This is a genomic window from Pseudomonas trutticola BRTCR10 (assembly GCF_056155105.1).
Map to the genome: position 1 here is coordinate 2,932,584 of NZ_CM149552.1, position 115,343 is coordinate 3,047,926.

Here is a 115,343-nt window from a genome sequence, read left to right on the forward strand (position 1 = left end):
CCATACACCGAAGCTACGGGTATCATCTTCGGATGATGCGGTAGAGGAGCGTTCTGTAAGCCTGTGAAGGTGAGTTGAGAAGCTTGCTGGAGGTATCAGAAGTGCGAATGCTGACATGAGTAACGACAATGGGTGTGAAAAACACCCACGCCGAAAGACCAAGGTTTCCTGCGCAACGTTAATCGACGCAGGGTTAGTCGGTCCCTAAGGCGAGGCTGAAAAGCGTAGTCGATGGAAAACAGGTTAATATTCCTGTACTTCTGGTTATTGCGATGGAGGGACGGAGAAGGCTAGGCCAGCTTGGCGTTGGTTGTCCAAGTTTAAGGTGGTAGGCTGAGATCTTAGGTAAATCCGGGATCTTAAGGCCGAGAGCTGATGACGAGTTATCTTTTAGATGACGAAGTGGTTGATGCCATGCTTCCAAGAAAAGCTTCTAAGCTTCAGGTAACCAGGAACCGTACCCCAAACCGACACAGGTGGTTGGGTAGAGAATACCAAGGCGCTTGAGAGAACTCGGGTGAAGGAACTAGGCAAAATGGCACCGTAACTTCGGGAGAAGGTGCGCCGGTGAGGGTGAAGGACTTGCTCCGTAAGCTCATGCCGGTCGAAGATACCAGGCCGCTGCGACTGTTTATTAAAAACACAGCACTCTGCAAACACGAAAGTGGACGTATAGGGTGTGACGCCTGCCCGGTGCCGGAAGGTTAATTGATGGGGTTAGCTAACGCGAAGCTCTTGATCGAAGCCCCGGTAAACGGCGGCCGTAACTATAACGGTCCTAAGGTAGCGAAATTCCTTGTCGGGTAAGTTCCGACCTGCACGAATGGCGTAACGATGGCGGCGCTGTCTCCACCCGAGACTCAGTGAAATTGAAATCGCTGTGAAGATGCAGTGTATCCGCGGCTAGACGGAAAGACCCCGTGAACCTTTACTATAGCTTTGCACTGGACTTTGAATTTGCTTGTGTAGGATAGGTGGGAGGCTTTGAAGCGTGGACGCCAGTTCGCGTGGAGCCATCCTTGAAATACCACCCTGGCAACTTTGAGGTTCTAACTCAGGTCCGTTATCCGGATCGAGGACAGTGTATGGTGGGTAGTTTGACTGGGGCGGTCTCCTCCTAAAGAGTAACGGAGGAGTACGAAGGTGCGCTCAGACCGGTCGGAAATCGGTCGTAGAGTATAAAGGCAAAAGCGCGCTTGACTGCGAGACAGACACGTCGAGCAGGTACGAAAGTAGGTCTTAGTGATCCGGTGGTTCTGTATGGAAGGGCCATCGCTCAACGGATAAAAGGTACTCCGGGGATAACAGGCTGATACCGCCCAAGAGTTCATATCGACGGCGGTGTTTGGCACCTCGATGTCGGCTCATCACATCCTGGGGCTGAAGCCGGTCCCAAGGGTATGGCTGTTCGCCATTTAAAGTGGTACGCGAGCTGGGTTTAGAACGTCGTGAGACAGTTCGGTCCCTATCTGCCGTGGACGTTTGAGATTTGAGAGGGGCTGCTCCTAGTACGAGAGGACCGGAGTGGACGAACCTCTGGTGTTCCGGTTGTCACGCCAGTGGCATTGCCGGGTAGCTATGTTCGGGAAAGATAACCGCTGAAAGCATCTAAGCGGGAAACTTGCCTCAAGATGAGATCTCACTGGAACCTTGAGTTCCCTGAAGGGCCGTCGAAGACTACGACGTTGATAGGTTGGGTGTGTAAGCGCTGTGAGGCGTTGAGCTAACCAATACTAATTGCCCGTGAGGCTTGACCATATAACACCCAAGCAATCTGTAGACTCGAAAGAGACCAGATTGCGGTGTGTGAAGACGAAACGAACCGAAAGTTCGATGTTCACAAAACACCTAGCTGTCACATACCCAATTTGCTGAAGCGAGGCCATCTGGCCACGACTCAGTACCCGAATTTCTTGACGACCATAGAGCGTTGGAACCACCTGATCCCATCCCGAACTCAGCAGTGAAACGATGCATCGCCGATGGTAGTGTGGGGTTTCCCCATGTGAGAGTAGGTCATCGTCAAGATTAAATTCCGAAACCCCAATTGCGAAAGCAGTTGGGGTTTTGTTTTGCCCGCAGGAAAGTTTCTTCAAGCAGATTCAAACAAACGCCTGCCCGGAAAAGCCTCGAGGCAAGCGCTGGAGTCCTGCCATTGCACTCAATCGCTCGATCCATTCATTCCGCCAGTTTGCTGGGCCGTGAGAGGCTTTTGCTTGCCGTGCGATGCGTCGAGCCGCATTGCGTTGATCTTTTCTTGCCTGTTTGAAGGCGTCGGTATTACGGCAACTGCGGCACTTCACGCGAGTGAGTTCTTTGCTCGACGTGAGTTGTTTGCCTTTATGGCCGCAGGCCAGATGCCCATCGACGCTGAAGTGGGTAACCATGAAATGTCTCCTTCGCGACATGTAAACGTTTGACAGTTCGTTTACAGCACCGTTCTGCGACTGGTCAGGCACACAAAAAAACACCCGCATGCGGGCGGGTGAGAGAGGTAATGCGCAAAGGAGTCATTCCAATGTATGCGCACAGATGTGATGGTTATGTGAAAGGAAATCCGTCATTGCAGCCAGAACAAGAAAATGCCGCACAGGCAACATCGCGGTGACGCTTGTGCCACCGCTCATAAGTTCCGAGACCGGCGTTATCTGAATCGAGGCAACGGCCGATCAACAGGTTTAAGCGCCGACAGTGTGTTGCGAATCAGCGGGGCATCCTTCTCGATGTCATTCAGGCGATCACGGATGCGCAGGGCGGTCGGGTGCCCGCCTTGGTGGTCAACCCAGTCGGCGATCTCTTTGCAGGCAGCTGCGAGTCGCGCCTGCCGGGCGTCGAGCAGGGTGAGGAGGGTGGTGATGGACTCTTTTTCGGACATGGAACACCTCCGTTCAATGAAACCGCTGAGCGGCAGCAAAAAGCCCGCGAGTTGCGAGCCTTCTGCCGTTGGGGCGCTGCTCCTTCAGCTGGTTTCAGTATAGACCCGCTTCTGTTTGGCATCAGCCGGAAGACTCGCGGGCCGATATGGGTGAACTGACTGCGTTGAGCCGATTACATTCGCGTCGCGCATCCTCTTCGGCGTCGTAGCCATCACCGATGAAACCATTTGTGCGTGTATCGCAAATGCGGAACCAGCCAATGGCTTCGGCGGGATCATGCTGGCTGTCACTGGCGCGTCGACCGTGAATGATGATCTTGTTGCAACGCTTCACGACGAAAATGTCTTCCATGGCGTCACCGCAGCTGATTCGTGTCACATCAACTATAGAAGCCCTCTGCAATCGTGCAAAAAATAGACAGGTCAACTCGTCGGTTGCAAGTTCCAGCCTCCGGCATGCCAATGCAAATCATGGGTTGGGTTTAACGCGCGTAGAAACGCCTGGTCGTGGGAAACCGCGACAATTGCGCCGGGAAATGTCTGCAAGGCCTGCTCGAAAGCTTCTACCGATGCCAGGTCAAGATGATTGGTCGGCTCATCAAGCAGTAACAATTGCGCCGGCACCTGACGCCACAACGCCAGGGCAAGAGCGGCTTTCAAGCGTTCACCGCCACTGAGAGAGGCGCAAGGCAAGGTGACGCGCTGCGCGTTAAGTTGCAGGTGTGCGAGATAACTGCGCAAGGTGCCTTCGTCCAACGGCGTTTGCTGCGCTTGTAGTTGTTCAACGATGGATGTCCGATCATCCAGTAGCGTTAGTTGCTGATCGAGAAAAGCAAACGGCACGTGAGTCATGCACTCACCTGACACCGGCGTCAGCTCACCGGCGAGCATGTTCAGCAGGGTTGATTTGCCGCATCCATTGGGGCCGCTGACGGCAATGCGCATCGGCCCGTGGATGGCGAGGTTCAGCCGGGTCGAGGGTGCGTCGTGCGGTAGCCACGGCAGGCAGGCATCGAGCAGCGAGCAGACTTGCCGGGCACTCGACACAACGCTGCCCGGCAGGTTGATCAGTACCTCGCTGTCTGGCACGACGTGCGCGTATGCGTCACGCACGCGGGCGTCCAGATCGGTTTTGCGTGCCTGATGGCCGAGGCGAACGTGCCCCATGATCTCCCTCGCGGCGGCTTTCATCGCCGCCCGCTCAAAGCCGGCAACATTAGCAGTTTGCGCATTACGTCGGCTGCCGGCGGCATGGCGCTGGATCGTATCGTGCTCGCGCTGCAGCCGCGAACGTTCGCGTTGGCGTTCGGCGCGGGCTTGATCAAGTTGTGCTTGCGCCGCTGCCCGATGGGTTCGGCGCTGCTGCGTGAATTCTGAATAGCTCCCGGTGAAAACTGTCGCGCCTAAAGGTGTGAGCTCGACGATTCGCTGCATTCGTTCCAGCAACTGCCGATCATGGCTGACGACGATCAGTCCACCGCGCCATGCTTCAAGCGTGCTCATCAGCCATTGGCGACCGGCGCTGTCGAGATGATTGGTCGGCTCATCCAGCACCAGTAACTGCGCTTGACTCAACAATGCACCGATCAGGGCGATCCTGGCCTGCTGGCCGCCGCTGAGCGCCAAGGTCAGATCGGTAGCCGCGATGTGGGGTAGCCCGGCGTCATCCAGTAACTGCCGCAAGCGATCCGGCAAATCCCAGCGCTCACCAATAAGGTCAAAATCATCGGCACTGGCGCAGCCCAGGTTAAGTCGCTCCAACGCCGCGAGTATCGGCGCCGCGCCTATTGCCTCTGCCACCGTTTGCCCGGGTGTGGTCACGAAGGCTTGCGATACGTAACTCACCGAAGCCGAATTCACCACTGTGCCGGCGGTAGGCTGCAACTTTCCGGCTATCAGTCGTGCGAGCACGCTTTTGCCGATGCCGTTGCGACCGACGATGGCGGTTGGCAAATAATCGAAGTTCAGATTCAGTGCATTGAAAATCGTCTCGCCGTTGGCGAATTGAAAACCCGTTTGATTCAGGGAGACGAGTGCAGGCGTACGCGAGACGTGAGTCATCGGCACCTCCGGAAAAATGTCGTGAAAACTGACAAGTGCCATTGAGCGGCTTGTCGCGATTACATTTTCAGAGAGCCGGGTTGTTCACTTCTGCGATCATCCTGAGGAGGGAAAGGTGGCTAGCCTAGAGGACGAAGCGCTGTCGATCAAGTCGCGTCGGTCACTTCACTCATTCGTTCAAGAAACATCGCCAGTGCCACTTCCTCGGCGCGCAGGCCTTTGCGCATGCGGGGGCGTGGTAATTCGGCGAGGGCACCGAGCATGAATTTTTCCACCACGGCCGGGTGGATGTAGCACTTGCGACATACCGCCGGCGTGTTGCCCAGCTGTTTGGCCACGCCTTTGACCATTTCCACGACATGCCGTTTGGCTTCGGTCTCGGACTCATGTTTGAGTTCGCGCAAAACCGCCAATGCCAGGGCACTTCCGGCCCAGGTGCGATAGTCCTTGGCGGTAAAGTCGGCGCCGGTCAGGGTTTGCAGGTACGTGTTGACGTCGGAAGAGCTGACGGTGTGCCGTTCGCCATGTTCATCCAGATACTGAAACAGGTTCTGACCGGGAAGCTCCAGGCAGCGCTTGATGATGCGTGCCAGACGGCGATCCTTGACGGTGATCTGGTGTTCGATGCCACTCTTGCCGCGGAACTGGAACAGAATCGCGCTGCCGTTGACCTCGACATGCCGACTGCGCAGGGTGGTCAGGCCGTAAGAACGGTTGTCCCGCGCATACTGCGTATTGCCGACCCGGATCAGAGTGGCGTCGAGCAGGGTAATCACCGTGGCCATGACTTTGTCGCGACTGAAACCGGGCGCCGCCAGCAGCGCTTCCAATTGCTTGCGCAGCTTCGGTAACGCGAGACCGAACTCGCGCAGCCGCGAGTATTTATCGGCATCGCGCACTTCGCGCCAGCGCGCGTGATAGCGGTATTGCTTGCGACCGCGGGCATCGCGCCCGGTGGCTTGCAGATGACCGCGCGGGTCCGGGCAAATCCACACATCGGTATAGGCCGGTGGCACCGCGAGGGTGTTGATGCGTTTGATTTCGTCCGCATCGGTAATGCGCTGACCCGACGGTTCAAAATAGTTGAATTTGCCGCGCAGCTTTTTGCGGGTGATACCGGGCTGCGTGTCATCGACGTAATGCAGATCGGATGGCAGGGCGTCGGTCAGCTCGGTGTCGGGCATGGCAGCTTCCTTGGATGGCGGCAGTCTGTAAAACGATTGACCGCACACCCACGCCGTCGTGCCGAATAATTTAAGCGAGTACCGCGACAGCCTTGATTTGCGCCCAGAGTTGCTGGCCCGGATGCACGCCCAGTTGATCGCGGGAGAACCGCGTGATGCGCGCCAGCAGCGGCGTGCCGCCAGCGTCGAGGCGGATCAGCACATGGGCGGCATTGTCTGCCGCCTGCTCGCTGACCACCGTGACCGGCAGACGATTGAGGATGCTGCTGAACTCGCTGTTTTGCAGGCTCAGGCTGATATCTCGCGCGTGTACCTTGCAACGCAAGGCCTGGCCGACCGACATGGGTTCGTGGGTCACGCGGATGTTCATTTCGGTGGCCGGCAGTTGCAGGCTCAACAACTGGTAATCCGCATCGTAGGCACTGACCTGGCCCTCGATGATCACACCGGCGTCATCCCCCATCGCCATTGGCAGATCGAGACGGGCGAGGGTTTCGCCGATCGGGCCACTGGCCAAAGCCTTGCCATCGCTCAGTAACACCAGATGATCGGCCAGGCGCGCGACTTCATCCTGCGCATGGCTGACATACAACACCGGAATATCCAGTTCGTCATGCAAACGTTGCAGATACGGCAGGATTTCGTTTTTGCGCTGACTGTCGAGCGCCGCCAGTGGCTCGTCCATCAACAGCAGTTTCGGGCTGGTCAGCAGTGCCCGAGCGATGCCGACGCGCTGACGCTCGCCGCCGGACAGATGTTGCGGATGACGCTCAAGCAAATGGCCGATGCCCAACAGTTCGGTGGCTTGCGCCAGGTCGACCCGCCGCTCGGATCTGGCGATGCGCTTGAGGCCGAACTGCAGATTGGCGAGGACCGACAAATGTGCAAACAAACTGGCTTCTTGAAACACGTAGCCCAGTGCGCGTTTGTGCGGCGGGACAAAAATGCCCTTGTCGCTGTCTTGCCAGACTTCATCGTTGATCCGGATAAAGCCATGTTCGGCACGTTCAAGACCGGCAATGCAGCGCAGGCAAGTGGTTTTGCCGGATCCGGAGGGGCCGAACAGCGCGGTGACGCCACGCCCCGGCAAATGCAGGTCAACATCCAGGCTGAAGCCAGAATAAGCAAGTTGCAGACGTGTATCGATCATCAATCAGCTCCAGCCCGCGCGGGTCTTGCGGCTGGAGTACAGCGCCAGCAACACCAGAAACGAAAACACCAGCATCGCGCCAGCCAGCCAGTGAGCCTGGGCATATTCCATCGCTTCGACGTGGTCGTAGATTTGTACAGAGACGACACGGGTCTTGTCGGGAATATTGCCGCCGATCATCAGCACCACGCCGAACTCACCGACGGTGTGCGCGAAGCCGAGAATGGCCGCTGTGACAAAACCGGGGCGAGCCAGCGGCAGAATCACGCTGAAAAAGGTGTCCCACGGATTGGCGCGCAAGGTCGCGGCTACCTCTAGTGGGCGAGTACCGATCGCCGAGAACGCGTTTTGCAACGGTTGCACCACGAACGGCATGGAATAGATCACCGAACCGATCACCAGTCCGGTGAAACTGAACGTCAGGGTGCCAAGGCCCAGCCACTGAGTGAACTGGCCGAGGAAACCGTGCGGCCCCATCATCAGCAATAGATAAAAGCCGATGACGGTGGGTGGCAGCACAAGGGGCAGGGCGACGATGGCCCCGATCGGGCCGCGCAACCATGAGCGGGTGCGCGACAGCCACAGGGCAATCGGAGTGCCGACAACCAACAGGATCGCAGTGGTCAGAGACGCCAGTTTCAGGGTCAGCCAGATCGCCGCGAAATCGGCACTCGTCAGCGACATTTAGAGTTGGTAACCGTAAGACTTGATCACCGCAGCGGCTTTCGGGCCTTTGAGGTATTCAACCAGGGCCTTGGCGGCAGCGTTGTCCTTGCCTTTGTTGAGGATGACCGCGTCCTGTTTGATCGGGTCGTGCATGCTGGCTGGCACGATCCACGCCGAGCCGCTGGTGACTTTGCCGTCCTTGTAGATCTGCGACAGCGCCACGAAACCCAGCTCGGCGTTGCCGGTGGAGACGAACTGGTAGGCCTGAGTGATGTTCTGGCCTTCAACGATCTTCGCTTTGGTGGCTTCGGTCAGCTTCAGTTTTTCCAGCACTTGCGTGGCGGCCAGGCCATAAGGCGCGGCTTTCGGGTTGGCAATGGACAGGTGCTGGTACTCGTTCTTCTTCAAAACTTCACCTTTGGCATCGACGTAACCGTCCTTGGCCGACCACAGCGCGAGGGTGCCGATGGCGTAAGTGAAGCGCGAGCCCTTGACGGTATCGCCTTCTTTTTCGAGCTTTTCCGGGGTGGTGTCGTCAGCCGAGAGGAACACTTCGAACGGTGCGCCGTTCTTGATCTGGGTGTAGAACTGGCCGGTGGCGCCGAAGGCTGCGACCAGTTTGTGACCGGTGTCTTTCTCGAAGTCGGCGGCGATGGCCTGGATCGGTGCGGTGAAGTTGGCAGCAACAGCCACCTGCACTTCATCGGCCTGGGCAGCGCCGATGGTGAATACGGCGAGCAAAGAGGCCAGGCAGGTAGGGGCAAAACGTGAGGCACGAATGGTCATGTAACGGCTCCGTTGTTGGCAGGTGCAGGCGGCAGTTATTGTTGGAGGTGGACTGCCTATGCGAGGGGTGAAATCGCTATATAGAGAAATATATAGCGAAATCCCGCCAAACAGGAAGTGCTGGCAAAAAATAGGGTGAGGCATTTTGTCCTCACCCTGTTCGATTTCAACGGCGTGTCAGCTTCGCCAACGCCCCGTCGGCCAACTGCCGAGTCAGTTCGGCGCTGCTCAGATCCCGGCCCAGCGTGAAAGCCTGGCCGGCCCAGAGGTTGGCGAACTGTGCCTCATTTTTCGCTCGCAGCGGCATCAGCGCACCACCGGCCAAAGGAAATGCCGGCGCTTTCGGCGACATCGGGCCGAGTTCGCGCATCACGCGGTTGAGAATACCCCGCGCCGGGCGTCCGGTGAAAATATTGGTGACGGCTGTTTCACTGTCCTTGGCCGTGCGCAGCGCCTTGTGATGCGACGCGCTGATTTTCGCTTCCGGGGTGAACAGGTACGCGGTACCGACCTGTACCGCCGAGGCGCCCAGCATGAATGCCGCGGCTACGCCTCGAGCATCGGCAATCGCGCCAGCGGCAATTACCGGTACTTTGACCGCGTCGACGATCTGCGGCACCAGCGCAAACGTGCCGACCTGGCTGCTCAAATCATCACTGAGAAACATTCCTCGATGGCCGCCAGCCTCATAGCCCATGGCGATAATCGCGTCGCAGCCGTTCTGTTCCAGCCAGATAGCCTCATCGACGGTGGTAGCAGATGAAAGGATTTTCGCGCCGGTCGCCTTGACTCGATCAAGCAGGGATTTTTCCGGCAGACCGAAATGGAAGCTCACCACCTCTGGCCGAAACTCTTCCAGTAACTCGCACGCTGCCGCATCAAATGGCGCCCGATTGGACACCGGAGTCGGTGCATCGAAGTCGACGCCCAATTCGCGATAGTACGGCTCCAGCAGGTTCTTCCACTCAATCGCGCGTTGCTCATCGGCGGCGGGTGGCTGATGGCAGAAGAAGTTCACGTTGAAGGGCTTGTCGGTGTGGGCGCGAATCGTCTTCAGCTCTTCACGCAGTTGTTCAATGCTCAGCATCGCCGCCGGCATCGAACCCAGGCCACCGGCGTTGCACACGGCGATTACCATGGAAGAATTCGTGGCACCGGCCATCGGGCCCTGGATGATCGGCAGTTCAATACCGAGCAGATCGAGAATGCGGGTGTCTGGCCATTGGCTCATTGAAGCGGTACTCCAAACGATGAAGCGGGGGCAGGGAGGCAGAGCCGGTTTTTTAACAGTAAAACCGGACGCAGGGCCACTCTGAAATTCAGAACACCGCGCGGTGCTGGCTGTCAGCGCCGATGGAGGCCATCTCCGCCGCCGCCAAAGGAATGGCCGAGACCACGGGAAACACTCGGTGAATTCCGGGATTGGCGGAAAGTCGAGTGTGGCAACGTGTTGCGATGTGATATTTGAATGGCATGCCCCCTGCAATCCATCCACGAGAGCCCATCATGTTCAACGGTATTTTGATCAATAAAGACGACAGCGGTTATCGCGCCACCCTGCAACAGATCAACGAAGAACAGTTGCCCGAAGGCGATGTGACGGTGCGCGTCGCCTACAGCACGCTGAATTTCAAGGATGGGCTGGCGATTACCGGCAGCAGCCCGGTGGTGCGCAAGTTTCCATTGGTGCCGGGGATCGATCTGGCAGGCACTGTCGAGGTCAGTTCGCACCCTGACTATAAGGTCGGCGATCAGGTGCTGCTCAACGGCTGGGGCGTGGGCGAGAGTCATTGGGGCGGTCTGGCGCAAAAAGCCCGGCTCAACGGCGACTGGCTGATTCCGCTGCCCAAGGCATTCTCTCCCGCACAGGCCATGGCTATCGGCACGGCCGGTTACACCGCCATGTTGTGCATTCTGGCGCTGGAACGTAACGGCGTGACGCCGGAGCAGGGCGAGGTGCTGGTGACCGGCGCGAATGGCGGTGTCGGCAGCTTCGCCATCGCCCTGTTGAGCAAGCTCGGCTATCGCGTGGTGGCGTCCACGGGCCGGGTGTCCGAGCACGAGTATCTGAAGCAATTGGGCGCCAATGAAATCATTGATCGCGCAACCCTGTCCGAGCCGGGCAAACCGCTGGCCAAGGAGCGCTGGGCGGCGGTGATCGACTCGGTCGGCAGCCACACGCTGGCCAACGCCTGTGCCAGTACACGCGCGGAAGGCACGGTGGCTGCGTGCGGTCTGGCTCAGGGTATGGATTTCCCAGCGTCGGTGGCACCGTTCATTTTGCGCGGTGTCACCTTGGCCGGCATCAATAGCGTGACCCAGCCCAAGGCGCGCCGCCTGCAAGCATGGGATCGGTTGGCCAGCGATCTGAACTTCGCCTTGTTGCCATTGATCAGCCATGAGATCGCTCTGAGCGATGTCATCGATGCCGCACCGAAATTGCTCGCCGGGGAACTTCGCGGACGGGTTGTGGTTGACGTCAATCGCTGACAAAGTGAGCGCCATTGCGGCTCTGTGCGGCCGCACTTCTATTAGAGGGAGTGGCACTTTCAATGGATTTGAAACGGCAACAGATCGAATCGTTCACGGTTTCAGGCGTGCGCGTACGCACGACCAACGCAGCCGAACACACACCCGATACAGCGAAAATCGGCCCGATGTGGGGTAAGTTTTTCAGTCAAGGTCTGGCCGAAGAAATTCCCGGCAAACAAACCGGTTCGCCGGTTTATGGCGTGTACTCGGCTTACGAGTCGGATGCTTCGGGACAGTTCGATGTCACGGCCGGCGTCGCGGTCAATAATCCGGCCGAGGGATTTGAGTCGATAGTCATCGAAGACGGCGACTATCTGGTCTTCGAAGCGCAGGGGCCATTGCCTGACGCAGTGATCTCGACGTGGGGCAAAGTCTGGAGCTTCTTCGAATCCAATCCGCAGATCCAGCGCCGATTCGTCACTGACTTCGAGGCCTACACCGGCCCCGAATCAGTGTCGGTCTACATCGGCGTGCACTAAGGCTGCGTCTCGCGCTCAAGCAGTTGCCGTTTACGCTCGACGCCCCAGCGATACCCGGAAAGATTGCCATCGCTGCGAACCACGCGGTGGCAAGGGATCGCCACGGCCAAGCGGTTCGCGCCGCAGGCCTGAGCCACGGCGCGCATCGACGTCGGTGCGCCGATGCGTTGGGCAATCTCGGCATAACTGGCGGTGCTACCAACCGGGATTTCCCGCAGCGCCTGCCACACCCGTTCTTGGAACGCCGTGCCGCGTACGTCCAGCGGCAGGTCCAGGCCAATGGCCGGGGCCTCGATAAACCCTACGACTTTGGCGATCAACTGCTCAAACCCGGAATCGGCACCAATCAGATTGGCTTTGCGGAATTGGTCCTGCAGGTCGCACACCAATTGGTGAGGGTCGTCACCCAGCAGGATCGCACAAACCCCGCGTTCGCTTCGTGCTACCAGAATGGCCCCGAGCGAGCATTGCCCGACGGCGAAACGAATGTCGTTGTTCTGCCCAGCAGCGCGGTAGTCGCCGGGCTTCATGCCCAGCAACTGATCGGCGGCCTCATAGAAGCGGCTGTTGGAATTGAAGCCGGCGTCGTAAAGCGCGTCGGTCACTGAGCCGCCGTCCGCCAGACGTTCACGCACTCGGCGTGAGCGATGAGCCGCTGCGTAACCTTTGGGCGTCAGCCCCGTCGCGGCTTTGAACACCCGATGAAAATGAAACGGGCTCAGACCTGCTGTTTCGGCCAACACATTGAGTGCGGGCAACGTTTCGGCAGACTCGATCTGGCGGCAGGCTGTCGCCACCGTGGCGGCGTGCTGCGCCGCGACATCCGTTTGATCCTTGCTGGCCCGTTTGCTCGGGCGATACCCGGCGGCTTCTGCCTCAAGGGCGGTGTCGAAAAACTCCACATTCTGTGGTTTTGGCAAGCGCGCAAGGCTGCTCGGACGGCAGTAGATACCAGTGGTTTTCACCGCGTAGACAAACTGCCCGTCCGCCCGCGGGTCGCGCGCCAGCACGGCGGCCCAGCGTGGATCGTCTTCGGTGTTGAGAGTGATCGACAGCGTTTTCATGAGCGTTAATCCGTTGACCTGTTTGATTCAGGTTAATCCGCGCTGCTGGGCGCAACACTCCGGGCCTTGCGGTCAAACTTTCCAGGTTCATCCAGCGACACGAAACGTCAGATTGATCCGTTGTTCGCCGAGGCGCGGGTGCCGGCCCTGGCGGATCGGCAACACACCATGAAAGCGCAAGCGATCAACGCCGCCCCAGATCACCATATCGCCATGCAACAACGGGATCCGCCGGGTCTTGTCGCTGCGAGCGAAACCGCCGAACAGGAACATGGCCGGCAAGCCCAGCGACAGCGAAACGATCGGCGCTGCGTAGGCATTTTCGTCTTTGTCCTGATGCAATGACATCTTGGCGCCGGGGACATAGCGGTTGATCAGGCAGGAATCAGCCTTGAAACCTGCAAACCCGGCTTCCTGCGCCGCCGAGTGCGCCAAATCGGCAAACACCAGAGGCATCTGCGGCCAGGGCTGTCCGCTGAGCGGATCAACGCGCGAATAACGATAGCCGCTGCGATCAGTGATCCAGCCCAGTTCCCCGCAACTGCTGGTGCCCACGGACATACTGAATCCGCCCGGTGTGACCATGTGGCGGAGCGGGGCCGCGATGAGAATGCTGTCCAGCGCTGGCAGCAATTGATCGATCAGCGGTAGCGCAAACCCGCGCAGCACCCACGATTGTTCGCCAATTTGCTCGGCGCGGGGCTGCTGTACAGGTTCGTTGCCGGCGAACAGATCGAAAGTGTGCGGGTACATGGCGGTCATTGGGCGTCGTGGAAGATGATGCCTAGGGTATGCCTTTTTCCACTGTGCAGGCGACTGACGCCATGACGCAGCGTCACCCGGTAGTCGCCACGCCCGCCCTGAATCGGGCGCTGACTCACGGCAAAAATCACTGCGTCGCCTTTCCTCAGGTCCAGCACTTGCGGCCGGGATTGCATGCGCGGACGTTGCTCGGTCAGCACGAACTCGCCACCGGTAAAGTCTTCCCCCGGTTCTGACAGAAGAATCGCTACTTGCAGCGGAAACAGCAGTTCGCCGTACAGATCCTGATGCAGGCAGTTGTAGTCCTGTGGACCGTATTGCAATAGCAGTGGAGTAGGGCGTACCTGGCCGGCGGCATGACAGCACCGAAGAAATTCGTCATGGCTCGGCGGGAAACGAGTGGCCAGGTGCATCCGTTCATACCAGCGGTTGGCTACTGCCACCAAGCGCGGATACAGCGCGGTACGCAGGCGTTCCACGGCGGTCGGGAGGGGATAGCTAAAATACTTGTACTCGCCGCGACCGAACCCGTGGCGGGCCATGATGACCTGCGATCGAAACGGTTCGGCCTGCGGATACAGCGCGCTCAGGCGATCACAGCTCTCGGCCAGCAGCAGATTGCGAATGATGGCGCAGCCGTCCTGATCCAGCTGCTGTTCCAGGCTCGCCCAATCGAGCGAATCCAGCCGGGAGGGTGACATCGACATGCTGACTCCGTTGACTCAAGGTCGAGGCAGTCAGTCTATGCGGGCCCTTGCGGCAGAACACTCCGCCGCTTGCGGTCGAATTCGTTTCGGTGCGTTACAGCGCTTTGCTGACGGTGATTTCGCTGATCACATCAGTCGCGTCGTGGATCTTGGCCAGAGCATCCTTGGCCTCTTCTACGCTGTTGCTTTCCAGTTGTGCGAACTCGAAGCGGCGCTCACCGTTGAGTTTGTACTTGATGACGTATTTGGTCGTTTGGGCCACGGTCATTTTTCCTGTCTGTAAAAGGCGGGGCGGCTCAGCTGAGTTTGGTGCTGGAGCGGCGGATGATCTTGATCGAATGCGTCAGCGTCGGTTTGCGCGTCACGCTGATCGCTCGACGGTTGACGGTGTCGATGGTGATGTTCCAGAAACCGGTACTCGGCGCAGTGATACGGGCCGGGAACGTGTCGAAAGCGCCGCCGTGGTAGGTGTGACGACCACCATTTTTGAAGCTGCGGAAGTTGGCGTCGTTCATCAGACGGATGTTGCACATTTGCGAGCATTGGATGACGACGATGTCGTCTTCGTTGAGGTGCTCGCGCTGGTGAATGAATTTCATGGGCGCCTCCAGAAGGGCTTTTTCTACAAAATCAAAACGATAGCTTGTAATTGCGCGCAGTTTATCAGCCCGCACGGGTTATTATCTGGCCGTCGGGCGTCGGTTTGACAATTTTGAACAGATATTCGCAATTGGATGCGGGTTAAATGCAGAAGGCCCCGGAGAAAAACGGCATTTGTGCTGTCGGACGGTCTTTAACGGAGGTTTTGTATGAAGTGGGGTGTGGTGTGTCTGCCGTTGGTTTTAGCAGTGGGTGGTTGTGCGAGTGTTTCCGAGATCAATGAAACGCTACCCACCATGAGCGTGATCTCCGGCAAAAAACCCCAAGAGTATGCGCAGTGCCTGACTGAAAAGCTCGCCAACAGCCGCGGCGCGCTGCAAATGCAGCCGCACAAGGACGGCGTTCGCGTGATTGTCCCGGGCAAACTGTCGTCAGGCCCGGCCGCCGTGTTTGATATCGAAGATCGCTCCGGTGGCAGCGCGATCAAGCTGCATGAGCGCATGTCCAATGTGCCGGTGCGCCCGCGTGATGTGCGTAACGCCGCCAACGCCTGCATTTCCGGCTGATAGACTACAGGTCATCAGCATCAGTGCCGTCACAGTCATGCTGCGACGGCATTTTTATTTCTGGAGTCGCGATGAAGCGAGAGCAAGTACGAGAGCGCCATGTAGAGGGCCTGATCTCTGCCACCCATGTCATCCAGAACCCGGCGAATTCGGGGGAGTGGATCGTGTTTTTCAAGAAAAGCGCCGGGCGCAGTTATTTCCTGGTGGACGATAACGACGAAGTCGAGTCATTCAATCGGCTCGACGATCTGATCGAAGTCGTGCGCGGGCTCGGGATCAAGTTCGCTGAAATCCACATGTAGCGTCTATTTGCAGACCACCACCACGCTGCGGTTCTTGTAGTTGCCGACATCAACGCCCAGGGTCTTGTCGCTTTCCTTTGAGGCCGGCGTGCCGTCAGTGCCGACGATGCGATAGCCGGTGCCGGCGCATGAGGCATCCGCCTTTTCGTAACAGGTGGCCCAGGAATTGGCTTCGCCGGAGCAATCGATGCTCAGGCCCTGTTCGCCGTTGTTCAGGGTGGTCGGCTGGGAGGTGGCACAGCCGCTCAGTGCCAGTACCGCGATCAGTGGCAAAAATTTGTTCATGTTCATGGTTTGTCGTCTTCAGCGTGGGGGACTAGACGCTCTGACAGCGCCAGTGTGAAAAGGTTATAGCGATTGGCCACTTGTTTGCACATGAGCACAAAAAAGCCCTGCGCAAGGGCAGGGCTTGAGCATGTGCAGCCGATCAGTCTTGATCTTTGCCACGGCGTTTTGCCGATGCCGGGGTGTCGGTGAACACCGCTGCTACATCAGTCGCCATCTGCTCGCTGTCGAAAGGCCCTGCGATGTGTTCGCCATTGGTAGTGGTCAGCGTCCACTTGCCGTCCTTCTTGTCGATCACATACCCGTTGACGATTTTAACTGCGGCCATCTATCTGTCTCGTTCACTGGTTCAAAGGCGCCATGATACCGGCAAATGCTCGCATTGGGGGGCGATGAGCGTATGGTGATCCTGTCTGGTGGCATCTTTGAGCTACGCTGATTTCGCGGTTCACATTCGCCGATGGAACTATCGGCGAGAATATTTCTCTATGTTGGCATCGGTTAGCCAGTGCGGGGCATTGTAAGGTGCACGCCGCCTGATTAGACTGCGCCGAAACTCGTACACACAGCCCTTTCAAGGACTTATATGATCAAGAAATGCTTGTTCCCAGCAGCCGGTTACGGTACTCGCTTCCTGCCAGCGACTAAAGCCATGCCTAAAGAAATGCTGCCGGTGGTAAACAAGCCACTGATCCAGTACGGCGTTGAAGAAGCTCTGGACGCTGGCCTGACTGAAATCTCCATCGTTACCGGTCGTGGCAAGCGTGCCCTGGAAGACCACTTCGACATCAGCTACGAGCTGGAAAACCAGATCAAAGGTACCGACAAAGAGAAATACCTGGTCGGCATCCGCAAGCTGCTGGACGAGTGCTCGTTCTCCTACACCCGTCAGACCGAAATGAAAGGTCTGGGCCACGCGATCCTGACCGGTCGTCCGCTGATCGGTGACGAACCGTTCGCCGTGGTGCTGGCGGACGACTTGTGCGTCAACCTCGAAGGCGACGGCGTGCTGACCCAGATGGTCAAGCTGTACAAGCAGTTCCGCTGCTCGATCATCGCCATCCAGGAAGTCGATCCACAGGAAACCAGCAAGTACGGCGTCATCGCCGGCGAGATGATCCGTGACGACATCTACCGCGTACACAGCATGGTTGAAAAGCCAAAGCCGGAAGACGCACCGTCGAACCTGGCGATCATCGGTCGTTACATCCTGACCCCGGACATCTTTGACCTGATCGAACAGACCGAGCCGGGCAAGGGTGGCGAAATTCAGATCACCGACGCCCTGATGAAACAAGCCCAGAACGGCTGCGTCATGGCCTACAAGTTCAAAGGCAAGCGTTTCGACTGCGGTGGTGCTGAAGGCTACATCGAAGCGACCAACTTCTGCTTCGAGAACTTCTACAAAACTGGCAAGGCTTACTAAGAGCGCTTGATCCGGTTGTAATGAAAAGCCACCTTCGGGTGGCTTTTTCATTTTCCGCCCCTATATGGATAGCAGTGCTTGCCCAATGGATGACGGCGGGTATGCTGATCGCCTGCCGAGGAGATAGAAATGGCCTACGATTTTGACCTTTATGTGATTGGTGCCGGTTCCGGCGGTGTGCGGGCTGCACGGTTTGCGGCCGGTTTTGGCGCGAAAGTGGCGGTGGCTGAGAGCCGTTATCTGGGTGGTACTTGTGTCAATGTCGGCTGCGTGCCGAAAAAACTGCTGGTGTACGGCGCGCACTTTGCCGAAGATTTTGAGCAGGCATCCGGTTTCGGCTGGAGCCTGGGCGAAGCCAATTTCGATTGGGCGACGCTGATTGCCAACAAGGATCGCGAGATCAATCGCCTTAATGGCATCTATCGCAACCTGCTGGTCAACAGCGGCGTGACCCTGCATGAAGCGCACGCGAAGATCACCGGCCCGCACGAGGTTGAGGTGAATGGCGAGCGCTTCACCGCGAAAAACATTCTGATCGCCACCGGTGGTTGGCCGCAGATTCCGGAAATTCCGGGGCGCGAGCATGCGATCGGTTCGAACGAAGCGTTTTTCCTGAAAGAACTGCCTAAGCGGGTATTGGTCGTGGGTGGTGGTTACATCGCGGTCGAATTTGCCGGGATCTTCCATGGTCTTGGCGCAAACACCACACTGCTGTATCGCGGTGATTTGTTCTTGCGGGGCTTCGATGGTTCGGTACGCAAGCATTTGCAGGAAGAGCTGACCAAGCGCGGCCTGGATCTGCAGTTCAATGCTGACATCGCGCGAATCGACAAGCAGGCCGATGGCAGTCTGAAAGCCACGCTCAAGGATGGTCGCGAGCTGGAAGCAGATTGCATCTTCTACGCCACCGGTCGCCGTCCGATGCTGGACAATCTAGGGTTGGAAAACACCGATGTGCAGCTCACCGACAAGGGCTTCATCAAAGTCGACGAGCAATACCAGACCAGCGAGCCATCGATTCTGGCGCTGGGTGATGTGATCGGTCGCGTGCAATTGACGCCAGTGGCTCTCGCCGAAGGCATGGCGGTGGCACGCCGCTTGTTCAAATCGGAGCAATATCGTCCGGTGGATTACAGGATGATCCCGACCGCAGTGTTCAGTCTGCCGAACATCGGCACGGTCGGCTTGACCGAAGAGGAAGCGCGCGAAGCTGGCCACGACGTGGTGATCTTCGAAAGCCGCTTCCGGCCGATGAAGCTGACCCTGACCGATTGTCAGGAAAAAACCCTGATGAAACTGGTAGTCGACGGCAAGACCGATAAAGTCCTCGGTTGCCACATGGTCGGTCCGGATGCCGGCGAAATCGTCCAGGGACTGGCGATTGCGCTGAAGGCTGGCGCGACCAAGCGTGACTTCGACGACACAATCGGGGTGCATCCGACGGCCGCCGAAGAGTTTGTCACCATGCGTACACCGGTCGGCGCTTAAGCGTCTTTCGGTTTGGCCGAGTCTGGCGCTGCCGCGATGGTAGCTGCCAGGCGCTGGCTTTCTTCCAGGCTCGCCTGAGTGTTGCTCAATTCCTTTTTCAGTGACTGATTCAGCAGCGTTTGTTCGTCGACGCTCTGTTTGAGTGTCTGGCTTTCCAGCGTCGCCACGCGCAGCCGTTCCTGGAGGAGGGTGCGTTCGCTATCGACGCGGGCCGCTTGTTCGAGCAGTTGATCCTGACGCTGATTGCTGTGTTTGAGCTGGTCCTGCATCAGGTTCAGTTCGCGCTGGGTGCCACGGTTTTCCGTGAGCAGGCGTTCGTTGTCGCGGTGCAGTTGAGTGATTTCGTCCTGGCGTACCAGTGCACTTTGTTGTGCCTGACGCAGTTCGGCCTGAATCTGCTGCACTTGTGCTTCGTGGCGGCTCTGTTCCTGCTCGCGCTGTTCTTTGGTGGCGTTGCGGTAATGCTCCAGCGCATCGCGGGCATGCAGGTGCTTTTCTTCCAGCGACCGGATCTGCTCGTCCTTGTCCTGCAAGCGCAATTCAAAGTCTGCCAATGCCTGATTCAGACCAGCATTGCGGGTCTGTTCGGTCTGCAGCATCGAACGGGTGTTGCTCAGCGCTTCGGACTCGCGCTCCAGTGCGGCACCTTGAATGTCGTGCTCGTGTTCGAGCTTTTCCAGCGCCTGACGAGTCTGTTTCAGCTCCGCCTCCAGTGCCTCGCGCTGTTCCTCAAACTGTTCGCGAGCCTGTTCGATGGGTTCTTGCGCCTGCTCTTTCAAGCGCTGAGCGAGGCGAGAGACGAGGGCGGTCAATTCATCATCGATGGGCTCTGCCGAAGCTTCTATGGGCTGAGCGCCGTCATCCAGCTCCTTCAGATAACGATGGATCGTGGTTTTCGAGCCGGTATTGCCCATTTCAATGCGTACTGCATCGATGCTCGGGTGTTCGCCGCGGGCGAGGATCGCGGTGCGCGCGATCTGCACCAGGGCTTTGGTAATGCCGCCACGGGCCATGTGAACTCCTACGTTTACGTACTGTGGTACATGCCACTAAAGTACGCAGTGTACCACGCTGAAAATAAAGTTAAATCTTTGATATCAAAGACACGGGATATACTGGTATTACCCAGTGTCAGACGGCAAAATGCGCTTCTGCATCCTTGAATTAGTACGCCTGCGAGAAAACTGCCCATGAGCGATCTGGATCGCTATCTGCAAGCCGCCACCCGTGACAACACCCGCCGTAGCTATCGCGCCGCCATCGAGCATTTCGAAGTGAAGTGGGGAGGTTTCCTGCCGGCGACGGCCGATAGCGTCGCGAGGTATCTGGTGGCGCACGCCGGAGAGCTTTCAATCAATACGCTGAAGTTGCGTCTGTCGGCGTTGGCGCAATGGCACAACAGTCAGGGTTTCGCCGATCCGACCAAAGCGCCGGTGGTGCGCAAGGTGTTCAAAGGCATTCGCGCATTGCATCCGGCGCAGGAGAAGCAGGCCGAACCTTTGCAGTTACAGGATCTGCAACGAGTGATTGACTGGCTTGAACATGAAGCACAAACCGCGAGAGAGCAGCAGGACCGCCCGTTACTGCTCAAGGCTTTCCGTGATCGTGCATTGATTCTTCTGGGATTCTGGCGTGGCTTTCGCAGCGATGAGTTGTGTCGTCTGCAAATCGAACACGTGCAAGCGCACGCCGGCAAAGGCATTACTTTGTATTTGCCACGCAGCAAGGGTGATCGGGAAAACCTCGGGCAGACTTATCAAGCCCCGGCGCTGCTCAAACTCTGCCCGGTGCAGGCCTACATCGACTGGATTACCGAAGCGGCACTGGTGCGCGGTCCGGTTTTTCGCAGCATTGACCGCTGGGGCAATCTGAACGAGGAGGGGTTGCACGCCAACAGCATCATCCCGCTGCTGCGCCAGGCGTTGCAGCGCGCCGGCATTGCCGCCGAAAATTACACCAGCCACTCCTTGCGCCGCGGCTTTGCGACGTGGGCCCATCAAAGCGGCTGGGATCTGAAATCGTTGATGAGTTACGTCGGCTGGAAGGACATGAAGTCAGCCATGCGCTATGTTGAAGCCAGCCCCTTTCAAGGGATGGCTCGGATTACGGATAAACCGGCTTCGCCCTAGATATCGTTTTCTTCTATTAATACAGTCAGCTAATAGCGAAAACAAATCAGCAGCATCAGGTTTGCCAATGAGCCATCCGTCGAGTGAGTGGGTAGGATTCACCCCATCAACTTCACAACCCTGACGGAGAGTCATCAATGCCTATCATCAACAGCCAAGTAAAACCGTTCAAAGCTACCGCATTCAAAAACGGCGACTTCGTTCAAGTCTCGGACGCTGACCTGAAAGGCAAGTGGTCGGTCGTGTTCTTCTACCCAGCCGACTTCACCTTCGTTTGCCCAACCGAACTGGAAGACCTGGCTGACAACTACGCTGCCTTCCAGAAACTGGGCGTAGAAATCTACAGCGTTTCCACCGACACCCACTTTGCCCACGCTGCCTGGCACAACACTTCGCCAGCCATCGGCAAAATCGAATACACCATGATCGGCGACCCGACCCACGCCATCTCCCGCAACTTCGACGTGCTGATCGAAGAAGCTGGCCTGGCTGACCGTGGCACCTTCGTGATCAACCCTGAAGGCCAGATCAAAATCGTTGAATTGAACGATGGCGGCGTTGGCCGTGACGCTTCCGAGCTGCTGCGCAAGATCAAGGCCGCTCAGTACGTTGCTGCTCACCCAGGCGAAGTTTGCCCGGCCAAGTGGAAAGAAGGCGAGGCCACTCTGGCTCCTTCGCTGGACCTGGTCGGCAAGATCTAAGTCCGTGACACGCAACTCAGGGCGGGACTCCGCACCTACTTAAGTACGCTGCACCGCCCAATAAAAACGCCCGGGCGAGATTCGCTCGGGCGTTTTTTTTCGCCTCAAATTTATTCAGGAGATCGCCCGTATGTTGGACGCCAATCTTAAAGCCCAGTTGAAATCGTACCTGGAACGGGTCACCCAGCCGATCGAGATCGTTGCCTCCCTCGACGACGGTGCGAAATCCCGTGAAATGCTGGAACTGCTGAAACACGTTGCCAGTCTTTCGAGCCAAATTACCTTGATCGACAGCGGTGATGATGCGCGCAAGCCATCGTTTTCGATCAATCGCCCCGGTGCTGACATCAACCTGCGTTTCGCCGGCATCCCGATGGGGCACGAATTCACCTCCTTGGTGCTGGCCCTGCTGCAAGTCGGTGGCCACCCATCGAAGGCAAGTGTTGAAGTGATCGAGCAGATCCGCTCGCTCAAAGGCGAGTTCAGCTTCGAGACTTACTTCTCGCTGTCGTGCCAGAACTGCCCGGACGTGGTTCAGGCACTGAACCTGATGGCCGTGCTCAACCCGAACATCCGCCACGTTGCCATCGACGGTGCGCTCTTCCAGGATGAAGTCAACGATCGCAAGATCATGGCCGTGCCGAGTATCTACCTCAACGGTGAAAACTTCGGTCAGGGCCGCATGGGCCTTGAAGAAATCCTCGCCAAACTCGACACCGGCGCCATCGAGCGTCAGGCCGAGAAAATCAGCGCTAAAGAAGCGTTTGATGTGCTGGTGGTCGGCGGTGGCCCGGCCGGCGCGTCGGCAGCCATCTACGCGGCGCGTAAAGGGATTCGCACTGGCGTCGCCGCCGAGCGTTTCGGCGGTCAGGTGCTCGACACCATGGCCATCGAGAACTTCATTTCCGTGCAGGAAACCGAAGGCCCGAAACTGGCCACCGCGCTGGAAGAACACGTCAAACAGTACGACGTCGACATCATGAACCTGCAACGCGCCGATAAGCTGATTCCCGGCAAAAATGGCGAGCTGCACGAAGTCCGTTTCGCCAGTGGCGCGACCCTCAAAGCCAAGAGTGTGATTCTGGCGACCGGTGCGCGCTGGCGTGAAATGAACGTGCCGGGCGAACAGGAATACCGCAACAAAGGTGTGGCGTACTGCCCGCACTGCGACGGCCCGTTGTTCAAAGGCAAGCGTGTGGCGGTGATCGGCGGCGGTAACTCAGGCGTTGAAGCGGCCATCGATCTGGCCGGTATTGTGTCGCACGTGACACTGCTGGAGTTCGATGTGCAGTTGCGTGCCGATGCCGTGTTGCAGCGCAAGTTGCACAGCCTGCCGAACGTTACGGTGATCACCAGTGCGCAAACCACTGAAGTCACCGGTAACGGTGAGAAGGTCAACGGCCTGCGTTACAAGGATCGCAACACTGACGAACTGCGTACGGTCGAGCTGGAAGGGATCTTTGTGCAGATCGGTCTGCTGCCTAACACTGACTGGCTCAAAGGCACCATCGAGCTGTCGCCGCGTGGCGAGATCATTGTCGATAACCGTGGCGAGACGTCGATCCCGGGGATCTTCGCGGCCGGCGATGTGACCACCGTACCGTACAAGCAAATCGTGATCGCAGTGGGCGAGGGCGCCAAGGCGTCGCTGAGTGCGTTCGATCACCTGATCCGCACTTCGGCTCCGGCGTAAGCGTCAGCCGTTGAAATGAAAAACCCGTGAGCGATCACGGGTTTTTTGTGCCTGACACAAATCCAAATGTAGGAGCGAGCCTGCTCGCGAAAGTGGTGTGTCATTCAGCGATCATGTTGGCTGAACGGACGCCTTCGCGAGCAGGCTCGCTCCTACAGGGGGATTGTGCTGTCAGTTACAACGGCGTTGGCTGGATGATTTCGACCCAGTAACCATCCGGATCCTTGATAAACGCCAGGCTCTTCATGCGGCCATCGGTCAGGCGCTTCTGGAAGTCGCAGCCCAACTCTTCAAAGCGTGCGCAGGCCGCGACAATATCCGGTACCGAGATGCAGATGTGGCCGAAACCACGCGGATCCGTATTGCCATTGTGATAGGCAAAATCAGCATCGTTTTCCGTGCCGTGGTTATGCGTCAGCTCCAGAATGCCCGGGATCGACTTCATCCACTCGGTGCGGGCAGCGGCATCGGCCGGGATCTGCGCTTTGTCGACCAGGGCGAGGAAGTACAGGCTGAACTCGGCTTCCGGGAAGTCGCGCTTCTCGACCAGCGAGAAGCCCAGTACGCGGGTGTAGAAATCCAGGGACTTGGTGATGTCTTTCACACGCAGCATGGTGTGGTTGAAAACGAAGTTGCGGGTTGCGCTGTCTGGCGTGGCGGTGACGCCGGGGAAAGTGTTCAGTTCGTGCAGGCTCATGGGCCCTCCAATAACTATGGGCGAGTGAATGGGCGCAATGATACGCATGCCTGCCGGCATCGCCAAATGAAAGGGCGGGCTTGCCCTGCGCCCGGGCGGGGGTTCAGACTTTATGACTCAATCCGCGAGTGTGTCCGGCAATGATCCGACTGTGCAAAACCCCGTTAGTTTTCTTTGCTTTGTGGCTTGTCTCGGCTGCGGTGCTGGCCGATGCGCCGGGCATCACTTGGCCCGCTGGCTGGGAGGTCGAGGCGTTGCCCGATACGACCGCGCAAGTTTCCAGGCAACGCGCGGTCAAGAACGATGCCGATGGCAATCAGGTCATGGTGATGGAATTGACCATGACCCGGGTCGAAAGTGATCATCAGGTCAACTTGCAAGGCGTGCTGCTGGAGATGCGTAAGTCAATCCAGAAGGACTTTTTTCAGGGCGGCTATCAAAGTGTCTGCAACAAGGTGCACGCAGCGACGCTTGGTTCTTTGCCCGCGCTGGAAACGACTTGTACGGTGACCGAGAATGGCCGGCACGTGTTATCGCAAACGCTCGTAGCGGCAGTCGAGGCGGATAAGGCTTATGTTCTTTCCTATGCCGGTCAGGCCGAGGTGTATAAGGCAAGCGCCGAGGAAATAACGGCGGCTAGAAACAGCTTGAAACTTTAAGCGTCTGTACTCTTCGCGCCCCGGTTAGATACCCGAAGGGATTAAGCACAAAGTTTAAGGTTGGGCTGCAGTCGCAACAGGATGCAGCAAAATGTTTAGGTGTCTGGCTCAGAGACGTTACAGAAAAATCGCAACTTGCTCGATGAAATTCATTTCATTTGTTAGATATTGTCAATAAAAAAGCCCTGCATCATGCAGGGCTTCATGTTGGCGAGGGATTAACCGCGCAACCAGGAATCAACGGTAGCGGCACCGTATTGTTCCTTCCAGGCTTTCAGGCCACGGTGGTTGCCGCCCTTGGTCTCGATCAGTTCGCCGGTGTGCGGGTTCTGATAGACCTTGACCACGCGAGCGCGGCGGGTTTTAGGCGCTGCAGACGTCTGCAGAGCGGATTTAGCCGGATTCGGATCGAGAATGGCGATGATGTCTTTCAGGCCTTTGCCGTAGTTTTTCATCAGCCCCTGGAGCTTTTCTTCGAATTCGATTTCTTTCTTGAGCCCGGCATCGTTCTTCAGCGATTCCAGCTGCTTGAGCTGTTCCTGAAGGGCCTTTTCAGCTGCACGAAATTCAGCGAGTCTGGACAATATCTTTACTCCAATAGTGTATTTGGCTGATACCAACCGCAAACAAAGCTATAAGCCAAGAGCCTTGTAGCGACTCGGTGATAATTGGCTCACCTGCCAATCTTTGCGCAGGCAAGAAAAATTGTAGTTGTTAATGCGTCTGGAGTAAATCCTGAAGTTGTCTTCATGTAACAACAGTGGTCTTTTGTATCAATTTGGTGCGGCTTGCCAGCCGGTCTGCGCTTAATTCCATTTAGTTAATGGTGACTTAATGCACTAATGAAGTCTGCCGCTGGCATGGGTTTGCCGTAGAGATAGCCCTGCAGAAAGTTGACGTTATGCGCGGTCAGATAATCGGCCTGTGCCTGAGTTTCGACACCTTCGGCAACAATGCCCAGATCAAGCTTGGCCGAGAGTTCGATGATGGTGTCCAGAATATGCCGTGAAAGCGCATCGATGCCGATCATGGCGACGAAACTCTGGTCGATCTTGAGGAAATCCACATTGAATTTGCGCAAGTAACCCAGGCTTGAATGGCCGGTACCGAAGTCGTCGATGGCGATCATCACCCCTAGGGCGTGCAATTGTTCAAACAGTTGCCGCGTCGTGTCGGTCGGCTCGATCAGCTCGCGCTCGGTCAACTCCAGCACGAGATTGATGCTGCCGGGTGCAAAGGCTGCGAGAAACTCACGGCAGTCCTTCACCAGTTCCAGATCCTGGCAATGGTTGGCGGTGATATTGATGCCGATGTGAAAGGGCGTGGTGAAGCTCGATGATTGAGGTCCGAGCAACGCTGCGGTCTGCTGCATCAAGGCGCGGGTCATCGGCACGATCAATCCCGAATGTTCGGCAAACGGAATAAACAGATCCGGGCGCACCAGACCCTCCTTGGGATGATTCCAGCGCATCAAGACCTCGGCGCCCGACCATTTTTTGGTGTCGCCATGAACCACGGGCTGGAAGTATGGAATGAACTCGCCGGCCTCCAGCGCACGGAGCATTTCATGGCTCGGCGAGGTGGAACGCTTTTGCAAGACATGGCCGATCGCGCCCGAAATCACACCAAAAAAGATCAACAAGCTGAACAGCGGCGGGTAGGCGTCGGCCATGTAGCGCCAAGTCTCGCCCTTGGGAAAACCGGCCGATACGCTGAACGCATAGCGCGACGAGTTGAGCATGCTTTGTGCGACTGGCAGGGCGGGCAGGGCACCTTGATGGACTTTGCCATCAGCGGACAGCCAGTTATCGCCCACTTGCAGCAACAGCAGCGTCTGCCGGCCGATCAAGCGCAGCACGTTGCTCAGGTGATAGCCGTCCAGCGTTGTCAGTGCACCGCCGCGACCTTCGCTGAGCCGGTAGACCAGCAGCGCGGTATTTGGGGTTACCGGATTGCCGTTCATCAGCCACAACTTGCCCTGGGTATAGTCGCCCGCGTTAACGGCTTCCTTATAGTCGCCGAACAACGAGCTGCAATAGAGATTGTCGTCCCACACCAGATTGGTCGAGCGCACGAAAGGGCGGCGAGTCACTTGCTCGCGCAGCGCCAGTTTGACGTCTTCGCACGTTTGCCCGGCCAGCGGCAACAGCTCCCGGGCGGCTTGCGCGGTGTTATCGAGCATCAACTCGAATTGGCGCAACGCTTCTTCGGCGGTGAGCTGTGAACTCTGCTGGAGCGTGCGTTCGGCCTGCATGTAGAGAATCATGCTGCCCAGTAACACCGGCAGCAGGCCGCTGAGCAGAGTTACGGTAATGCGGGCGCTGTATTTGCGGCGGGGTCTGATGGTTAACGGCATGGGCGCATCCTGTCGCGAAAAAGTGTGGCTCTCGAATGCAGCCGGGCACCGGCATGCCGCTGAATAGCAGGCGAGCCAGACGAGATGATAGATGGCGCAAGTGGCTTGCGCTGCTGATCGGCTCATTGAAGCTCTGGACATTGTCAGCGATGCGTGATGAACGGTGTGCAACAAACCCCTTGCACCCTCGCCAGAAAAGCGGATTTTATAGAGAGGGCAGACAACCCTATTTACGCTGTGTAGAATCGGGTTACGCATACAATAATAATCGTCTTCTGGCAGCAGAAGCCTCGCCCGCAAGAGCCTTGGGTCGACAATGAAGATATTCGGGTTTCAACTGATCTACGGTGACTTCCTCGCCCGCAGTGTGCGCGGCATCTCCTGTGCGCCACCCTCCGGTCTCAGCATTTACTGACAAATAACCCTGGTTAATTGATAAGAAATGATGAGGCGCCACCATGGCAGATTTATACGAAAACCCAATGGGCCTGATGGGCTTTGAATTCATCGAGCTCGCTTCGCCGGTCCCTGGCACCCTGGAGCCGATCTTCGAGATCATGGGCTTCACCAAAGTCGCGACCCACCGCTCCAAGAACGTGCACCTGTATCGTCAGGGCGCGATCAACCTGATCCTCAACAATGAACCGAACAGCGTCGCTTCGTACTTCGCGGCCGAGCACGGCCCGTCGGTGTGCGGCATGGCGTTCCGGGTCAAGGATTCGCAAAAGGCCTATAACCGCGCACTGGAACTCGGCGCCCAGCCGATTCACATCGAAACCGGTCCAATGGAACTGAATCTGCCGGCGATCAAAGGCATTGGCGGCGCGCCGCTGTACCTGATCGACCGTTTCGGCGAAGGCAGCTCGATCTATGACATCGACTTCGTGTTTATCGAAGGCGTTGACCGCAATCCGGTCGGTGCCGGCCTGAAGATCATCGACCACCTGACACACAACGTGTATCGCGGTCGCATGGCCTACTGGGCGAACTTCTACGAGAAGCTGTTCAACTTCCGCGAGATCCGTTACTTCGACATCAAGGGCGAGTACACCGGCCTGACCTCGAAAGCCATGACCGCACCGGACGGCATGATCCGCATCCCGTTGAACGAAGAGTCGTCCAAAGGCGCGGGCCAGATCGAAGAGTTCCTGATGCAGTTCAACGGTGAGGGCATCCAGCACGTTGCGTTCCTCACTGATGACCTGATCAAGACCTGGGATCAACTGAAGAAAATCGGCATGCGCTTCATGACCGCGCCGCCGGACACCTACTACGAAATGCTCGAAGGCCGCCTGCCAAACCATGGCGAGCCGGTTGATCAACTGCAATCGCGTGGCATCCTGCTCGATGGCGCTTCGGAGCAGGGCGACAAGCGTCTGCTGTTGCAGATCTTCTCGGAAACCCTGATGGGCCCGGTATTCTTCGAATTCATCCAGCGCAAAGGCGACGATGGTTTCGGCGAGGGCAACTTCAAGGCACTGTTCGAGTCGATTGAGCGTGACCAGGTGCGCCGTGGTGTGCTTGCCACCGAGTAATCCGCAACTGAAATGAAAAATCCCGGCCTGCAGTGATGCAGCGCCGGGATTTTTTTTGCTTCACATAAACTCCCGTATTTTGAGCTGTGCAAGGCTTAAGGCCGGCGTTGGCGCATCAAATGTTTAAACCCTTCAAACACCAACACCACTACAGCCAGCCAGATCGGAATGTAGGTCAGCCATTCCCCGGACTTGATGCTCTCACCGAGCAACAACGCCACACCGAGCAGCAACACCGGTTCAACATAACTCAACAAACCAAACAGACTGAACGGCAGCAAGCGGCTGGCAATGATGTAAACCACCAACGCCGAGGCACTGATCAGACCGAGGAGCGGGATCAGCCACATCAGCCCGGGGTATTGATCGAACACGCCGAAGCCTTGCTCGCCACCGTGCACAAACCAGTAGGCGATCGGCAGCATCAAGGTCATGTCGACCCACAGGCCGCCGAGGTGGTCGGTCTTCAGGTATTTGCGCAGCACGAAATACAACGGATAGCCGATCACGACCACCAGGGTCGCCCAGGAAAACCCGCCCACCTGATACAGCTCGTTCAACACGCCCAGACTTGCGAAGAACACCGCGACCTTTTGCAGGTACGACAGGCTTTCGCCGTAGGCAATGCGACCGGTCAGCACCATGGCCAGCGGCAGCAGGAAGTAGCCCAGCGATACATCGAGACTGTAACCGTTGAGCGGCGCCCACATGAACAGCCACAACTGCACGCCGAGCAAGGCTGCCGAGACGATCAATCCGCCGATCAATTTCGGCTTCGCCACCATCAGGCGCACCAGCTCCAGCACCCGCCGCCATTCACCGGATACCAGCATGAACACGGTCATGCACGGCACAGTCAGCAGCATCCGCCAGCCAAAGATTTCCACGCCGCTCAACGGGGTGAGCAGCGAGGTGTAGTAATACATGACGGCAAACAGCACCGAGGCTGAGACCGATAAAGCGATACCTTTAGACAAACTGTCCTCGCGGGTGGGTGATCAAACGGGGCGCGAAGGATACGTGGTTTTTGTGCTGAATATTGTTCGGATGCTCATTATTTACAACATCACTGAGTGCCTTTCAACGGATTGCCGAAACGCTTGAGGTACATTTCGCCAAGCTTATAAGAGGCATAGTCGGTTACGTGACCAATGTCACGATAGACCGGCAATCCGTCGATGGTTGTTACACAAGTGCCGTCCTCGCATTGCACTCCTTTCGGGTCAATCAGGATCAACGTGGGATATTCCGCCTGCAGATTGCTGAACAACTTCGCCAATACCGGGTCTTCACTGCCCGACCATGTGGACGAGGCGCAAAGACTGCTTTGTTCGGCACTGCCCATCCAGCCCCGAAACTTCACCTGTCTCAACAGGCATTCATTGATACCCGCCGGCATTGGCAGCGTGTTCATCAGGAAGATGGGGGTGGCGCCCGACGCTACAATGATATCCAGGGCATCGCGGATTGCTGCGCCAAGGCGTTGTTGGGATAGTTCCAGGCTGCGCGGATCATCCACTTCAGTGACGATATCCGCGCTGAGATAGGCCTCCCAGAATTGACCAATGATTACATACTGAAAATGGCTCTTCGTGATGAGGTCGTAGTAGCGCTGTGTGGCGTCGTGGCATTTTTGATAAAGCCCGTTTTTATATTTTTTCGAGTCGTAGAGATAGACCTTGGGCAACGCCAGACATGCCGGATAACCCTGTGAGAGCACCGAAAGGTTGGCGTCTTTGGCCAGCGTTTCAACAAACCCCCAGTAGTGGTTCGAAAATGAATCGCCCAAAAGAAAGGCTTTTGCGGTTGGCTGCATAGCGCCCATTACACAGCCTGGATCAGCTTCATCACTCACACCCAGGCATTTCTCTCGGTGGGCGGGTATAGAAGCTTTCAAACCACTGAAGACGTAACTCGAATCCTCGCCAAAACGCTCAGGCCACCCATCGTGCTTCTTGGCGTTAGAGTGAAGTAGTGACAGTCCGAGCGCGGGCAGGATCATCAGCAGCACCAGGGTTTTGGTGAAGCCGGTCCTTGCTTTGCGAAATCTGTTTTCGATCAAGACGAAACTGACCCAGGCAGCCACAAAAGTGGCAATGAAGTAGACGACCTTCACCATCGGGGTGAAGGGGATGCCCAGGTAACTGATGACGGCGAGGATCGGCCAATGCCACAAATACAGGGAGTAGGAGAGAGTGCCAATAAACACCAACGGTTTGAACGCCAATAGTCTTGAAGTGATGCTGGCATCGCCTATCCCGCGACAAAGCAGGGCAGCTGTGGCGATACACACCGCGATGGCGTAGTAGTTCGGAAAACCGGCGAGGATATTTTCGCGAGTGGCGCAGTAGACAATCGTGGCCAGCGACAACAGGCAAATCAGAGAGGCGCTCAGGCGATCAAGCTTGAACTTGTCCGTACTGAAGATGACGGCGCAGGAGCCGATCATCAATTCGAAAACTCGAGCGGCGAAGAAGTAGTAATTTTTATCGGCAAGCGTTTCCGACAGATATGACGCGAGTGCGATGGCAGCCACGGTCAGGCCGAGGACGCTCGCCTTGAAAGCCTGTTTCGCCACATGGCGATGGAGCACCCATAGGCCCAGCGGCAGGACCAGATACCACTGCCATTCGATTGCCAGCGACCAGGTGTGCAGCAGAGGCAAGTTCGCCGCATCGGGCGTGGCGTACCCGGATGTCGCATTGGCAAAGTACTGGTTTGAGAGAAGTAAAGACGTGTACTTGGCACTTTTCAGAAAGTCGACATAGTCATCGGGCAAGTACAGCAACGTTGTGATGATCAGCGTTGCTATCAACAACGCAATTATCGCCGGTTGTAATCGCCAGATACGTCGGGTGTAAAACCCGGTGAAGCTGAACGTGCCGTTATCCAGCGATTTCATGATGATCGAAGTCGTCAGATACCCCGAGATGACAAAGAAAATATCGACGCCAATAAAACCGGAAGGGAATAACGAAAAACCACCGTGAAAAATCAACACCAGCAGAACGGCAATTGCCCGAAGTCCGTCAACATCCGCGCGGTATTCAATGGCAGGTGCGCCATACCCGCGAGCCGGAATCGCAGTGGCTAAAGGGTGTTGGCCCAAGCCCTTTTTATCGCCGAGTATGTTGAACCACATCGCGCGCAAAGGCTTCCACGCGAACTCCAGAGTGCGACTGAGCATTTATCTATCCTTGGCCTTGATCGAGTGTTCAACCGGTGGCTCGCGGCTGATCGCACTCTTGTCCATTCAAGCGGCTGATTACAGGGGCTGAAGCAATATCGCCAGACTTCTTCCATTCGAGGCCCTCTCATCCGCAAGCGGGCTGTGCGCAGGAGGAAACATCAGGCCCGATGGGGTTTGCGACCCGACACAAAATGGCTTACATCGTTGAAGCCCGGCGTCGAGGCGTGCCCCGGCGTGACCAGCGAATCAATAAACGCCTCATCCTCCGCCGTGATCTTCACAGCCTGCGCCTTGGTATACGCATCCCACTGCGCCTCCGTGCGCGGCCCGACAATCGCCGAAGTCACGGCGCTGTTGTTCAGCACCCAGGCAATCGCAAACTCGACAATGCCAACGCCTCGTCCCTCGGTGTATTGCTGGATCTGCTGGGCGATGCGCAGCGATTCTACGCGCCATTCGGTTTCCAGAATGCGCTTGTCCTGACGCCCGGCACGGCTGTTGGCGTCCGGTGTCACGTCCGGTACGTACTTGCCACTCAGCACGCCACGGGCCAGCGGGCTGTAGGGCACGACGCCCAGACCATAAGTCTGCGCAGCGGTAATCTGCTCGGTTTCGGCCTGACGGTTGACGATGTTGTACAGCGGCTGGCTGATCACCGGGCGATCGACACCCAGTTGGTCGGCAATACGAATCACCTCGGCAATCCGCCAGCCGCGGTAGTTCGACAGTCCCCAATAACGAATCTTGCCCTGACGGATCAGGTCACCGATCGCCGACACCGTGACTTCCAGCGGCGTGTTGTGGTCTTCGCGGTGCAGATAATAGATGTCGAGATAGTCGGTGCCCAAACGGGTCAGGCTGGCATCGAGGCCATTGAAGATGTGTTTACGGCTCAAACCGCTGCGGTTCGGCACACCGTCCACCGGGCCGAAACCGACCTTGGTCGCCAGCACCCATTCATGACGATTACCGGCAATCGCTTCGCCGACGATCTCTTCAGAGCGGCCATTGGTGTAGACGTCGGCGGTGTCGATGAAGTTGATGCCCTGATCCCAGGCCTTGTCGATGATGCGCAGCGACTCCTCGGTGCTGGTCTGTTCGCCAAACATCATCGTGCCGAGTGTCAGGGTGGACACCTGCAACCCTGAGTGACCCAGTGTGCGATAACTCATGCCGAAATCCTTTTGCCTGTGGGAAACCCTAATCAAATACCAGAAGCGTGCGACGTGGCAAAGTGAATTATCGGCTCAACGCCTGGCAGCGCTCCTGCAAAAACGCCTGCAATACCTTGACCCGCTCCGACACTTGCACCCGATGCGGGCAAAACAGGTTGAACGGCGCGTGCTCACCTCGCCAGTCATCAAACAGTGTCACCAGGCGTCCGGCGCGCACGTCTTCGGCTACGTCGAGCCAGGCCTTGTAGGCGATGCCATGCCCGGCCAACGCCCAGCGGCGGGCCACTTCGCCGTCGTCGCTGAGGTAGTCGCCGTGGACTTCAACTTCCAGCACCTCATCCGCACGACTGAACTGCCAGGTGTTGTATGGCCGACCGTTGCGCAGATAGAGCAGGGCGCTGTGTTCGCTCAATTCGGCGGGGTGTCGGGGCGCGCCATGCCGCGCCAGATAGTCCGCACTGGCGCAGGCCACGCGGCGGTGTTGCGGCAGAATCGGTAATGCCACCAGTGTCGAATCGCTCGGCACTCCGAAGCGCAGTGCCACGTCCACGGTCTCGCGAAACAGATCGGAATGGCGGTCGTTGAGCAGCAATTGCAATTGGATGTTCGGGTGTTCGCGCTTGAACTCGTCCAGCCACGGCAGCAACACATTGCGTCCGAAATCCGACGGTGCCGCCAGTTGCAGCACGCCGCTAAGGCCTTCGGTCTGCTGCTTGAGTGCCTGCTCGCCATCGGCCAGTGTGGCCAGCGCCAAGCGCACACTTTCCAGATAGCGCCGACCTTCTTCGGTCAACCGCATGCTGCGGGTGGAGCGGGCGAGCAGGCGGATACCGAGTCGGGTTTCCAGACGCTTCAAGGCAATGCTGGCGGCGGCCGGCGTCAGTTCCAGGGCGCGGGCAGCGGCGGAAATGCTCCCGGAGTCGGCCACGCGGACGAAGATCTCCAGATCGAGAATCGAGCTCATTGGTAAAAATCCTTTAAAGATCCTTGCGTTTTAGCGGGATTTTTCCGTGATTGGCAAGGGTAGACACTGCAATCAATGAATTACCACGGGAGATACGCATGACCTGGACATTCGATCATCTGGCGTTCAACACCGCTGACGGCCAGAGTTTGCAGGACAATTTCGCGGCATTGCTCGGGCTCACACCGGGGCGTCGGCCGCCGTTTCCGTTTCCCGGACGCTGGCTGTATCAGGATGCACACGCGCTGGTGCATGTGATCGAGCAGCCGCTGCCGGAAAACACTGAATTGAGCCACATTGCTTTTCGTACCGATGAGTTGGCCGAAACAGTGTTGCGGCGGGTGCGCGAAAGTGGTTTGCCGTACCAGTTGGCACAGGTGCCGGGTGAGGGGATCGCGCAGATTTTCGTGCAAATGCCGGGTGGTCTGGTGATTGAACTGGATGCCAAAGCAAAGCCCTCACCCTAACCCTCTCCCAGAGGGAGAGGGGACTGACCGAGGTGTTTGAGCGAGGTACGTCGACGTGCAATACCGAGTCGAACGCAGGTCTTGAAAAGCATCCAGATCAGCTCCCTATTCCCAAGCCGTCATTTAAGGAAGACGGACTGACCGAAGTGTTTGAGCGAGGTACGCCGACGTGCAATACCGAGTCGAACGCAGGTCTTGAAAAGCCCGCAGATCGGCTCCCTTTCCCCCTCGCCCCCTTGGGGGCGGTCCGACGTTTCGGGAGGGCTGGGGTGAGGGGGAAAAGATCTTCAGAACACCACAAAAAACCAAGCCGAAACCCCAATAAAAAACGGCCCTGAAAAGGGCCGCTCTTCCTTGCATCAACTCAAGCCCGCAATGTCCGCGTCATGCGCAACGCCAGCAAGCTGCCGCCGACAATCACCCCGGCCAGCAGGTACAACGCCGCATCGGTCGAACCGGTGCTGTCCTTGACCCAACCCACCAGGTACGGGCTAAGGAACCCGGCCATCTGCCCCATCGAGTTGATCAGCGCCAGACCACCGGCGGCAGCGCCTGCACTCAACATGGCGGTCGGCACTGGCCAGAACATCGGCAGACCGGTCAGCGCCCCCATGGTTGCAAGGGTCAGACCGAGAATGGCAATCGCCGGATTGGCCGCGAAATTCACCGCGATGATCAGGCCGATCGCGCCCATCAGCATCGGCACCACCAGATGCCAGCGCCGCTCTTTGCGCAGGTCCGCCGAGCGCCCGACCAGCAGCATGAACACCGCCGCCAGCAGATACGGAATGGCGCTCAACCAGCCGATCACCAGGTTGTCGCTGAAGCCGAGGTTCTTGATGATCGACGGCAGCCAGAAATTGATCGCGTACACGCCACTCTGGATGCAGAAATAAATCAGGCCAAACGCCCAGATCGCCGGGTTCTTGAACACCGCAATCAGCGAGTCGGAGGTGGTTTTCGGCTTGTTCGCCAAGTCTTCGGCCTGATCGGCCTCCAGTACCGCGCGCTCATGCGTGGTCAGCCATTTGGCATTGGCGAAGTTGTCGCTGAGCAGGAAATACGCCAGTGCGCCCAAGACAACGGTCGGAATACCTTGCAGCAGAAACATCCATTGCCAGCCGGCGAGGCCGCCCTGGCCCGCAGCAAAGTGATTGAGAATCCACCCGGAAAACGGGCTGCCGAGCAAACCCGAGACCGGAATCGCCGACATGAACAGCGCCATGATCCGGCCACGGCGGAACGTCGGGAACCACTGCGAGAGATAGAGCACGACGCCCGGGAAGAACCCGGCTTCGGCCGCACCGGTGAACAGGCGCAGGGTGTAGAACTCGGTCGGCGTGGTGACGAACAACAGGCAGGTCGACAGCGTGCCCCAAGTGATCATCATCACGGCAATCCAGCGCCGTGGACCGAACTTGGTCAACGCCAAGTTGCTCGGTACGCCGCACAGCACGTAGCCGATGAAGAAAATACCGGCCCCGAGGCCGTAGACGGTTTCGCTGAATTTCAGCGCATCAAGCATCTGCAGTTTGGCGAATCCAACGTTGACCCGGTCGAGGTAGTTGAACAGGTAGCAGATGAAGATGAAGGGGATTAAACGCAGGGTGATGCGTTTATAAACGGCGTTTTTATCGTCTTCGATGGTCTGGGTAGCTGCGGCGCTCTGCGACATAGCGGCTCTCTCTTTATTATGATTTTTTGCGATGCAAAGGGTAACGTTGATCGCCCTGAGAGTCTCGGCCACCTTTGGCCGGATTGTCTTTGTGCCTGAGCACAGGGTTTTGCGCCAAGCCCTGTGCGGGTGAACAACCGTCCGTGCCTGTCTATAAGGATTTTCTCCGTTATGTTCGAACTCGATCACGACCTCGCGCAGGACATCGTCGACCGGGCCATGGCCATTTTGCCGTACAACGTCAACGTCATGGACAGCCAGGGGCTGATCCTCGGCAGCGGCGAACCGGAGCGCATCAACACTCGCCACGAAGGCGCGCAACTGGTGCTGGCCAACGGGCGGGTCGTGGAGATAGACGGGCCGACCGCCCAGCACCTGAAAGGCGTGCAGCCCGGGATCAACCTGCCACTGCTGCTCGATCAGCGTTTGATCGGCGTACTCGGTATTACCGGCGAGCCGGAACAACTGCGCACTTACGCCGAACTGGTGCGGATGACGGCGGAGATGTTGGTCGGCCAGCGCAATCAGCAAGCCGAACAGCAATGGCGACGGCAGCGTTGCGATGACTTGCTGGCGTTGCTGTTGAGTGAAGCGGGGGACTCGCCACGTTTGCTCGATGAAGCGCAGCAACTCGGGCTCAAACCGCAAATGACCCGAGTGCCGTATCTGTTCGAATTGGGGCCAGAACACGGGCCAGGGCAAACTGTCGACGCACTAAGTGCCTGGCTGACGTCGCGCTTCCCGGACAGTTGGTGCGTGACGTCGGCGAAGTCGTCGTTGCTGTGGTGCCGGCCGGCGAGTCTGACCATCGAACATGATCGGTTGCTGGAAAAGCTCGACGCCTTGGGCTGGAACATTCTGCGCATCGCCGTGGGCGGGCAAGCGGATGGGCTGGCCGGATTGCGTCGGTGTTATCGACGCGTGGCGGATTTGCTCGCCTATGGCCGCGAAGTGTTGCCGCACTCGCGTTTGCTGATCCTCAATCGCTACCGCTTGCCGGTGATGTTGTGGCGTCATCGCAACGATGATGCGCTGGACGAATTGCTCAAACCCCTGCGCAAAGTGATCGCCAAGGATGGCAACGGCCAATTGCTGGCGACGCTGCGCAGTTGGTGTGACCACGACGGCCAGAGTCAGGCGTGTGCAGATGCGCTGGGGATTCACCGCAACAGCTTGCGTTACCGGATGGAGCGGATTGCCGAGATCAGCGGGGTTGATCCGTTACGGCTGGAGGGGATGTTGGCCCTCTACCTTGGTGTGCAACTGCTACCGCAGACTGACCCGAATTAAGCGGGTGATGTCACTGACGCCATCGCTGGCAAGCCAGCTCCCACAGGGGTTTATGTGTTGCCCTCGATGCTGGGCACGCCTTTGAACCTGTGGGAGCGGATTGCCGAGATCAGCGGGGTTGATCCGTTACGGCTGGAGGGGATGTTGGCCCTCTACCTTGGTGTGCAACTGCTACCGCAGACTGACCCGAATTAAGCGGGTGATGTCACTGACGCCATCGCCGGCAAGCCAGCTCCCACAGGGGTTTATGTGTTGCTCTCGATGCTGGGCACGCCTTTGAACCTGTGGGAGCTGGCTTGCCAGCGATGAGGCCGGGACATTCGCCATCCATTTCAGGGTTTTTGTAGAAATGAACAATAAACCCCCGCGCCATTTGTGCAGCGGACAGGCGTCAATGCGCATGCCGACTGGCAGCATGAGGGCATTCGAACAGGAGAATTCGCATGAAAATCGTCATCGCCCCCGATTCATTCAAGGACAGCCTGAGTGCCCAAGGCGTTGCCGAGGCCATTGCGCTGGGCCTGGCGCAAGTCTGGCCGCAGGCCACGCTGGTCAAGTGCCCGATGGCCGATGGCGGGGAAGGCACCGTCGAATCGATTCTCGCCGCGTGTGAAGGCGAACTGCGCCGCACCCGCGTGCGCGGCCCGTTGGGCGTACCGGTTGACGCCGCATGGGGCTGGTTGCCGCACAACCACACGGCAATCATCGAAATGGCCGAGGCCAGCGGTCTGCAATTGGTGCCGCTGGGTCAGCGCGATGCGTGCATCAGCAGCACCTTCGGCACCGGCGAACTGATTCGTGCGGCGCTGGATGCCGGTGCGCAGCGGGTGATTCTGGCGATTGGCGGCAGCGCAACCAACGATGGCGGCGCCGGGGCGATGCAGGCGCTGGGGGTGAAATTGCTCGACGCTCAAGGGCAAGCGCTGGTGCCGGGTGGTTTGGCATTGGCGCAATTGGCGCGACTGGATCTGAGCGAGCTGGACCCACGCCTGGCGCAGGTGCGTTTCGACATCGCCGCCGACGTCAACAATCCGCTGTGCGGACTCCACGGTGCTTCGGCGATTTTCGGTCCGCAGAAAGGGGCGTCGCCCGTGCAGGTCCAACAACTCGATCAGGCCCTCGGCCACTTCGCCGAGCTGTGCGCGCAAGCGTTGGGCAAAGACGTGCGCGATGAGCCGGGCAGCGGCGCGGCAGGTGGTTTGGGTTTCGCGGCCAAGGCGTTTCTCGGCGCGCAGTTTCAGGCCGGTGTCGAAGTGGTCGCCGAGCTGGTCGGATTGGCTGAGGCGGTCAACGGCGCAGATCTGCTGATCACGGGCGAAGGGCGCTTCGATGCCCAGACCTTGCGCGGTAAAACCCCGTTCGGCGTCGCGCGGATTGCCAAGCAGGCGCAGGTTCCAGTGATCGTGATCGCCGGGACCCTGGGGGAGGGTTATCAGGAACTCTACGCGCATGGCATCGATGCCGCATTCGCTGTGACCAGCGGCCCGATGACACTGGAAAAGGCTTGCGCCGAAGCGCCACGCTTGCTGCGCGAACGCGCCACCGACATCGCCCGCGTCTGGCAGCTGGCCAGACACCCGTCCTGAACGGCACCGAGAACCTTGTGGCGACGGGATTTATCCCCGATCGGCTGCGCAGCAGTCGCCAATCCTGTAGGCGAAGTGCCTGAAGGATTGTAAGGGGCCGCTTCGCAGCCCAACGGGGATAAATCCCCTCGCCACAGGAGCCGGAGAAGCTTCAAGATGTTTCATTGTCGTAACACCCTGAAAAATATTTGCTCTTGACCCACAATCTTCCTAAAGCCTGGCCGATACAGCGATCAGGCGCGCACAAAACTCCCTAATAACAGTGACGCCGGACCGAAGCCCGCCACACGGGTCAGTGATCACGGCATGGATGCTCGTAGTTTCTATCTTCCGAGAGTCCAACTATGTCCTTGCGTAACCTCAATATCGCGCCCCGTGCCTTCCTCGGTTTTGCCTTTATTGCCTTGCTGGTGATCGTGCTTGGCGTGTTCGCCGTCAACCGCATGTCGGTCATCCGCCAGGCTTCAGTCGACATGGATTCGACGCAACTGCCCAGCGTGACGCAGCTCAGCGTGGTGACGGAAAACGTCCTGCGCCTGCGGATTCTGTCGTTCCGCGTGCTGGTCAATCGCGAGGCCGCCGGGTTGCAGGAAGCGCAGACTCGCATCGGCGTATTGGTCGACAAGGTACGCAGTGCCCAGGCCGCTTACGCCGCGCTGCCGGCAGGCCCGGAAGAGCGTGCGCTGTATCAGTCTTTCGCGACTACCCTGGACAACTACCTGCAAGCGCAAAACCAGATGATGGACCTGTCGCGCCAGGACAAGCTCGACGAGATGCGCACCCTGATCAACACGCGGATCAAGGACGGCACCGACCAGATGGGCGAGCAGCTCAACAAACTGATCGCGATCAACGCCGCTGACGCCAAAGCTGCGTCCATGCAGGCGGGCGAGCATTACGACAGCGCCATCACTGGCATCGTCATCGTTGCGGTTGTCGCTGCGCTCGCTACAGTGTTGCTGGCGTTGTTGCTGACGCGCAGCATTGTCACCCCGCTGAACCGTGCCGTTGAGGCGGCGCAAACCATCGCCGGTGGCAACCTGACCAAACTCATCGAAGTCGACGGCAAGGACGAACCGGCGCGCCTGCTCGCCGCCCTCGCCGCGATGCAGACCAACCTGCGCAAAACCATTGAGCAGATCGCTGGTTCCGCCACGCAACTGGGCGCCGCCGCCGAAGAACTCAGCGCCGTGACTGAAGAAGCGTCTCGCGGCCTGCAACAGCAAAACGACGAAATCGAACAAGCCGCCACCGCCGTCAACGAGATGACCGCGGCGGTCGAGGAGGTTGCACGCAACGCCGTGTCGACGTCCGAAGCCTCGAACCAGTCGACCCACGCCGCCCGTGAAGGTCGCGATCAAGTGGTGAAAACCGTCGACGCGATCCAGACCATGACCCACGACGTGCAGAACACCGCGCAAATGATCGAAGGCCTGGCCGCGCAAGGTCGTGATATCGGCAAAGTGCTCGACGTGATTCGCGCCATCGCCGAACAGACCAACCTGCTGGCGCTTAACGCGGCCATCGAAGCGGCGCGTGCCGGCGAGGCCGGGCGTGGTTTTGCCGTGGTCGCGGACGAAGTGCGGGCACTGGCCCATCGCACCGCGCAGTCGACTCAGGAAATCGAAAAAATGGTCGCCGGCATCCAGAACGGCACCGGTGAAGCGGTTTCGTCGATGCAGCAGAGCAATCAACGCACCCAGTCCACCCTGGAAATGGCCCGCGCTGCCGGCGTTGCCCTGGAGCAGATCACCCAGTCGATCCACCAGATCAACGAACGCAACCTGGTCATCGCCAGCGCTTCGGAAGAGCAGGCGCAAGTCTCGCGTGAAGTCGACCGCAACCTGGTCAACATCCGCGATCTGGCCACGCAATCGGCCGCCGGCGCCAACCAGACCAGCGCCGCGACTCACGAACTGTCGCGTCTGGCGGTGGATTTGAACGCCATGGTGGCGCGTTTCGTGATTTGAGATACGGTGAAGGCTGGAGACTGCGCAATCAGGAGACGTACATGCGCTATTCAGCCTTGACCCAACGAATCGCCGGGGAGGGAGCAGCGGCCTGGCAGATTCACGACCGAGCGCTGGAGTTGCGCGCCGAGGGTGTCGACATATTGCTGCTGAGCGTGGGCGACCCGGATTTTGATACACCACTGCCGATCGTCCACGGCGCCATCGACAGCCTGCTGGCGGGCGATACGCATTATTCCGAAGTCCGTGGCCGGCTGGCGCTGCGTCAGTTGATTGCCGCACGCCACCGGCAACGCAGCGGTCAGGCAGTCGACGCCGATCATGTGATTGTCATGCCCGGCGCGCAGTGCGCGGTGTATTCGGTGGCGCAATGCTTGCTCGACCCGGGCGACGAGGTGATCGTCGCCGAGCCGATGTACGTCACCTATGAAGGGGTGTTCGGCGCTTGCGGCGCGACCGTTGTGCCGGTGCCGGTGCGTCCGGAAAACGGCTTTCGCGTCGACCCCGCCGATGTCGCCGCGCGGATCACGCCGAAGACCCGCGCCATGCTGCTCAACAGTCCCAACAACCCTTGCGGCGCGAGCCTGCCGCTGCTGATCTGGCAGGAACTGGCGGCGCTGTGCATTCATCATGACCTGTGGCTGATCAGCGACGAGGTCTACAGCGAACTCCTTTACGAAGGCCAACACATCAGCCCGGCGAGCCTGCCGGGGATGGCCGAACGCACGGCGACGATCAACAGCCTGTCGAAATCCCACGCCATGACCGGGTGGCGTATCGGCTGGACGATCGGCCCGAAATCGTTGGCCGAACATCTGGTCAATCTGTCGTTGAGCATGCTGTTTGGCCTGCCGGACTTTGTCCAGAAAGCCGCGGAAGTCGCGCTGGCTTCAGACCTGCCGGAAGTGTCGCAGATGCGCGAGGAATATCGCCTGCGCCGGGACCTGGTGTGCGAACGCTTGCGAGGGTGCCCGGGATTGCAGCCGATACGACCGGATGGCGGGATGTTCGTCATGGTTGATGTGCGCCAGACCGGATTGGGCGCGCAGGCGTTTGCCGAGCGGTTGCTCGAAGGTTACGGCGTGTCGGTGCTGGCCGGAGAGGCGTTCGGGCCGAGTGCGGCGGGACATATCCGCCTCGGGCTGGTGCTGGACCGGGTGAAACTGGCGGATGCCTGTGCGCGGATTGCCCTGTGCGCGGCGCAGCTGTTACAGGCGCGCAGTGCCTGATGGTTTTGCAGCGTGTTCACTGGCCCCATCGCTGGCAAGCCAGCTCCCACAGGGTTTTGATGAACACTGAAGCATCTGTGGGAGCTGGCTTGCCAGCGATGGGGCCAGATCAGGCCATGCAGATCTCAGCCCTGCCAGGCAGGCAGCTCCCCCAGGGTTTTGTGTCGTTCACCGATTTGATGAACACTGAAGAATCTGTGGGAGCTGGCTTGCCAGCGATGAGGCAAGATCAGGCCATGCAGATCTCAGCCCTGCCAGGCCGATGAGTTCACCAGATTCAAAGGCTTCTCCCCAGCCAAAGCCATCAGCAGATTCTCCACCGCACAGCGCGCCATCGCCTCCCGCGTCTCATGGGTCGCCGAGCCCATATGCGGCGTCGCCACCACATTGCCAAACTGCAACAACGGCGAGTCGTGATTCAACGGCTCACGTTCGAACACATCCAGCCCAGCCGCACGAATCCGTTGCTGGCTCAGCGCGTCGATCAGTGCTGCCTCATCCACCACCTTGCCCCGCGAGATGTTGATGAAAATGCTCTCCGGGCGCATCAGCGCAAACTGCTCAGCGCCGATCAAGCTTTCGGTCTGTGCGGTCAGCGGCAAGGTCAGACAGATGAAATCGGCTTGCTGCAACAGCTCCTCAAGGCTGCGGTACTGCGCAGCAAACCGCTCTTCGACCGCCGGTTTGCGCGACTGGCTGTGATACAGCACCGGCATGCCGAAACCGAAATGCCCGCGCTGGGCCAACGCCTCGCCAATCCGGCCCATGCCGATAATTCCGAGCGTCTTGCCATGCACATCGGTGCCGAAATGCGTTGGGCCGATATTGCGCTGCCACTGACCGCTGCGCACCATGTTGGCCAGTTCCACCACACGCCGGGCCGTGGCCAGAATCAAGGCGAAACCGGTGTCGGCAGTGGTCTCGGTGAGCACGTCGGGGGTGTTGGTCAGGAGGATCTTGCGCCGGGTCAGATAGTCGATGTCGTAGTTATCGACGCCCACCGAGACGCTGGCAATCGCTTCCAGCTGCGGCGCCAGATCGAGCAACGCGGCGTCGAGTTTCAGGCTGGCACCGAGCAAGCCGTGGGCGTGGGGCAGGGCATCGCGCAGTTGCATCAGGCCTTGGGCGTCGAGGCTTTCGATCAGCGTTACATCAAACTGTGCTTGCAGCCGCGCCATCAGCGCGGGCGAGAGTTTCTTGTACAGCACGACGTGTTTTTTCATGGCAAAAGTCTCTTCAGGAATGCGCCGGCACGGCACGCGTGGCGACGGCTTTGGCCACGACGCGATCACTGGCGCCGGGCTTGAGGAAAATTGTCAGCACCACCGACAGCAGCAGCGCGCCGCTCATCAGCAGGTACGAAGCACCCGGCGATCCGGTGGAACTGTTCAGATAACCGACCAGATACGAGCCGCCGAACGAACCGAGCGCACCCATGCTGTTGATCAGCGCCATCGCGCCACCGGCGACGTTGGCCGGGAGGATCTCCGGAACGATGGCGAAGAACGGCCCGTAAGGCGCATACATGCAGGCGCCGGCGATCACCAGCAGCGTGTACGACCACCAGAAATGTTCGGCACCGAGCGCGTAGGAGCCGTAAAAGGCAATCGAGGCAATCAGCAGTGGCGGCCAGACGAAGCGTTTACGCTTTTGCAGTTTGTCCGAGCCCCACGAGACCAGGAGCATGCCGATCACCGCCGCCAGATAGGGCAGCGCCGACAGCCAGCCGGCCTCGATCATGTCCATTTGCGCGCCGGCCTTGAGAATCGACGGCAGCCACAACACGAAGCCGTAAACGCCGATGCTCCAGCAGAAAAACTGCAACGCCAGAATGATCACTTTCGGCGAGCGGAACGCCTCGGCGTAGTTCTTCACCGCTTTGATACCGACCTGTTCGGCGGCGAGGGCACTTTCCAGATCGTGCTTTTCCTGCTCGCTGAGCCACGTGGCCTGGGCCGGACGATCATCGGCGAGTTTCCACCAGATAAACGCCCAAAGCACCGCCGGCAGACCTTCGATGATGAACATCCAGCGCCAGCTGAAATGCTGCACCAGATAACCCGAAACCACCGACATCCACAGCATGGTCACCGGGTTGCCGAGGATCAGAAAGGTGTTGGCCCGCGAGCGTTCGGCACGGGTGAACCAGTGACACAGGTAGACCAGCATCGCCGGCATCACCGCCGCTTCGACCACGCCGAGCATGAAGCGGATGACGATCAGCCAATAGGCGTTGGAGACCACGCCAGTCAATGTGGCCAGGCCACCCCAGAGGATCAGGCTGACGAAGATCAGCTTCTTCACGCTGTGTTTTTGCGCGTAGATCGCGCCCGGCACCTGGAAGAAAAAGTAGCCGAGGAAGAACAGCGCACCGAGCAGTGAGGACAGCCCCGGCGTGATCATCAGGTCGGCGGCCATGCCCGATGCGGCGGCGAAGCCGTAGTTGGCGCGATCGAGATACGCCAGGCTGTAGGTGATGAACACGATCGGCATGATGTACCACCAGCGGCGGGCGGCGAGGGTTGCAGTTGTCATGGTGTTGCTCCTGAGCTTGTTGTTTTTGTCGCAGCAGGTTCAATAAAGCGTTGGTCTGTCAGGGCCTCATCGCTGGCAAGCCAGCTCCCACAGGGATTTCGGGTATGCCAAAGATTGCATGTCCACCACCAACCCTTGTGGGAGCTGGCTTGCCAGCGATGGCGTCCTCGAATTCAGCAACGAGTTCGGATCGGGTCGGCAACCCCTCCATATCCCCGCGACTTTGCACCGCCCGACTGCCAATCCAGTTCGCCCGTTGCACCGCCTCGGCAAAACTCTGCTGCTCCAGCAGGGCACTGATCATCCCCACCGCAAAGCCGTCACCCGCGCCCACCGTATCGACGACATGGGCCACCGGCACACCGGCGACAAAGCCCTGATCCAGCTGCGTGCGGTAATAGGCGCCCTGCGGCCCAAGCTTGATCGCCACCGCTTCGGCGCCCTGATCGAGATAGAACGCGGCGATGTCCGCCGGGTCCTCGAAACCCGTGAGCAAACGACCTTCACTCAACCCCGGCAAAACCCAGTGGGCGAGGGCGGCGAGGCGGTTGATCTCGCTGATCATTTCGCGCTCGCTGGCCCACAGGCTCGGGCGCAGATTAGGGTCGAACGACACGCTGCGTCCGGCATGGCGCATGCGCGTCATCAGCTCCAGCGACATCTCCCGCGCCGAGGCCGACAGCGCTGGCGGAATCCCGGTGGCGTGCAAATGCCGGGCGCTCAGCAGGCTTTCATTGATCGACTGCGGCGACAGATGACTGGCCGCCGAACCGCGGCGGAAATACTCGACCTGCGGATCGCTGCCATCGTCGGTGCGGGATTTGAACTGGAAACCGGTCGGGTGTTGGTTGTCGACCTCAACGTGCCAGCAATCCAGCCCTTCGCGGGTCAAGGTGTCGACGACAAAACGGCCTAGGGAATCGTTACCCACCCGGCTCAGCCACGCGACATCGAAACCCAGGCGTGAAAGGCCGATCGCCACGTTGCTATCGGCACCGGCAATGCGCTTGTGGAATTGCTCGACCCGCGCCAAGTCACCGCATTGCTCGGCCACCAGCATCGCCATGGTTTCGCCAAACGACAGAATATCGATCTCAGACATGGGCAGGCTCCAGACGGGATTGGCCGAGACGGGCGAGGGTGGCGACGTGTTCGCGGGTCAACGCGACCAGATCATCACCTTGCAACGGATACTCGGCCGCACGCATAACGCCTTGGGCCATGTGCCGCAGCAGTTGTTCCCACAGATGCAGGTCGCTGACGTCCGGCGGCGTCGCCACCAGTTTGCCGTCGGCACGCCGGGCTACAGCCTTGCAGTGCACGTAGCCGACATGGCGACCGAGCAGGCGGGCGGCGTTGGCGGCGGACTGGTCTTGCCACTGCCAGTTGCCGATGTCGAAGGTCATCTTGATCGGCAGGCTGTGCTGTTCTACCGCCGTGAAGAAGCGCTGGAACGGTTCGATGCGGCCGCCGTGCAAGGTCTGGTCGTTTTCCACCAGCAGTTGCACCGGGCTGCTGTCGAGCAGTTGTTTCAGGGCTGACAGATCAGAGTTATCGGTGAAATAGCCGAGCGAGACTTTCAGCCACTTCGAGCCAAACGTCTCGGCGTGTTGCAGGGCGGTGATCAGTTCGGGATTAGCGCGTGACTGGCCGGCGAGCCACAGTTCGGTCGGCGACGAATAGATGCTTTGCAGGCCCAGCGCGGCGGTGGCTTCGCTCAATTGCGCGGGGTTTTCCCGGGTTAGAAGTTCTTCGCGCCATTCAATGCGATCGGCGCCGGCAGCGGCGAGCACATCGATAAAAAAGTCTTGCCCGCGCTGGCGCACAAGCTCGGCGCCGTAGCTGGACAGGCTGATGGAAACGGCAGGTTTATTCATTGTTGTGTACCTCTGAAACCGGTTTCATTTTTATTCAAATTTTTTTAGATGTTTCTATGGTGTTCTTTTGGGCCTCATCGCTGGCAAGCCAGCTCCCACAGGTTTTGTGTGCGCCACGGACACTGTGGGAGCTGGCTTGCCAGCGATGACGTCAGATCAATCAGCGAAAAATCTCAAGGTCGACCCACGCTCAACCAGCACCGGCGCAAAATCCAGCACCCGCGCCGCCTTATCATCTCCCCGCAGTCGCCTGAGCAAACACTCGAACGCCCGCGCGCCAATCTCTTGCGTCGGCTGGGCCAGCGCCGTAATCCCGCTGCCCACCAACGGATACCAGTCCAGGTCATCCAGGGCAATCAGCCCGACATCCTCAAACAACTGCGAGCCGATCTTGCGCAAGGCATGAGTCGCGGCCAGCGCCGCCACACCGTTGGCGCAAAACAGCGCTTTCGGCCCCGGCCCTGGAGTGTTTAAAAAAGTTTGCAGGTGAATGGCCAGATCGTCGCCCGTTTCCAGCACCGCCCCGGTCAACCCGGAACGCTGCGCAACCTGCGTCTGAAAACTGCTGACCCGCTCGATCCGCGAGCTGGTGCCGTCAAACGGTTCGGTGACCAGCAGCACATCGCGATAGCCACGCTGCTCAAGATGGGCGAGGGCCATTGCCACGGCCTGCGGGTTGTTCAGTCCGACCATGTCGCTGTCGAGCCCGTCGACCTTGCGATCCACCAGTACCAGCGGCATTTCGCGGTGCAATTCATGCAATTCGTCACGGTGATGGCCGAGGGTATTCACGATCAGGCCTTCGATGTTGTACGAGCGCAGGAGGGCCAGATGCTGACGCTCTTGCTCGTCATCGCGGTCGGTGTTGCACACCACCAGGCTGTAGCCGTGCGCACGGCAGGCGGTTTCCACCCCGTGCATCACGGCAATCGAATAAGGGTTACGGATGTCGGCCACCAGCATGCCGATCAAGCGAGTACGCCCGCGTTTGAGGCCGCGGGCCATCTGGTTTGGGCGATAGCCCAGTTCGGCAATCGCCTGCTCGATGCGCAAGGCAATGGCATCGGAGAGCAGGGCGCGGTCATCGCCGATGAAACGCGAGACGCTGGCCTTGGAAACACCGGCGCGTTCGGCGACATCGAGCATGGTCACGCGGCTGCGCTGGGCGGCGGAAAAGTCGTTCACGGTGTGAAACCTTGTTATTGGATTTATAGGGCGTCAGTCGTTACATGTGACTGAAACCGGTTTCAGGAAACACCAGAATCAAATCTTTCGTCAAGTGAATGATCGTTCCGCTCGACCCAAGTGCCGACGGGCGGCAACGGGATCAGGCGCTCGTCAGCCGAACAAGCCGGCCGCGATATTGATTGAAAAACCCAGAATGGCCGTGTTGAACACGAAGCCGATCAACGATTGTGCCAACACGATTTTGCGCATGTCCCGCGTTGCCACGCCGACATCGGCCGTTTGCACCGCAACGCCGATGGTGAACGAGAAATACAGGAAGTCCCAGTAGTTGGGCGTGGTCAGGCCTTCGGAAAAACGCAACGCGGGTTCCTTGCCATCCCATGTGTAATACAGGCGGGCGTAATGCACGCAAAAGATCACCCCGATCAATAACCATGAGCCGATCACGGTCAGTGCGGTGAAACCGTAGTGCAGCAGTTTGCTAGAGGCTTCCAGATCCTTGCTGCCGGCGAGTTCGAAGGTGATGGTGGCGAGACTGGCCAGCGCGGCGATGCACACCACGAACAACACCAGACCGGCGTTTTCATCTTCGACTTCGGCGATGCGTTTGACGTCCGGTGCCTTGGAACGCGCAGTAAGCCAGAGCATCAGGATCAGGTAAGTCCAGACGCCTGCGTTCCAGCCGATGAGGATTTTGCTGACGATGGAGTCGGCGGGGGCCAGAAGACCTGTGGCAAGGCCGAGCAGGGCAGCGGCGGAAAGGCGAGGATGGGTGCGGGCGAGGAAGCGCATGGGGACTCGAGGGGCCAGGATGGTTCAGACACCTTAGCCATGTGGGAGCTGGCTTGCCAGCGATGACGGCGGCACAGTCAACATTGATGTTGGCTGACCCATCGCTATCGCTGGCAAGCCAGCTCCCACAGGGATTAGTGGTGCTTGGTGAAGCGTTTTACGAGTTTCATGACCACGACGAAGAACACCGGCACGAAGATCACCGCCAGCGTCGCGGTGATCATCCCGCCGATAACCCCGGTGCCGATGGCCTGCTGGCTCGCCGAGCTGGCGCCGGTGGCGATGGCCAACGGCACCACACCGAGGATGAACGCCAGCGAAGTCATCACGATCGGCCGCAAACGCAGGCGTGCCGCTTGCAGCGTGGCGTCGATCAGGTCGTGGCCTTCGTCATACAGGCTCTTGGCGAATTCGATGATCAGGATCGCGTTCTTCGCCGACAGACCAATGATGGTAATCAACCCGACCTTGAAGAACACATCGTTGGGCATCCCGCGTAGCGTCACCGCCAGCACCGCACCGAGCACACCCAGCGGCACCACCAGCAACACCGAAGTCGGAATCGACCAGCTCTCGTACAACGCGGCCAGACACAGGAACACGATCAGCAGGGACAGGCCGAGCAATATCGGCGCCTGGCTGCCGGACAAACGCTCCTGCAACGACAGGCCCGTCCATTCCTGCCCGAGACCTTTCGGGCCCTGCGCGACCAGACGTTCAATCTCGGCCATGGCCTCGCCGGTGCTATGGCCCGGCGTTGGCTCGCCGGAGATCGCAATCGCCGGATAACCGTTGTAACGGGTCAATTGCGCCGGGCCCTGAATCCATTTGGCCTGGACGAATGCCGACAGCGGCACCATTTTTCCGGCGTTGTTGCGCACGTGCATTTTCAGCAAGTCATCGACCTGACTGCGCTGATCGCCTTCAGCCTGCACCACCACACGCTGCATCCGGCCCTGATTGGGGAAGTCGTTGATGTACGCCGAGCCCACAGCGGTGGACAGCACATTGCCAATCTCGGCAAACGACACACCCAAGGCATTGGCCTGTTTGCGGTCCACTTCCAGTTGCACCTGCGGTGCTTCGGCCAGTGCGCTTTCGCGGACATTCATCAGCACCGGGCTTTTCTCGGCGGCCGCGAGCAATTCCGTGCGTGCCTGCATCAACGTCGCGTGACCGAGGCCGCCGCGATCCTGCAAACGGAACTCGAAACCGCTCGACGTACCGAGGCCGTCCACGGGCGGCGGCAGCACCGAGAAGGCCATGGCGTCTTTTATCTCGCTCAGGGCGATATTGGCACGGTCGGCAATCGAGCTGGCGGAATCATCGCTGCCGCGCTGCGACCAATCCTTCAGCGTCGAAAATGCCAACGCGGCGTTCTGCCCGCTGCCAGAGAAGCTGAAACCGAGAATCACCACACTGTCGCTGATTCCCGGCTCGCTGGCGTTATGTGCCTCAAGCTGTTCAGCCACGGCCACCGTACGATTCTTGGTCGCGCCCGGCGGCAGCTGAATATCGGTGATGGTGTAACCCTGATCTTCCACCGGCAGGAACGAGGAGGGCAGACGCGCAAAGCACAGGCCCAGGCCGACCAGCAACACGACGTAAATCAGCAGATAGCGCCCGGTGCGTTTCAGCGCGTAACCGACCCAGCCCTGATAGCGATTGGTCAGTTGTTCGAAGCGGCGGTTGAACCAGCCGAAGAATCCGTATTTCTCGTGATGCTCACCCTTGCCGATCGGCTTGAGCAGCGTTGCGCACAACGCTGGAGTCAAGGTCAGGGCGAGGAAGGCCGAGAACAGAATCGACGTCGCCATCGACAGCGAGAACTGCTGGTAGATCACCCCGACCGAACCCTGCATGAAGGCCATCGGAATGAACACCGCCACCAGCACCAGCGTAATGCCGATGATCGCACCGGTGATCTGCGTCATCGCCTTGCGCGTGGCTTCCTTGGGCGACAGGCCTTCGGTGGCCATGATCCGCTCGACGTTCTCCACCACGACAATCGCGTCGTCCACCAGAATACCGATGGCCAGCACCATGCCGAACATGGTCAGCACGTTGATCGAGAAACCCAGTGCCAGCATGGTCGCGAAAGTACCCATCAACGCCACCGGCACCACCAGAGTCGGGATCAGCGTGTAGCGCACGTTTTGCAGGAACAGGAACATCACCGCAAACACCAGCAACATCGCCTCGCCCAAGGTGTAAACCACTTTGGTGATCGAGACCTTCACGAAGGGCGAAGTGTCGTAGGGAATCTTGTACTCCACGCCGGCCGGGAAGTAGCGCGACAGTTCGTCCATCTTCGCCCGCACCAGTGTCGCGGTGCTCAGCGCGTTGGCGCCCGGCGACAACTGCACACCAACAGCAGTGGACGGCTTGCCGTTGAGACGGGTGCCGAACTGATATTCCTGGCTGCCGATCTCGACCCGCGCCACATCGCTGACGCGCACGGTAGAGCCGTCGGGGTTGGCCTTGAGCACAATGTCGGCGAACTCTTCCGGTGTCGACAACTGGCCTTTGACCAGAATGGTCGCGGTGATTTCCTGGCTGGACGGGTTCGGCAGATCGCCGATGCTGCCGGCCGAAACCTGCGCATTCTGTGCGACGATGGCGGCGTTGACGTCAGCCGGGGTCAGGTTGAAGCCGATGAGTTTCTGCGGGTCGATCCAGATGCGCATGGCCCGCTCGGCACCATACAACTGCGCCTTGCCGACACCGTCGAGACGCTTGATCTCGTTCATCACGTTGCGCGCCAGATAATCACTGAGCGCGACGTCGTCGAGCTTGCCGTCACTGGACGTCAGGCTGATCAGCAAGAGGAAGCCGGAGGAAACCTTTTCTACCTGCAAACCCTGCTGATTCACCGCTTGTGGCAGACGCGACTCGACCACCTTTAGGCGGTTTTGCACATCGACCTGCGCCAGTTCCGGGTTGGTGCCCGGCTGGAACGTGGCTTTGATCGTGGCGCTGCCCAGGCTGCTTTGCGATTCGAAATACAACAGGTGATCGGCGCCGTTGAGTTCTTCCTCGATCAGGCTGACCACGCTTTCATCGACGGTCTGCGCTGAAGCGCCGGGGTACACGGCATAAATTTCGATTTGTGGCGGGGCGACATCGGGGTACTGCGCCACCGGCAATTGCGGGATGGCCAGCGCACCGGCCAAGAGGATGAACAGCGCGACCACCCAGGCAAACACCGGGCGGTCGATAAAGAACTGCGGCATATAAAAGCGTCCTGCTTACTGACCAGAGGTCTGGGCAAGTGGAAGAGGGGTGTCGTCAATCTGGACTTTCTCGCCGGGGCGGGCGTGTTGCAGGCCTTCAATCACAATGCGGTCGCCCGGTTTCAGGCCGCCGGTGACGATCCAGCGATTGTTCTGTACCGCGCCCAGTTGCACCGGCTGCTCGGCAACGCGCATTTGCTCGTCGACAGTCAGCACCTGGGCGACGCCGGCGCTGTCTCGTTGCACGGCGCGTTGCGGCACGGTGATCCCGTGCGCAATCGTGGCCTGTTCCAGACGCACGCGGATGAAGCTGCCGGGCAACAGGTCGAGATCCGGGTTGGGGAATTCGCTGCGCAGAATGATCTGGCCGGTGCCCGGGTCGACGGTGATGTCGCTGAACAACAATTTGCCCGGCAACGGATAGAGGCTGCCGTCATCCTGAATCAGCGTGGCCTTGACCTGATCCTGCCCGACTTCCTGCAACTGCCCGGAACGGAAGGCGCGGCGCAGTTCATTGAGTTCGCGGGTCGACTGGGTGAGGTCAGCGTGAATCGGGTTGAGTTGCTGAATCAGCGCCAGCGGCGTGGTTTCGTTCTGCCCGACCAGCGCACCTTCGGTGACCAGCGCGCGACCGATGCGCCCGGAAATCGGCGCAGTGACGGTGGCGTAACCCAGATTCAGCTTCGCCCGCTCCACGGCGGCCTTGTTGGCGGCGACATCGGCCGCCGTTTGCCGGGCATTGGCGCGGGCGTTGTCGTAGTCCTGAGCGCTGATCGCCTTGTCGTCGATCAACTGGGCGTAGCGCTGCTCTTGCAGCTTTGCCTGGAACGCATTGGCTTCGGCCTTGCGCAACGCCGCTTCGGCGCTGTCCAGGTCAGCCTTGAACGGTGCCGGGTCGATGCGAAACAGCACGTCGCCCTTTTTTACGTCGCTGCCTTCGCGATAGGTGCGTTGCAACACCACACCGGCAACCCGGGCGCGCACTTCGGCGATGCGCGGCGCGGCGATGCGGCCGCTGAGTTCACTGCTGATCGACAGGGGGCGGGCTTCGATGGTCTCGGTGCGCACAGTGGCTGGCGGTGCCTGCTCTTCGGCGTTCGAAGAAGAGTCACAGGCGCTCAGCGTCAGCGCCATGGCAATCAGGCCGAGCCCGGCCAGCAGTTTGTTCGACATTTACTACCCCCAATATTGATGCCCGCATCCTACGGGCAGTCGCCGAGAGTAGCGGTGAAGCTTTGTAGGCGCTGTGTGAAATTGTGTAAGGGTTTTACTCAGGGACGGGCGAGGGCGTATATCCTTAAGCCCTTGAAATTTATTGCGACAGATATATCGCTATCGCGGGCAAGCCCGCTCCCACAGTGATTGGTGGTGTTCACATCAAAGTCTCTGTGAGAGCGGGCTTGCCTGCGATGAGGCCCGACCCGTCGCCACAGCACTTTCTGGATCACCCATGCCCAACATCCTCTTGGTCGAAGACGACACCGCCCTCGCCGAACTGATTTCCAGCTACCTGGAGCGCAACGGTTATTCCGTCAGCGTCATCGGCCGTGGCGACCATGTGCGTGAACGGGCGCGGGTCAGTCCACCGGATCTGGTGATCCTCGACTTGATGCTGCCCGGCCTCGACGGGCTGCAAGTCTGCCGTCTGCTGCGCGCCGATTCAGCGACGCTGCCGATCCTGATGCTCACCGCCCGTGATGACAGCCACGATCAGGTGCTGGGCCTGGAAATGGGCGCCGATGATTACGTCACCAAACCCTGCGAGCCGCGCGTGCTGCTGGCCCGGGTGCGCACCCTGTTGCGCCGCAGCAGCCTCGGCGAACCGTTGACGGTCAATGACCGTATCGTCATGGGCAATCTGTGCATCGACCTGTCCGAACGTACCGTGACCTGGCGAGATCAACCGGTCGAACTGTCCAGCGGTGAATACAATTTGCTGGTAGTGCTGGCACGACACGCCGGCGAAGTGCTCAGCCGCGACCAGATTCTGCAACGCCTGCGCGGCATCGAATTCAACGGCACCGACCGTTCGGTGGACGTGGCGATTTCCAAGCTGCGGCGCAAGTTCGACGACCACGCTGGCGAAGCTCGCAAGATCAAGACGGTGTGGGGCAAGGGCTACCTGTTCAGCCGCTCCGAATGGGAATGCTGAGCTGATGTTTCGCATCCTGTTTCGCCTGTATCTGGTGACGATTGTGTCGTACAGCGCCGCGATCTATCTGGTGCCGGATCTGGTGGTCATGGCGTTCCGCGATCGTTTTGTCACCTACAACCTTGATTATTCCCGGGGCCTGCAATCGCTCATCGCCAAGCAGTTCCGCGCGGTGCCGCACGACCAGTGGCCAGCGCTGGCGGCGTCGATGGACAAGGACTTCCAGCCGCTGCACATCGTCCTTGCGCGTATCGACGATGCTGACTTCAGCGCTATAGAAGGTGAGCGTCTGCGTCGTGGCGAGAACATCGTGCGCATTGGCGACTGGGGTTGGCGCACGCTGGCGGTCACACCGCTGGACGACACCACCGTGGTGCAAATGGTCGTGCCGCCGGACCCGATGGACGTCAATCTGTTGTACTGGAGCATCAACGTATTGATCGGCGCAACGCTCCTCGCCTGCCTGTTGATCTGGTTACGCCCGCACTGGCGTGATCTGGAACGCCTCAAAGGCACTGCCGAGCGCTTCGGTAAAGGCCATTTGAGCGAACGCACGAAAATCGCCCCGAGTTCGAACATTGGCAGCCTGGCCAATGTGTTCGACACCATGGCCGGTGACATCGAGAACCTGCTGAACCAGCAACGCGACCTGCTCAACGCGGTATCCCACGAACTGCGCACGCCCTTGACGCGTCTGGACTTCGGCCTGGCGCTGGCGCTGTCCGACGACTTGCCGGCCGCCAGCCGCGAACGCTTGCAAGGCCTGGTCGCGCATATTCGCGAGCTGGATGAACTGGTGCTGGAGCTGCTCTCTTATAGTCGCTTGCAGAATCCGGCGCAGTTGCCGGAACAGGTTGACGTGTCACTGGATGAGTTCATCGACAGCATTCTGGGCAGTGTCGATGAAGAACTGGAGTCGCCGGACATCGTGATTGACGTGCTGCTGCACGGTCAGCTCGAACGCTTTTCCCTCGACCCGCGTCTGACCGCGCGGGCGATCCAGAACCTGCTGCGCAACGCCATGCGCTATTGCGAAAGGCGTATCCAGATCGGCGTGCAGGTCAATGCGGGCGGTTGTGAAATCTGGGTGGACGACGACGGCATCGGCATTCCCAACGATGAGCGTGAGCGGATTTTCGAGCCGTTCTATCGACTGGACCGCAGCCGTGACCGCGCCACCGGTGGTTTCGGCCTCGGCTTGGCCATAAGCCGCCGGGCCCTGGAAGCGCAGGGCGGGACGTTGACAGTCGAGTCCTCGCCGTTGGGTGGCGCACGGTTCAGATTGTGGTTGCCGACGCCCGTCTGATCGTGGCGAGGGAGCTTGCTCCCGCTCGGCGGCGCAGCCGTCGTAAAACCAGCCCCCGCGATTTGATTGCAAGAACGCAGGGGGCTGCTTCGCAACCCAGCGGGAGCAAGCTCCCTCGCCACAGGGAAAGGGTGGGTGTCAGGAAATTTCGGTGGATTGAATCAAGTGGACTCCTGCGCTCTGCATCCGGTCCATCGCTGCCGCCAATGAACCGTCCATATCAATCGCCCGGCAGGCGTCCAGCACCACAAAGGCATTGAACCCCGCCGCCCGCGCATCCAGCGCCGAGAACATCACGCAAAAATCCAGCGCCAGACCGACCATGTAGACCGTGTCGATTCCGCGCTCTTTCAGATAACCGGACAGCCCTGTGGTGGTGCGCCGATCGGCCTCAAGAAATGCCGAATAACTGTCGATGTCAGGGTTGCAGCCCTTGCGGATGACCAGTTGTGCGTGGGGCAGGTCCAGGCCCGAGTGGAACTCGGCACCGCCGGTTGCTTGCACGCAATGCTCAGGCCAGAGCGTCTGCTCGCCGTATGGCAGTTGAATCACATCGTAGGGTTTGCGGCCGGGGTGGCTGGAGGCGAAAGAAGCGTGCCCCTCCGGATGCCAATCCTGGGCGATGACGACCTGTTTGAACTGGCGCGAGAGCTTGTTGATCAGCGGTACGATCTGATCACCCTCAGGCACCGGCAGTCGGCCGCCGGGGACGAAATCGTTTTGAACGTCGATCACCAATAATGCAGTGCGAGAAGAAACGGACATCGGTGGATCCTCCTTGGAAATCACGTGTTCAGCATAGAAGTGGTTTTCCTATACAGCCAAACGGCTGTTCGGCAAATTCGGGCGGGATGTTTCCGCGCATTCCGACCAGCGGTAGCGTTTTGCGCTGAATTATGCGGTTTACCTGTCAGATCTGACAGTAGGCGAACACGGGCAATGCGTGTCTCATGCGCATATCACGACTCCTGTTCCGACATCGCATTGGAGTCCTGTTCCAGAAAGGATAACCGCTATGGACGCCAAGACCCTTGTTAAACCACGTATTCCCGGCATGACTCAGCCGGTCCTCGGGCCTGAAAATGCCGACGCCGGACTGCCGCTGGCACTGACTTATCTTTACCCGCAAGGGGTAAAGGTTTTCATCGAACCAGCGTCCACCGCCCAAGACGGTGACGTCTACGTGGTTCGACTGAACGGTGAGCGGGTGACGTCGGCAATCATCGCCGCCGGCGAGGCGACGCTACGCGTGATCGTGTACGTGGCGCTGGGCAAGTGGAAGACCCCACTGAATGTCCTCGAATACGCCTTGGAGCGAGGGGGACTGGAGGTTGAGGCGTCAGCGCCATTGACCGTTATTTATCACGACAAGCGTCCGGGGAATGTTGATCGGTTTCCTGAGGAGGAGGGCCATTCGGAGCTGATGCTTGAAGTGCCGCCGGATGCACTGGATGAAGGTGTCGATCCCGACCGGGCGCGTGCAGGTGTCAATGTCAGAGTCGCCTGCCCGTTGATGAGAGCGTTCGACACCGTTGTGTTGTATTGCAATGGTAAAACCCTGAGCCATGCGGTCAGTGCGGATGAAGCGGATCGACAGCAGCCCATCCAGATGACCATCGATGAGGCGACATTTCGCGCTGGCGGGGACAACCCGCGTTTCGAGTTGCGTTACACGGTGCTCGATCGTGTCGGGAACAGCCCGGATGTCAACAGCCCGAATTCGGCCAGCCAGTACCTGTACGTCAACCTCGATGGCACTTGGTACGACCCGCCGATCATCACTGAAGACCCCAATGATCCTGACGATGACGCCAGCATCATCGAGCTGGAAAAACTGGCCGGCAAACCGGCAACCGCACAAATCTATGTATCGCGGAGCTGGCTCAGAGACGATGAGATCCGCTTGACGGGGCGTTTCTATGGTGAGGACGGAGCGTTGCTGGAGCACCTGACATTTAAGGAACTGGTGAAGAACGCGCCGTTCTCCTACTCGATTCCTTTGCCTTACGCAGCGTTTGCCGGTGCCGCGAAGGGGCACGCAGTGTTCAGCTATCAGCGCGTGAGCCAAGGGAGCGAGCTCGACCGGTCATACGTGCAAAAAGTCGACATTATCGGTGAACCCGCTGCGGACCTTCTGGCGCCTGTTCTTGTGGGCTCCGGTTACGTGATTGATCCTCTGGCTGTGCCTGACGGCGTAACAGCGCGAGTGGAATACCTCGAAGACAAACCCGGGGACAAGGCACGGCTGGTGATCCAGGGTGCCGCCGGGCTGGGTTCGCCGGCATTTGCGGCGAGCGCTTTCAACAAGAATCACCGGGCCAACTTCATGATTGCGTCTCCGGTGTTCGCGGCCAGTCATGGCAAGACAGTGCAACTTGCGTGGCAGTTGCTCCGTGGCGCGACCACTCAACCCTCCGCGCATCGTGACGTGACAATCAAGCGGATCGAGGATCGGGATCCACGGCTGCCGATACCCACCATTCCTCAAGCCAGGAACGGCGTGCTCGATCTGGGTGATTTCCCCGCCGGTGCGCAAGCGCAATGTGCGGTCTGGCCGTCCATGGCGGTGGGGCAGTTACGCTGGTTTCGCTTGCACGGCACCGATCGCAACGGAAATGATTACCCGATTATTATTGCCCAGGCTGCTCAAGTGACAGAGCCTGAAATAGCCAGCGGGCTGGACAACGCGCTGCCCCGCAGCGAACTCGCGAAGCTTAAACCGGGATCAAGCTTGCGCATGGAGTTGAAAGTAGCCTTTGACGGGCTCAACGACGAATCGGCTGCAGTGGCGTTCCAGTCGCCGGCTTTCACCGTGCTGAATTCGCCTGCGAGGTTACTGGAAGATTTCACCGGTGTACCCGACCAGACGGCAAGACGGGGCGAGATCATGGAAACGCCGACTATGCAGATCACCTTCAAATCCGGTGATGGCGAGTGCGCGATCATGCCTCGCTCCGAGATCGGCCAATCTTTCCCGGGCCAGATCGAGGGGCAGGTTCTGAGCATCGGCCGCGATGCGTTCGGCCAGGCTGCGCAAGTGGTGGAAATCAAATTGAAGAACGCCTGTTCGCGAATCAGTTTCTTCCATCTCAGCGTGAATTATGAGGACAGCACGGTGGCTTACTACGCCAGCAACGGGTCACTGCTGGGCCGTCAGCCGTTAGGCTCGTCGTTTGGAACACCGGTCAATGTTGCTTTTGATGCGCCGGGGATCTCACGACTTGAATTCCATAGCCCAACACCCGACTGGTTCACCCTCGACACCTTTAAAGTGGATGTCTGATCCCCTGAGGCGAGTTCCGTTGGCTGGAACTTGCCTGTCGAGGCACTAGCCGATGGCGCGCGATTTCAACAGCGTTGCCATCTGCACCAGTGCCGCCGACGGGTGATGCCCGATCAGCATCCAGGCATGTTCACGCTCGGTCCAATACACCACGTTCATCTCATGCCGACGCTCGTGCGCCAGGGGCTGACTGCCGCTGTTCGAGCGTGTCACGCATAACGCCAATGGCCCGTGCCTGGCATCCAGATAGACGATTTGCGCGATCGGCACGCCGTCGTACTCGAGCACTTGCGCACGTTTGAATTCGGCGCCTGGCAGTTTCAATCCGTCCGCTGAAAGATTCAGGCCAAGGCGTGCATCGACAGCACGCAACTGCGAACGCAGTGTTGCCTCATCCGTTGGCAGATGGTCGAGGGTCTGCGGCACGTACAACGCCATATAGTCGCCGACCAAACCGCGCCAGTTATGCGCTTGTTGCGCCTGCCAACCCAACACCAAGCGGTCAGCCAGCACACCTGCGGCGACCAATGTTGCTGCCGCCGCACCGATAAACCAGCGCCGGCTCAATCCCGGCGTTTCAGGTGAGGGGATTGCATCGAGCCGAGCTTGCAGGCGATCCAGCGGCGCTTGCTGCGCCAGTTCGTCGTAAGCATTTTTGTACGGCAGGCTGCTGCGGCTCAGCCACTGCACGCGCAAGTTGAGCAGCGGATCCTCGGCGATGGCGGCGTCGAGCCGATGGCGATAGTCCGGGTCGAGTTCGTCATCCAGATACGCCACCAATTGCTCATCCGAAGGTGGGTTCATCAGTGGTCTCCTCCGGTGGTCTTCGGCACCGCTTGCAACGGCGGGTATTCAGCGAGTTTCAGCCGAGCGGTGGCCAGACGACTCATTACCGTGCCGATCGGCACCTGCAGAATCTCGGCGACTTCGCGATACGACAGGCCCTCGACGTAGGCCAGATACACCGTTTCGCGTTGGGTTTCCGGCAATGCATCGACCCGGCGAATCACTTGCGCCGCCATGACGTGGGTCTGCGCCGCGTATTCACCGTCGAACGCCAGTTGCCCGTCGGCATCGACCTGTCCGGCACCTTGGCGCACGCGGCGGGCGCGCACTTCGTTGAGCCAGATCGAATGCAGAATGCTCAGCAGCCAGCGATCCATGCGCGTGCCGGCGACGTATTGCGCCGAACGCTCCAGCGCCCGCACGCATGTCGCCTGCACCAGATCCTCGGCCACATGCCGATTGCGCGACAGCAACAAACCGTAGCGCCACAGTCGCGCCAGATGCTGTCCGAGTTCTGCTCTGAATGCCTGATCGCTGACGATGATGGCTGTCCTTTATAAATGCTCAGGTTTTCGATGAATCGTTGATGGCTTCAGCCAAATCCTGGTACTCCTCGCAAGATGTGCCGCAAATCGATTTGATCTGTTGCAACTGCTCCTGCGCGAGGTCGACGCGACCCTTGATTACATAAGCCTCGCCCAGGTATTCGCGGACTTGCGCGTACTGCGGATCAAGTTGTACCGATTGCAGGTAATAGCCGATGCCTTCGTCGGTGCGCCCCAGTTTGCGCGTGGCGTAGCCGCGATAGTTGAGAGCCTTGGCGGTGTTCGGTTGTTGCAGGGTGTCGAGCAGCGCCAGTGCCTCCTCGTAGCGACCGTCCTTGGCGAGGCGGTAGGCATAATCGGTGCGGTCGGCGTCGGGCAGCAGGCGGCTGGTTTGCAACACGCACTTCTGGGTTTTGCTGTCCCAGACCTGACCTTTGGGGCATTCGGGCTTCTTGACCGGCTCGTCCTCATCGCCATTGGCAAACGCCAAATGGCTGGACAGGGCAGCGACCAGCAGCAACGGGGCGGCGAACATAACGGAACGGATAGTCATGGGCAAGGCTCCACAGAGGGTTATGTCTGACTTTGAACACCACAGGGTGAAATTTTATTCATTGCATTGTCAGTGACTGTTCAGGGCAGGCGTAAATTCAAACGCTATGCTCGTCAGCGTCCGCCGTTGATCCGAAGCTTTGCCGCAAGGGGAATTGCCATGAAAGATCAGCTCCATCACTCCGCCGCCGGCTACAAAACCGCTGCCGACACCTACGTCAAAGGGCGGCCGGATTATCCGCCGCAGGTCAGCGATTGGTTGGCAACCACGCTGAACCTTGATGGACATAAAACAGTGATAGATCTGGGCGCCGGCACCGGCAAGTTCACCGGACGTCTAGCGGCGACCGGGGCGCAAGTGATCGCCGTGGAACCGGTGGCGCAGATGCTGGAAAAACTCTCTGAAGCCTGGCCTCAGGTATTGGCGGTCAGTGGCACGGCGACGGACTTGCCACTGCCGGACGCCTCGGTTGACGCGGTGGTTTGCGCTCAGGCGTTTCACTGGTTCGCCAGTGCCGAGGCGCTGACGGAAATCGCCCGCGTGCTCAAGCCCGGCGGCAAGTTGGGACTGATCTGGAACTTGCGCGACCCACAAGCCAGTTGGGTGCCGAAACTCGACGCCATCGTCAATGCGCTGGAAGGTGACACACCGCGCTATTACACCGGTGCCTGGCGTACGGCGTTTCCGCATCCAGCGTTCGGACCACTGCAATTGCAGCAGTTTCACCACGGGCACACCGGCTCGCCGGAAGACGTGATTTTCAATCGTGTGCGCTCTACCAGTTTCATTGCCGCGCTGCCGGAGGCACAGCGGGCGAAGGTCGACGAACAGATTCGCGACTTGATCGCATCGGAACCGGCACTGCGCGGTAGAGACGTGGTAACGGTGCCGTACGAAACCGCCGCATTTGTTGCGGTGAAACATGGCTGAGGCAAACGGGCCGCGATGGGCACACGGTTGCCTCAATGACGGTGTTACTCAGATTTTGAGGTTGAAGGTGTGGAAGCGGTCTGAGCAGTCAATTTGAACTCGCCACTCGTGACATCGACTTTCTGCCGTCCATCTTCATGTACGCCCTTGAACCAGAAAGTACCCTCTAGCCGATCATCGCCAGCAGTCGGCACAACGCTCAGGATCAGTTCACCTGATACTGCTGGGTACTCGTCAATATCACCCGGGTTGCCGAGGGCATAGCTTGCTCGATAATCCTTGCCATCCTTGGTTATCTCGTGGGTGCCAATCGTGACATCCTCTGGGACGTACACATTCAGGTATGCATTTTGATTATCAATTGGCTGCGAGATGAGCTGTCCGCCGTGGCCGTGCCAATAGGAACCCAGATCTGGTCGCCACTTGAGGGACAGCTCCGTCTTGTCCGCACTGAACAGCGGGCGTCCACCCCCATTCACCTCAGCAGTAAACCTATTGTCAGTTTTTGAGTTTGATCCGGTCATCGTCAACGCTCCTGATGCATGAACAAGCGGGAGTGAACTCCCGGTGAATGTTCAAACTACTGCATCAGGACTGGCGGCATAACTGTCAGAGTTGACAGGTACTCACAGCTTGACAGCTTCATTAACCCAACGACTTACCGGCGCAACTCTATTCCCTGTGGGAGGGGGCTTGCTCCCGAAGACTGATTCAGCTTCAACCCACAATCCGGATCAGCTCAACTGAGGTGTATCAACAACTTTCCTGCGCTCCCGAACCCCACGCGCCACCAGATACAGCAACGGCCCGATCGACACAAAAACCGCCGTCAGCAACAGATAAGGCACCACTGACCAAACCGACCGGCCAAGCGACCGGGCGTCCTTGACCATCCACACCCCGGCCAGCGTCGCCAGCAGGTACAGATCGATCACCACCTGCGCGGTATCCGGTCGCGACATCAGGCTGATGCCGAAGTCGATCAGCGACTGCTCAGCCTGGAGCATCACCGAAATGGTGTAACCGGTAAAAGCGAGCAGCGCCGTGAGGGGTAGGGCGATCGACATCATGCGTTCATTCCTTGAAGTGATGAGCTGAACCGCCAGCCTACAGTCGCCACGCACAATTGACCATTGACTTGCCGGCTGGGCTCGGGCTAATTTCCAGTCCATGACTTCCACCGTATTGCGCTGCCAGCCAAGCATTATTACCGCCATTCCTCATTTGGCGGGCTAGCTCACGACTGCAGCACCCAACCCGCCCTAGAGGCGGGTTTTTACTTTCTGTCTCCCGGGTTTTAACGAAAAACACCTTCCCCTGTCGGAGTCGCGGCAGTGGAGGTGAGTCAGGAGACGATGATGAACGACCCGCAAACCCTGCTTGAGCACTACGTGAAGAAGATCCTCGCCGCGCCGGTTTACGACATCGCGGTGCGTACGCCGCTGCAGCCTGCGCCAGCCTTGTCCGAAGCATTGGGCAATCGCATCCTGCTCAAACGCGAAGACCTGCAACCGACGTTCTCCTTCAAGATCCGTGGCGCCTACAACAAACTGGTGCAGTTGAGCGACGAGCAGAAGGTGCGCGGCGTGATCACCGCATCCGCCGGCAATCATGCGCAAGGTGTGGCGCTGGCGGCACGTGAACTGGGCATCTCGGCAACCATCGTCATGCCCTCGACAACGCCTGAACTCAAAGTCCTCGGTGTGCGCAGTCGCGGCGCCGAAGCGCTGCTGCACGGCGAGAGCTTTCCATTCGCACTCGCCCATGCGCTGCAACTGGCCGAAGAGACCGGCCGCACCTTCGTTTCCCCCTTCGATGACCCTGACGTGATCGCCGGCCAAGGCACCGTCGCGATGGAGATCCTGCGCCAGCATCAAGGCGCGCTGGACGCGATCTTCGTCCCGGTGGGTGGTGGCGGTTTGATCGCCGGGATCGCGGCGTACGTCAAATATCTGCGCCCGGAGGTGCGCATCATCGGCGTCGAATCCGAGCACTCAGCTTGCCTGAAAGCGGCCCTGCAAGCGGGCGAACGGGTGGTGCTGCCCACGGTTGGCACATTCGCTGACGGCGTGGCCGTGGCGCAGATCGGCGAGTACGGATTTGAAGTGTGTCGCTTTTGCGTGGATGAGGTGATCACCGTCAGCAACGACGACCTCTGCGCCGCGATCAAGAACATCTACGACGATACCCGCTCGATCACCGAACCTTCCGGCGCCCTGGCCGTGGCCGGTATCAAGCAATACGTGGCGCGAACCGCTGTGCGCGGTCAGACCTTCGTGGCAATCGACTCCGGTGCCAACATCAACTTCGACAGTTTGCGACACGTTGCCGAGCGCGCCGCTGTGTGCGGCGCCCCCGCGTGATGGCGATCAGGGCAGCATCGGGCGCAGGAAGCTGCGCTCGTAGCTGACGATGAACTTCTTCTCGACCAGTGATTGCACCAGCGCAGTACTTTCCGGATCGGTCAGTGCGATGTGCCGGTAGCTTTCGTAATCCGCCAGCGACGGAAAACTGAACAGGCAATAGGCGATGTTGCTCGCACCCTCGGACGGCAGAAAGTAGCCGTGATGAGTGCCGCCCAAGCGTTCGACAATGCCGAGCCAGGCCTTGGCGTAGGCCTCGAATTCGGCCAGTTGATAAGGGTCGATCACGTATCTGACGTGGCAGGTAATCACCGATGACGCTCCTTGCTCAGATTATTCCTGAATGGCGGTGCCGACTTTGTCCGAGGCGGACCAGATGCGAAAACGCACTTCGACGTCCGACGGGGCATACACCACTACCGGCAACTTGCTGTTGTACCGCAGCATGAAACCGTCGCCGACGACCGGCACGAACGCGCGTTTCTTCTGCGAGCCGGGCGGGCAGGCCATCATTGTGCTCATCGGGCCGATAACCTTTTCCAGTCGGTAGAACGAGTAACCCCAGCCTTCGAGGTTTTTCTCGTCCAGAACCCCGCCCAGACGCTGGCGATTGCAATCCACTTCGAGAGTTTTGCCCGCGAGAATCTCGACCTGGAAGTTCTCTTCCTGATCCTGCTTGGGCAGATGAATGACCTGGCGCGTGAAGCCCGCTTCAGCCTTGGGATACGGCGCGACATCTTCCAGTTTCGCTGCGTGGGCGACAGTGGAAAGGCTGGCGATAATCAGGCCGGTGGTCGCGTAAGCACGGAAAGAACCCATGGAAGCCTCCTTGCGGGTGTAGTGTGATTGACGGGCATTCTTACCGTCACTGGCGGTGAATGCAAACCGACGACGAATTGCAAATTGCAGGGCCCGGACCGGCGTTTCTTGCAATTTGCAACTGGCCCAATACTGGCCAGTTCGCCAAGTGCTTGATTTCACGAGGGTCAAAACGATCCGATGAAAGGCATGGTTTATGCGTCTCTATGGTGCAGCGCACCGGATTCGGGCGCCTACACTCCAATGGGCATTTCGCAGTACAACCGTTTGTTGCACCAGGGAAACAGCGGGGACACACCCGTGCAGGGGCAGCAAAAGCGGTCAACGTGAAAAGTTGATTGGCAGTTTCATCAATAAGGAGAGGTTCATCATGTTTCTGTCTGCCTTGGAACTACGCAATATCATTGAAAGCAGTTTTCTGCCTAAACGTTGCCAATGCACGCTGTCGCCGGACTTGTCGATGACCGTCAAGGTCTTCGGCGATCACCAGACCGATCAAGTCGATCTGCACGTCAGCGGCATCGACGCCAGCCACCTCAATGGCTGTCGCGAAATCAATGAATTGATCGCCGGGTTGCGCTCGGATCTGGCGCAACAAGCCACGCCACACCACTACACTCCGCGCTCCCGAGCCGTTTAACCAACCGTTTCACCCAGTTCGACCGTCACGCGCCGGGCCTGCACAAAACCAAGGCCCAGCGCGAACTCGACCAGCACCGCAAGCAAAATCCCGGGGCCGGCGTGGCCGCTCAGCCATTCCGCAAAGCCCAGCACCGCCAATCCAAAACAACCGACGATAAAGCCGTTGCTCAGCGCATTGCGCGCGATCGACACCGGCGCTCTGCGCACCAGATAAAACATCACACCCAGCGCCGCAAACAGCACCGCGCTGCGCCGTGCAACAAATCCGGCCCCTTCGGAATACTCGATACTCCAGATCGCCAACAACATGTCCGGCACAAAGCCCCAGACCAGCGCCAGCAGAAAACACAACGAAGAAGTGAAAGTCGACAACGTGCGAAACGACAACTGCATGGCGAATCCTTGCGGCAGTGAGGAGGGGCCCCGAGCATAACTCCGCAAAACCCTTCACGCCTACCGCAAAGCCGCAAATCAGACGTTTCTGTCAGTTCTGGAAGTTGCACGCGTCAGACATTTTCCGGTAGCTGATTTCCTCAGGCTTGCCGGTGTTGTCGATGTACTTCATGTCGGCGGTAATGACCTTGCACTGCATGGTGGAAGGCTCGGTCATCGAAACCACCTTCGCCACATGCAGCGGCATGCCGTACTGGTACGGCACGGCATTGGACGTGGTGGACGTGTCGTTGGCCTGGGCCAGCCCGGCGAACGCGGTGCAGGCGAGGGCGGCGGTAAGCAGGAAAGGACGAATGTTCATGAAAGGACTCCCGTGCGACGCAAAGAGAGTTCGGCGTGGATCAGGCCGAACTTGCCGCACTGGGCGTCAGCCAACGGCTGCGAGCGTGCGGTCAGGTAGAGTCTTTGACCGCGGCGTTAAGCGATGGTTAACCCACCTGAACGCCGGCTGTCAGCGAGCAGGGCGATTTCTACGGGACGGGTGGCGTATTCCTACAAGAGCAGATGCCTTGTCTGCTTTCGGTGGCTGGAGTGGGACGGTTATGGTTTGGCGTCGCTGCAAAATCAGCGATTCGGGTTTGGTCACCTGAGAAGAGTTCATTGCATATGTGCCATCATTTGCGCCGCGGATATCTATGTCCGTGTAGTGCATTGCTGTGGCGGCTGTGTGCAGGACGCCTTCGGGCGAGCTGAGTTTGAACTGTTCTCGGTTGACCAAGCCTGTACATGGCCGCCTCCCCACTGTTTGGTCACAGTGCTGGCGGTTACCTTCAATACAGTTGAGTAATCATCTATGCCAGTTATTATTCCGTCTCCCAACCGCTACATCCCCCTCAATAGCGGTGTCACCGAAAGCGCGCCCCTGGTCATCGACACCGAAGCCAATCCCAAAGACATCCTCGAAGCCGCCGTCCAGCGCGTCCGCGCCTCCGCCGATCTGCTCGAAACCCTGCATTGCCTCTGCTTCAAACACGCCGACGTGCAGGACATTCCGCACATCACCCACGCGCTGTACCTGCTGGCGCAGGATGGCAACGATTTGCTGCAAGTTGCTCAGCAGTTGATGTTGAACTGGAAGGCGCCAGCCTGAATTTTTCGCTCAAAAAAGCCTGCCATCGAAAGAGGGCAGGCTGAGTTGTTTATGAGGCCACTTCAGCGGGGAGTCACTTCAGTCGATTGCAGGTGCCGCGCATATTCGACCAAGTCCTTCGGGTAAGCCCAATGATCGTTCTGGCGATCATCAATCTCATACAGAAAAGCAACGGCGGCGGCCTCGAACGCCCAGTAACCGACGTAATTACCGTCATCGTCTTCAATGTCGAGATGACTATCATGCCAGTTGGTTTGCTCCTCTTCAAACCCGGCGTACCAACCTTCGCAATATTGCCGAAGCAGCTCACTGGACTCTGAGGCATCTGCCGCGTAAATCGCCCTGATCAGCGGGGTGTACAAATCGTGGTACCACTCATCAAGGTTTGCCCGGCCGGGTAAATCCTTGCGCAACAGATCTTCATACAACGTGTCCTCGCCTGCGTAGCCAGCCCGATCAATCAGGGTGCAGAACCTCGCCAGCAAATCGGTGCGCCGCAGCAGAATGCACAAGCTGATGACCTGAACGCATTCTTCATACTGATCCGGCCAGTCATCAATGGCCAAAGGCGAAACATTGGCACCATCGTCCAGAGCCAGCGCCCGCTGATGGATTTCATAGCAATCCACCAACTTCTCCAGTCGCGGCAGCAAAGCGGCAATCGGCTCACCTGCGGTATAGCTGATCAGCAAAGCGTTAAACGCGGCTTCCTTGAAATAAGCCGTACGCAGTGCCTGCTCCTCCTCGGGGCTGTCAGCCTGCATGGTTTGGCCCATCCAGCGGGACTCGGTTTCGTCATAAAGCCGGATGGATTTTTGATAGTAAGAGTCAGTCAGGAACGCTTGGCGCTTACGCATGCGGGGATCTTCCTTGTCCATGCAAACTACTTCAGATCGATCACTGTGAATTCACCCGGATCGGGCAAGACATCAAACCCTTGCGGCTCATCTGTTTGGCCATTCTTTGCGAAAGAGTCATAGACGATGTACTTCTCGGGCACCTCGTATCCTTCGTTGGGAATGACCAGACGCATCTGTTCAGCGCTCAAGTACAAGAAACGCGGCAAGGCCTTCTCGGCAAAATCAATACGCTCCAGCACGCTGCTTACTGGACCTTTGCGCAAGACGACCCCTTTGGTATAAGGCGATCCGTAGTTCAACGCAAAAATCAAAGTGGCGCCTGTGCACTTTGCCAACATCACGTCACCGACAAAGTCCTCATCGGGCATGTCCGTAAAGGCTGTTTCGATTTTGCCGTCGAATTTCACAAACAGGCGCTGCCCGTCTGCATTGGAAGTGGCGAGCAACGCTATTTTGGTTCCGTCCGAAAGAGGGCAGGTCAACAGCGTTTTCTGCGAGCCTGCCCACGCCGGGCGACACATCAGCGTGATTAGTAATAGGTAAAACACCTTGTTCATTTGATGGGGCCGATTTCATAGACGTTATTGCGAGTGGTCGGCTTATGGCTTCTTGCGTACTCGACCAGGTCTTTCGGATAGACCATATGGTCTATCTGGCTGTCGTCTATGCCATACAGGTAAGCAATTGCCCCCGCTTCCAGAGCCCAATAGCCCACGTAACTGCCTTCTTCACCGTCAAGGTGCGTGTCGTGCCATGGCGCCTGTTCAAAGGTGCAATACCAGTTATTGCAGTATTCACTGAGAAAACGCGACGCTTCGCTCTTGTCTTCAGCGTAAATCGCCTGAATGAGCGGCGTGGAGACGTCGTGATACCACTGATCGATATCCAATCGCCCAAGCAGAACCTTGGTCAGCAAATCCTCATACAGCGTGTCTATGCCGGCGTATCCCGCATTGTCGATCAAAGAGACAAAGCGTTTTAACAAGTCAGTGCGGTGCAGCAGGATACACAGGCTGATGACTTGCAGGCATTCTTCGTATTCGTCGGGCCAGTCATCGATGATGAGCGGCGTGATATTGGGAATTTGCTCGTAAATGGCCAGATATTTTTGCAGTTCTTCGTAACTGGCAATCAGGGTTTCCAAAGGAAGAATCAGGCTTTGTATGTCCTCTCCGGCGGTGTAAAGCATCAAAATGTGCTGGAGGTGCAGGCTCTGAAAATTTCTGGCTCGCAGAGACTTCTCCTGCTCCGGAGAGTCAGCCGTGAACAGCTTGTCTTTCCAGAACTCAAACTCTTCCTCGAAGTAGGATTTGAAACTTTCATATCGAGCCGTAGTGAAATATTTTTGTCTGCTATTCAAGTGTCAAGTCCGTGACGAAAGTGCGTTTGAAGTTTATGCGCTTGGAACATGCGATCTAGCGTATTCAACCAGATCCTTTGGGTAAACCATATGGTCTATCTGGCTGTCATCAATGCCATACAAATAGGCAATCGCACCCGCTTCAATAGCCCAATATCCTACGTAATTTCCATTTTCGCCCTGTAAATGCGAGTCGTGCCAAGGGGCTTGCTGAAATGCGGCGTACCATTGGGCGCAATAGTTTTTTAGATACTCTGATGCTTCCCCTTTACTTTCTGCATAAATAGCCAGAATCAATGGTGAATATGTCTCGTGGAACCATTGATCTACATCGTGTCTATCAGGAAGTAATTTGACGAGCAGATCTTCGTATAACGTATCGTCCCCAGCATAGCCCGCCCTGTCGATTAGTTCTACAAAGCGCTTAAGCAGGTCGGTACGATGCAATAGGATACAAAAGCCAATGATCTGAACACACTCTTCGTATTCGTCAAGCCAATCGTTTATTGCAAGTGGAGATATATCAGGTGTCCGCTGGTATTCAGCGAGTTTGGCTTGCCTGAGTTCATGCTTTGTTATCAGATCTTCAAGCAGCGGGATAAGGGAGTAGATTTCTTCCCCAGCAGTATATGCTGCCAAAAGCCTGTCAAATGCTAGTTGCTTGAAGTATGTGGCGCGCAGCGACGCCTCTTCCTCTGCTGAATCGGACTGAAAGGTGTTTGTTTCAAAAAAAACAATTACCTCGTCATGCTCTCTTTTGAAGTTTTCGTAATGGGTTTTAGTAAAAGGATGTTGGCGTATATTCACTGCTGAACTTTCCCTGTTGAGTCAAGGGAAGTACCCATATTTCGCACCATTGAAGTTTGGTCGTCAAATGCGGAAACAGGTATCCGGCTCAAAAACAGTTCCAAACCCTGCTGATACGAGTCAACGTCCATCACCTCGCTATGTCTGGGGATGTGATAGGCCTTGCCCTTGCTGTCCAGTTTTGCGCACGCAACGGAGTAGAAGTCGGGTGTTACCTTGAGCCGCACAATCTGATCCCACGCAAGTCTGCCTTTGGCGCCTTTGCCCTTGGTAAAGAACAAGGTAAAACCATCTTCATCGAATTCCAGGCGATAAGCGCCTTCAGCAGCCTTGAGTCGGGCACGTACCGTTGATTCGATCAGGCGCAGGTTTACCTTATGAAAAGGCTTGCGAGGTTTCGCACGGTTGGCGGCAATCCGCTTGCGCAAGCGATTTAGAAGGCGTTCGGAGAAGAACCGCCAGCACAACACGTATGCCACGGTGAAGAACACCAGGGCGATGAGCTTCTCCGGGCTCAACTCGCGCGCCGGGAAATAAGCGCCCAGAATGCCGCCAACCAGCCCGAGCAAAAACAAGACCGGCGCGAGCAGACGATCCTCAATGCGAGCCAGTTTGCCAAGTAGGCTGGCCCTCAGTTGATCATCCTTGAGTATTTCCTGCTCAACCAGTTTGCCGATTCTGGACTGTGTGTGTTCGGGGGTGATGGTGTATTGCAATTCCATGGTGCTGAATCCGAAATCCGTTTTCTGGGGGAGGGCAGAGTTTACGTGTTTGCCTTGCGTCTGGCGTATTCCACCAGATCTTTTGGATAGACCATATGATCGATCTGGCTGTCGTCTATGCCGTACAGGAAAGCAATTGCTCCTGCTTCGATAGCCCAATAGCCCACATAGCTACCATCCTCGCCTTGCAAATGTGTGTCGTGCCAAGGGGCTTGAATGAAAGCTTCATACCATTGGTTGCAATACTCTCTCAGTCGCTGTGAGGACTGTTCTTTAGACTCCATGTAGATGGCTTGTATCAGGGGGGTGTAGACGTCGTGAAACCACTGGTCAACATCATGTCTGTTTGGCAGCACTTTTCTTAATAGGTCCTCGTATAGGGTGTCACTCCCGACGTACCCCGCCTGATCAATCAAAACTACGAATCGCTTCAATAAATCGGTGCGGTCCAGGAGAATACACAAGCCTATTACCTGGACGCACTCTTCGTATTGATACGGCCAGTCATCTATAGCAAGCGGGGATATTTGGGGTTCCTGTTCATAAATAGATAACGTGTTCTGCCGTATTTCGTATTTCTCTATCAGTTCCTCAAGCAACGGAATGAGGATTTCTATTTCCTCTCCCGCCGTATAGCAGGCGAAGATTTTGTCAAGCAGAAGGTCTTGAAGATGGCGTGCTCGAAGCGACGCTTCTTGTTCGGGAGAATCTGATTCAAATTTATTGGTTTTGCAAAAGTCTATAACTTCTTCGTACTCCTTCAAGAAAATTCTGTAGTGACTTTCGCTATAGTATTTTTGCCTTTTGTTCACGTTTCTTCCTTGGTTATAAAAATCCAAGCCTGTCTGGAATCTTATGCACTCAGTGAGTAGCTTGATATGTCAGACGGTCGATTTATTGTTTCGTGCATACTCGACCAAGTCCTTTGGGTAAACCATACGGTCGATTTTGCTGTCATCTATGCCGTACAGGAAAGCAATTGCTCCTGCTTCGATAGCCCAATAGCCCACATAGTTACCTCTCTCACCTTGCAAATGATTGTCATGCCAGGGAGCTTGTATGAAAGCGTCATACCATTGATTACAATACTCCCCAAGCAGTTCTGAGGATTTTTCTTTAGAGTCCACGTACATAGCTTGTACCAAGGGTGTGTAGACGTCGTGATACCACTGATCAACATCATGTCTATTTGGTAGTGCTTTTTTCAATAAGTCTTCGTATAGCGTGTCATCCCCGACATACCCTGCCTGATCTATCAAAACTACGAACCGCTTCAATAAATCGATTCGATTCAGCAGAATACACAAGCCTATTACCTGAACACATTCTTCGTACTGATCCGGCCAGTCATCTATTGCAAGCGGTGATATCTTCGGTGACTGTTCAAGGATTGATAACTTATATTGTAATGTTTCGTATTTCTCAATCAATTCCTCAAGCAATGGAATGAGTATGTCTATTTTCTCGCCCGCAGTGTAGCAGGCGAAGATTTTGTCAAGCAGAAGGCTTTGAAAATGGCTTGCTCGAAGCGACGCCTCTTCTTCAGGAGAGTCCGATTCAAATGTGTTGGTTTTAGAGAATTCAATAGCTTCGTCGTACTCTTTCAAGAACGATCTATAGTGGCTTTCGCTGTAGTATTCTTGCCTTATGTTCATGTTTCTTCCTTGGTCTTAAATTTTGAATATATTATTTCTTTTCGCGCTCAGTTAACAACCTGAGACTCGTCACTCGCTCGATTGTCTCGTGCGTACTGAACCAAGTCTTTCGGATAAACCATATGATCTATTTTGCTGTCGTCTATGCCGTACAAAAAGGCGATAGCTCCTGCTTCGATAGCCCAATAACCTACATAGTTACCGTCTTCCCCTTGATGATGAGTGTCGTGCCAAGGAGCTTGTTTGAAGGCTGGGTACCACTGACTGCAATATTTTTTAAGATGTTTGGTAGCCTCTTTTGCAGTTTCCGAATAAATCGCCTGTACCAGTGGCGAATAAACGTCGTGATACCACTGGTCTATGTCGTGCCTGCCAGGTAAAACCTTTCTAAGCAAATCTTCATAAAGCGTATCGGTGCCTTTATAGCCAGCGTTGTCTATTAGCACTACAAATCGTTTTAGGAGGTCTGTGCGATGTAATAAAATACAAAACCCTATAACTTGAACGCATTCTTCATATTGGTAGGGGTAGTCGCCAATCGCCAGCGGTGATATTTCAGGAATCTGTTCGTTTTTTGCCAGTTTGTCCTGACATATTTCGTATTTTTCGATCACATCCTCGAGCAGTGGAGGTAGTTCGGATATCTCTCTTCCCGCCGTGTACGTCGCTAACAGCTTATTCAAGGTCAGCCTCAGGAAAAACCTGGAACGAAGCATTTCCTCTTCTTCGAGCGATTCTGATTTAAATTTTCTTGTGCGATAAAAATCGTGAACTTCGTCATGCGCACTCATAAAAATGCTGAAGTGATTTTCACTGTAAAATTTTTGTCTCTGTTTCATGTTATTAGTCAATATCTTATTAAGTTGACTCTGTGTGAAATGGATAGTTGATGGTTTATTCCTGATCAAAGCGGGCGTACCATCGCTTGGTACTTTCCTCCTCGAAGCAATTTCCATGAGGAGAGTAATGATGAATTTGATCCGGTTCTGGAATGCGCACTGGCTTTAATATTTTGTTTACTGCAATGTAAGCATCGAGCTTATCTCTTCCTTCGGCGCCGAGTTGCGGGTACTCACCTGCTTGAATTATCAGTCCATTGTCATAGCTGACAAAATCAATGTCACTACGGCTACTTAGCTTCTGGCGCAAAGCGGGCTCCCCGCCAAGGTTCGCAATAAATGAATTCCCGACTATGGTTTGCCAGTTAACGCCTTTTATATGGTCGATAAGCTCGGAGGCCAAACTGTGAGGTGCTGAGTCAATATCTAGTCCGTCGTGTTTTTGCGCGAGTTCATACTCTATAGGTAAGTAATTGTCATAGTCGTACGGTAATGTCGGGGACAATCCTCCGTAACCATGCTCTGCTTCGACTTGGTTGCACAGGTATTTCACCCACTCCTTGTAAGTGATAAGCCCCTCGTCCGAGGTGATTAAACTCCAAGGAAAAATTAATTTTATATACGAACGCTCGCCGTCTTCATGGATTTCGCGAGTGCCAAGCACGGATATTCCATAGTCCGCAGCTTCTTTAGTGCTCGAAGCGCTAGTTAGATGCAGTTCACACCGTTCATTCCCAGATGATGAGCGGATTTTGGTGAATGCTTTTTCTAGTGACTCTAAAGTCGGTTTTTTGTAGCTGTCCTGAAGTAAACCATTTAGGTGTACTCCGAACTCATCATTGAATTTTCTAAAGCAGTCAATGATCTTCAGTTTCTTTTCGGCCGTATAGCCTTCTTTAAAGTATAAAGTAACGATCATTCCGAGTTTTATAACGGGTGTTCCGTCTGGAAGTTCGAAGGGCAAATCTGCGGCGTGATTTTTGAGGTTTTTCATTTTGTCACTCATGATGGTTCTCGGTGCTTCATTCGAGTTCTCATTACCTTGAAAATAGTGCAACTCCCCAGAGTTTCGACCGCTCAAGGTCGAAGCCGAAATCGCCCATGACTTTCATGAGATTCTGGTTCGCAGGATATTTAGATTTCGACTCCCGAAGAATGCGCGAGATCTTTTAACCATGTGGTGTACTTCTACAGGAAAGAAACTAACTTTAGTCCCTCTGACCGGACAAGGAATTTTGTTGTCTTTGCACAATGGTTGCTCTACGTTTTTGCCCGTCATTGATGAATGTCCTTATTCATTACAAGTCGGATAGATATTGCAATCGCGCCCGTCTGGCATTTTGAACGGTTTGAAATCGGTTGTGTTACCGCGACAGAATGCATAGGGATCTTCGAGACTCTTGCCCTTACACCGTTTCCATCCGTTGGGGAATTTGACCCAATTATCTGCTACGGCCGGTTTTTCCTCTTTGGAAAGTGAGAAAGAAACTTTCAATGTCTTTCCCGCGAGCTGCGAGCGTTGCAGAGGCCCCTTTGCTACAGCGTTACTTGCCTGCTCCGGTGTTGCTATCGCGGAGCACTTCAGGATTTTGGCGATAATCCGGTCAGGTCCCATCGTACGAAACGACCATTCGCATTCTCGTTGCAAAGTAGTCGGAGCAGGAAGTTGCGTGTTGTCAGTCAACCCTTCCTGAAACTCAATTCCGGTGTAGTCCCTTCCAACATCATGAAATCCGGATGCATATTTGGCATCTACCTCATAATCGAAGCTGTCCAAGACCAATGGGCAGCCACCTTCAACGCTTGAAAGCGGAATTTCAAAACGCGCTGTCTGTGCTTTTTGACTGAGCTTTTGCTCAAAAAACTTGAATCCTGGGTGCTCGCTTCCTTTTTTCACTGGAACACTGCATGTTTCTCCAAAGCGAGGAACGTACTGCGCTTCACCTCTTATTTTGAATCCAGGTGGAAGCTCAGTGACCAAAGTAAAATTGTCTTGTTGGGAAGCTGAACAGGCCGTCACGCCAATCGCCCCCAAACCGATCACCAAGCTGCGAACAAATCTGCAAAAAATATTGCGATGAAGCATGTGATCGTCCTTTGTTCGGGAGTCATTGCTCCGAGCGCGTTGCGCTCAAGTAGCTTTGCTCTCAGCTACGTTCCAGGTCGTCCGGTTGTGTCGCAAAAAACGTTCACACTTGGCGAAGTGTTGATCCGGTATCTCCCTCGACAAGGGATCCCAAGCGACGTCTTTCGCGTGTTGGGGATCCAGCCGCAGAGCCAGCATGACCTCGCGCTGCTGTGGCGTATTCCACCGCAAGGTTCAAACAGATCCACTTGCTCTTCGAGCCATTCAAGGATGCTGCGTGTTTCCGAGAGCTGCGCAGCAGTTTCGGCGTGGTGCACAAGCAACCAGCGTTTCAGATTCACGCAAAATTTCGCGTGTCCGTTCCGGAGGAATGGGGACTTGCACAGGTATGGTGCTCACGACGTTTCTCGACTCTCCGGTCCCTTTCACCGCTACCATGAGTTGTATGGCACGCCGAATTTTTCAACATAGGATTGGGATTCCTTGGAGAGAGAGTCATATTCTCCTCCAGACTTACCCTCGTAGGGGCCTCGAGGGTCTATCTCAGCTTTAATCTTTGCCACTTCGATGGAGGTCATGCAGGGGCCGGCGACCCAGACTTTAGCAATTCCTCCGGGAGCGAGGTGGACTGTAATTGATTGACGATATCCGGTAATCCATTTTCCGTCCGCCGCACAAAATACCTTTTCACCCTGACGCATGAGTTCCCTGGTCGAGTCAGAGATATCAATTTCCATCTTGTAGGTTTGCGGCTCAACCAGAGACTGCCAACGTACATATATTTTTTTTGGCAGGTCGGCTCCTGTAACGTATTTACCGCCTCCAATGCCAGCTTTTTTAGGCCAGCCTCGTGGATCTCCGGAATTGTTTGGAGGCGTCTGCAATGACGCGACGCCGCTCATCGCGCGCCTGTAAACGTCACCTCGGATGTCTATTACATCCGCCGTTTCGATCCAGACCTCCATATAGTCGGGAGCAGAAAATCCAAGATGCCACCTATCGTATGGTAAAGCCTCGCTGTAAGAATGAATACATCCAGTAAGTAGTAATGCAGCAAATATAGGTGTTAAGTATTTACTCATTCAGAGGGTACCATGTACAGCAAATTAACGATTGGCTTACTGATAAGTTACGCGTTCTACTCAGTCAAATAAAGAATGTTACGGTTTGTGCATTGGTTACTGGCTTCTCATAAGAGTAGTGCTTTATTTTTTTCAGATGCCTCTCAACTGGTCATCAGTTCAGTTGAGAGGCTCTTCGAATTTATTACCTCATTACCGCGAATTTTCTCGATTAAAGCCAAGGTTCAAATCGCATCAAACAGTCCTGAGCTGAGCACTGCCCACTTGAGGGATCATCGCGAGCCTGACTTCAACGTTGTTCTCTTTTTTCGCCAACCAACGCTGCACGTTCTGATCATGCTCGGGAGCCTGAGTAGTAGAGCAGTAGATATACTCAGGCGTGACTTTCAGATTGCTCAAGGTGCCAGAGGGCGTTTTACTCTTCGCCTGACCAGTACCAAATCGTGTCGCCCCAAGTGGAGTCTTCATACTTCGGCATGATTTCACCTTGTAGGAAGTGGCGACGGGAGTCTGCTTCAGCCGGAGTAAACCAGTATCCTGTTTTACTGCATGGCTGACCGGAATCAATGCGTCCAATCTGAGACTTATCAGATGGGTTATGGTTTCTTGCGTATTCAACCAAGTCCCTCGGGTAAACCATGTGGTCTACGCCTTGGTCATCAATGCCATACAGAAATGCTGCGGCTCCAGCTTCCAGAGCCCAATAACCACAGTAACTTCCTTCGTCACCTTGTTTGTGCGAATCATGCCATGGAGCTTGTTTGAATGCCGGATACCAACTTTCGCAGTATTTTTTTAATAGATTTGATGCTTCGTCTTTATCTTCTTCGTAGATGGCAAGAACGAGCGGGGTGTAGACATCGTGGTACCAACGGTCAACATCGTATCGATCGGGTAGAAGCTTGCAAAGAAGGTCCTCGTACAGCGTATCGTCGCCGGCGTACCCTGCAGGATCAATAAGTGCAACAAAGCGTTTTAGTAAATCGGTACGATGGAGAAGTATGCATAAACTAAACACCTGGATGCATTCTTCGTACTGATCTAGCCAATCATCAATGGTTAATGGCGTTATATTCGTGATGCCTTCATAGATAGCCAGTTTTTCTTGAAGTGTTTCGTAGCTGTCGACAAGACTCTCCACCAATGGGATTAGCGTATCTATCTCATTTCCGGCTGTGTACCGGATAAGTATTTCTTTAAGTATTAATTTTTGGAAGTGACGAGCTCTCAGAGACTTTTCTTGGCTCTCAGATTCTGCCTGAAAAGTATTTTCTTCGAAGAAAACTGTTGTTTTTTCCTTGTTTTTGAAAAAATTACTGTAGCGTGCCTCGCTCAAAAACTGCTGCCGTCTATTCATGTTATTTCTCTTTCTTGAGGGAGTCTAGGTTGCCGTATTTCTTGGTTAGTGATTCTTTTTTCTTATTTACGGCTTCTTTTACTTTGTTCTCTTTGTAGTGAATGGCTTCGTGCTCCAAATGCGTTTCTGGTCCAGTACTTTCCTTGCGCGCTTTGGCGTGATCGCGGGGGCCCTTTAGAACGCTATAGAGAGGAGTAAAAAATATGTGCCGGCTGAATGAGTTGAGAACTAATGACGAAAGTCCTTCGGTGACTGATTTGTCTATATTTTGGTGAATCCATTCAACGCTCATCTGCACCAGTACAACTTTCCCGGTCTTTTCGGTTGGCTGATTTGTTGCTGAGTCTTTCGTGGTATCTGCTTCTGCTTCTGCTTCTGCTTTTGCTTTTGCTTTTTCTTTTGGTGAACTTTCGACGCTTGTCTTTTTGTTGGTGTTTCTCCCACGTCTGGATGGTTTCCCAGATCTACTATTGTTCTTTTTACTTGGCTGAGTTTTTTTAGGGGTAGGAGTTTGCGATTCTTGCTCTGATTTATCTATAGGTTCGAGAATTTCTTCGAGCTTGACGTCGCCAGACACACCAAGCTTGGAAATGAGGCTCGGTTTCCGCTGTTCTTTTTGAGGGCCAGAGGCTAATGGAGTATTTGTTTCTTTTGCCTTCTTGTCCTGCTTTGCTTTCGCATCGTGTTGCTTTTGTATAAATTTTGGTGTGTCTTCATCTCTGCTTGCTTTAGCTTCGACAATTGCAAACTTTTTTTGCTCGTTAGTGGCCGGATTCGCGCGCCATACGGCATCAATCCCTGTGCCGTTTGCGCCATCATCTAACTTATACAATGCATGCCAAGCTTTAGGGTTACCGCCCATGGAAAGCTTTCCGAGTCTATTTTCGTCCGGGTTCCCATTTGGCCAAGTTCCTTGGGCTCCTTTATCGTGACCATCCCAGTCTTTGCCCCAACCTAAAGTTTCCGCGCAATAATAATCCGCGATATGCTCACCACTCACTCCCAGCGCATCATTGGCAATGTGATAGATCGAGGTAGCAGCGCTTTGTTGATCAATTTTGTTGGAGTGAGTACCAGCCGCCCCATCTGTGCCATTAGTAGCTACGGCCGCGTCTTTACCAGCGGGTTTTTTCCCTTTCGCAGGGCTTGAACTAGCCGCCATGGCAGAGCTATTACGCTGCATGCCTTTCCATTTCACTAAACGTCTTTCAACAATGCCGAGCATTTCCGGCATATTGTCACGGGCAGTTGCCAGCACGGTAACGACGGCCGATTGCGCCCAATTTGGTAGGCTCTGGAACGTTGACGATCCTTTCACTGCACTGATGATGGAATCAAGTTCAGAACTTAATTTTGAAGCGTTGAAAACTTGCTTGAGCAGTTCTTCTGGACTGGTTTTAATACCGCACTCCTGAAGTACGAAGCGAAGCAAGTCGAACAATACCGGTGCGAATCTCTGTGGATCTCTATTGACGATGCGCATGCTTTTCTTCAGTCCATCGCCAGGACCCGGTATCCATCCGATAACAGCCATCAGCAAATCGAACTTTGCATCTTCCTTGCCTTCGGCGGATTCGGCATTGTACAGAGTGATGGAAGATTCAACAGTATCGTATGCGTCAATAGCTTGACCAAGGAATGGGACTGCGCCCATTGCGATACCTTTGGCCAACTCGACGGCAGCCTCTTTATAAGCTGCTTTACGATCCGTTTCTTCCGCGACATCGGTAGTTTGTACTGCTTGGCTCATGCCAGCCTCCCTGCGGCTTTCTCAACCATTGCCTGTAAATCAATCTTATCTGGGTCGTAGCCTAATTTGCGTAAGTCGTTGTTGATGTTCTCATCAGAGTTTTCTACGACTTTTATTGGTTCTCGATTGAAGGGGCGAGGATCTTCACCGTAATAGACCTTCGCGGGACCTTTTGGTACGTCTTCTAGTCTTGCGAACCCTTTGTCATCCAATAAACCCTCACGGGTCGAGCCATCGGCGAAATCAACGCGATAGGACGCGCCGGGCACGGGTTCGAGGTTGTCGTAATGCAAGTTCAACTCCAGCCAGGTCGGATTAGCTTTGGCTTTTTCCATCAGCCTTCCGGCGATGTCCGCTGCCGCCAACCCCGGAATCAACGGAATCAAAATCCCGATCCCGGTCCCAACCCCCGGCGCCCCCCCGGTATTAGCCTTCACCTCAGCCCCGCTAATCGTCACACCACCCGCATCAACCTTCACAAAACTCCCGCCAGCCTTGGCCGTGAGTTCCATCCCCCCCTCAACCACAACCTTCTCACCAGCGTGGTAATGAATCTCCGTCCCAGCCTCGACAAACTGCGCCGTACCCACTTTCACATGCTGGGTCACGCCCACGGTCAGGTGATCATCCGCACGCATTTCACTGACACGATCCAGATGGGTGATCCGGTGTTCTTCAACCTTGAATTCGCTCAGCGTATTGGCTTCAACGGTGTCATGCCGTTCGTTGCCGACGCGGATCTTCTGGTCGTGCTCGATGTTTTCGTCCCAGTCGCGCTGGGCGTGGATGTAGATCTGCTCGATGCCTTTTTTGTCTTCGATGCGGAATTCGTTGTAGCCCTTGCCGCCCGGTGAGCTGAGGGTTTTGAAGGTGCTGCGGGTCTTGTTTGCCGGCAGGTCGTAGGGGACGACGTTTTCCTTGTGGTACAGGCAGCCGGTGACGAGTGGCTGGTCGGGGTCGCCTTCGAGGAAGGTGACGAGGACTTCCATGCCGACACGCGGGATGGCGAGGCCGCCGTAGGCGCTGCCGGCCCAGCCGCTGGCGACGCGCATCCAGCAGGTGGTTTTGTCGTCGGCCTGGCCGTCGCGGTCCCAGTGAAATTGCACCTTGATGCGGCCGTATTGATCGCAGTGAATTTCTTCGCCGGACGGGCCGGTGACGATGGCGGTCTGGCTGCCGAGGATTTTCGGTTTTGGGTGTTCGAGGGCAGGGCGGTAGTGCGCGTCCCACGGGGTGGCGAGGAAGCTGTTGCGGTAGCCCTGGTGGAAATCGCTTTTGTTGTCGGTGACGTCGCTGGTGACGTTTTCGCCGAGCACTTGCGGTTGTTTGCCTTCGTGGAAGACTTCCAGCAGCAGCCACAGGTCGTTCCACTCGGCGCGCGGATGCTCGGCGAGGGTTAGGAAGTGGCCGCTGGTGAGGGTCGGTTCGTCACCTTTGCCTTCGGCGAGTTTGAAGTCGCTGCGGTGGCGTTCCAGTGCGCGGGTCGAGAGGTGCTTGCCGCGCTCGCGGGTGGTGAAGCGGCCGGGGTAGTCGTAGTCTTCGAGGTCCGGGGCGAAGGGGCTGTTCGCCGTGCCTTCGGGCAGGATCTGCGGTTTTTCGAAGTCGTAATCGCGGCGGCTGACGCGGGTGGTGCGGGTTTCCAGGCGCAGGTTGAAGCGCTTGATCACCGGTTTGTCGGCGGCCATGCCGGAGTCTTGCTGGTAGCTCACGGCTTTGAGTTTGCGGAACACGGTCTGGTCGTCGCCGAACACCAGTTTGTGGCCGCTGCTGCTGTGCTGGAAGTGGAAGTGGATGCCTTCCTCTTCACACAGGCGCTGGATGAAGTGCAGATCGGACTCGTCGTACTGCACGCAGTACTCGCGTTCCGGGTATTCGGCGCTGAGCTGGAAGCTGTAGGCGTCGGCGAGGATGCCGCGATCTTCGAGAACCTGGGCGATGATCTTCGGCACCGTCAGTTGCTGGAAGATCTGCTGATCGTGGTTATGGCGCAGGTAGGCCAGTTGCGGCACCAGACTGATGCTGTACCGGGTCAGGGTCTTGCCGGAATCGCCTTGCTCGATGCGGTACACCAGACCGTGGATCTTGCCTTCGCCCGTGGCGCCAAAGGTCAGAACGCCGGGCTTGTGCAGCAGCTCTTCGAGCTTCAGGTCGGGGCGGGCGCTGACCAGTTCGAGGTCGAAACGGAACGGTTCGTTGAGGGCTTCGCGACCGGTGAAGCTGAGGACTTGCAGGTCGGCGTTGGCGCCTTCGAGCGTGAGGGTGATGTGGGTAGCGTTGGCGTCCAGCATGCCTTGAATTCCGTCCGTTGAATAAGCAGGAGACGGATGATGGAGGATTAGACCGCCTCGTTCAAGGCGCAAATGCCGTACGCACGGCACTGGCAGGGCATAGGGCAAACCCTTAGACAGAGGGTTTTCGTCAATGAAATCGGGCGATTTGCGGGTGGCAGCGCGGGTCGGTTGCCGCTATCAATCCAGCCGGGCGTTGCAGAATAGCCGGTCAGTTTCAGACTAAAGTCGCCTGTGGCACGTTAAAGCCATCTGCCATCATTGCGCTTCACCCCTGCGTGTTCACTTTCTCCCGGCTCAGCCTTGATCCGGGACGGGAGCTATTTTTCTGGCTTATTGCGCCTCGCGCAAACGCTGCATTGTTGGAGTTTTTCATGCGTCCCCCATTTCCCCTCATCACCCCGCGCCAGTCGTTTGGCTTCGGAGCCGTTGTGCTGTGCGCCGGTTTTGCCGCACAGGTTCAGGCCAGCGGATTTCTCGAAGACACCACGGCGAAAATCGAATCGCGCACGGTGTACTTCAATCGCGATTTCCGTGATGGGCACACGTCCAACGATCAAGGCGCATCGAAACGTGAAGAGTCGGCGCAGGGGTTCATTCTCAACCTGCAATCGGGTTACACCGAAGGCACGGTGGGTTTTGGTATCGATGCGCTGGGCATGCTTGGTTTGCAGCTCGATTCCAGCCCTGACCGCAGCAACAGCGGCTTGTTGCCGTCCAGCGGCCAGGATCCGCGCGGTTCGAAGGGTCAATACGCAAAGATGGGCCTGACTGCCAAAGTGAAGGTGTCCGACACGGTGCTGAAATACGGCGCACTGCTGCCGGATCTGCCGCTGCTCAAGTACAACGACGGACGACTACTGCCGACGATGTTCAACGGTGCGATGCTGACCTCAAAGGAAGTGAAGGACCTGACCTTCATGGCGGCGCGTCTGGACAAATACATCGCGCGCGATTCCACCGACTCGCAAGACATCCGCGTGCATTGCAAGAACAAGCGCTACGCGTGCAACACCACCGCCGACCATTTCGACATGTATGGCTTCGACTACAAGATCAACGATCGCCTGACCGCGCAGTATCACTACGCCGAACTTGAAGATATCTACCGCCAGCACTTCGTCGGCCTGTTGGCCAATCAGCCGCTGGGCAACGGTGTGTTGAAAGCGGATTTACGCTTGCTGAAAAGTGCCGACAGCGGCGATGCCAAGGCAGGTTCCATTGATAACCGTGCGTTGAGCGGCATGCTGTCCTACGCCATAGGTGGCCACACCTTCAGTGGCGGCTGGCAGCGCATGAACGGCGACAACTCGATGCCGTACCTCGATGGCAGCAACCCGTATCTGGTCAACTACGTGCAGGTCAACGACTTCGCCGCTGCGCAGGAACGTTCCTGGCAGTTGCGTTATGACTATGACTTCAAGGCAATCGGTATCAACGGCCTGAGTTTCCTGACGCGTTATGTGAACGGTGATCACATCAAGGTGTTGGGCAGCGATCAGGAAGGTAAAGAGTGGGAACGTGACAGCGAGTTGAAGTACGTGATTCAGAGCGGCACGTTCAAGGATGTGAGTCTGCGTTTGCGTAATGCGACTTACCGCACCAACTACGAGAAGTTTGCCCGGGATGTGGATGAGACCCGGTTGATTGTGAGTTACAACTTTTCGGTGTTGTAACCGCCGGGTTTTCGGCGTCTGACCCGCCGCCATCGCGGGCAAGCCCGCTCCCACAGGTTTCTTCGGTGGTCACAAAATCTGTGTTCACCGGAGATCCTTGTGGGAGCGGGCTTGCCCGCTATGGCGTCCTGAACGTCAACGAAATTGTGCCTGTTACAACCAATGCCAGAACCGGCTCCAGAACCCCCGATTCAAATCCTCTTTGCACCCGGCATATTGCTGGGCATACATGTCAGAGCGATTCTGCACCTTTCGCGCCGTCGGCATCAGCCACGCCTTGCTGGCGTAAGTCTTGTTGCGATAACCACCCCAGCCTTCGTGGTAGTTGAGGTACTGGCCGTAGGCGTCGTATTTGTAGACGCCGTTGATGCTGGTGGTCTTGTCCATGTACCAGCCGACGAAGTCGATGGCGTCATCGAAGTCTTCGCGGTCGGCCCAGTTGCGGCCGGTGCTCTTCTGGTAGTCGGACCAGACTTCGTCCTTGGCTTGCGCATAGCCCGACGCGGTCGACACGCGGCCCCACGGAATTACCCAGAGCAGGTATTTGCGTGGGGTTTTGGCGTCGTAGCGGTAGCCGGATTCCTGATACATGATCGCGAACGGCACCTGGATCGGCACGCCCCAGCGCTTTTGCGTGACTTGCGCGGCGTCGTACCAGTCGCTCTTTTCGCGGAAGATCTCGCAGATGTTTTCCGGCGAACGGGGCGGCGAGGTGCCGCAACCCGTCAACAGTGCCGCGAGTACCAGTAGTCCAACCGTCTGCCCTGAATTCAAAAGCCGTTATCCCGTCATGCGCGTAAAAAGGGCGACAGTCTACGCGCTCAGGTCAATTGGTGACGATAGGGCAGATCCGGACCAGTCTTGCTGCAGGTCAGCGCCGCCGCTTGCACGGCGAACTTGAGCATGGCGTCGATCTGTTCGCGAGCAAGTTGCTGCACACCTTCGACCGAGTCCAGACCTTGTTCGGTCAGCCAGGTAATCAGCGCGGCCTGGAAGGTGTCGCCGGCGCCGACGGTATCGGCGATCTTCACCGAGCAGGCGGGTGCCGACCATGACCCTTGGGCGCGGCTGAACACGCTTGCGCCTTCGCCGCCACGGGTGAGGAAGACGACCTGGCAGCGATGCTCCAGCCAGCCTTCGATGACGCGCTGCGGATCCTGCTCGGGGTACAGCAGGCTCAAGTCTTCATCGCTGACTTTGATCAGATCCGCCAGTTGCACCAGCGTGGCAATCCGCTCGCGCCACAGCTCGATATTCGGCTCGGGATTAAGGCGTACGTTGGGGTCGAGGGTGATCAGACGTTTGCCGCTTTCACGCTGAACCAGCGCGAGCAGGGTGTCGGCAATCGGCTGCACCACCAGCGAAAACGAGCCAATGTGCAAACCGCGCACCTCAGGACCCAGCGACGGTAAATGGCTCAGCTTCAGTTGCCGATCTGCGCAGCCTTCACCGCGAAAACTGTAATGCGGCGAGCCGTTGGCACCGACCGCCACCATCGCCAAAGTAGTCGGCGCGGCAAAATCCAGCAGATAGTCCGGCCGTACACCTTCCTCCTGCAAAACCTGCTGCAAGCGCCGGCCGAGGTAGTCGGTGGACAGCCCACCGAACAAGGCCGAGTCCACGCCCAAACGACGTAAACCTACTGCAACGTTGAACGGCGAGCCGCCGGCAATCGCCTTGAAATTCACTTTCGAGGCCAGTCCGCTGGCATCGTCTTCGCTGAAGAAATCAAACAGGGCTTCGCCACACACCAAATACATAATTGTTTGCTCTTTATAGGGTTGCGACATGCTGTTGATAGCGTTCGTAAGCCTGCTGAAACGCCGCGACATTGGCGGCGATCGGCAGGGTTTCACTGCTCAGGTCGAGTTTCACACAGCGCTGGCACAAGTCGGCCAACGTGTCTTCGTGGCCGTTCGACCAGAATTTGCACCACGCCGCCTGAATCGCGGCACCGAGGGCCGCAGCTTCACTTTGCTCGGTGCATATCACCGGGGTGTTCATGATGTCGGCGACGATCTGCCGCCACACCGCGCTGTTCGAACCGCCGCCGATCAGGCAGATGCTGCGGCTTTGTAAACCATTGTGGCGGAGCAAATCCAGTCCATAACGCAAGCCGAACGTCGTGCCTTCGACGGCGGCGCGGCACAGATTGGCTTGGGTCAGATTATCCAGCGTCAAACCGTGCAGGCTGCCAGTGGCGTGGGGTAGGGCGGGGACGCGCTCGCCGTTGAAAAACGGCAACAGGCTGACGCCTTCGGCGCCGATGGGCGCTTGAGCGACAAGCTCGTTGAACCGGGGCAGATCGAGGTTGAACAGTTCGCGAATCGCGCCGGTGGCATTGGTCAGGTTCATGGTGCAGATCAGCGGCAACCAGCCGCCGCTGGATGAACAGAACGTGGCGACGCTGGCATCCGGGCTGACTTTCGGGGTTTCGGCGTAGGCGTACACCGTGCCGGAGGAGCCGAGGCTCATGGTGATTGCGCCGGGCTGAATATTGCCGGTGCCGATCGCGCCCATCATGTTGTCGCCGCCGCCGCTTGAGACCAGCGCGTTGGGGTTGATGCCAAGGTGTTCGGCGATGGCCGGCAGGATTGTGCCGACGGCTTGGTGCGCATCGATCAGCTCAGGCAGCGCCGCTTGCAGACGTCCGCTGGCGTCGATGTCGCGCAGCAGCTGCAAATCCCACTGGCGGGTGCGCACGTTGAAATAGCCGGTGCCGGAGGCGTCGCCGTATTCGCTGCAGGCACGGCCGGTGAGCCAGAAATTGAGGTAGTCGTGGGGCAGCAGAATGCGGGCGATGCGTGCGAACACGAGCGGATGCTGCTCTTTGGTCCACAGCAGTTTCGATACTGTGTAGCCGGGAGCAATGACCACGCCGAGGCGTTCGAGCGAGCCTTTTTCACCGCCCAGATGAGTGAGCAGTCGATCATTCTCAGCGCTGGTTTCGGTGTCGCACCAGAGCTTGGCCGGGCGCAGGACTTCGCCTTGATCGTCGAGCAGCACCAGCCCGTGTTGCTGGCCGGAAACGCCGATGCCGAGGATCGCCTGGCCATCGACTTCCGCCGCCAACAACGCACGGCGGGTGGCGAGGGCGAAGGCTTCCAGCCACTGGCGAGTGTCTTGCTCGCGACGGCCGTTGGCGCCACTGATCATGGTGTGAGCGGCAGCGCCGTGGCCGAGGACTTCGCCGCTGGCGGCATCGAGGATGATCGCTTTGCTGCCTTGGGTACCGCAGTCGATGCCGAGGAAGAGTTGTCGGGTTGTCACAGTGAGATCCTCAGGGTGTCAGGTGTTTCCAGGTGAAACCAATCGCTGGCAAGCCAGCTCCCACAGGTTTTTCGGTGTATCCAACATTTCTGAACGACCGAGACCTTGTGGGAGCTGGCTTGCCAGCGATGACGTAGGTGGTTTCACCGCATCACTCAGGCAAGAATTTGCTCCAGCGTCCGCGTCACACCTTCTTCACGCAAACTGTCGCAGCACCATTCAAACGCCGCCACAAACGCCGCCGACTGCGGAATCGCCGTGCCAAAAATCTCCTCAACCCCCAGCAATCGCTGCGTCATCAACCCATCATCCGCCACCAACGCCTGACAAAAAGTCGCCCGTGGATCAGGAATCGAATAGGTATCGCCATTCTCATCCACCCCCTTCAGATACAACGCCCAGGCCGCCACCACCAACGCCGCACGCTTGGTCTCGCGCCCATCGGCAATCAGCCGGTTGATCGTCGGGATGGTGAACTTGGGAAACTTCGACGAACCGTCCGAACACACCCGCTCCAACTGATCGGCAATCGCCTGATTGGAGAACCGCGCCACCAGCGTGTTCTTGTAATCGGTCAGGTCGATACCCGGCACCGGCGCCAGTTGCGGCGTGACATCCAGATCCATATACGCACGCATGTAGCGCACGAACAGCGGGTCATTCATGGTCTCGTGGACAAAGCGATAGCCCCTCAAAAAGCCCAGATACGTCAGCGCCAGATGACTGCCGTTGAGCAGTTTGATTTTCATCTCTTCGTACGGCGAAACATCGTCGGTGAATTGCACGCCGACCTTTTCCCAGGCCGGGCGGCCGTTGACGAATTTGTCTTCCAGTACCCACTGCACAAACGGTTCGCAAACCACCGGCCAAGCGTCATCCACCGCGTGCTTGTCGGCCAGTTGCAGACGATGCGCGGTACTGGTCATCGGCGTGATGCGGTCGACCATCGCATTAGGGAAACTGACGTTGGCGTCGATCCAGCTGCACAGATCGCTGTTGCGCAGGGTGGCAAACGCCAGCAACGCCTTGCGGGTGACCGCGCCGTTGTGCGGCAGGTTATCGCAGGACATCACAGTGAAGGCGGGAATACCCGCCGCCCGGCGTTTTTCCAGCGCCGCGCACAAGAACCCGAACACGGTTTTCGGCGACTCAGGATTGTTCAGATCGTGCTGGATCTGCGGCAGGTGCGCCATGAATTCGCCGTTGCTGTCGTCGATGCAGTAGCCGCCCTCGGTGATGGTCAGCGAGACGATGCGGATCTGCGGATCGGCTAGTTTGTCGATCAAGGCCTGGGCGCTGTCTTCGGCCAGCAACATGTCGCGAATCGCGCCGATCACCCGCACTTCAGTGTCATCGCTGTCGCCGAGTTCGAAAAGCGTGAACAGGTAATCCTGCTCCTTGAGATCGTCACGGGCGCGGCGGTCTTCGGCGCGCAGGCCGACCCCGCAAATCGCCCAGTCGAGTGCTTCGCCGGTATTCATCAGCGCGTCGGTGTAATACGCCTGATGCGCCCGGTGGAAACCGCCGACGCCAATGTGCGCAATGCCTTGGCGGGTATCACTGAGGCTGTACGCCGGCAGTTGCACTTCGGTGGCGAGGCGATTGAGGTTCTGTCTGTTGAGTTTCATTCGGCAAGTCTCGAAAAATCAGGCGGCAGCGCGCAGCGGACGGGTGAGCGCCACGCCTTCGGCATCGAATAAATGGCATTGGGCGGCGTCCAGATACAGGTTCAGTTGTTCGCCATAACGGCTCGCCAGATCACCGCGCACGCGCATGGTCAGCGCTTCACCGGCGTTGGTCTTGACGTGGCAGAAGGTGTCGCTGCCCAGCCGCTCGCTGACATCGGCGGTGACTTGCAGGGTGCAGTCGCCCGGTTGGGCCAGCTCCAGATGTTCCGGGCGAATACCCAGGGTTACGGCGCTGCCGACGCTCAGGTGGGCGGCGTTGAACGGCAGGGTGATGCGCGTGCCGGCATCCAGTGACACTTCACAGACCTGAGCGTCGATCCGGGCGATCTGGCCTTTGAGGAAGCCCATTTTCGGCGTGCCCAGAAACCCGGCAACGAACAGGTTGGCGGGGTTGTGATAGAGGTCCAATGGTGAACCGACCTGCTCGATCTTGCCGCCATTGAGCACCACGACTTTGTCGGCCATGGTCATCGCTTCGACCTGGTCGTGGGTCACGTAAATCATCGTCGCTTGCAGGTCCTTGTGCAGGCGCAGCAGTTCCAGACGCATCTGCACGCGCAGTGCGGCGTCGAGGTTGGACAGCGGCTCGTCGAACAGGAAGATCTTCGGGTTGCGCACGATGGCGCGGCCGATCGCCACGCGCTGACGCTGGCCACCGGAAAGCTGTTTCGGCTTGCGTTCGAGCATCGGGCCGAGTTCGAGAATCCGTGCCGCTTCGCCGACTTTTTTCTCGACTTCAGCCTTCGCCACGCCGGCCAGATCGAGGGCGAACGACATGTTCTTCTTCACGGTCATGTGCGGGTACAGCGCGTAGGTCTGGAACACCATCGCCAGATCGCGCTTGGCCGGGCTGACTTCGGTGATGTCGCGGCCATCGAGTTCGATGGTGCCGCCGCTGACTTCTTCGAGGCCGGCGATCAGCCGCAGCAAGGTGGATTTGCCGCAGCCGGAGGGGCCGACGAAGACCACGAATTCCTTGTCGTTCACTTCCAGGTCGATGCCCTTGATGATGGAAAAACCTTCGAAGCCTTTTTGCAGATTCTTGATTTTCAGGTTGGCCATGATGATGGGCCTCCGCAATTTATTATTCGTTTGAGCTGAATTGGTTTTTATGTGGGAGCGAGCCTGCTCGCGAAGGGGCCGTGCCAGTCGCCTTCATCGTTGAATGACACTCCGCTTTCGCGAGCAGGCTCGCTCCTACAGGGAATCGCATTAGGTTCGGCATGTTCATTTCACAGCGCCGAACGACAGGCCGCGCACCAGTTGCTTCTGGCTGATCCAGCCAAAGATCAGGATCGGCGCACACGCCAGGGTCGAGACCGCCGACAACTTGGCCCAGAACAATCCTTCGGGACTTGAATACGATGCGATCAGCGCGGTCAGTGGTGCGGCTTTCGACGAGGTCAGGTTCAGCGACCAGAAGGCCTCGTTCCAGCACAGGATCAACGACAGCAACACGGTCGAGGCGAGGCCGCCCTTGGCGATGGGCAGCAGCACCCGAACCATTTCCTGCCACAACGTGGCGCCGTCGAGGCGTGCGGCTTCGAGGATGTCTTTGGGGATGTCCTTGAAGTAGGTGTAAATCATCCAGACCACGATCGGCAGGTTGATCAGCGTGTAGATCACGATCAGCGCGATGCGCGTGTCGAGCAGGCCGAAACTCTTCGCCAGCAGGTAGATCGGCATCAGCACGCCCACCGGCGGCAGCATCTTGGTCGAGAGCATCCACAGCAGGGTGCCTTTGGTGCGCTGGGTTTCGTAGAACGCCATCGAGTACGCTGCCGGCACGGCGATCAGCAGACACAGAGCCGTGGCGCTGAAAGAAATCACCACCGAGTTCCAAGCGAAACTGAAATAGTCGCTGCGTTCATTGATGTGCAGGTAGTTCTCCAGCGTCGGCGTGAAGATGAACTGCGGCGGCGTGGCGAACGCATCGATTTCGGTCTTGAAACTGGTCATCACCATCCAGAAGATCGGGAAGAAAATCACGATCGCGATGGCCCAGGCCAGGGTGCCGAGCAACAGGCTTTGCAGCCGGCGGGATTGTTGAAGAGTCATGGCAGGCCTCAGGCTTTGTCAGTCAGGTTTTTGCCGATCATCCGCACCAGAATGATCGCGGCGATGTTGGCGATGACCACGGCAATCAAGCCGCCCGCCGAGGCCATGCCGACGTCGAACTGCACCAGCGCCTGGTTGTAGATCAGGTAGGCGAGGTTGGTCGAGGCGTAGCCCGGCCCACCGTTGGTGGTGGTGAAAATCTCGGCGAACACCGACAGCAGAAAGATCGTTTCAATCATCACCACCACGGCAATCGGCCGGGCCAGATGCGGCAGGGTCAGGTGCCAGAAAATCGCTATCGGGCCGGCGCCGTCGAGGCGGGCGGCTTCTTTTTGTTCCTGGTCGAGGGACTGCATGGCAGTCATCAGGATCAGGATCGCGAAGGGCAGCCATTGCCACGAAACAATGATGATGATCGACAGCAGCGGGTAGTGCGCCAGCCAGTCCACCGGTTGCGCGCCGAACAGCTTCCAGAGGTAGGCGAGAATCCCGGACACCGGGTGGAAGATCAGGTTCTTCCAGATCAGCGCGCCGACCGTGGGCATGATGAAAAACGGCGAGATCAACATGACCCGCACGATGCCGCGACCGAGGAACTCGCTGGCCTCCAGCAACGCACTGATCAGCACACCGAACACCACGCTGATCAGCAACACGCTGCCAACCAGCAGCAGGGTGTTGGTGGCACCGGGCAGGAAGCCCGAGTCGGTCAGAAAGTAGGTAAAGTTCTCCAGCCCGACGAATTCGTTCACGCCCGGGTCGAGCAGGTTGTAACGAATCATCGAGAAGTAAATGGTCATGCCCAGCGGCACGATCATCCACAGCAGCAACAGGGCCACCGAAGGGCTGACCAGGAACCAGCCGGGATTGCGTACGCGGATTTTGCGCGCAGGTTGCGACAGGTCGATGTGGGCTTTGGCAGTTGAAGTATTCATGGTGATCACAACCAGTTGGGTGCAGATACATGCTCAGGAGAGAAACCCTTCCTGACATCGACGCGAACCCTGTGGGAGCTGGCTTGCCAGCGATGGCGATTGAACAGTCGACATCAATTTTGAATGTGCCGGCCTCATCGCTGGCAAGCCAGCTCCCACAGGTTTAGTGGCGTTTACTTGGGATAACCGGCGCGCTTCATCTCGCGTTCAGTGGTTTGCTGGGCTGCTGCCAGGGCCTGGTCCACCGTGGTCTGGCCAATCAGCGCTGCCGAGAACAGCTTGCCGACCTGGGTGCCGACGCCCTGGAACTCAGGAATGGTCACCAGTTGTATGCCGATGTAAGGCACCGGTTTCAACGTCGGTTTGCTCGGGTCCGCCGCTTTCAACGACTCCAGCGTCACCTTGGCGAACGGCGCGGCGCTCATGTAGGCGTCGCTGTAGGTCGAGGCGCGAGTGCCCGGCGGTACGTTGGCGATGCCGTCGGTCTTGGCCACCAGCACGCCGTATTCCCTGGACGTGGCCCAGGCGCTGAATTCTTTCGCCGCATCCTTCGCCTTGGAACTGGTCGGAATCGCCAGCGCCCACGAATACAGCCACGCCGAACCTTTGTCAGTAACCTGATGCGGCGCGAAGGTGAAACCAACGTGATCGGCAACTTTGCTCTGGGTCTTGTCGGTGACGAACGACCCGGCGACGCTGGCGTCGACCCAGATCGCGCATTTACCGCTGTTGAACAGCGCAAGGTTTTCGTTGAAACCGTTGCTGGACGCGCCCGGCGGGCCGGATTTCTTCATGGTGTCGACGTAGAAGTTCAGTGCGTTTTTCCACTCGGGGCCATTGAATTCCGGCTGCCATTTTTCATCGAACCAGCGCGCGCCATAGGCATTGGCGACGGTGGTGATCAGCGCCATGTTCTCGCCCCAACCAGCCTTGCCGCGCAGGCAGATGCCGTATTGTTCTTTATCCTTGTTGGTGAGTTTTTCGGCAAAACCGGCGATCTCTTCCCAGGTCGGACGTTCCGGCATGGTCAGGCCGGCGTCCTTGAACAGGTCGGTGCGGTAATAAGTGATCGAGCTTTCAGCGTAGAACGGCAGGGCATACAGCGAGCCCTTGACCGAAAGGCCTTCGCGCACCGACGGGAACACGTCATCGAGGGCGTAACTGGCTGGCAGATTCTTCATCGGTTCGAGCCAGCCCTTGGCGCCCCACAGTGCTGCTTCGTACATGCCGATGGTCAACACATCGAACTGGCCGCCCTGAGTGGCGATGTCAGTGGTCAGGCGCTGGCGCAGGACGTTTTCTTCCAGTACCACCCAATTGAGCTTGATGTCCGGGTGCTCGGTCTCGAAGGTTTTCGAGAGTTTTTGCATGCGGATCATGTCGCTGTTGTTGACGGTGGCGATGGTCAGGGTCTGGGCGCCAAGGCTGACGCTGCTGAGGGTCATGCAGGTGAGGGCAAGCAGAGCTTTTGCAGTGGGTTGCATCGTGCACTCCTTTTCTGCACCCGGCGGGTGGCAGAAGGACGGTTATTGTTTTTGTGTCTTCCGAATGCAGGAAGAATGTGCACTGATTACAGCCTTCAATTGCCGGGCTGACAAATCATCCGTAGCACTTCAGTTGATACTTTTTTGCACTGGTGTTGTTGCGGGCGAACGCAGGGTAGGGGGTTGCAGCGAACGGAGGGCATCAGATACGTACAGGTTTTCGACGCAAAGCAAGCTCAAAACCTGTGGGAGCTGGCTTGCCAGCGATGGCGGTGGATCAGTCGACACAGAGGTTGGTTGTGCTGGCCTCATCGCTGGCGAGCCAGCTCCCACAGGGGTTCGGAATTTCAGACGTTCTGTTCAGTCAGGCGCTGCACCGCGAGCCGCCGATAGTGCGAAGGCGTCATGCCCTTGAGCTGCTGAAACCGCCGATTGAAGTTGGAAATATTGTTGAAGCCTGACTCAAAGCACACATCGGTCACCGGTTTATCGCCGTCCGCCAGCAACTCGCAGGATTTGCTGATGCGCAAGCGATTGACGAACTCGATGAAGTTGCGCCCCGTGGCCTGTTTGAATACGCGGCTGAAATAGGTCGGTGTCATGCCCAGGTGCTCGGCAACTTCTTCCAGCGAAATATCCCGGGCGTAGTGGCTGAAGATGTAATCGACAGCGCGGTTGGTGCGGTCGATATTGTGCTCATCCGCCAGTTGCGGGGTGGTGGCACCGGACAGCAACTGATAGTCGTCACTGGCCGCAAGCAACTCCATCAGGATGAAAAAGTGTCCGAGCCGGGTGATGCCACGGGTGTCGGCGATTCGCTGCATCAGCGTCATGGCCTCGCGGATTGTCTGTTTGCAGCGGAATTCGATGCCGTACTGCGCCCGTTCCAGCAACGGCGCCAGGGTTTTCAGTTCGGCGAATATCTGGTGACCGCTCTCGAACAGTTCATCGGTGAAATTGACGAGCATGTCGCGTTTTTCCACCACTTCGTCTTCGGCCACCTGACTGATCCAGTTGTGCGGCAGGTTCGGACCGGTCAGAAACAGGGTTTCAGGGTAGAAGTTGCCGATGTAGTCACCGATGAACACTTTGCCGGAACTGGCGACGATCAGGTGCAGCTCGTATTCCTTGTGGAAATGCCAGCGCACCAGCGGGCAGGGGAAACCGTGCTGGCGGTAGATGATGGACAACCCGTTGTGGTCATCCATCAATTCGTAAGAAGGGTCGGTCACGCGTGCGGTTCGAGTCATGGCTGAGCGCTTTTTTGTTATCGCTGGACGATCATGCCTCTTTCTGCACTCGCTGTGCCAGCCTGTATCAACTCAGCACTATGCCTTGGCTGATGCGTTCGCACAGGGTTGGCTGATTAAGTTTTTTTGGCTGCCTTGATCAGGTTGGCCGCGTGGCAGTATGCAACGATGTCGCTCTCCTCAATGAAGTCGACATTGATAATGTTGCATTTCATGGCCCAGTCACCGTTTTTCGGATTGAACCAGGCATTTAATTCGTCGTGAATATCCACCGGGCCTCCGAGAGCAGCGTAGCAGGCGGCCGAAAGAGACCAAGGCGACCACTTGCCAGGCGGATTCTTCATTACTTCAGAAATGTATTTATTAAGTTCATTGGCACTAACGGTGCCAGTACCGATCCATTTGTGAGCTATCTGTCCAAAAAAAACGTTGTGTGACAGCTCGCCGTGACTCTGGGTGGCAAACAAAACTCTCTGTGTGGAGCTGATTTTTTTTAGTTGTCCCAATGTAAGGCGTGCGTTATTCGGTGGAATGATTCGGTCCCCGAGCAAGTGCTGAACCACTTCGTTGAAATAGCGGAAGTCAAACGTTGCGCCGAGCATTTTATGAACATCTACAACAATAAACTCGTCAGGATTTTCATCGAGAAACTGATTGATGTCGGAAATCAGATGCCCCAGCGTTCGAGAGTTGGGGAATTTATTGTGGTGCATGCGAAATTTGCCTAGTCCCTTTGCAGCAGGCTCACTCATCAAACGAATATCCAGAGCTCGGGATCCGTGACTCAATTGCCTATAAAACGAATCATGCTGACAGGCGAGCCAGTGGCGAGGTGGGCCGAAAACAGGATAGCTGGCCTTCCAGTCACTGCCGGCGTTATGAGTTCCCGGCAGAGTCATTTCGTTGAGAGACAGTGCGTCAAATTTGGGGGTGGCCGTCATCCAGTTATGATTGGAGTAGTTGCCTTGATTAAGAGTTGTCATATATGCATCCTGCATTAGTTAAAGTGCGCACCGTGGAAGTGTTAGTGCGCTGCCTGCAGAATGTTTTAAATGCTAATCAGGTTGTTTGCCAAGTCGTGTTTTAATGCCAAATGTGATGAGGGTTGCGAAGTCCTATGTTTTTTGGTTTTTAACTTCAATCCATTGAGACATGTACTGAGTACTTTTATGCATGTGGTGACGCAGCATGCTGCCAGTAAAGTTATTGTTTCTAAGTACTGTTAAATGCTCTTGGCAATAGCGCAGTTTTTCAATAAGAGCCGGGCCATGGACGATGTGTTGGTAACGTTCCCCGAGCAAATGGTCTCCTGCCTTTTGCGCCGCTTGCCAACGTGCCTTGTCCTTATAAAGCTGAACGGCTTGGTTTGCGAACTCCGTCGCCGTGTGCGTGACAGCTCCGGGCCAGGGCAGATCGCCGTGCATGCCCTCAGCGCCAATCGGTGTCGTGACACTCGGCGTACCGCACAGCATCGCGTCAACCAGCTTGCCTTTGATGCCCGCGCCGAATCGCAACGGTGCCAGGCAAATGCGCGCATCGGACATGACCTGCAACGCATCTTCTGCCCAGTTCATCACATGAAAACCCTGCGCCGCGTTGTGCAGCGCCGTGGCTTTCGGCGGGGTGTAGGCGCCATAAATGTGCAGTTGTGCCTGAGGAAGTTGCTGGCGAATCAACGGCCAGATCGTGGATTTCATCCACAGCACTGCGTCCCAGTTTGGCGCATGGCGGAAGTTACCGATGCTGAGGAAATGCGCCCGCTCCTCAAATGCTTTTGTGGCAGTGGTGGGAGGGGCAATCATCAGCGGGCACCAATGCAGCAACTGGCGCGGCAAGCCGAATTGCTCGACGAGCAGCTCGATTTCCACCTCGGAGATCATCAGATTCAAGTCACAGCGGTACAGCGCGGCGATTTCCCGTTTGGCCAGGTCGGTGTCGGCCATCAGTTCAAACTCTTCGCGCAGTGCCGGGGCGAACAAAGCGCTGAAGTCGTCCTGATCGGGACTGGCTTTCAGGTGATCCTTGAGCCGTTGATGGCGGGCGTGACGCAGGCTTTGCAGATCGGAGGTTTCCAGTACCCGCAAGGCATCGGGGCAGTACTTCTCGACACGCCAGCCGAACTGCTCCTCCATCATGAACTGATCGAACAGCACGATATCCGGGGCCAGTTCGCTGATGAATACGTCGAAACTGCTGTTGTTGAGTTCAATGGGCACTTCGCGAATGCCCAGCGCGCTCAGGTCAGCCTTGTGCTCACCCGGGCCGGCGGGGCTGCTGAAGGTAATGTCCCAACCCTGCTGCAAGAAGGTGTCGAGGATCTGCATGACATGCCCGCTGGCCGCCGAGGATTGGGGCTCGGGCCAAACGTATCCGATGACCAGAACTTTGGTGGTGACTGGCTGAGACATGAACAGAAATCCTTTGCAGCAGGCGAGGGGGAACAAAAAACGGCCGCAATTAAACCACAGCGGCCGTTGAAGGTGGGCGGACTCAGCCTGCAGAAGCATCCATTACACGGAGAGATCGATCTCGAGCTTGGAGATGAAGGCACTCGGGTTATATTCGTCCACTGTTTTTTGTACGAGTGTGATGTTCGATGCAAACTTCGCAGGATCTGTTGTTCTCTGATTCAGCAGCGAAACGGCGACTTCTATGCTGTTGGCGTTGTAGAGGGCGGGATTGTCCTGAATAATTTTCGCCAAACTATGACGGACTGCATCAAAATTATTTAACTGAGCCAGTTCAGTAGCCTCATAGGTCCTGTGAAGGTGGGAGAGGGCTGGATGGACCATGTCCGGCTTTCTCGCGAGATCTACCAGGACGGCTACATCCGTTAGTTTATCCCCTTCTTTTGCGTAGAACAGATCCAGTGTGCCGCTACTGCCGTGGGACATTTCATGAATCAAAACGTCAGCGATTTTCGAGACTGCATATTTTTCTTTTTTATAGTAAGCATCGAGGTGTTTCGGGTAGATTTTTATAAACCTTTTCATGGAATCGCTGACTAGGAGGCCGCTCTTTTTGGCGGCCTTCAATTTTTTGTAGTCATGTGTGGAAATCGCTGCCAATGCATTCGGGCCGACGTGCCGGAAAGACATATTGGCAACGGAAATGGCATCCAGTTCGCTACGCATTGTGCGTAGCGATTTTAACAAGTACCTGATGGCATCGTCTGAGCCTTCGCCCAGCATGTATTTGACGACCAGACGCGTATTGTCGTCTGCGCTTTCCAAGAGTTTGATCGCTGTATCCAGTCTGCTCTTGGCAGGGGCAAGCGCCTTCCCCACATAGTGCCGGGTGTAGGCGGTGGGCTTGAGCTTTCCAAAAAGTCTATGCACCCGGTATGGCAGCAGTTGCACGTTCTTCAGCGCCGGTCCCCAGGCTCCGCCCACGCTCTTGTGGAAGACATGAATCGATTGGTGGCGTTTGATTACTGCGAGGTCTACGACATCCCCGGCATTCTCGGCCGCGCGCCAGCTGCCATGCTGGAGGTCGGAGCGTTGCAGGGCTTTGACCAGATCTCGAGCGTCCGTATGACCGGTAAGTTTTCTGAGCTGCCGAGCGACCGATTCGACCGTGCTTGCACTGTTTTCCCCCAGTAATACCAAGTTGCGATGGGCCAGCCGATAGCCCTTGCGCGCCAGTTTCGGCAGGCCATCAATCGGGTTTATGAAGGCCAACGCAGCACGCACGGTTGCCTTGGCAACGCCCAAAACCCTCAATGTGTTCGAAGCCGTTGCGGCGATGACTTTTGCCGAGGCCACGCTGAGGCCGACTACCAGCCCAAGGACTGACAGACCATCGACAATGCAACCGCCAATACCCTCGCGTACCCGGTGCTCCTCGCCCGATCGAATATCGTTGACACACTTGAAAAACGGCACGGCGACATTGGCGAAATTGGTTTGTGTCAGGTCCCGACGGATACGCATGTTTTCCAGATCTGTCTGGGGCTTGAAGGCAGCATAAAGTTCGTCACGAGTTGCCACCGGATGGCTGGACATGATCGACTTGGTGAGCTTTTCCAGCGAAGGGGAGAAAAACAGCGAAACGGGATGCAGGTTCTCGGTGCTCGTGTGGAAATGCCAGAGTTTTTCCACCACAACGCTGGACGACTGGCCATTTCGTGGTTCGCTGCCGTCTCTGTATGCCGCGAAGTCCAGCGGCCAGTCCTGTGCTTCGATTCTGAGCTGAAGGTCATGTTTGGAGCCAACATAGGCTTTAGTGGGAAAACCATTGATGACTTCACTGCTTTGCAGTTTGTTCGCCAGATCCGGACGTTCACGACACAAACCACGCATGGTGAACATTTCATAACAGCGGGTCTCGCCGTTGTATTGGCGACAGAGAAGGAGCCCGTAACGGCCTTTCTCGGCATCACGCTGCAATTGCGTCTCCTTCTCCGCTTCCAGATTGAGGAGGTTGCCGGTGATTTTTCGCAGCGTTGAAGTGCGAACGGTGTAGAGCGAGATGTATCCATTCATCAGCGCGTCCCGATCGTCTTTCGGCAGGCAGCAGATGGCCATTTTGATCACGGCTGCAAGACCTTCCTGAACACCCGTGTAATACGTGTCGAAGGCTTGATCGTACAACGTGTCGGCGTTCTCCAGCTCAGCCAGGCGGGCAAACGCATTGGCTGGAGGTTGGAAGCCACTCTTGAGCTTGAATCTGCTGGTGAGGCGTCCTTCTTCAACCAGGTCGCCGGAAAGGTACAAATCGAGCACAGAGAGACGCAGGCGCAAAAGCTCGGACAACGAATATTCATTGAGATCGGCCGCATTGGCGGCGAGATTGTATAAATCAGCGAGCACACCGGTCGGGGATGAATACCTCAAGGCATCCAGAAAATTGGTTTCCGTGCGCGAGCCGTTGAAGGTGAACTGCAGCGACTTGTGCTCCAGGTAATTGCCCTCTGGCATCACCTTTTTCAGTGACTGGAGTCCGAGTTTGCGTCGGTCAGGCGGCGCGGCCTGCAGGCCTGTTTCGGATTGGCGTAATGCATCCATATAACGGTTGAAATAAGACGACGCTTTGGTCAGCGAAGCGCTGCCATAGTCTCTGCCAACCTGATAGGCAATGACGCCGTTGAGCACAGCCCAGTTGATGACGGGGATGACGCCAGTGATTTCCTGCAATTCATTCTGTTCGCACGTCACCGGCGCCAGGTCGGAGAATGCCTTGATCTGCGCATAATTCATCATGCGCGATGTGCCTGGCGCGACGTGTTCGAGCATCGCTACCGTTTGTGCGATCAGGACCCAACCCGGTTTATCCAGCGTCAAGTCCAGGGGCGCGCCCTGCACCAGGAACTCCGGCGCCACTTTCGCCAGCAACAGATGGGCAGCCAGCGGCGCGACGTTTTCTTCGATCAGTGCGTGGGTAACCAGATGCGCTTCCAGTTCCTCCCGAACCTGCGCCGCGTTCAGCGGCGCATTGGCTGGCCGGTATACGTCATAACCGGCGATCACCGGTTGATCGCTGGCGCCCAGATCGAGCGCCAGCGCGACGGCTGCCATGTGCATGAGCTGCTCGTCGCCCAGCTGTGCATCATCGAGATCAAGATGCCATTCAAGCCGTTCATGAATGGCTCGGCCCAGCGCTTTGGCGGTTTTACTTCTCAGGCAACTTGTTAAAAATTTTTCCGAGTGTTCGCGTTTTTCAGACGCTGGAATCAGATTGAAATTAAGAAAGGCAAGTTTTTGCAGAAGACTGGTTTGACCCTGGGTTATGTCCCGAGTTACATCCTTGATGATCTGTCGCGCACTGTCTGACAGATGAAACGGGGAGTCTTCATGGGCGTCCAGCAATTCCTGAAAGTCACCCAGTGCGGGACTTTCCGGAAGCTTGAAGGACAAATAAGCGATCAGATTGTGGATGTCGGCGACGGTGGTCGGAAGTATGAAGTCTTCAAAGCGCAACCATTGTTCCACGCTGAAGTGATCGCCCGAATAAATACGGCCACCGGTAATGCCGGCGAACTCGCCCAGCATGGCCAGTTCCTCGGCCAACGTGGGTTCAAACTCTATGAACAACTGAACCTGAGTAGTCGCGACAAGCGCGAACAGGCACGCTTTTTCATCGACGCAAATCTGCACGTCGGCGGGAAGGGCCTCTTGTTTGAGGAGCCTGGCGAACGCTGGGCTTGCGACCATTTTTTGCAGGGCAGTGCGTGCAGGATCACATACTTCATCGAAAGCACTGCCTTTCACTCGCGGGATAAACCGGTCTTTCAGTTCTAACAGGGGCCTATCGGATATTCCACTGACAACTACATCGGCAACAGCAACGGTGCTGGTGCGATCTTTAATTAATTTGTTGAGTGACTGAATGACCAGATTTTTTTCGTACAGGTCAGCTATGTCGGTGTTGGAAGCAGTGTCAGTAGCAAAGGTGGGTTTCATTAATTGTGCGTCCTGCATTGAGTGGGTGGAATTGCTTATTTCTGGCCGTTAGTGCTGATGCTGATCAGCATTAACGTGTAATAGCGAGCAGCCTCAGAGTAGAGAGCGAGTAAGTGCGTTGGAAGTCCGAATTCTTTACGGTTTGTTTGTTGTTGCAGGAGGTGGCTTAGATGTTTGGTGTTATGTGCGCAAGTAGCAGATGCTAACAACTAAGTTATTGCGTTGGTTGCGAGTTTGATAGTTTGCCTCTGGCCTGGAATGCAATCATGCGACTTGCATTTTTACTCATGTGCAGGAGGTTTTAGGAATATCGAATTATCAAAATCCGAATTTCGCCCCGTTTGGTGAACTTGCACAGTGACCCGGACTTAAATGTCGATAATGCTGTTTTTATCGGGCGAAGCAGTTTAGACCGAGGCATTCTTTTTTCTTTCTCGGTGAAAACAGTGCTGAATTTGAGTTTCCCGCCGATCACGATGCAAGCGGCAAGTGTGTGGCAAGCGACGCCGATCTCCCGCCACGAATAGCCACGCAGTACGATTGTCAGGCCTGGAAAAAGGCTTCGTTTATCAGGGATTTGTCTTTCGGCGAGACATGCGCGATCCGTTGATCATCTTCGAGAAGGGGTTTACCCGCCAGCCACTGGACAGTGGTGAATTATTCTCCAGCCTCGATTTCGGTAACGAATCGGTAAGTGTCCCGGAGCATAGCGCGGCTGCTCAGCAGTCTGGCCAAACGCCGGCCCAATCAGAGCCAGCGAAAGTGACAGTCGATGACATTATCGACTTTAGAGAGCGGCAAAAAGCCAAGCTCGATTGCATGAATGGTAAAGACTTGAGCGACCAGAAGGGGCGTTCATTCTGGTACCTCGGAGAAACGCAACAGAGAGGCTTCAAAGGCGTTCAGGAACCAAACCGGCAGCGTCGTTTTTCAGTCCAGAATGCTTTGGACCTTGTCCCTCAATTGGTCAATCGAAAAGGGTTTGCCGATAATGTGCATGCCTTCTGGCACATCAAGATTTTCCGCATAACCGCTGGCAAACAGAATCGGCAGAGCAGGGCGCAGCTTGCGTGCTTCGTTGGCCAGTTCACGGCCATCCATCCCCGGCAAGCCGACATCGGTCATCATCAGATCAATGTGCTTCTCCGGATCTTCGAGAATTTCCAGCGCCTGCTCGCTGCCATCCGCCTCCAGCACTGTAAATTCCAACTCCTCCAGCACATCGACGATCAGCATGCGCACGATGTCATCGTCTTCTACGACAAGGATGGTGGAAGCGGTGGCGGACATAATAAAAGCTCTCAAGGATGGAATTTTGGGGCGCCGGTCGATCAAAAATGCCGGGCTCCTGCATGAGTAAGTGGCGCATAGCCACAAGTTCCCGGCAGGACACAAAAAAGATTAGCTGCAAATGGGCGCGCAAGGATAACTGTTGGCGGGTCCAAAGGCGCAGGCAAATGTAGGAATTTGCGTCCAAAGTTGTGAGAAAAATGGATCCGCGCGGCTGTTTTGGGGCAAACTCTCGGGTTTTCAACAGTTCGACAAGGCTGCCCCATGTCCTCTCCGTCTTCGGTTGATGAGCAACGGTTTCGTAAAATCCTGAGTCGCAACATCAGCCTGCCCCTGGGCGTTGGTGTGCTCAGTGCCGTCTTCTTCGTTTCGCTGATCACTTATCTGCTGTCGGTCATCCAGTGGGTTGAACACACCGACCGGGTGATCAATAACGCCAACGAAGCGGTGAAACTCACTGTGGACCTGGAAACCGGCATGCGCGGTTTTCTGCTCAGCGGCGACGAGCACTTCCTCGATCCGTACGAAACGGCCAAGCCGCGCATTAATGTGGCGCTCAATACCTTGCTTGAACTGACCGCCGACAACCCGGTGCAGACCGATCGTCTGCGTCGTTTGCAAGCCCTGCAAACCGAATGGGCGAACTATGCGCAGTCGATGATCGATCTGCAGCGTTCCAGTGGCGACTATAAAGCGGCGGTCAAGGCCGGGCGTGGCAAGCGCCTGACCGACGAGATTCGCAAACAGTTCGAAGACGTGATCGACATGGAGCAGCAGTTGCGCACCACGCGCAACGAAGAAGTGCGCCGCACCACGATCTGGAGCATCACCCTTTATCTGTTGTTCGTGGCCGGTATCAGTGGGCTGCTGGCGTACATCGGCCGGCGCGATCTGGTCAATCTGTCTGACAGCTACGGCGCCACACTGGCGGCGCAGCAGGCCAGTGCCGAGCGTCTGGAGCGTCAGGCGTGGTTGCGTAATGGTCAGACCGAACTGGCCGAGCAGGTGCTGGGGCAACTGACGCTCAATCTGTTGGGGCGCAACATTCTGCAGTTCTGCGCGCAGTACCTCGGCACGGCCGTGGCGGCGCTGTATGTCCGTGAAGAGCACGGCGGCCTCAAGCGCGTGGCCACATATGGCTTCTCGCGCGAGCAGGAAGAACAGGATCAATTGATTTACAGCGGCGAGGGCATCGTCGGTCAGGTGGCGCAACAGGCGCGGCTGACTCGACTGGATTCGGTGCCAGGCGATTACTTCAAAGTCAGCTCCGGTCTGGGCGAAGGCCTGCCGCGCAGCGTGATGGTGGTGCCGACTACCGATGACGACCGGGTCAACGGCGTGATCGAACTGGGCTTCTTGCGTCCGCTAAACGACCGCGACGTCGAGTTGCTGGAACTGATTGCCAGCAACGTCGGCACGTCCATCGAAGCCGCACGCTACCGTCAGCGTTTGCAGGAAGTGCTCGCTGAAACCCAGCAGCTCAACGAAGAGTTGCAGGTGCAACAGGAAGAACTGAAAACCGCCAACGAAGAGTTGGAAGAGCAGTCGCGGATCCTCAAGGAATCCCAGGCGCATCTGGAAACCCAGCAAGTCGAACTGGAACAGACCAACGAGCAACTCGCCGAACAGGCGCAGACTCTGGCCGAGCAGCGCGATGCAATGGACCAGAAGAACACCGAGCTGAATCAGGCCCAGGTGCAACTTGAAGAACGCGCCGAAGAGCTGCAGCGTTCGAGCAAGTACAAGTCCGAATTCCTCGCCAACATGTCCCACGAACTGCGCACGCCGCTGAACAGTTCGTTGATTCTGGCCAAGTTGCTCGCGGAAAACCCGCAAGACAATCTCAGCGCCGAGCAGGTCAAGTTCGCCGAGTCGATCTACTCCGCCGGCAACGATCTGCTGAACCTGATCAATGACATCCTCGACATTTCCAAGGTTGAGGCCGGCAAGCTTGAGGTGATCCCGGAAAACACCAGCGTCGCGCGTCTGGCCGATGGTCTGCGCAGCGTGTTCGAACCGCTGGCGGCCGACAAGCGCCTGACCTTCAGCGTCGATCTGCTCCCGGACGCACCGGTCACCCTGTTTACCGACCGCCAGCGTCTTGAACAGGTGATCAAGAATCTGTTGTCCAACGCCGTGAAGTTCACCGAGCAGGGTACAGTCAGCCTGACCATCAGCGGCCAGCCGAACCAGCGCATTGCCTTTATCGTGCGCGATTCGGGTATTGGCATTGCCGCGGATCAGCAGGAAAGCATTTTCGAAGCCTTCCGTCAGGCCGACGGCACCACCAACCGCAAATACGGCGGCACTGGCCTGGGCCTGTCGATCTCGCGGGATCTGGCGACGTTGCTGGGCGGTTCGATCAGCGTCAGCAGCGCACCGGGGCAGGGCAGTGTGTTCACGCTGGTATTGCCGCAGCAGTACAGCGAAACATCTGAAGTGTCGACGGCACCGCTGACCTTCACCCCGCCGGCGCAGATCGTGACGGCGGCCGCTGCGCCGGCGATTTCGGTTTCACCTCTGGCGCCGGTGCACATCCCGCGCTTTGCCGATGACCGTGACAAGGCGCCGTTTGCCACCCGCTGCATTCTGGTGGTGGAAGACGAGCCGAACTTTGCGCACATCCTCTACGATCTGGCGCATGAACTCGGCTATCAGTGCCTGGTTGCGCACGGTGCGGACGAGGGGTATGACCTGGCGCGCGAGTTCGTGCCGGACGCGATCCTGCTCGACATGCGCCTGCCGGACCACTCCGGCCTGACTGTGCTGCAACGCCTGAAAGAACACGCCGAAACCCGGCACATCCCGGTGCACGTGATTTCGGTCGAGGATCGGGTCGAAGCGGCGATGCACATGGGCGCCATCGGCTATGCGGTCAAACCGACCACCCGCGAAGAGCTCAAGGACGTGTTTGCCCGTCTTGAAGCGAAGCTGACCCAGAAGGTCAAACGCGTGCTGCTGGTGGAAGACGACGATTTGCAGCGCGAAAGCATCGCACGGCTGATCGGCGACGAAGACATCGAAATCACCGCCGTGGGACTGGCGCAAGACGCGCTGGATCTGCTGCGCACGACGATTTTCGATTGCATGGTCATCGACCTGAAGTTGCCGGACATGCTCGGCAACGAATTGCTCAAGCGCATGTCCACTGAAGACATCTGCTCGTTCCCGCCGGTGATCGTTTACACCGGTCGTAACCTGACCCGCGATGAAGAGGCCGATCTGCGCAAGTATTCGCGCTCGATCATCATCAAGGGTGCGCGCTCGCCGGAACGCCTGCTTGATGAAGTGACACTCTTTTTGCACAAAGTCGAATCGCAGTTGTCCCATGAGCGGCAGAAGATGCTCAAGACCGCGCGCAGTCGCGACAAGGTCTTTGAGGGGCGCAAAGTTCTGCTGGTGGACGACGATGTGCGCAACATCTTCGCCCTGACCAGCGCGCTGGAAACCAAAGGCGCAGTCGTGGTGATCGGTCGTAACGGCCGTGAGGCGATTGATAAATTGAATGAAGTCGAGGACATCGACCTGGTGCTGATGGACGTGATGATGCCGGAAATGGATGGTTTCGAAGCCACCATTGAAATCCGCAAGGATCCGCGCTGGCGCAAACTGCCGATCATTGCGGTTACGGCCAAAGCCATGAAGGACGATCAGGAGCGCTGCCTGCAAGCGGGCGCCAACGATTACCTGGCCAAGCCCATCGATCTGGATCGCCTGTTCTCGCTGATTCGCGTGTGGTTACCGAAGATGGAACGTATTTAGTGGAGTGCAGTGATTCAGTGGAACGGAACAGCGAGATCGAATTGCGGCTGTTGATCGAGGCCATTTACCTCAAGTACAGCTACGACTTCCGCGATTACTCTGGCGCTTCGATCAAGCGTCGGGTGCTACACGCGTTGAACCAGTTCGAGTGCGCGACCATTTCGGCCTTGCAGGAAAAAGTCCTGCATGACCCGACCGCGTTCATGCAGCTGCTGCAATTGCTGACGATCCCGGTCAGTGAGATGTTTCGCGATCCGTCGCACTTTCTTGCCATTCGCAGGGAAGTGGTGCCGCTGCTCAGAACCTATCCGTCGATCAAGATCTGGATCGCCGGGTGCAGCACGGGCGAGGAGGTCTATTCGATGGCGATTCTGCTGCGCGAAGAGGGCCTGCTCGATCGCACGATTATTTACGCCACTGACATCAACCCGCGCTCGCTGGACAAGGCCAAGCAGGGGATTTTCTCGATGGAAAACGTCCGTGCCTACACCGCCAACTACCAGCAGGCCGGTGGTCAGCGTTCATTTGCCGACTACTACACGGCCGCTTATGGTTACGCGATTTTCGACAAGAGCCTGTGCGAGAACGTGACGTTCGCCGATCACAGTCTGGCCACCGACAGTGTGTTCTCTGAAACCCAGTTGATTTCCTGTCGCAACGTGCTGATCTATTTCAACAAGAAACTGCAGGATCGAGCGTTCGGGCTGTTTCACGAGTCGCTGTGTCATCGTGGTTTTCTAGTGCTTGGCAGCAAAGAGACGCTGGATTTTTCCAGTTATGCCAACCAGTTCGAAGCGCTGGTGAAACAGGAACGGATCTACCGCAAATCATGAACGATACAGCGGATCTGCCTCGAATCGAGGCTATTGTGGTCGGTGCTTCCGCCGGTGGCGTCGAGGCATTGATGAACATGCTTGGGTCATTACGACGTGGATTCGTGCTGCCGATCATCATCGTCCTGCACCTGCCGGAAGAGCGCCGCAGTCATCTGGCCGAGGTGTTCTCCCGGCGTCTGCTGCTGCCGGTGGCAGAGGCAACGGACAAGCAGGATATCGAAGCGGGCACGGTGTATTTCGCCACACCCGGTTATCACTTGTCGGTGGAACAGGATCGCAGCCTGTCCTTGAGCCTTGAGGAACGCGTCCATCATTCCCGGCCATCGATTGACTATCTTTTTGAGTCCGCCGCCGACGTCTACGGCCCCGGGTTGGCCGCTGTGTTACTGACCGGCGCCAATCACGATGGCGCGCGCGGGCTGGCCAAGGTCAAACGCCACGGCGGGCTGACCATCGTGCAGGATCCCGACGACGCCCAGGTCGCCACCATGCCTCTGGCTGCGCTGAAAATCCAGCAGCCGGATCATGTCTTACCCATTCACGGCATCGGCCGTCTGCTTGTCGAGCTGGAACGAATCGCATGCTGAGTAATATCCAGGCAAAACTGCTGATCGTCGACGATCTGCCCGAGAACCTGCTGGCGCTCGAAGCGCTGATCAAACGCGAAGACCGCACCGTCTACAAGGCGCTGTCGGCGGACGAAGCACTGTCGCTGCTGCTGCAACACGAATTCGCCATGGCCATTCTTGACGTGCAGATGCCCGGCATGAACGGCTTCGAACTGGCGGAGTTGATGCGCGGTACCGAAAAAACCAAGAACATCCCGATCATTTTTGTCAGCGCTGCCGGCCGTGAACTGAACTACGCGTTCAAGGGCTACGAGAGCGGGGCGGTGGACTTTCTGCACAAACCGCTGGATATCCATGCGGTCAAGAGCAAGGTCAACGTCTTCGTTGATCTGTATCGCCAGAGCAAGGCCATGAAGCAACAGGTCGAAGCGCTGGAACAGGCCCGCCGTGAGCAGGAAGCGCTGCTGCAGCAGTTGCAGAGGACGCAGTCGGAACTCGAGCAGGCAGTGCGGATGCGCGATGACTTCATGTCAATCGTCGCCCACGAAGTGCGCACGCCGCTCAATGGCCTGATACTCGAAACGCAATTGCGCAAGATGCACCTGGCGCGGGACAACGCCGCTGCGTTTACCCTGGACAAGATGCACGCCATGGTTGATCGCGACGAGCGCCAGATCAAAAGCCTGATCCGCCTGATCGAAGACATGCTCGACGTCTCGCGGATTCGCACCGGCAAGCTGTCGATCCGGCCGAACCGTTTTGATCTGGTGCAGTTGGTCAGTAACCTGCTGCAAAACTTCGCGCAGCAGATCGAAGTGGCGGAAACCACCGTCACGTTCGAAGCCGAGAGTCCGGTGGAGGGTTGCTGGGATGAATTCCGCATCGAACAGGTGATCTCCAACCTGCTGACCAACGCCCTGCGTTACGGCGGCAGAAGCCCGATTCAAGTCCGCGTCTACCGTCAGGGCAATCAGGCGCGGGTCGAGGTTCAGGATCATGGCATCGGCATCAGCGAAGAGAACCAGAAACGTATTTTTCAACAATTCGAACGGGTTTCCGCCAAGACGGTAGTCGCCGGGCTCGGGTTGGGTCTGTTCATTTCCGAGCAGATCGTCGCCGCCCATGGCGGTTCCATCGTCGTCGAGAGTCAAATCAACGAGGGCGCCCTGTTTCGCGTTTGTCTGCCGATCGAGGAAAACGGCAAATCCGACGCAACCTCTGAGTGACCGCACGGTCGTATCAGCAGCTATTGACCGAACAAAGGCTTCCCATGAGCGTAGATGCACAAGATGTAGTACTCGTCGTCGAGGACGAACCGGTTATCTTGATGATCCTGACGGACTACCTGTCAGGCCAGGGCTATCGTGTGCTGCAGGCCGAAAACGGCGAGCAGGCATTCGAAATTCTCGCGAGCAAGCCACATCTGGACATGTTGATCACCGACTTCCGTTTGCCCGGCGGCATCTCTGGCGTACAGATCGCCGAACCTGCCGTGAAGCTGCGACCGGATCTCAAGGTGATATTCATCAGCGGTTACCCGCAGGAAATCCGCGAAACCGGCAGCCCGATCACGCGCAAGGCGCCGATTCTGGAAAAGCCGTTCGATCTGGACGTGTTGCAGGAAAAGATTCAAGAACTGTTGGCCTGATTTACAGCGCCTGACCTGAATATCTCCCTGTAGGAGCTGTCGGAGGCTGCGATCTTTTGATCTTGTTTTTAAGATCAAAAGATCGCAGCCTCCGACAGCTNGGCTGCGATCTTTTGATCTTGTTTTTAAGATCAAAAGATCGCAGCCTCCGACAGCTCCTACAGGTTTTTTGCGGGGTCAGCCGCGGATCATCTCCCGCACCTTGGCGGTGAGTAGATCAAAGGTGAACGGTTTGGTGATCATCTGCATCCCCGAGTCGAGGAAACCGCCACGCACCGCCGCATGTTCGGCGTATCCGGTGATGAACAACACCTTCAAGCCAGGCCGGTATTGCCGACCGATCTCCGCGAGTTGCCGACCGTTCATGCCCGGCAAGCCGACGTCGCTGATCAGCAGATCAATGCGCTGCGCCGAGTTGAGAATCGGCACGGCGCCATCGGCATCTCCGGCCTCGACAAACGCATAACCCAATTCACTCAGCACCGAACTGACCAGCAAGCGCACGGCCGGATCGTCTTCGACGATCAGTACGGTTTCGCCATGGATGGCTTGCGGGGCTTGCTCGCAATTGCTGGCCGGTTGCTCCAGTTCTTCGCCACGGAAACGCGGCAGATAGAGTTTGACCGTCGTGCCTTGATCGATCTCGCTGTCAATCGACACGTGGCCGCGCGACTGTTTACTGAAGCCGTAGATCATCGACAGGCCCAGCCCGGTGCCCTGGCCGATCGGTTTGGTGGTGAAAAACGGATCGAACGCTCGGCTGATCACACTTTGCGGCATGCCGCTGCCGTTGTCGGTGACACTCAACATTACATAATCACCGGGCTCGAGGTTGGGGTAAGCCTCGGTGAAGTCACGGTCTAGCACCTGATTACTGGTCTCCACCACCAAACGGCCGCCCTCGGGCATGGCGTCTCGGGCGTTGATCACCAGGTTGAGCAGGGCGCTTTCCAGTTGGTTGGGATCCGCCTCGGCGACCCAGAGTTTTTCGTCCAGACGCATGTCCAGTTGAATGCTTTCGTTGAGGCTGCGCTGCAACAGCTCGCCCATCGACAGCACCAGGGTATTCATCTGTACGGCTTTGGAGTCGAGTGACTGCCGCCGGGAAAACGCCAGCAGACGATGAGTCAGGCCGGCGGCGCGGTTAGCCGAGGTCACGCCCAGATCGATCAGGCTGTCGAGGTCTTCAGTGCGTCCTCGGGCCAGACGCCGGCGCAGCAGTTCAAGGCTACCGATGATGCCGGTGAGCATGTTGTTGAAGTCGTGGGCGATGCCGCCGGTGAGCTGGCCGACCGCTTCCATTTTCTGCGACTGACGCAACGCTTCTTCGTTGTGCCGTAACTGTGCGGTGCGCTCTTCGACCTGCTGCTCGAGGGTTTCCAGCGTTGATTGCAGGCGTCGTTCGCTTTCGCTCAGGTCGATCAGGCGATCGCGGGCTTCGTACTGTCGTCGTCGACCGCGCAGGGCAGCGGACACCAGACTGATCAGGGTCGCCGGATGAAACGGGCGCTCAAGAAACGTGACATTGCCCAACAGATCGCTGAGGCGCGAGGACGGCCCTTGTTCCTGTCCGCCATGATGAGTGAGCACAACAATCGGCAGGTCCGACCACGCCGGCTGTTGTTCCAGGTGCAGGAACAACGCCTCCAGCTCTGGGCCGCGCAACGCTTCGGCGGCGATCAGCAACAGCCCGGCGCCGGGCTCCAGCTGCGCACACAGCGTGGCAAGGTCCGGGGTAATCAGGCCGCCGTAACCCGCCTCGTTGAGAATCATCAGCGCAATCTGGCTGTCGCGACCCATCGGCGCCAGAATCAGCGCGCGCTCGGCCAGCGGTACAGAAACGGTCACGAGCTCCCTTCCTGCAACAGCGGTTTGCTCGCGCCGAGATAGGTCGGTACGCCACGAAGCACACCCTGAAAGGCTTCCAGCGGCTCGCCGATGGTCATGCCTTGCTTCGAGATACGGTATTCGCGAATGGTCGATTCGTGGCTGCCGGTGCGTTTCTTGATGATGGAAATGGCGCGGCGGACCTTGCCGATGGCTTCGAAGTAACGCAACAGAATCACCGTATCAGCCAAGTAAGTGATATCGACCGGCGCTTGCATGTCGCCGACCAGACCGTGTTGGGCCACCGTCATGAAGGTGGCCGCGCCTTTGCGGTTCAGGTACAGCAACAGTTCGTGCATGTGCAGCACGAGGGCGTTTTCTTCCGGCATCGCGGCCTGATAGCCATTGATGCTGTCGATGACCACAGTTTTGATCTCGCCGTCATCGACGCAGCGGCGCACTCGGTGGGAAAACTCGCCCGGTGAAAGCTCGGCGGCGTCCACTTGCTCGATCAGCAGATTGCCGGTGGCGCGCAGGGCCTTGAGGTCGATGCCGATGTTTCTCATCCGTTCGAAGAGCAGTTCCAGTTCTTCGTCGAAGATGAACAGGGCGGCTTTTTCGCCGCGTGCCACTGCGGCGGCGGCGAAGATCATCGAGATCAGCGATTTACCGGTACCGGCAGGGCCGAGAATCAGCGTGCTGGAGCCGGTTTCGATCCCACCACCCAGCAGCGAGTCCAACTCCTTGATGCCGCTAGTCAATTGCAAACGCGGGTAATCGCCGCGATGTTCCGCGGCCACCAGCCGTGGAAAGACATGGACACCATCGCCCATGATGGTGAAGTCGTGATAACCGCCGCGGTACTTCTGCCCACGGTACTTGACCACCCGCACGCGTCGACGCTCGGCGCCGTAGTTGGGTGTGAGTTCTTCAAGCCGAATCACCCCGTGGGCAACACTGTGCACGGTTTTATCGAGGGATTCGGTGGTCAGGTCATCGAGCAGCAGAACCGTGGCGTTATAGCGCACGAAGTAATGCTTGATGGCGAGGATCTGCCGACGATAACGCAAGGAGCTTTGCGCGAGCAGGCGGATCTCCGACAGGCTGTCGAGCACCACCCGGGTTGGCTTGAAGCGTTCGACCGCTTCGAATATCTGCTTGGTGGCTTCGCCCAGTTCGAGGTCGGAGGAGTACAGCAGGCTCTGCTGATGCTCGGCATTGAGCAGGCTCTCCGGCGGCGTCAGTTCGAAGATCTTGATGTTGTCGTCAAGCTCCCAGCCATGGGACAGCGCGCCTTGGCGCAATTCACGCTCGGTTTCCGATAGCGTGATGTACAACGAGCGCTCGCCGGCCTTCGCGCCGGCCAGAAGAAAATGCAAAGCGGCCGTGGTTTTGCCGGTTCCGGGTTCGCCCTCCAGCAAGAAAACATGACCGCGAGACAAACCACCGGCCAGGATGTCATCCAGACCCACAATGCCGGTAGCGGCTTTCGCACTGATCAACTCGTTAGATGTAGACAAAAAATGCCCTCTCATGACTAGGGGAAGCGAGGCCGCCGACTGAATTGGGGGCGACCTGATTTACTTGACCCGTTGCAGTGATGGCAGTTCCACTTTTTCTTGCTGGCGAGGGGATTTATCCTCGCTGGCCTGCGAAGCAGGTCCTTGGCTGAGGAGGGGCCGCTTCGCGCTCTATCGGGGATAAATCACCTCGCCACAGGTCACATCTATCCGATTCAGAGACCCTGCTGCAACGCCGGATCATCCGGATTCAACTGCTCCAGCTGAGCCAGCAGAATCTGCACGTTCTGCAACTGACCGCTTTCTTTCCAATAGTTGATCAGCAACACCCGCGCCTTGCGATCGGCCGGGTGGCGCTGGACGATTTCCTGCAGTTGCTTCTGCGCCGCCTCGAGTTCCTCTGCAATGTGCAGAGTGGTGGCAAGGTCGTAGCGGTAATCCTTGTTTTCAGGTTCCAGTTCGACCGCTTTGGACAAGCCGAGCAGGGCGTATTCACGCTGGCCGTGGTGCAACAGCCACAGGCCGAGGGCATGTTGCAGATACGCCGAGTCAGGTTGGGCTTTAAGCTGTTGGGCGAGCAACTGCCGGGCCGCATCATTCTGGCCCTGGCGGTCGAGCACATCGATCTGCATCACCAGCGCCTGCAAGTTGCCCGGTTCCAGGCGCAGTGTGTTGTCCAGTGCCTGCTGCGCCTGTTTCAACTCGGCGTTGTGGATATAAAGACGCGCCAGTTGGGCGTAAGTCGCGGCGCTTTCCGGTTGGTCCTTAAGTGCTTGCTCCCAGCCATCGATCGCTTGTTGCAGCGGTCCGAAATACAGCCCCAGCTCGTCCGGGCTCAAGCCGAGCAGGGCGTTGATTGCCGCAAAACGAACGGTCTGATCCGCATCTTCGAGCATCGGCCCCAGCAACAGGCTGCGCTGTCCGCCCGGCACCAGCCCCACCACACTTTTGATCGCTGCCAGCCGCACTTCGGGCGCTTCGTTCTGCAGGTCGGCGTCGGCGAGTTTCAACGCCAGCGGACTTGGGTAATTCGGCAGCTCGCCGTGAAGCCAGACGCGGCGCTTGACCGACAGGTCCGGACGCCCCAGCTGTTGATACAACTGCCGCGCGGCACCGGGCTGCCCGGTCCGCGCGGCGCCCAGCGCTTCGCTGTAGCCATGCTTTATCGCGTCGGGAATGACCGGTGTGGTACTGCGCAGAGACAGCCATGCCACGACGACAATAAGCACAAGACCAAGGCTGATAAGCAGATAGCGGCGAGACTGAGGCATGCAGGTTTCCGAAAACAGGTGTACTTGAGCAGAGCGGCAAGCTTCGGTCAGCTCGGACCGTGAGTCAAACCCTGAGCATGCGAATCGCCCTACAAGTCCTGTCGACTGCGTAACCCGTCAGGCTTTCGCAGCAGTGTCTACGCTTGCAGGAGTCGCTTAAACGAGTGTGCCCATGCAAGCCCTGTTGAATTATTTCAAGGTGGTGATCCATCCCGGTCAGGCCGTCCTGCTGTTTGCCCTGCGCACCATCGCGGCCGGGTTGCTGACCCTGTATCTGGCGTTCCTGTTCGATCTCGATCAGCCGAAGTGGTCGATCATGGCCGTGGTCATTGTCAGTCAGCCGCTGGCCGGCATGGCGCTGGCACGCAGTTTTGGCCAGGTGATCGGCACCACGCTCGGTGCAGCGGTAGCGGTCTTGATCATGGCCATCTTTCCGCAGGCGCCGCTGCCGTTCATCACGACGCTGGCCCTGTGGCTGGCGCTCTGTACGGCGGGCGGCACGTTGCTGCGCTACACCAGTTCCCAGGCGTTTGTGCTCAGTGGTTACACCGCCGTGGTGGTGGCACTACTGGCCATTCCCGATCAGGACGGCACTTTTCTGCTGGCTGTCACCCGCGTCACCGAAACGTTGCTGGCCGTGGCCTGTGTCTGCGTGGTCAGCCTGCTCACCGCGCGTCCGGAAGCCGTCGCCAAAGGCTATTTCGCCAAGGTCGATCAGGTGATCAAACTGGTCGCCAGCCATTCCGCTGCGGTCATCCGCACACAAGAGAGCGAAGCCGACTTTCAACGTCGGCAAATGCAATTGCTTGGTGAAATCAGTGCCCTCGAAGGGCTGCGCCGTCACCTGTATTTCGATGCGCCACGGTTGCGCAGCGCCAATAACCTGGTGCTGTTACTGGGTAATCAGTTGATGCTTTTGACTTCGCGCCTGACCGCGCTGAGGCATCAACGCGAACTGCTGACCGAGCGCTGGGAGGGCGATTTGCCGCCCGACGTCCAGCGCCTGCGTGCCGATGAGCTGGCGCTTCTCGACCAGTTGGCGGAGCAGGGCCGCTCGCTCCCCGCCGAGAAACGGCATCACTTCATTACGCTGCAACAGCAGTTCGAAGCCTTGGCTTATGAGGCCGAACAGTTGACCGAAGACATGAGCGCCACCCTGCGTTCACTGGCGTGGGCATTGCGCTGGGAGCAGGCGCGTCTGTTACAGCAACTGGAACAGATCCTGGAACTGAGCGATGCCATTCAGGAGGGGCGCGAGGCCAGTTGCCTTTATCGTGGCCAGGCCAGCCCCTTGCATCTGGATTTCACTCTGGCTTCGATGAACGCCATTCGCGCCTTTACCGCGCTGCTGGTTGCCGGGTTGATCTGGATCGAAACCGCCTGGGACGGCGCACGGGGCGGGATGATTCTGGTGGGGATTCTCTGTTCGCTCATGGCGACGTTTCCGCGTCCGTTGATGGCGGCGCAAAGTTATGCCCGAGGGTTGGGATTGGCGCTGGTGGTATCGGCGCTTTATCAATTCATACTGGTGCCGGCGATCAGTGACTTTGAGTGGCTGGCGTTGTTGCTGGCACCGCTGCTTTATGTGATCGCGGTCGGTCTGGCGAGCCCGGCGACGGCGGGGATCGGCATGGGGTTGGGGTTGTCGAGTTTCCTCATGCTGGGCCCGCAGAATGTCGGCACCGGGCAGAACACGGCGATCCAATGGTTCGAATTTGCTGGAGCCTATGTCAGCGCGGCAATGCTCGCCCTGATCGTCTACGCGTGGATTTTTCCGTTCCGCCCGGTCTGGCGCCTTCGTCGCTTGTACAACGAAGCGCGTGAACAGGTGTATGAGCTGACTAAAAAACCAGCCACCGATGAGCAGCAATTCGCCTTCGAAAGCCGCATGGTCGATCGCTTGACCAGCATGCTTGGCTTGCTGCCGGCGGCGAATGACCGCGCCATGCAGCAACTTTACGAAATCAGCCTGGCCAGCGTGGCGCTGGGTGTGGCGATGCATCAGCTCAGGCAGCAGGCGCAGAACAATGCATTGCTCACCGACGTGTTCAGTCAGCGCTTGTCCTCGGCCTTGCGCAAGACCGGGCGCTTTGTCGCCGGGCGACAGGATGCGCAACTGACGCCGTTGCTGTCCACGCTGCATGCACTGGGCGATGAGCTGGATGATCTGCACGTCGCCAGTCATGAACATCTTTGGTCGGTGTTCCGCATGCGCGTGGCGCTGCTGATCGTTGTGTCATTTCTGCAGCGCCACGG

At 57.4% G+C, this 115,343-nt stretch carries 104 protein-coding genes, 2 rRNA genes and 1 pseudogene (2 of these 107 cut by a window edge); 33 read left to right on the top strand and 74 right to left on the bottom strand.

Going from position 1 to position 115,343, the window contains the following annotated elements:
- Positions 1-1,758, top strand: a 23S ribosomal RNA gene (locus ACVVH8_RS13150); it begins 1,136 nt to the left of the window's first position.
- A 154-nt stretch (positions 1,759-1,912) separates the two neighbouring features.
- Positions 1,913-2,028 (top strand): 5S ribosomal RNA (gene rrf, locus ACVVH8_RS13155).
- 74 nt (positions 2,029-2,102) lie between these two features.
- Here the strand turns inward: rrf and ACVVH8_RS13160 are convergent.
- From ACVVH8_RS13160 to ACVVH8_RS13205, 10 genes are all read right to left on the bottom strand, one after another.
- Positions 2,103-2,387, bottom strand: a complete 285-nt coding sequence (locus ACVVH8_RS13160) for a hypothetical protein (protein ID WP_103307191.1) — start codon at positions 2,385-2,387, stop codon at positions 2,103-2,105.
- A 257-nt stretch (positions 2,388-2,644) separates the two neighbouring features.
- Positions 2,645-2,875 (bottom strand): hypothetical protein, encoded by a 231-nt coding sequence (locus ACVVH8_RS13165; RefSeq protein ID WP_008082703.1) that lies wholly within the window; start codon positions 2,873-2,875, stop codon positions 2,645-2,647.
- Between the two features lie 121 nt (positions 2,876-2,996).
- Positions 2,997-3,227 carry a hypothetical protein gene (locus ACVVH8_RS13170; RefSeq protein WP_475230682.1) on the bottom strand — a complete coding sequence of 77 codons (231 nt, stop codon included), beginning with the start codon at positions 3,225-3,227 and terminating at the stop codon, positions 2,997-2,999.
- 71 nt (positions 3,228-3,298) lie between these two features.
- On the bottom strand, positions 3,299-4,936 hold the full coding sequence (locus tag ACVVH8_RS13175) for an ABC-F family ATP-binding cassette domain-containing protein (RefSeq protein WP_475230685.1): 1,638 nt from the start codon (positions 4,934-4,936) through the stop codon (positions 3,299-3,301).
- 146 nt (positions 4,937-5,082) lie between these two features.
- Positions 5,083-6,120, bottom strand: a complete 1,038-nt coding sequence (locus ACVVH8_RS13180) for a DNA topoisomerase IB (RefSeq protein ID WP_475230688.1) — start codon at positions 6,118-6,120, stop codon at positions 5,083-5,085.
- Between the two features lie 70 nt (positions 6,121-6,190).
- Positions 6,191-7,270, bottom strand: coding sequence for a molybdenum ABC transporter ATP-binding protein (gene modC, locus ACVVH8_RS13185; protein ID WP_475230691.1), 1,080 nt, complete (start codon positions 7,268-7,270; stop codon positions 6,191-6,193).
- Positions 7,271-7,273: 3 nt separating this feature from the next.
- Entirely contained in the window at positions 7,274-7,954 is a 681-nt protein-coding gene (gene modB, locus ACVVH8_RS13190; RefSeq protein ID WP_008082690.1) for a molybdate ABC transporter permease subunit, read from the bottom strand.
- The gene (gene modA, locus ACVVH8_RS13195) at positions 7,955-8,722 is read right to left on the bottom strand and encodes a molybdate ABC transporter substrate-binding protein (RefSeq protein ID WP_475230694.1); all 768 of its coding nucleotides are present in this window, start codon (positions 8,720-8,722) and stop codon (positions 7,955-7,957) included. It lies immediately after the preceding gene.
- Positions 8,723-8,888: 166 nt separating this feature from the next.
- On the bottom strand, positions 8,889-9,953 hold the full coding sequence (locus tag ACVVH8_RS13200) for an NAD(P)H-dependent flavin oxidoreductase (RefSeq protein ID WP_475230696.1): 1,065 nt from the start codon (positions 9,951-9,953) through the stop codon (positions 8,889-8,891).
- An 88-nt stretch (positions 9,954-10,041) separates the two neighbouring features.
- Positions 10,042-10,197 (bottom strand): hypothetical protein, encoded by a 156-nt coding sequence (locus ACVVH8_RS13205; protein WP_158249188.1) that lies wholly within the window; start codon positions 10,195-10,197, stop codon positions 10,042-10,044.
- Positions 10,198-10,228: 31 nt separating this feature from the next.
- On the opposite strand from ACVVH8_RS13205, the gene acuI reads away from it, so the two are divergent.
- Positions 10,229-11,212, top strand: coding sequence for an acrylyl-CoA reductase (NADPH) (acuI, locus tag ACVVH8_RS13210; RefSeq protein WP_475230698.1), 984 nt, complete (start codon positions 10,229-10,231; stop codon positions 11,210-11,212).
- Between the two features lie 62 nt (positions 11,213-11,274).
- Positions 11,275-11,733 carry a GyrI-like domain-containing protein gene (locus tag ACVVH8_RS13215; protein ID WP_475230700.1) on the top strand — a complete coding sequence of 153 codons (459 nt, stop codon included), beginning with the start codon at positions 11,275-11,277 and terminating at the stop codon, positions 11,731-11,733.
- On the opposite strand, the gene ada is transcribed toward ACVVH8_RS13215, so the two are convergent.
- From ada to ACVVH8_RS13240, 5 genes are all read right to left on the bottom strand, one after another.
- Positions 11,730-12,797 carry a bifunctional DNA-binding transcriptional regulator/O6-methylguanine-DNA methyltransferase Ada gene (gene ada / locus ACVVH8_RS13220; RefSeq protein WP_103307173.1) on the bottom strand — a complete coding sequence of 356 codons (1,068 nt, stop codon included), beginning with the start codon at positions 12,795-12,797 and terminating at the stop codon, positions 11,730-11,732. The genes ACVVH8_RS13215 and ada overlap by 4 nt on opposite strands.
- Before the next feature lie 87 nt (positions 12,798-12,884).
- Entirely contained in the window at positions 12,885-13,550 is a 666-nt protein-coding gene (alkB, locus tag ACVVH8_RS13225) for a DNA oxidative demethylase AlkB (RefSeq protein WP_103307193.1), read from the bottom strand.
- 5 nt (positions 13,551-13,555) lie between these two features.
- A complete protein-coding gene (locus ACVVH8_RS13230; protein WP_475230702.1) occupies positions 13,556-14,266 on the bottom strand; it encodes a 2OG-Fe(II) oxygenase in 711 nt (236 codons plus the stop codon).
- Between the two features lie 94 nt (positions 14,267-14,360).
- The gene (locus ACVVH8_RS13235; protein WP_177431470.1) at positions 14,361-14,528 is read right to left on the bottom strand and encodes a hypothetical protein; all 168 of its coding nucleotides are present in this window, start codon (positions 14,526-14,528) and stop codon (positions 14,361-14,363) included.
- Between the two features lie 34 nt (positions 14,529-14,562).
- Positions 14,563-14,865, bottom strand: coding sequence for a DUF1883 domain-containing protein (locus ACVVH8_RS13240; protein ID WP_007912251.1), 303 nt, complete (start codon positions 14,863-14,865; stop codon positions 14,563-14,565).
- Positions 14,866-15,075: 210 nt separating this feature from the next.
- On the opposite strand from ACVVH8_RS13240, the gene ACVVH8_RS13245 reads away from it, so the two are divergent.
- Together ACVVH8_RS13245 and ACVVH8_RS13250 are read left to right on the top strand one after the other, a co-directional pair.
- A complete protein-coding gene (locus ACVVH8_RS13245; RefSeq protein ID WP_103307171.1) occupies positions 15,076-15,432 on the top strand; it encodes a hypothetical protein in 357 nt (118 codons plus the stop codon).
- Positions 15,433-15,503: 71 nt separating this feature from the next.
- Positions 15,504-15,734, top strand: coding sequence for a hypothetical protein (locus ACVVH8_RS13250; protein ID WP_103307170.1), 231 nt, complete (start codon positions 15,504-15,506; stop codon positions 15,732-15,734).
- A 3-nt stretch (positions 15,735-15,737) separates the two neighbouring features.
- On the opposite strand, the gene ACVVH8_RS13255 is transcribed toward ACVVH8_RS13250, so the two are convergent.
- Both ACVVH8_RS13255 and ACVVH8_RS13260 read right to left on the bottom strand, forming a co-directional pair.
- Entirely contained in the window at positions 15,738-16,019 is a 282-nt protein-coding gene (locus ACVVH8_RS13255; RefSeq protein WP_177431471.1) for a hypothetical protein, read from the bottom strand.
- A gap of 142 nt (positions 16,020-16,161) precedes the next feature.
- The gene (locus tag ACVVH8_RS13260; RefSeq protein ID WP_090283267.1) at positions 16,162-16,347 is read right to left on the bottom strand and encodes a hypothetical protein; all 186 of its coding nucleotides are present in this window, start codon (positions 16,345-16,347) and stop codon (positions 16,162-16,164) included.
- Between the two features lie 258 nt (positions 16,348-16,605).
- On the opposite strand from ACVVH8_RS13260, the gene galU reads away from it, so the two are divergent.
- Positions 16,606-17,445 carry a UTP--glucose-1-phosphate uridylyltransferase GalU gene (galU, locus tag ACVVH8_RS13265; protein ID WP_007912230.1) on the top strand — a complete coding sequence of 280 codons (840 nt, stop codon included), beginning with the start codon at positions 16,606-16,608 and terminating at the stop codon, positions 17,443-17,445.
- A 129-nt stretch (positions 17,446-17,574) separates the two neighbouring features.
- Positions 17,575-18,933 (top strand): glutathione-disulfide reductase, encoded by a 1,359-nt coding sequence (gene gorA, locus ACVVH8_RS13270; protein ID WP_475230704.1) that lies wholly within the window; start codon positions 17,575-17,577, stop codon positions 18,931-18,933.
- Here gorA and ACVVH8_RS13275 read toward each other — a convergent pair.
- Positions 18,930-19,946 (bottom strand): DNA-binding protein, encoded by a 1,017-nt coding sequence (locus ACVVH8_RS13275; protein ID WP_475230706.1) that lies wholly within the window; start codon positions 19,944-19,946, stop codon positions 18,930-18,932. The genes gorA and ACVVH8_RS13275 overlap by 4 nt on opposite strands.
- Before the next feature lie 177 nt (positions 19,947-20,123).
- Between ACVVH8_RS13275 and ACVVH8_RS13280 the strand changes: the two genes are divergently transcribed.
- From ACVVH8_RS13280 to ahpF, 3 genes are all read left to right on the top strand, one after another.
- Positions 20,124-21,062 carry a site-specific integrase gene (locus ACVVH8_RS13280; protein ID WP_475230708.1) on the top strand — a complete coding sequence of 313 codons (939 nt, stop codon included), beginning with the start codon at positions 20,124-20,126 and terminating at the stop codon, positions 21,060-21,062.
- Positions 21,063-21,199: 137 nt separating this feature from the next.
- Complete coding sequence (gene ahpC, locus ACVVH8_RS13285; protein WP_034154256.1) at positions 21,200-21,763, top strand: alkyl hydroperoxide reductase subunit C; 564 nt, start codon at positions 21,200-21,202, stop codon at positions 21,761-21,763.
- Positions 21,764-21,893: 130 nt separating this feature from the next.
- Positions 21,894-23,456 carry an alkyl hydroperoxide reductase subunit F gene (gene ahpF, locus ACVVH8_RS13290; protein ID WP_475230710.1) on the top strand — a complete coding sequence of 521 codons (1,563 nt, stop codon included), beginning with the start codon at positions 21,894-21,896 and terminating at the stop codon, positions 23,454-23,456.
- Between the two features lie 175 nt (positions 23,457-23,631).
- On the opposite strand, the gene gloA is transcribed toward ahpF, so the two are convergent.
- Entirely contained in the window at positions 23,632-24,153 is a 522-nt protein-coding gene (gloA, locus tag ACVVH8_RS13295; protein ID WP_103307162.1) for a lactoylglutathione lyase, read from the bottom strand.
- Between the two features lie 140 nt (positions 24,154-24,293).
- Between gloA and ACVVH8_RS13300 the strand changes: the two genes are divergently transcribed.
- Entirely contained in the window at positions 24,294-24,812 is a 519-nt protein-coding gene (locus ACVVH8_RS13300; RefSeq protein WP_475230712.1) for a DUF4946 domain-containing protein, read from the top strand.
- A gap of 218 nt (positions 24,813-25,030) precedes the next feature.
- Here the strand turns inward: ACVVH8_RS13300 and ACVVH8_RS13305 are convergent, their stop codons facing one another.
- Positions 25,031-25,396, bottom strand: a complete 366-nt coding sequence (locus ACVVH8_RS13305) for a histone-like nucleoid-structuring protein, MvaT/MvaU family (RefSeq protein ID WP_103307159.1) — start codon at positions 25,394-25,396, stop codon at positions 25,031-25,033.
- A gap of 236 nt (positions 25,397-25,632) precedes the next feature.
- Positions 25,633-27,168 carry an EAL domain-containing protein gene (locus tag ACVVH8_RS13310; RefSeq protein ID WP_475230714.1) on the bottom strand — a complete coding sequence of 512 codons (1,536 nt, stop codon included), beginning with the start codon at positions 27,166-27,168 and terminating at the stop codon, positions 25,633-25,635.
- Between the two features lie 458 nt (positions 27,169-27,626).
- Between ACVVH8_RS13310 and hppD the strand changes: the two genes are divergently transcribed.
- A complete protein-coding gene (gene hppD / locus ACVVH8_RS13315) occupies positions 27,627-28,703 on the top strand; it encodes a 4-hydroxyphenylpyruvate dioxygenase (RefSeq protein ID WP_007912211.1) in 1,077 nt (358 codons plus the stop codon).
- Between the two features lie 95 nt (positions 28,704-28,798).
- Here the strand turns inward: hppD and rarD are convergent, their stop codons facing one another.
- The 4 genes from rarD to ACVVH8_RS13335 form a co-directional block, all read right to left on the bottom strand.
- Complete coding sequence (rarD, locus tag ACVVH8_RS13320; RefSeq protein ID WP_103307156.1) at positions 28,799-29,680, bottom strand: EamA family transporter RarD; 882 nt, start codon at positions 29,678-29,680, stop codon at positions 28,799-28,801.
- A gap of 89 nt (positions 29,681-29,769) precedes the next feature.
- On the bottom strand, positions 29,770-31,890 hold the full coding sequence (locus tag ACVVH8_RS13325) for an acyltransferase family protein (RefSeq protein ID WP_475230716.1): 2,121 nt from the start codon (positions 31,888-31,890) through the stop codon (positions 29,770-29,772).
- Positions 31,891-32,051: 161 nt separating this feature from the next.
- Positions 32,052-33,065 (bottom strand): aldo/keto reductase, encoded by a 1,014-nt coding sequence (locus tag ACVVH8_RS13330; protein ID WP_401295776.1) that lies wholly within the window; start codon positions 33,063-33,065, stop codon positions 32,052-32,054.
- A gap of 67 nt (positions 33,066-33,132) precedes the next feature.
- Positions 33,133-34,032 carry a LysR family transcriptional regulator gene (locus ACVVH8_RS13335; RefSeq protein WP_475230718.1) on the bottom strand — a complete coding sequence of 300 codons (900 nt, stop codon included), beginning with the start codon at positions 34,030-34,032 and terminating at the stop codon, positions 33,133-33,135.
- Between the two features lie 98 nt (positions 34,033-34,130).
- Between ACVVH8_RS13335 and ACVVH8_RS13340 the strand changes: the two genes are divergently transcribed.
- A complete protein-coding gene (locus ACVVH8_RS13340; protein WP_475230720.1) occupies positions 34,131-34,499 on the top strand; it encodes a VOC family protein in 369 nt (122 codons plus the stop codon).
- A gap of 364 nt (positions 34,500-34,863) precedes the next feature.
- Here ACVVH8_RS13340 and ACVVH8_RS13345 read toward each other — a convergent pair whose 3' ends face one another.
- Entirely contained in the window at positions 34,864-36,174 is a 1,311-nt protein-coding gene (locus tag ACVVH8_RS13345; protein WP_475230722.1) for an MFS transporter, read from the bottom strand.
- Between the two features lie 171 nt (positions 36,175-36,345).
- On the opposite strand from ACVVH8_RS13345, the gene ACVVH8_RS13350 reads away from it, so the two are divergent.
- The 5 genes from ACVVH8_RS13350 (at position 36,346) to ACVVH8_RS13370 (ending at position 42,249) form a co-directional block, all read left to right on the top strand.
- The gene (locus tag ACVVH8_RS13350; RefSeq protein ID WP_475230724.1) at positions 36,346-37,464 is read left to right on the top strand and encodes a sugar diacid recognition domain-containing protein; all 1,119 of its coding nucleotides are present in this window, start codon (positions 36,346-36,348) and stop codon (positions 37,462-37,464) included.
- Positions 37,465-37,521: 57 nt separating this feature from the next.
- Positions 37,522-37,659, top strand: a complete 138-nt coding sequence (locus ACVVH8_RS13355) for a hypothetical protein (protein WP_213028528.1) — start codon at positions 37,522-37,524, stop codon at positions 37,657-37,659.
- Positions 37,660-37,907: 248 nt separating this feature from the next.
- Entirely contained in the window at positions 37,908-39,050 is a 1,143-nt protein-coding gene (locus tag ACVVH8_RS13360; protein ID WP_475230726.1) for a glycerate kinase, read from the top strand.
- Between the two features lie 344 nt (positions 39,051-39,394).
- Complete coding sequence (locus ACVVH8_RS13365; protein WP_475230728.1) at positions 39,395-41,020, top strand: methyl-accepting chemotaxis protein; 1,626 nt, start codon at positions 39,395-39,397, stop codon at positions 41,018-41,020.
- A gap of 41 nt (positions 41,021-41,061) precedes the next feature.
- Positions 41,062-42,249: a pyridoxal phosphate-dependent aminotransferase gene (locus tag ACVVH8_RS13370; protein ID WP_103307419.1), complete on the top strand. Its 1,188-nt coding sequence runs from the start codon at positions 41,062-41,064 to the stop codon at positions 42,247-42,249.
- A gap of 245 nt (positions 42,250-42,494) precedes the next feature.
- On the opposite strand, the gene ACVVH8_RS13375 is transcribed toward ACVVH8_RS13370, so the two are convergent.
- The 8 genes from ACVVH8_RS13375 to ACVVH8_RS13410 all read right to left on the bottom strand — a co-directional run bounded on the left by ACVVH8_RS13375 (position 42,495) and on the right by ACVVH8_RS13410 (position 53,047).
- Positions 42,495-43,472, bottom strand: coding sequence for a 2-hydroxyacid dehydrogenase (locus tag ACVVH8_RS13375; protein WP_475230730.1), 978 nt, complete (start codon positions 43,470-43,472; stop codon positions 42,495-42,497).
- Positions 43,473-43,485: 13 nt separating this feature from the next.
- Positions 43,486-44,784: an MFS transporter gene (locus ACVVH8_RS13380; protein ID WP_475230732.1), complete on the bottom strand. Its 1,299-nt coding sequence runs from the start codon at positions 44,782-44,784 to the stop codon at positions 43,486-43,488.
- A 58-nt stretch (positions 44,785-44,842) separates the two neighbouring features.
- On the bottom strand, positions 44,843-45,886 hold the full coding sequence (locus ACVVH8_RS13385; protein ID WP_475230734.1) for a sugar kinase: 1,044 nt from the start codon (positions 45,884-45,886) through the stop codon (positions 44,843-44,845).
- On the bottom strand, positions 45,879-46,661 hold the full coding sequence (locus ACVVH8_RS13390; RefSeq protein WP_475230736.1) for a sugar phosphate isomerase/epimerase family protein: 783 nt from the start codon (positions 46,659-46,661) through the stop codon (positions 45,879-45,881). The genes ACVVH8_RS13385 and ACVVH8_RS13390 overlap by 8 nt, the downstream gene beginning before the upstream one ends.
- A gap of 156 nt (positions 46,662-46,817) precedes the next feature.
- Positions 46,818-47,846, bottom strand: coding sequence for a LacI family DNA-binding transcriptional regulator (locus tag ACVVH8_RS13395; protein ID WP_283246372.1), 1,029 nt, complete (start codon positions 47,844-47,846; stop codon positions 46,818-46,820).
- A gap of 153 nt (positions 47,847-47,999) precedes the next feature.
- The gene (locus ACVVH8_RS13400; protein WP_103305038.1) at positions 48,000-48,641 is read right to left on the bottom strand and encodes a DUF1345 domain-containing protein; all 642 of its coding nucleotides are present in this window, start codon (positions 48,639-48,641) and stop codon (positions 48,000-48,002) included.
- Between the two features lie 134 nt (positions 48,642-48,775).
- Positions 48,776-51,874: a multidrug efflux RND transporter permease subunit gene (locus tag ACVVH8_RS13405; RefSeq protein ID WP_475230738.1), complete on the bottom strand. Its 3,099-nt coding sequence runs from the start codon at positions 51,872-51,874 to the stop codon at positions 48,776-48,778.
- A gap of 15 nt (positions 51,875-51,889) precedes the next feature.
- A complete protein-coding gene (locus tag ACVVH8_RS13410) occupies positions 51,890-53,047 on the bottom strand; it encodes an efflux RND transporter periplasmic adaptor subunit (RefSeq protein WP_103305036.1) in 1,158 nt (385 codons plus the stop codon).
- Positions 53,048-53,324: 277 nt separating this feature from the next.
- Between ACVVH8_RS13410 and ACVVH8_RS13415 the strand changes: the two genes are divergently transcribed.
- Both ACVVH8_RS13415 and ACVVH8_RS13420 read left to right on the top strand, forming a co-directional pair.
- Positions 53,325-54,026, top strand: coding sequence for a response regulator (locus tag ACVVH8_RS13415; RefSeq protein ID WP_103305035.1), 702 nt, complete (start codon positions 53,325-53,327; stop codon positions 54,024-54,026).
- A gap of 4 nt (positions 54,027-54,030) precedes the next feature.
- On the top strand, positions 54,031-55,332 hold the full coding sequence (locus tag ACVVH8_RS13420; protein ID WP_475230740.1) for an ATP-binding protein: 1,302 nt from the start codon (positions 54,031-54,033) through the stop codon (positions 55,330-55,332).
- Positions 55,333-55,470: 138 nt separating this feature from the next.
- Here ACVVH8_RS13420 and pncA read toward each other — a convergent pair whose 3' ends face one another.
- Positions 55,471-56,097, bottom strand: a complete 627-nt coding sequence (gene pncA / locus ACVVH8_RS13425) for a bifunctional nicotinamidase/pyrazinamidase (RefSeq protein WP_103305033.1) — start codon at positions 56,095-56,097, stop codon at positions 55,471-55,473.
- Positions 56,098-56,347: 250 nt separating this feature from the next.
- Between pncA and ACVVH8_RS13430 the strand changes: the two genes are divergently transcribed.
- Positions 56,348-58,615: a hypothetical protein gene (locus ACVVH8_RS13430; protein ID WP_475230742.1), complete on the top strand. Its 2,268-nt coding sequence runs from the start codon at positions 56,348-56,350 to the stop codon at positions 58,613-58,615.
- A 45-nt stretch (positions 58,616-58,660) separates the two neighbouring features.
- Here the strand turns inward: ACVVH8_RS13430 and ACVVH8_RS13435 are convergent, their stop codons facing one another.
- From ACVVH8_RS13435 to ACVVH8_RS13445, 3 genes are read right to left on the bottom strand one after another with little or no spacing between them, the layout of a single operon-like run.
- Positions 58,661-59,419: an anti-sigma factor gene (locus ACVVH8_RS13435; protein ID WP_213028538.1), complete on the bottom strand. Its 759-nt coding sequence runs from the start codon at positions 59,417-59,419 to the stop codon at positions 58,661-58,663.
- Positions 59,419-59,946 carry an RNA polymerase sigma factor gene (locus tag ACVVH8_RS13440; RefSeq protein ID WP_475231166.1) on the bottom strand — a complete coding sequence of 176 codons (528 nt, stop codon included), beginning with the start codon at positions 59,944-59,946 and terminating at the stop codon, positions 59,419-59,421. The genes ACVVH8_RS13435 and ACVVH8_RS13440 overlap by 1 nt, the downstream gene beginning before the upstream one ends.
- A gap of 19 nt (positions 59,947-59,965) precedes the next feature.
- Positions 59,966-60,499, bottom strand: coding sequence for a tetratricopeptide repeat protein (locus tag ACVVH8_RS13445; protein ID WP_475230744.1), 534 nt, complete (start codon positions 60,497-60,499; stop codon positions 59,966-59,968).
- Positions 60,500-60,658: 159 nt separating this feature from the next.
- Between ACVVH8_RS13445 and ACVVH8_RS13450 the strand changes: the two genes are divergently transcribed.
- Positions 60,659-61,429, top strand: coding sequence for a class I SAM-dependent methyltransferase (locus ACVVH8_RS13450; RefSeq protein WP_401295826.1), 771 nt, complete (start codon positions 60,659-60,661; stop codon positions 61,427-61,429).
- A gap of 44 nt (positions 61,430-61,473) precedes the next feature.
- Here ACVVH8_RS13450 and ACVVH8_RS13455 read toward each other — a convergent pair whose 3' ends face one another.
- Both ACVVH8_RS13455 and ACVVH8_RS13460 read right to left on the bottom strand, forming a co-directional pair.
- Positions 61,474-61,953 (bottom strand): hypothetical protein, encoded by a 480-nt coding sequence (locus ACVVH8_RS13455; protein WP_213028540.1) that lies wholly within the window; start codon positions 61,951-61,953, stop codon positions 61,474-61,476.
- A gap of 210 nt (positions 61,954-62,163) precedes the next feature.
- The gene (locus ACVVH8_RS13460; protein WP_475231168.1) at positions 62,164-62,499 is read right to left on the bottom strand and encodes a DUF2834 domain-containing protein; all 336 of its coding nucleotides are present in this window, start codon (positions 62,497-62,499) and stop codon (positions 62,164-62,166) included.
- A 285-nt stretch (positions 62,500-62,784) separates the two neighbouring features.
- On the opposite strand from ACVVH8_RS13460, the pseudogene ilvA reads away from it, so the two are divergent.
- Positions 62,785-63,768: pseudogene (gene ilvA, locus ACVVH8_RS13465) on the top strand (threonine ammonia-lyase, biosynthetic); the annotation flags it as partial.
- Positions 63,769-63,798: 30 nt separating this feature from the next.
- On the opposite strand, the gene ACVVH8_RS13470 reads toward ilvA, so the two are convergent.
- Entirely contained in the window at positions 63,799-64,104 is a 306-nt protein-coding gene (locus ACVVH8_RS13470; RefSeq protein WP_103305024.1) for an NIPSNAP family protein, read from the bottom strand.
- A gap of 21 nt (positions 64,105-64,125) precedes the next feature.
- Positions 64,126-64,611 (bottom strand): serine protease inhibitor ecotin, encoded by a 486-nt coding sequence (eco, locus tag ACVVH8_RS13475; protein ID WP_213028542.1) that lies wholly within the window; start codon positions 64,609-64,611, stop codon positions 64,126-64,128.
- A gap of 370 nt (positions 64,612-64,981) precedes the next feature.
- Here eco and ACVVH8_RS13480 point away from each other — a divergent pair, with 370 nt between their 5' ends.
- Positions 64,982-65,251, top strand: coding sequence for a DUF1652 domain-containing protein (locus ACVVH8_RS13480; protein WP_213028543.1), 270 nt, complete (start codon positions 64,982-64,984; stop codon positions 65,249-65,251).
- Here the strand turns inward: ACVVH8_RS13480 and ACVVH8_RS13485 are convergent.
- Positions 65,248-65,646, bottom strand: coding sequence for a hypothetical protein (locus ACVVH8_RS13485; RefSeq protein WP_475230746.1), 399 nt, complete (start codon positions 65,644-65,646; stop codon positions 65,248-65,250). The genes ACVVH8_RS13480 and ACVVH8_RS13485 overlap by 4 nt on opposite strands.
- Before the next feature lie 91 nt (positions 65,647-65,737).
- On the bottom strand, positions 65,738-66,007 hold the full coding sequence (locus tag ACVVH8_RS13490) for a DUF2790 domain-containing protein (RefSeq protein ID WP_475230748.1): 270 nt from the start codon (positions 66,005-66,007) through the stop codon (positions 65,738-65,740).
- A gap of 492 nt (positions 66,008-66,499) precedes the next feature.
- Here ACVVH8_RS13490 and ACVVH8_RS13495 point away from each other — a divergent pair, with 492 nt between their 5' ends.
- Positions 66,500-66,796 (top strand): hypothetical protein, encoded by a 297-nt coding sequence (locus ACVVH8_RS13495; protein WP_475230750.1) that lies wholly within the window; start codon positions 66,500-66,502, stop codon positions 66,794-66,796.
- 62 nt (positions 66,797-66,858) lie between these two features.
- Here the strand turns inward: ACVVH8_RS13495 and ACVVH8_RS13500 are convergent, their stop codons facing one another.
- From ACVVH8_RS13500 to ACVVH8_RS13565, 14 genes are all read right to left on the bottom strand, one after another.
- A complete protein-coding gene (locus ACVVH8_RS13500) occupies positions 66,859-67,653 on the bottom strand; it encodes a PoNe immunity protein domain-containing protein (RefSeq protein WP_475230752.1) in 795 nt (264 codons plus the stop codon).
- A gap of 26 nt (positions 67,654-67,679) precedes the next feature.
- On the bottom strand, positions 67,680-68,213 hold the full coding sequence (locus ACVVH8_RS13505; protein WP_103305017.1) for a hypothetical protein: 534 nt from the start codon (positions 68,211-68,213) through the stop codon (positions 67,680-67,682).
- Positions 68,210-69,016: a PoNe immunity protein domain-containing protein gene (locus tag ACVVH8_RS13510; protein ID WP_475230754.1), complete on the bottom strand. Its 807-nt coding sequence runs from the start codon at positions 69,014-69,016 to the stop codon at positions 68,210-68,212. The genes ACVVH8_RS13505 and ACVVH8_RS13510 overlap by 4 nt, the downstream gene beginning before the upstream one ends.
- Positions 69,017-69,049: 33 nt before the next feature.
- Complete coding sequence (locus tag ACVVH8_RS13515; RefSeq protein ID WP_475230756.1) at positions 69,050-69,823, bottom strand: PoNe immunity protein domain-containing protein; 774 nt, start codon at positions 69,821-69,823, stop codon at positions 69,050-69,052.
- Positions 69,820-70,545, bottom strand: a complete 726-nt coding sequence (locus tag ACVVH8_RS13520; RefSeq protein WP_103305014.1) for a YcxB family protein — start codon at positions 70,543-70,545, stop codon at positions 69,820-69,822. The genes ACVVH8_RS13515 and ACVVH8_RS13520 overlap by 4 nt, the downstream gene beginning before the upstream one ends.
- A 41-nt stretch (positions 70,546-70,586) precedes the next feature.
- Positions 70,587-71,357 carry a PoNe immunity protein domain-containing protein gene (locus ACVVH8_RS13525; protein ID WP_315448366.1) on the bottom strand — a complete coding sequence of 257 codons (771 nt, stop codon included), beginning with the start codon at positions 71,355-71,357 and terminating at the stop codon, positions 70,587-70,589.
- A gap of 69 nt (positions 71,358-71,426) precedes the next feature.
- Positions 71,427-72,200, bottom strand: a complete 774-nt coding sequence (locus ACVVH8_RS13530) for a PoNe immunity protein domain-containing protein (protein WP_475230758.1) — start codon at positions 72,198-72,200, stop codon at positions 71,427-71,429.
- A gap of 47 nt (positions 72,201-72,247) precedes the next feature.
- Positions 72,248-73,039, bottom strand: coding sequence for a PoNe immunity protein domain-containing protein (locus tag ACVVH8_RS13535; RefSeq protein ID WP_475230760.1), 792 nt, complete (start codon positions 73,037-73,039; stop codon positions 72,248-72,250).
- Between the two features lie 55 nt (positions 73,040-73,094).
- Complete coding sequence (locus ACVVH8_RS13540; protein ID WP_475230762.1) at positions 73,095-74,045, bottom strand: type VI immunity family protein; 951 nt, start codon at positions 74,043-74,045, stop codon at positions 73,095-73,097.
- A gap of 285 nt (positions 74,046-74,330) precedes the next feature.
- Positions 74,331-75,125, bottom strand: a complete 795-nt coding sequence (locus ACVVH8_RS13545) for a hypothetical protein (protein WP_475230764.1) — start codon at positions 75,123-75,125, stop codon at positions 74,331-74,333.
- Between the two features lie 431 nt (positions 75,126-75,556).
- Positions 75,557-76,207, bottom strand: a complete 651-nt coding sequence (locus ACVVH8_RS13550; protein ID WP_475230766.1) for a DUF2931 family protein — start codon at positions 76,205-76,207, stop codon at positions 75,557-75,559.
- Positions 76,208-76,622: 415 nt separating this feature from the next.
- Positions 76,623-77,564 carry a PoNe immunity protein domain-containing protein gene (locus ACVVH8_RS13555; protein WP_475230768.1) on the bottom strand — a complete coding sequence of 314 codons (942 nt, stop codon included), beginning with the start codon at positions 77,562-77,564 and terminating at the stop codon, positions 76,623-76,625.
- Position 77,565: 1 nt separating this feature from the next.
- Positions 77,566-79,314, bottom strand: coding sequence for a hypothetical protein (locus ACVVH8_RS13560; RefSeq protein WP_475230770.1), 1,749 nt, complete (start codon positions 79,312-79,314; stop codon positions 77,566-77,568).
- Positions 79,311-81,602 carry a type VI secretion system Vgr family protein gene (locus tag ACVVH8_RS13565; protein WP_475230772.1) on the bottom strand — a complete coding sequence of 764 codons (2,292 nt, stop codon included), beginning with the start codon at positions 81,600-81,602 and terminating at the stop codon, positions 79,311-79,313. Before ACVVH8_RS13565 ends, ACVVH8_RS13560 begins: the two co-directional genes overlap by 4 nt.
- Positions 81,603-81,976: 374 nt before the next feature.
- On the opposite strand from ACVVH8_RS13565, the gene ACVVH8_RS13570 reads away from it, so the two are divergent.
- Entirely contained in the window at positions 81,977-83,278 is a 1,302-nt protein-coding gene (locus ACVVH8_RS13570) for an OprD family porin (RefSeq protein WP_475230774.1), read from the top strand.
- Positions 83,279-83,431: 153 nt separating this feature from the next.
- On the opposite strand, the gene ACVVH8_RS13575 is transcribed toward ACVVH8_RS13570, so the two are convergent.
- From ACVVH8_RS13575 to ACVVH8_RS13635, 13 genes are all read right to left on the bottom strand, one after another.
- Complete coding sequence (locus ACVVH8_RS13575) at positions 83,432-84,052, bottom strand: transglycosylase SLT domain-containing protein (RefSeq protein ID WP_103305000.1); 621 nt, start codon at positions 84,050-84,052, stop codon at positions 83,432-83,434.
- Between the two features lie 47 nt (positions 84,053-84,099).
- A complete protein-coding gene (locus ACVVH8_RS13580) occupies positions 84,100-85,038 on the bottom strand; it encodes a carbohydrate kinase family protein (protein WP_475230776.1) in 939 nt (312 codons plus the stop codon).
- A 13-nt stretch (positions 85,039-85,051) separates the two neighbouring features.
- Positions 85,052-86,548: a xylulokinase gene (gene xylB, locus ACVVH8_RS13585; RefSeq protein ID WP_475230778.1), complete on the bottom strand. Its 1,497-nt coding sequence runs from the start codon at positions 86,546-86,548 to the stop codon at positions 85,052-85,054.
- Positions 86,549-86,703: 155 nt separating this feature from the next.
- On the bottom strand, positions 86,704-88,176 hold the full coding sequence (locus ACVVH8_RS13590) for a mannitol dehydrogenase family protein (RefSeq protein ID WP_475230780.1): 1,473 nt from the start codon (positions 88,174-88,176) through the stop codon (positions 86,704-86,706).
- Between the two features lie 18 nt (positions 88,177-88,194).
- The gene (locus ACVVH8_RS13595) at positions 88,195-89,298 is read right to left on the bottom strand and encodes an ABC transporter ATP-binding protein (protein WP_475230782.1); all 1,104 of its coding nucleotides are present in this window, start codon (positions 89,296-89,298) and stop codon (positions 88,195-88,197) included.
- Positions 89,299-89,463: 165 nt separating this feature from the next.
- Positions 89,464-90,294, bottom strand: a complete 831-nt coding sequence (locus ACVVH8_RS13600) for a carbohydrate ABC transporter permease (RefSeq protein WP_003225143.1) — start codon at positions 90,292-90,294, stop codon at positions 89,464-89,466.
- 8 nt (positions 90,295-90,302) lie between these two features.
- Positions 90,303-91,229, bottom strand: coding sequence for a carbohydrate ABC transporter permease (locus ACVVH8_RS13605; RefSeq protein WP_103304995.1), 927 nt, complete (start codon positions 91,227-91,229; stop codon positions 90,303-90,305).
- A 173-nt stretch (positions 91,230-91,402) separates the two neighbouring features.
- Positions 91,403-92,713 (bottom strand): ABC transporter substrate-binding protein, encoded by a 1,311-nt coding sequence (locus ACVVH8_RS13610; RefSeq protein WP_475230784.1) that lies wholly within the window; start codon positions 92,711-92,713, stop codon positions 91,403-91,405.
- Between the two features lie 347 nt (positions 92,714-93,060).
- Complete coding sequence (locus ACVVH8_RS13615) at positions 93,061-93,963, bottom strand: AraC family transcriptional regulator (RefSeq protein WP_103304993.1); 903 nt, start codon at positions 93,961-93,963, stop codon at positions 93,061-93,063.
- Between the two features lie 116 nt (positions 93,964-94,079).
- On the bottom strand, positions 94,080-94,946 hold the full coding sequence (locus tag ACVVH8_RS13620; protein ID WP_103304992.1) for a phosphatidylinositol-specific phospholipase C domain-containing protein: 867 nt from the start codon (positions 94,944-94,946) through the stop codon (positions 94,080-94,082).
- Between the two features lie 132 nt (positions 94,947-95,078).
- Positions 95,079-96,371 (bottom strand): glycosyltransferase, encoded by a 1,293-nt coding sequence (locus tag ACVVH8_RS13625; protein ID WP_475230786.1) that lies wholly within the window; start codon positions 96,369-96,371, stop codon positions 95,079-95,081.
- Between the two features lie 102 nt (positions 96,372-96,473).
- Positions 96,474-100,364 (bottom strand): hypothetical protein, encoded by a 3,891-nt coding sequence (locus tag ACVVH8_RS13630; RefSeq protein WP_475230788.1) that lies wholly within the window; start codon positions 100,362-100,364, stop codon positions 96,474-96,476.
- Between the two features lie 930 nt (positions 100,365-101,294).
- Positions 101,295-101,654, bottom strand: a complete 360-nt coding sequence (locus ACVVH8_RS13635) for a response regulator (RefSeq protein WP_475231170.1) — start codon at positions 101,652-101,654, stop codon at positions 101,295-101,297.
- A gap of 264 nt (positions 101,655-101,918) precedes the next feature.
- Here ACVVH8_RS13635 and ACVVH8_RS13640 point away from each other — a divergent pair, with 264 nt between their 5' ends.
- From ACVVH8_RS13640 to ACVVH8_RS13660, 5 genes are read left to right on the top strand one after another with little or no spacing between them, the layout of a single operon-like run.
- Positions 101,919-105,416: a response regulator gene (locus tag ACVVH8_RS13640; RefSeq protein WP_103304986.1), complete on the top strand. Its 3,498-nt coding sequence runs from the start codon at positions 101,919-101,921 to the stop codon at positions 105,414-105,416.
- Positions 105,416-106,249, top strand: coding sequence for a CheR family methyltransferase (locus ACVVH8_RS13645; RefSeq protein ID WP_103304985.1), 834 nt, complete (start codon positions 105,416-105,418; stop codon positions 106,247-106,249). The genes ACVVH8_RS13640 and ACVVH8_RS13645 overlap by 1 nt, the downstream gene beginning before the upstream one ends.
- Positions 106,246-106,839, top strand: a complete 594-nt coding sequence (locus ACVVH8_RS13650; protein ID WP_213028572.1) for a chemotaxis protein CheB — start codon at positions 106,246-106,248, stop codon at positions 106,837-106,839. Before ACVVH8_RS13645 ends, ACVVH8_RS13650 begins: the two co-directional genes overlap by 4 nt.
- Entirely contained in the window at positions 106,833-108,047 is a 1,215-nt protein-coding gene (locus tag ACVVH8_RS13655; protein WP_103304983.1) for a hybrid sensor histidine kinase/response regulator, read from the top strand. The genes ACVVH8_RS13650 and ACVVH8_RS13655 overlap by 7 nt, the downstream gene beginning before the upstream one ends.
- A 44-nt stretch (positions 108,048-108,091) precedes the next feature.
- Positions 108,092-108,469 (top strand): response regulator, encoded by a 378-nt coding sequence (locus ACVVH8_RS13660; protein WP_103304982.1) that lies wholly within the window; start codon positions 108,092-108,094, stop codon positions 108,467-108,469.
- A gap of 177 nt (positions 108,470-108,646) precedes the next feature.
- Here the strand turns inward: ACVVH8_RS13660 and ACVVH8_RS13665 are convergent, their stop codons facing one another.
- From ACVVH8_RS13665 to ACVVH8_RS13675, 3 genes are all read right to left on the bottom strand, one after another.
- Positions 108,647-110,317, bottom strand: coding sequence for an ATP-binding protein (locus tag ACVVH8_RS13665; protein WP_103304981.1), 1,671 nt, complete (start codon positions 110,315-110,317; stop codon positions 108,647-108,649).
- Positions 110,314-111,816 (bottom strand): ATPase domain-containing protein, encoded by a 1,503-nt coding sequence (locus ACVVH8_RS13670; RefSeq protein WP_103304980.1) that lies wholly within the window; start codon positions 111,814-111,816, stop codon positions 110,314-110,316. Before ACVVH8_RS13670 ends, ACVVH8_RS13665 begins: the two co-directional genes overlap by 4 nt.
- A gap of 215 nt (positions 111,817-112,031) precedes the next feature.
- Entirely contained in the window at positions 112,032-113,087 is a 1,056-nt protein-coding gene (locus ACVVH8_RS13675) for a tetratricopeptide repeat protein (protein WP_475230790.1), read from the bottom strand.
- A gap of 172 nt (positions 113,088-113,259) precedes the next feature.
- Between ACVVH8_RS13675 and ACVVH8_RS13680 the strand changes: the two genes are divergently transcribed.
- On the top strand, positions 113,260-115,343 hold the 5' portion of the coding sequence (locus tag ACVVH8_RS13680) for an FUSC family protein (RefSeq protein ID WP_475230792.1). 52 nt of this gene lie beyond the right edge of the window; the window shows 2,084 of its 2,136 coding nt (coding positions 1-2,084); it begins with the start codon at positions 113,260-113,262; its stop codon lies off the right edge, out of view.

Excerpts from the sequence above, each read along its gene's own strand:
- ACVVH8_RS13160 (WP_103307191.1), bottom strand. The coding sequence starts at position 2,387 with ATGGTTACCCACTTCAGCGTCGATGGGCATCTGGCCTGCGGCCATAAA.
- ACVVH8_RS13165 (WP_008082703.1), bottom strand. The coding sequence starts at position 2,875 with ATGTCCGAAAAAGAGTCCATCACCACCCTCCTCACCCTGCTCGACGCC.
- ACVVH8_RS13170 (WP_475230682.1), bottom strand. The coding sequence starts at position 3,227 with ATGGAAGACATTTTCGTCGTGAAGCGTTGCAACAAGATCATCATTCAC.
- ACVVH8_RS13175 (WP_475230685.1), bottom strand. The coding sequence starts at position 4,936 with ATGACTCACGTCTCGCGTACGCCTGCACTCGTCTCCCTGAATCAAACG.
- ACVVH8_RS13180 (WP_475230688.1), bottom strand. The coding sequence starts at position 6,120 with ATGCCCGACACCGAGCTGACCGACGCCCTGCCATCCGATCTGCATTAC.
- modC (WP_475230691.1), bottom strand. The coding sequence starts at position 7,270 with ATGATCGATACACGTCTGCAACTTGCTTATTCTGGCTTCAGCCTGGAT.
- modB (WP_008082690.1), bottom strand. The coding sequence starts at position 7,954 with ATGTCGCTGACGAGTGCCGATTTCGCGGCGATCTGGCTGACCCTGAAA.
- modA (WP_475230694.1), bottom strand. The coding sequence starts at position 8,722 with ATGACCATTCGTGCCTCACGTTTTGCCCCTACCTGCCTGGCCTCTTTG.
- ACVVH8_RS13200 (WP_475230696.1), bottom strand. The coding sequence starts at position 9,953 with ATGAGCCAATGGCCAGACACCCGCATTCTCGATCTGCTCGGTATTGAA.
- ACVVH8_RS13205 (WP_158249188.1), bottom strand. The coding sequence starts at position 10,197 with ATGCCATTCAAATATCACATCGCAACACGTTGCCACACTCGACTTTCC.
- acuI (WP_475230698.1), top strand. The coding sequence starts at position 10,229 with ATGTTCAACGGTATTTTGATCAATAAAGACGACAGCGGTTATCGCGCC.
- ACVVH8_RS13215 (WP_475230700.1), top strand. The coding sequence starts at position 11,275 with ATGGATTTGAAACGGCAACAGATCGAATCGTTCACGGTTTCAGGCGTG.
- ada (WP_103307173.1), bottom strand. The coding sequence starts at position 12,797 with ATGAAAACGCTGTCGATCACTCTCAACACCGAAGACGATCCACGCTGG.
- alkB (WP_103307193.1), bottom strand. The coding sequence starts at position 13,550 with ATGTACCCGCACACTTTCGATCTGTTCGCCGGCAACGAACCTGTACAG.
- ACVVH8_RS13230 (WP_475230702.1), bottom strand. The coding sequence starts at position 14,266 with ATGTCGATGTCACCCTCCCGGCTGGATTCGCTCGATTGGGCGAGCCTG.
- ACVVH8_RS13240 (WP_007912251.1), bottom strand. The coding sequence starts at position 14,865 with ATGAAATTCATTCACCAGCGCGAGCACCTCAACGAAGACGACATCGTC.
- ACVVH8_RS13245 (WP_103307171.1), top strand. The coding sequence starts at position 15,076 with ATGAAGTGGGGTGTGGTGTGTCTGCCGTTGGTTTTAGCAGTGGGTGGT.
- ACVVH8_RS13250 (WP_103307170.1), top strand. The coding sequence starts at position 15,504 with ATGAAGCGAGAGCAAGTACGAGAGCGCCATGTAGAGGGCCTGATCTCT.
- ACVVH8_RS13255 (WP_177431471.1), bottom strand. The coding sequence starts at position 16,019 with ATGAACAAATTTTTGCCACTGATCGCGGTACTGGCACTGAGCGGCTGT.
- ACVVH8_RS13260 (WP_090283267.1), bottom strand. The coding sequence starts at position 16,347 with ATGGCCGCAGTTAAAATCGTCAACGGGTATGTGATCGACAAGAAGGAC.
- galU (WP_007912230.1), top strand. The coding sequence starts at position 16,606 with ATGATCAAGAAATGCTTGTTCCCAGCAGCCGGTTACGGTACTCGCTTC.
- gorA (WP_475230704.1), top strand. The coding sequence starts at position 17,575 with ATGGCCTACGATTTTGACCTTTATGTGATTGGTGCCGGTTCCGGCGGT.
- ACVVH8_RS13275 (WP_475230706.1), bottom strand. The coding sequence starts at position 19,946 with ATGGCCCGTGGCGGCATTACCAAAGCCCTGGTGCAGATCGCGCGCACC.
- ACVVH8_RS13280 (WP_475230708.1), top strand. The coding sequence starts at position 20,124 with ATGAGCGATCTGGATCGCTATCTGCAAGCCGCCACCCGTGACAACACC.
- ahpC (WP_034154256.1), top strand. The coding sequence starts at position 21,200 with ATGCCTATCATCAACAGCCAAGTAAAACCGTTCAAAGCTACCGCATTC.
- ahpF (WP_475230710.1), top strand. The coding sequence starts at position 21,894 with ATGTTGGACGCCAATCTTAAAGCCCAGTTGAAATCGTACCTGGAACGG.
- gloA (WP_103307162.1), bottom strand. The coding sequence starts at position 24,153 with ATGAGCCTGCACGAACTGAACACTTTCCCCGGCGTCACCGCCACGCCA.
- ACVVH8_RS13300 (WP_475230712.1), top strand. The coding sequence starts at position 24,294 with ATGATCCGACTGTGCAAAACCCCGTTAGTTTTCTTTGCTTTGTGGCTT.
- ACVVH8_RS13310 (WP_475230714.1), bottom strand. The coding sequence starts at position 27,168 with ATGCCGTTAACCATCAGACCCCGCCGCAAATACAGCGCCCGCATTACC.
- hppD (WP_007912211.1), top strand. The coding sequence starts at position 27,627 with ATGGCAGATTTATACGAAAACCCAATGGGCCTGATGGGCTTTGAATTC.
- ACVVH8_RS13325 (WP_475230716.1), bottom strand. The coding sequence starts at position 31,890 with ATGCTCAGTCGCACTCTGGAGTTCGCGTGGAAGCCTTTGCGCGCGATG.
- ACVVH8_RS13330 (WP_401295776.1), bottom strand. The coding sequence starts at position 33,065 with ATGAGTTATCGCACACTGGGTCACTCAGGGTTGCAGGTGTCCACCCTG.
- ACVVH8_RS13335 (WP_475230718.1), bottom strand. The coding sequence starts at position 34,032 with ATGAGCTCGATTCTCGATCTGGAGATCTTCGTCCGCGTGGCCGACTCC.
- ACVVH8_RS13340 (WP_475230720.1), top strand. The coding sequence starts at position 34,131 with ATGACCTGGACATTCGATCATCTGGCGTTCAACACCGCTGACGGCCAG.
- ACVVH8_RS13345 (WP_475230722.1), bottom strand. The coding sequence starts at position 36,174 with ATGTCGCAGAGCGCCGCAGCTACCCAGACCATCGAAGACGATAAAAAC.
- ACVVH8_RS13350 (WP_475230724.1), top strand. The coding sequence starts at position 36,346 with ATGTTCGAACTCGATCACGACCTCGCGCAGGACATCGTCGACCGGGCC.
- ACVVH8_RS13360 (WP_475230726.1), top strand. The coding sequence starts at position 37,908 with ATGAAAATCGTCATCGCCCCCGATTCATTCAAGGACAGCCTGAGTGCC.
- ACVVH8_RS13365 (WP_475230728.1), top strand. The coding sequence starts at position 39,395 with ATGTCCTTGCGTAACCTCAATATCGCGCCCCGTGCCTTCCTCGGTTTT.
- ACVVH8_RS13370 (WP_103307419.1), top strand. The coding sequence starts at position 41,062 with ATGCGCTATTCAGCCTTGACCCAACGAATCGCCGGGGAGGGAGCAGCG.
- ACVVH8_RS13375 (WP_475230730.1), bottom strand. The coding sequence starts at position 43,472 with ATGAAAAAACACGTCGTGCTGTACAAGAAACTCTCGCCCGCGCTGATG.
- ACVVH8_RS13380 (WP_475230732.1), bottom strand. The coding sequence starts at position 44,784 with ATGACAACTGCAACCCTCGCCGCCCGCCGCTGGTGGTACATCATGCCG.
- ACVVH8_RS13385 (WP_475230734.1), bottom strand. The coding sequence starts at position 45,886 with ATGTCTGAGATCGATATTCTGTCGTTTGGCGAAACCATGGCGATGCTG.
- ACVVH8_RS13390 (WP_475230736.1), bottom strand. The coding sequence starts at position 46,661 with ATGAATAAACCTGCCGTTTCCATCAGCCTGTCCAGCTACGGCGCCGAG.
- ACVVH8_RS13400 (WP_103305038.1), bottom strand. The coding sequence starts at position 48,641 with ATGCGCTTCCTCGCCCGCACCCATCCTCGCCTTTCCGCCGCTGCCCTG.
- ACVVH8_RS13405 (WP_475230738.1), bottom strand. The coding sequence starts at position 51,874 with ATGCCGCAGTTCTTTATCGACCGCCCGGTGTTTGCCTGGGTGGTCGCG.
- ACVVH8_RS13410 (WP_103305036.1), bottom strand. The coding sequence starts at position 53,047 with ATGTCGAACAAACTGCTGGCCGGGCTCGGCCTGATTGCCATGGCGCTG.
- ACVVH8_RS13415 (WP_103305035.1), top strand. The coding sequence starts at position 53,325 with ATGCCCAACATCCTCTTGGTCGAAGACGACACCGCCCTCGCCGAACTG.
- ACVVH8_RS13420 (WP_475230740.1), top strand. The coding sequence starts at position 54,031 with ATGTTTCGCATCCTGTTTCGCCTGTATCTGGTGACGATTGTGTCGTAC.
- pncA (WP_103305033.1), bottom strand. The coding sequence starts at position 56,097 with ATGTCCGTTTCTTCTCGCACTGCATTATTGGTGATCGACGTTCAAAAC.
- ACVVH8_RS13430 (WP_475230742.1), top strand. The coding sequence starts at position 56,348 with ATGGACGCCAAGACCCTTGTTAAACCACGTATTCCCGGCATGACTCAG.
- ACVVH8_RS13435 (WP_213028538.1), bottom strand. The coding sequence starts at position 59,419 with ATGAACCCACCTTCGGATGAGCAATTGGTGGCGTATCTGGATGACGAA.
- ACVVH8_RS13445 (WP_475230744.1), bottom strand. The coding sequence starts at position 60,499 with ATGACTATCCGTTCCGTTATGTTCGCCGCCCCGTTGCTGCTGGTCGCT.
- ACVVH8_RS13450 (WP_401295826.1), top strand. The coding sequence starts at position 60,659 with ATGAAAGATCAGCTCCATCACTCCGCCGCCGGCTACAAAACCGCTGCC.
- ACVVH8_RS13455 (WP_213028540.1), bottom strand. The coding sequence starts at position 61,953 with ATGACCGGATCAAACTCAAAAACTGACAATAGGTTTACTGCTGAGGTG.
- ACVVH8_RS13460 (WP_475231168.1), bottom strand. The coding sequence starts at position 62,499 with ATGATGTCGATCGCCCTACCCCTCACGGCGCTGCTCGCTTTTACCGGT.
- eco (WP_213028542.1), bottom strand. The coding sequence starts at position 64,611 with ATGGGTTCTTTCCGTGCTTACGCGACCACCGGCCTGATTATCGCCAGC.
- ACVVH8_RS13480 (WP_213028543.1), top strand. The coding sequence starts at position 64,982 with ATGTTTCTGTCTGCCTTGGAACTACGCAATATCATTGAAAGCAGTTTT.
- ACVVH8_RS13485 (WP_475230746.1), bottom strand. The coding sequence starts at position 65,646 with ATGCAGTTGTCGTTTCGCACGTTGTCGACTTTCACTTCTTCGTTGTGT.
- ACVVH8_RS13490 (WP_475230748.1), bottom strand. The coding sequence starts at position 66,007 with ATGAACATTCGTCCTTTCCTGCTTACCGCCGCCCTCGCCTGCACCGCG.
- ACVVH8_RS13495 (WP_475230750.1), top strand. The coding sequence starts at position 66,500 with ATGCCAGTTATTATTCCGTCTCCCAACCGCTACATCCCCCTCAATAGC.
- ACVVH8_RS13500 (WP_475230752.1), bottom strand. The coding sequence starts at position 67,653 with ATGCGTAAGCGCCAAGCGTTCCTGACTGACTCTTACTATCAAAAATCC.
- ACVVH8_RS13505 (WP_103305017.1), bottom strand. The coding sequence starts at position 68,213 with ATGAACAAGGTGTTTTACCTATTACTAATCACGCTGATGTGTCGCCCG.
- ACVVH8_RS13520 (WP_103305014.1), bottom strand. The coding sequence starts at position 70,545 with ATGGAATTGCAATACACCATCACCCCCGAACACACACAGTCCAGAATC.
- ACVVH8_RS13530 (WP_475230758.1), bottom strand. The coding sequence starts at position 72,200 with ATGAACATAAGGCAAGAATACTACAGCGAAAGCCACTATAGATCGTTC.
- ACVVH8_RS13535 (WP_475230760.1), bottom strand. The coding sequence starts at position 73,039 with ATGAAACAGAGACAAAAATTTTACAGTGAAAATCACTTCAGCATTTTT.
- ACVVH8_RS13540 (WP_475230762.1), bottom strand. The coding sequence starts at position 74,045 with ATGAGTGACAAAATGAAAAACCTCAAAAATCACGCCGCAGATTTGCCC.
- ACVVH8_RS13545 (WP_475230764.1), bottom strand. The coding sequence starts at position 75,125 with ATGCTTCATCGCAATATTTTTTGCAGATTTGTTCGCAGCTTGGTGATC.
- ACVVH8_RS13550 (WP_475230766.1), bottom strand. The coding sequence starts at position 76,207 with ATGAGTAAATACTTAACACCTATATTTGCTGCATTACTACTTACTGGA.
- ACVVH8_RS13555 (WP_475230768.1), bottom strand. The coding sequence starts at position 77,564 with ATGAATAGACGGCAGCAGTTTTTGAGCGAGGCACGCTACAGTAATTTT.
- ACVVH8_RS13560 (WP_475230770.1), bottom strand. The coding sequence starts at position 79,314 with ATGAGCCAAGCAGTACAAACTACCGATGTCGCGGAAGAAACGGATCGT.
- ACVVH8_RS13565 (WP_475230772.1), bottom strand. The coding sequence starts at position 81,602 with ATGCTGGACGCCAACGCTACCCACATCACCCTCACGCTCGAAGGCGCC.
- ACVVH8_RS13570 (WP_475230774.1), top strand. The coding sequence starts at position 81,977 with ATGCGTCCCCCATTTCCCCTCATCACCCCGCGCCAGTCGTTTGGCTTC.
- ACVVH8_RS13580 (WP_475230776.1), bottom strand. The coding sequence starts at position 85,038 with ATGTATTTGGTGTGTGGCGAAGCCCTGTTTGATTTCTTCAGCGAAGAC.
- ACVVH8_RS13590 (WP_475230780.1), bottom strand. The coding sequence starts at position 88,176 with ATGAAACTCAACAGACAGAACCTCAATCGCCTCGCCACCGAAGTGCAA.
- ACVVH8_RS13595 (WP_475230782.1), bottom strand. The coding sequence starts at position 89,298 with ATGGCCAACCTGAAAATCAAGAATCTGCAAAAAGGCTTCGAAGGTTTT.
- ACVVH8_RS13600 (WP_003225143.1), bottom strand. The coding sequence starts at position 90,294 with ATGACTCTTCAACAATCCCGCCGGCTGCAAAGCCTGTTGCTCGGCACC.
- ACVVH8_RS13605 (WP_103304995.1), bottom strand. The coding sequence starts at position 91,229 with ATGAATACTTCAACTGCCAAAGCCCACATCGACCTGTCGCAACCTGCG.
- ACVVH8_RS13610 (WP_475230784.1), bottom strand. The coding sequence starts at position 92,713 with ATGCAACCCACTGCAAAAGCTCTGCTTGCCCTCACCTGCATGACCCTC.
- ACVVH8_RS13615 (WP_103304993.1), bottom strand. The coding sequence starts at position 93,963 with ATGACTCGAACCGCACGCGTGACCGACCCTTCTTACGAATTGATGGAT.
- ACVVH8_RS13620 (WP_103304992.1), bottom strand. The coding sequence starts at position 94,946 with ATGACAACTCTTAATCAAGGCAACTACTCCAATCATAACTGGATGACG.
- ACVVH8_RS13625 (WP_475230786.1), bottom strand. The coding sequence starts at position 96,371 with ATGTCTCAGCCAGTCACCACCAAAGTTCTGGTCATCGGATACGTTTGG.
- ACVVH8_RS13630 (WP_475230788.1), bottom strand. The coding sequence starts at position 100,364 with ATGAAACCCACCTTTGCTACTGACACTGCTTCCAACACCGACATAGCT.
- ACVVH8_RS13635 (WP_475231170.1), bottom strand. The coding sequence starts at position 101,654 with ATGTCCGCCACCGCTTCCACCATCCTTGTCGTAGAAGACGATGACATC.
- ACVVH8_RS13640 (WP_103304986.1), top strand. The coding sequence starts at position 101,919 with ATGTCCTCTCCGTCTTCGGTTGATGAGCAACGGTTTCGTAAAATCCTG.
- ACVVH8_RS13650 (WP_213028572.1), top strand. The coding sequence starts at position 106,246 with ATGAACGATACAGCGGATCTGCCTCGAATCGAGGCTATTGTGGTCGGT.
- ACVVH8_RS13655 (WP_103304983.1), top strand. The coding sequence starts at position 106,833 with ATGCTGAGTAATATCCAGGCAAAACTGCTGATCGTCGACGATCTGCCC.
- ACVVH8_RS13660 (WP_103304982.1), top strand. The coding sequence starts at position 108,092 with ATGAGCGTAGATGCACAAGATGTAGTACTCGTCGTCGAGGACGAACCG.
- ACVVH8_RS13675 (WP_475230790.1), bottom strand. The coding sequence starts at position 113,087 with ATGCCTCAGTCTCGCCGCTATCTGCTTATCAGCCTTGGTCTTGTGCTT.